Raw genomic sequence first — 115,343 nt, 5'->3', positions numbered from 1 at the left:
ATTTTTTGACGCTACTGACCCGACGCATATCCAAGGCGAACACCAGGTGTTAGTCACCGGACCGGGCCACCCTTACGTGGATCGTTATTGGCCGCCGGGGCACATCATCGGCTACGAGCACACGTTTATTTCGAGCCTCGCAGATTTTCTCGACGCTTTGGCAAGGAAAGAGACCTTCCATCCCAATTTCGACGACGCAGTTCGCGTGCAGCGATTGGTCGAGGCAGTGGAACGCTCCGCGAAAGATGGCGCATGGGTAAGGGTAGAGAAGACCGCGCCCGGCAAACACAAGGCTGCAAGTTAGACAGCCGTGGCTCGAGAAAGTTCTGGGGAGGCGGCCCACTCCTGCTTGGATTTCAGGAAAGCTTGTGCCCAGAACGGATATTTGCTCTCCCAAGGTGTGGAGATCAGTTGGCTGGGGGGAACCAATGCCGCCGTGTTTTCTGAGGAATCAAATTGGTGCGCCATCAGGTTAGCCACGTTTACCACCACAGCAGTGTCCAATTCTGGAGAATTTAGAATTGTAGGATCGTGGTGTAAGGCAACCGCCTTGATTAGCGATTCAGGCAATCCCCAGAGGCCAAATAGCCAGCTCCCCAACTGTGCGTGATCTCCGTGAAACACTTTTTGCTCCGCCTGGATGCAAGACATGCCAGCTTTGATCAGGTGACGCACTTTCGTGTATTCCTGCGGCATTTGCCAAGCTAAGAGCAGCTTGCCGAGGTCGTGGATGAGGGCGGCGGTAAGCGCCTTCGCTTTCTTGTCCCCGTCTAGCTGCTCACATTCAGCAATAGTACGGGCCGCCATCTTGACCCTGAAAGCATGATTGTTCTCTGCATCGAGATCGAGTGGGATTTCGCTCGGCACCGCGGGAGCAAAGACTCCCACCTGCGTGACCAAGTAACTAAGTGACTCGGCTCCCAAAACGTCTACCGCGCTGGAAGCCTGAGTAATTTGCCGGGCTGACTCGAAGAGGGCAGAGTTTACCAACTGTAAAATACGAGCCGTCATCGCGGGATCGCGCCCAACAATATCCTTCAGCACGGAAACTGAGACCTCGGGACCACTTAACTGCTCGACAATTTTCTGATGGAGAAGCGGCAGGCTAGGCAAATTATTAACGGGTGTAAGCAAAGACCAAAGCGCCGGATTAATGAGTTGCTGCAGGACGAACGTGTGCTGCAGGACGCGGGTGATGGTCTCAGCGTCACAAGGTTTATTAAGGAATTGATGCGTATGTCCCAAGGCGCGCAGGATGGAAGTACGATCGCACTGTCCAGAAAGGATGAGGCGAACGGTACGAGGCTGGATCTTGCACACTTGTTCCAGGAATTCAGCGCCATCCATTCCCGGCATACGCATATCACTAACGACTACGTCGAAGGTGTGCTGCTGGAGAAGAGCGATCCCCTGCGCACCGGATTGGGCAAAGTGCGTGGTCCACTCGTGGCGCCTGGGACGTAAGGCACGTTTCAGCCCGTCGAGAATGTATTCCTCGTCGTCTACAAAGAGCACCTGCTTGCTCATGCGTGCATTGCCTTTGCGGCAGGTTTGATGGGAAGGCGGATATGGAAGGTCGTTCCTCTTCCCACTTCTGTGTCAAACCAAAGTTTCCCCCCATGTTTGTCAACGATGATTGTGTGCGCCAGCATAAGGCCCTGTCCGGTGCCTTTCCCGGGTTCTTTGGTGGTGAAGAAGGGCTCGAAGATTCGCGAGCGAATCGCTTCGGGAATTCCCGATCCGGTGTCGGAAATATCTATTTCCACGCTATCACCATCGTGCTTGGTAGCGATCGTAATCTTGCCGTTGACCGCCGCATCTTTGCTCTTGGAGGCGATGGCATGCGCGGCATTTACCACCAGATTCAAGATCACCTGGTTGAACTCGCCCGCAATGGCGAACACCTGCGGTAATTGTGGGTCAAGATGGGTAACAAGTTCCGCCACGTACTTCCACTCACTCCTCGCCACCGTGACCGTGGTTTCAATGGCTTCGTTTATGTTGATGGCACATTTGTCCGGGGAGCCCGGATGCGAGAACTCCCTCATGGCCCGCACAATCATGGCCACTTTGCGAAGGCCTTCAAGAGACTGCTCAATGGATTTCGGTATTTCTTTCCTCAGGTACAACAGGTCTATCTGCTCGGCACTCCTTCCCAGAATAGCGGTTTGATCTTGCGCGGAAGCACCGGCCTCGAGTGCCGTAGATAGCTTCGATACCACTTCCAGCAGTTGATCGAGCTCCTGCCAGGAATCTCTTAAGAAGGTGATATTGTCGGAGACGTACTGAGTAGGAGTGTTGATTTCGTGGGCAATTCCTGATGCTAGCTGTCCAATGGCCTGGAGTTTTTGCCTTTGCTCTTCTTGCAGTTCTTGGTTGCGCCGCTCGGTAACATCTGCACCCGTAATCAACACTCCCACAGGGTCGCGGCCTCCTTGTCTCAACGGGTGGGCAACGAAAGCCCAGCAGCGCTTTTCCCCATTCCGCTCAAAAAGAATGTTGTCATAGCGGCGGGGGAGTTCGTCGGACCGCCAGTGATCGAGGTCGACTTCCAGCTTTCCTCCGAGCCATGCTACCCCGGAAGCAGCTAGCGTCTTTCCAAGAGCGGCTTCACGTTGCACGCCGAACACTGCTTTGGCCCTTGCGTTCCACGCGCTGATGCGGCCACTCTTATCCAACTGAATGATGATCGAAGGCAACGAATCGAGCACCAGATCTTGCTGCGACGGAAGTTCCGAATCCGCAAGTTTGCTCGACTTGCCGGGCTGTACCGCGACTGAATCCTGCTCTAGCGCCGGTGTGGGCTCTGGGTGAGCGGCGGAGGCATCGGCTCGTCTGGACATAAAGGTACCCCGAATATCTGATCGGCGCTTTACCACCCGTGCTCTACCCCGATGACGGGTTTCGGCAGGCGCTCCCGGAATGGGACGACCCTAAGCCTCTGGCGTGTAATACAGAACGGCCAGCTGGCTGCCGATAAATAAATCGGGACCAGGATCCAGAGGAAGGCATGCCTTCACAGCCGCAACCAATCCGGGGATCGCCGCAATGATTAGTCCTCTGCTCGCGATGACGACGGGCCATCTCAGGCTGGTGGCCGATTTGCTGATTGGGGGCGGATTGGCTGGGTATTTACTTCAGGCGCGAGGGGTGCATGCCAGAACTCGTGCCGAAGCCCGGCGGGTGCGGCTCCTGCTGGATTCAACTTTTGAGGGGATTATTGGCCTCGATCTTGATGGGAGTTGTACGTCCTGCAATCGAGCTTGCTTGCAGCATTTAGGGTACGAATCGGCAGACCAGTTGCTAGGTAAGAAACTGCACGAAATCTGCCACGGTGTTCCCACAGGTGGCAGTCCACAGCCCCACACCGATTGCGCGGGCGCCTACAAGTGCATTCGCAGCGGTGAAACCAGCTATATGGATGATGAGTTATTTTGGCGCGCCGATGGCACTTCTCTCCCGGTGGAATTTTGGCTCTATCCCATGTGGGAGAAGAAGACGGCCGTAGGCTCGGTCCTCACCTTTCGGGATATCACACGTCGCAAGCGCGCCCAAGACGCTCTTCACCAAACGGAAGAGACCTTCAAGATGATCGCGGAAAATGCCGGAGACTTGATCGCCGTCGTAGATCCGGCTGGCAATCGAATTTACAACAATTCTAGTTATCTTCGCGTATTGGGATACACGCCGGAAGAACTAAAACAGACGGTAGCATTTGAGCAAATCCATCCTGACGATCGGGAGATCGTAATCAAAGGCGCTGCTGAAGCCGTCCGCACTGGCCAGGGACAGGTATTGGAATACCGCATGCGCCACAGAAATGGCGGCTACGTGGCGCTGGAATCCCGTGGTGGATTCATCCGCAATTCGGCTGGGGAGATTGAGAGCTTGGTGATCGTTGCGCGCGACATCCGCCATCGAAAACACGCCGAGCAAGCCCAGAAGCTCGAGGCGATCGGGCAGCTAGCGTCCGGCATTGCTCACGAAATCAATACTCCCAATCAGTTCATCGGCGACAACATCAGCTTCCTGGCGGACAGCTGGCGCGAACTGAATCAGGTCCTGGCGCTCTCCTGCTGTATTGCCAAGCAGTCCAAAACTGTGGGAGGCCCGACACCTGATTGCCTAGAGCAACTAAGAACCCGTATTGATGAGGCGGATCTGCCGTTCCTGACCAGCGAGATACCCAAAGCCCTTGCTCAAAGCGAAGATGGCGTACAACGGATCGGCAAAATTGTTGGTGCTATGCGGAGGTTTGCTCCCTCGGGTGCTGAAAAGAAGATACCCATTGACATCAACGCCGCCCTGGAAACCACCATGACCGTCACCAGCAACGAATGGAAAAGTGCCGAACTGGTGACCGATTTCGAATCCAATTTGCCGCCTGTAGTGTGCCTGCCCGATGACATGAACCAGGTATTCCTGCACCTGATTATCAACGCTGCTCACGCCATCCAGGATACCGGCAGAGACGGCGAGTCTGTGAAAGGCACCCTTACCGTGCGCACACGGCGCGGTCCGGATTATGTGGAGGTCCAGGTGCAAGACAACGGAACAGGTATCCCGCAGGAGATCAGTCACCATATTTTTGAACCTTTCTTTACCACCAAAGCCGTTAATCGTGGGAGTGGGCAAGGTCTGCCATTGGCTCACGACGTAGTCGTAAACAAACATGGAGGGCAAATCTGGTTCGAAACCGAAGTGGGTAAGGGCACTACGTTCTTTGTGCGTATCCCTCTTCAAGCCAGTGCATAAGGAAAATCATCTTGAGTGGACGATTTCGCTAAGCGCGACGAGTGTGCCGTAGGAAGAGCTTCCAGGAAGGACTCTAATGTCAGAGAAAGTCTTGTTAGTGGATGATGAGCCCCTAGTGCTTGAAGGGTACCGCCGTGTACTGCGCAAGGAATTTGATGTGACTCTGGCCGTCGGCGGTGAAAAAGGGCTTGCTGAGTTGCAGCAATCCGGGCCATTTGCGGTGGTCTTGTCTGACCTGAGGATGCCGGGGATGGACGGAAATGAGTTTCTGAGCCGAGTAGGTCAGATTGCGCCCAATACTATCCGCATGATGCTGACCGGAAATGCGGATGTGGATGCATTCATCCATGCGGTTAATCAGGGCAAGATTTTTCGCTTTCTGGCCAAACCCACAACCGCTGAGGATCTGACTCTCGCCCTGCGTGCCTGTATTGAGCAATACCGGCTGGTGTTGTCGGAGAAAGAACTTCTGGAGAAAACACTCTTCGGGGCGGTCCAGGTTCTGACCGAAGTGCTGAGCCTGGTGAATCCGGTGGCATTCGGAAAATCAAACCGGGTTCGCAACTACGTCAGTCACATCGCGCGCCGGTTATCCGTAACCCATTCCTGGGAGTTCGAGGTCGCGGCCATGCTTTGCCAACTCGGATGCGTCACATTGACACCGGAGACCATGGAGAGCGTGCACATGGGCCAGGTCCTCTCGCCTGAGGAGCAGCACCGCTACAACTCCCATCCCGTAGTGGCGCGCGATCTGCTTACCCGTATCCCGCGTTTGGGACCGGTTGCAGAGATGATTTCCCGGCAAAACGAGGCCGCATCCGCGGCCGCAGGCACAAACGCAAAGTCCCCCGCCCGCCTCGGCGCTCAAGCCCTCAAGATAGGCCTGGCGTTCGACCAGTTACTCAGCCAAGGTGTCGGTCACCACGAAGCCATCGATCAGCTGCTAAAAAATCCCTCGGAATACGATCGCGCCATCGTGAGCTTGCTCTCCGATCTCCACATCGCGGCCAGTACCATGGAGCTTCATCAGGTCAAACTTGCCGACCTCAGAATCGGCATGGTGCTCGATGAAGACCTGCGCAGCAGCTACGGTCTGCTGCTCGTAGGTAAAGGACAGGAAGTGACTGCAGCCCTGGTGGCCAGAATTCGGAGCTTCCTCGCCAAGGGAACACTGAGCGGAGAAGTACGCGCGCTGGTTCCGACCGCATGTGCCGAAAAACAGACGGCTGCCAACGCTGGCGCAGATTGATTGCTGATCGAGGAAGTTTTGATTTACGCGACATCGGATGTGGCGTCCTGCTCCGGCTTGCCTCCACAGGAGCAGGCTGGTGGCTACTCCTATGGTTGTGTCGCCATTTTTACGATGCTAGACTGATGCACACCAGCGAAGGGTCTTCTGTGCGCCGGGCGGGAGTAGTTCAGCGGTAGAACGCCAGCTTCCCAAGCTGGATGTCGCGGGTTCGATCCCCGTCTCCCGCTCCATCATTGCAACAGCTTAGCTGATATAGTTTCGATCGGTAGCGGAACATCCGCAAAAGTATCCACAAAGTTGCTACGTTCGCGAATTTTGTCCAGCATTTCCACGGCCGAGCGCGACACTTTGTCTGAGATGTGTGTGTAGTGTTTCGTAATGGCATCGGACATATGGCCGACAATGGCTTGCGTTACCTGCAGAGGAGTTCCTATCTCCGCCATGCTCGTGATGAACGTATGCCTAAGACTGTGAAAACGAAGATTTGGGAGTCCCGCCGCCCTGCGTACTCGCCTCCAGGCTGTGTCCCACGATATTTGGTGGCGGGTAGGATCAAAGCCATGATGCCCCCTCAGTGGGTCACTTGCCTTCGTGTGGCGCGACAGATCTGCCGGTAATAGGAAGTGTTCAGGTTCTGCAGCGCCCAGCAGCTCAGCGCGCCTGTAGAGCAGTACGACTGCTGCTGTGGCGGCTTGGTTTAGTTCAACCCAGCGGGCTCCAGCATTCGTCTTGGTGCTTTTTCTTGTGACGCGGACACGGCGCCGCTCCAAGTCGATCGCGCCTAGCTGCAACTTCTTTATCTCACCGCCACGCATTCCGGTGTTGGCGGCCAGCACTTCTGCACAATACGCTACCTGCCATAGTTCGTTGCTGGCTGCAACGGTCTCAAGCCTCTTGAGTTGGTCGAGGGCGAGAGCCTCGCCTACCTCGCTTTCTGGCTCGCTCAGCCGTCTGTAGTTCAGCAGAGGTCCACGCCACAGGTTCGATTCCTTGAGCACGTTCACCAAGATTCCCATTTCAAGGTTAATGGGCCTCTCTTTTACCTCCCTACGGCGATCGCGCTGGTAGTCCTTAAGAACGTCCAGCGTGATAGATTTCACTTTTCTGGATCCCAAGCGGCGTACCAATTGGCGGAGATACGACTGCTCATTGGACCTTGCCTTTTGTGATTTCAGGTGAGCGGCGTGCTGCTCAACCCAACGCATACAGGCTTGCTCCACGGTCCATTGTGCCTTATCCGTGGGCAGGCGACCTTGTTTTAGATCCTCAAGAAACTGACCCTTAAAAGCTTTCGCCTCGACGCGATCGCCAGTGCCAGTGGATTTCTCCTTCCAGTCAGCGTCGCTGTCCTTGTAACGAAAACAAAAAATGTAGCCGCGCCGATACAGCCCATCCTGACGTCTTTTGCTCATCACGTCTCCTTTCGTTTCCATTTATTTTTGTTTTTATGGTAAGACCGAAGCTCCGATGCCCGCTTCGCTGGTAGATGGCATTCGTTACTGCAGTACACACGATTGGCACGAGCGGCCAAGAAAAAACGGTCCTTAGAGCAAAACCTATTTGCACACTCCTTTGCTAAGTGCAGATTTCGCATCAGGTACAGCATTGCTTGCTCAAATCGATAGTTAGGAGGGCACTTCCTATACTCAAGCGAGGGGAACAATGGGCTGGGATACATAGGTGGTCCAAACAGCCACTGCCAAAAAGCGAACCGAGCTTCCTGAACTAGCCATCCCCGTTCCCGGGGGTCGTATGAGTCCAGAGCGTCTGCAATGACATCTTCTCGACGATGTGGAGCAGCGTCATCCGTCCAGGCATACGTCACCGAAGATTGAAAACGCTCAATGATCAGCTTCCGCGCTAGGCCCGCTTGCTCGTCTGAAAGTTCACCCTCCAGAACGCCCTCAACAACCGACCGGCCGTTCTCGTCGTGCGAGAGCCGGCCTCCTGGTCTTGCCGGAAGCTGCCTGCCGTGTATTAACTCCACGATTTCTTGATGACGGCGGAACCTATCATCCACAAAGAAGAAGTTCTCGTATTGACGAAGGAAGTTACGGGTGTCGTTCGGATCATCGGCTTCCACGTTTGCAAGCCCAATGAGGAACCCCCGGATCCGCTCCAGAGGTACTCTCCCCGGATTTAGGAAGTTCCTCACGCGGTCCTCTAGAACGAAACCTGGCATAATTTTGCTGCTCCCCGCTAGAATTGTAATAACTATTTACAAATCTAGTGTGACAGGCACATAGTCTAGCACAGATCGCGGCAGTGCAAAGGGGAAAGAAGATGATGACAGGGTTAGCTGGACGAAGGGCAGTAGGTTTTACCGAGTTCGCCGAGATGTTCGGAATTTCACGGGACGCAGCGAAACGACTCGCGCGGGATGGTTACTTGCGGACAATCTACATCGGTGGTCGGCGTCTGATACCTATGGCTGAGGTGGAACGTGCCGAGCGTGAAGGTGTAGGTAACGGTCGGACGCGTCGACTACATGGGTGCAAACAGAACGAGATCCAATGACTTCGCCGATAGAAGGCGAGTCACACCAAGGTGCCGGACGGTTTCGCGAGTGGCCTGCAACCGCTGCCGAAGAAAGGACTCTCACCTGGAAAATCACGACGATGACATTCACTTTTAGCGATCCCGAGCGCGCGGTCCTGGGCGCGGTCATCTTGGACAATGAGGTTTGGCTAGTGGCAGAGGTGCTGCGGGCTGATAACTTTTCTCTCGATGCGCACCGACGAATCTTCTGCAGGATGCGAGAGTTGGCCGAATCGGGCCGACCGATCGACATCATCACCCTTGGAGAAGAACTGACGCGTCGACATGAAGTCGAGGCGGTCGGCGGGATCGCTTATCTAACATCGCTCACAGACGGATTGCCGCGCACCCTGAACATTGAGCATTATGTCAAGATGGTGCGCGAGGCGGCCGGCAAAAGATACGTCTCCAGCGCCTGTGAAGCTGCGATGGTGCACGCCAACGGAGGCGCCAGCCTTACTGAATTGGCGCCGCGATTCGCTGAAATAAACTGGCGGTTAGCAGAATACCAATCCGATTCTATACACCGAATCGTGACGCTTGACCAGATTCCGGATCCGTTCGAAATCTCCTCGGGTGACGTTTCATGGGCGGTAGAGGGCCTAATTCCAGCGCGAGCGATCACCGTGCTTGCGGGAGAACCAGGTGCAGGCAAGACTTGGCTGGCAATGGGCATTGTCAGAGCGATAGCCCAAGGCGGGGAATTCTTGGGCCGACGCTGCGAACGCCGTCCAGTCCTTTATCTTGACCGCGAAAACCCACTACAGCTCATGCGAAACCGGCTCCAAACAATTTGTGGGGGCCCTGGAGTATTTCGTCCATGGGGTGCTTGGTGTGAAGACGAGCCGCCCATGATTGGCGATCCACGGCTCTTGGAATTTGCCAAGATCGGCGCATTTATCGTTTTTGACTCGCTGATCCGCTTCCATAGCGCCGAAAACGAAAACGATGCTTCTGAGATGAGCAAAGTAATGGCACATCTGCGTAGGCTGGCAAACGCGGGCGCGACCCTCTTCCCGGTGCACCACAAGGGAAAATCCGAGACGTCATCCTATCGCGGCAGCAGTGACATTGCCGGCGGTGCCGACGCGGTCTTTGCGCTCGTCAAACGTAAAGACCTGCTGGAATTGCGAAGCGTGAAGCACAGGTTCACAGCCGAGACGACTATTTCGATCCAAACTGACTTCGCGGCCGGACGCTTCACTGTCACCGATTCATCAGTAGCAAACAATCGCCAAAAAGAAATCGATGCCATTGCGAAAATCATCAGCAGCAGCCCAGGACTTTCAAAAAATCAGGTCGTGCAGCGTTCAGGCATGGGCCGCAACAAAGTTCTAGCATTACTTGACCAGCACGAGGGTTCCGTGTGGAAGTCCCGAAGAGGCGCCAAAAGAGCTTTGCTGTATGAACCCGTGTAACCAGTTCAGTGGTACCGTACCAGTACCAATACCACTCCGACGACTGGTACAGCAGTACCACACCCCTTAGGGGTGGTACCAGTACCGGTCGCGTCGAGCAGCAGAGACTTTTCACCTTAAACAGTCAATATGCCTTAATCGCTTGGCAGCGGTGCAGTTTGAAATTTCAACAAAATAAATCGTCTTACTCTGCAGCGTCAGCGTTGGCTATCGGCAGCAGCAGCTACTGTCGTGTCGCGCGCAGGTGGCTCAGGACGCCGCCTCCTAATTTTGTTTGACGCACAGAATCTACCTGGTGCGAAATTGTCCGATTGCCCGCTATCGCAGCTGGACATCTGCACGATCCCCACTGCTTGATCCCGCACTGACTTTAAAGGCGGAAGGTCTAGCAACATCCGAAAACACCCACAACTAGAACGCAATGGGTGCCGATTCTGTCCATCCATCGCCGGATCTTGTGTTCTTTTGTCCGGAGTGAGACATATAACATCAGGGACAAAGCTAAGACACAGGCGGAGAGCGTGCCCTGCCTGCGCAGTTGACCGGTCCGTTGCTCGTACTGACAGCCTGGCGCGCCCTTGGTCGATTTTGGCCAGTGAGCCGGACCGTCGGAGCCGCATGAATGATCTTGGGCGTGAGATCAAAGGAATGGGCTTCGATCCGGCACAACCTGCAAAAATTGTGATGGCTCAAAACAGGCAAAAAAAAGAAGCGAAGAGACCGGGCAATCCTTATATTCAAAACGTTGGTAAGGAAACGCGATTTAAGCCGGGCGAGAGCGGCAATCCCGGTGGACGTCCAAAAAACGATTGGGCACGCGAGATCGCCCGGGCAGTATTTGAGAACAATGTGGAATCGATCTACGAAGCGATGCTGAGCGTCTTGCTCAAGGGAAGCGGCAACGCCTTCAAAGAACTCGCCGAGCGAGCATACGGCAAGGTGGTTAGTAAGCACGAGATCAGTGGAGCGGACGGTGGTCCATTGAACGTGAGCTATTCGGAAATGACCACTGAGGAGCTGGACGCCCAGATCAAGACCCTGATGGACGAACTAGGGCTGGAGCGCAAAAGGGTTCCCGGTGAATGAGGATTTGGAAAAGAAGCGCGAACTCGTTCAGCTCCTGGAAGAGCGCCGTCTATCTGGTTGGGAGCGTCGACGCCGCCGGTTTTTGGCTGCGCAGGCGCGGCTATTTGGTGTAGACGACCGCGGGATGCCGCGTGCCGACGGAATTGCACAGCTTCTCCGACGGGCTCATGCGCACGATGTTTTAGTAGAGAAAGCTCGGGTGGGCGATGGGGTGGCGATTAAAACCTTAAAAGAGGCGAAGCCTTTCTCCGTGGATGAATACATCGTGTTGAACCTTGGATTTGCGCCAGGCGAACTCAGGACTTAGTTCAAGCTGGGGAAGCCCATCCTATTCAGCCTAAGGAAGGTGAATTGTAATCTACGGAGACCTAAAAGACTTTGACGACTTAGTACCCGTTATGAGCTGCATTCTTCGCGGGCCTTTGGGAAATTGACGGAAAAGCGTGAACTTACGGGAGCCAATGGCGACGGAAGCTCGGGTTTTAGGCTACTCATGGCCACATTGTGCGATCCCGCGAGGAGTTCAGCTTGCCCCCCAACTCGGATGTAGCGCCACAAATTAGTCGTCTTAAGACTAAAGTTTTACGAAGCATTCCCGGCGTTCAGGGCTACGTCCACCATTAGGAGTGATCTCACATCTGGCAATTGCACTAACGCTGCACGGTTCGCTGCAGCTAGCGAATCGAAGAGCTTAGGCAGCTTTGGTCACCCACTGGCGCAAGTGGAGTTGCGTCGACAGACTGTACCCAGCAGATGTTTCGGTTGTTTAGGGTCTATAAGAAACGTGCTTTAGAGAGAAACGGCTACACTGCTACCAAAGGGGGGGCATATCGTCGTAGCCTTTGACGGGCTCGGTTACGATCGGCCCAAGTTCTAATTCGATTAGCAACCTTTGCAATGTCGTCTGTTGACGGCTCTCCCTTGCCCAGCAAGATAAGGCCGATTTCCCTACCGTGGGCTGTAACATCATTCCGATAGAGCATTCTCTCGCGGTCCTCCATCGGCAACTGGTCATACTGGGCCACTCTTGCCAAAACCGCAGCTTCCGCAATGGACAATCGGTGCATTTTTAGTATTCTACTACCTCCTCAAATATAGATGCTATTACTAAAGTTCGCGCACCCCACTAAGCAAGGGGCAGCCAGTCACACCTGAATCTGACCGCCCGTCGGCGCTCCATTGCTCTATGTAACTCTCTGATATTGAAAGAACAAGTGCGCCCGCTCCTATAGGGAGTTCAATCTCTCGGGCGTTGCTGCTGAACGCGTCCTTCCAGAGAGCGACGCAGCGGCTCCGGTTCGCACTAGTACTTTCCACGGGATGGCTCAGCTGCGACATTCCAAGACTGGTAACACACAGGACAGAACAGCCTGGATCGTCGGCGAGGGTAGCCGCACAACGTGCTGACCATCTGGGCCGAATCTGCGGGCCATCCATTAATAGGGCAATGACCAAGTTTGGTCCAACTGCACGCACCAAGTCGCCTACAGGATCGGGGCGGGCAAGATCTTCGCAAATTAGGACGCAGACGACCAGCCAAGGCAGCATGGAGACGAAGGTGAGTTCGCGCGCCGAGACGTCTATATGCTCCCACCAGAGTTTCCCTGTATGAAGGCGACTGCCCAAGGAATACTGGGTGAGTTGGTTGGGATCTAACTTCCACCTGTGATGCTTACCCTGCTTAATAGTTTCTAGCGTAGGAATATCAAAAAAAACCTCATTCTTGCTGTGTGTCTTGACAGTCCTCGGTGTTGTCACGCCGGAGATAAGAAAACTTTCTCGCTCATCGACAATTTCCGATCTCAACGAAGCGTAAAGTTCGGGGGTCAGTGCAAGTTCCGGGAGAATAACTCCGTGCATGGAGCCCATCTGTTGGCGTGCTCGATCAAACAATGAGGTTATATGTTCGACTGGGTCCGGCTCTCTCTCAGTATGGCGAAATCCAAAAAACCCGAAATTCGCCGGCATATTCCGCATCTCGGTGGAAAACGGCGATTCTTTTTCGAATTGAACTGGGTCAATTTGGTATGGCCACGGGACAACGAGTATATTGAGGCACTGTTCATCCGGGTAGTTGGGAACCAGATGCCATTTCGGCTGAAGTTCACCTGATACGCAAAGGGCGAGATTATGAGACAGGGATCTGACCGTGAGTCCATTTTGCGGAGTACGCATCTTCGGCAGAACGCGAGCCCGGGAACAATGAATCTCCTCGGCCACATTTGAGCTATTGGAAGTGTTTGTTACCAGATCGTCCGCATGATCCCAAAACTTTTGATCGATGGAAGTTGTTTTTCCCTCCCGAGGCAGTCCAACTCCTTCACAAGCCGAATCCGCGAACGCTGCTAACTGCAGCAAAATCTGGCACCCCTTGGTGTCGGACTTTAACTCCTCGATTGATTTGTCGAGGTGCGGTCGAATTTTGACCCAGAGCTCTCGCACTTCGTTCGGCGCACCTGATCCAATGGCCCAGCTTTTTCTCCAGGACTGTCCTACGTTAGAGGCCACCTCCGCCCAGTCTTCGTCCGAATCAACAGGCGGCCAGTCATTGAGTGCCACCGTGTAACCGCCTGATTGCATGAGTAGAGCCATACATATGCCGAATACGTCAGGCGGCCACTCAGGTACCGATTCTTGGTCCTTCAGCCGCGGAATGAGAAACGTTGCGTACTCCCAGCCCGTGATGCATTTATTACCCGTCACACAGACCACCTCTTTTTTTTCACGCGAAGGCTTTTTGCAGGCGCAGCATTGTATCTCGACCTAAGGTGCTCCAGTAGAAATTTCTCTGACGTTGCAACTTTAGAACAGAAAAGTCCCCGTGGCAGCGGCTTCTTGGGGGAAATTTTGAGAGAGTCAGTCCTGCTCCGATTTCGCTTTGATGACTCGGAATGGCGGCTGAAACAATTCAAATCCATAACCTGGAGCACACGCACTGCATTAGCATCAAAAGGCCCTTGCTCCGGCGTACCACAACCTTCACCTAATGTCCCACCGCTCAATGATCGTACAGTGATCGCTTGGCGCGGGTCATTTTCAGCGTAGAGCGTATTGCGATCAACGATGCTCACCAAGGCTAACCCGGAATTTCACGTGAGCGAAGTCGCTGATTGGTCGGATGAAAAGCTGCTCCACTTGATAGAAACGCTGACCGATGGGCTTGTCAGGATTACGTAAGCCGCCAGTTGACTACTGGCCATTCCTTGACAAGAACGCTGTGCGCAAAGCGCATCGACGAGATTATCGAGCATCAGTACGTCGCCCGGACCCACGCCATCGAGGTTTACTAGCTCCTGCGTGTATCGCAGTCGAAAAAGAACGGATCAAATACGGCAAGTCCCGCTTCAAGCGTCATCGGTCCTTCATGCGGAAAATACAAAAAAAAGCGGTTCAGTAAATGTCCCGTGACTAGATTGCATCTCCTTTCTGAGGCGGAATGGTTTTGATACACTGACCCGCTCTTAGAAAGGGACTGGGAATGGACATTGCGATAGTAAGCGCATTAAAGGAAGAACGAGACCGTCTGGATCGCGCAATCGAAGCACTCCGGGGCGTAACCAGTAATGGCCGTAAACGTTCTATTACGGATCGTAAGCGCAGAGGTATCAGCGCAGCCGGTAAAGCACGAATCGCAGCCGCACAAAGAGCAAGATGGGCCAAACAACGCAAAAAAGCCGCTTGAGGTGCCAAAATGAAGGCAGCAGCGTTGATACTTGTGGTAATGCTTCTGTGTGGAATCGCTGTCGCTGAAGAGCAGCGCGGTTTCACCTTCGAAAGTGGCACTGAGTTTCTGGCAAAGTGCTCAACCATACCAGACGACAGAAAATCCACTTATGATTCGCTTGCATGTGTAATGTGGCTAAAAGGATTTGTAGATGGAGCTGCTGCGGCAGGTGCATATCACCTCGCTCAGTCTGGCTCGTCGCTTAAGGCGGATATCTGTTACCCGGATGGGAACACGCTCCTGCAAAACACGAAGGTAATCGTAAAGTACATGAACGATAATCCCAGTACTTTACATCAGCCAACCTCCGTTTTAGCTTTCAAGGCACTCAAAGAAGCGTTCCCGTGTAAACCGTAAGGGTGGATAGCCATCTCCGGAGTCTCCTGTTCATTCACCCCTGAGACGCTTTGGCGGTATGCTGCGCATTTCAGATGGCGTGGGAGGCAATGCCCGAGCAGACTGAAAAGAAGAACGCTGTACCGAAAACTCTTGGCAGCCTCGGACTCACGCTGGCAGAAGCCAAGAAGGGTTTAGCCCTGACGTTTGTAACAGAACCAAAAGCTAAGGAGGGACAGAACCATAAAAGGACGGTCAGTCCTTCGCTCCTAAGAAGATGACTGTACCGTGTATTGGTTTACGGTATCCAACGGCAGGACAGCATCCTTCACTCTCAGCGGGTGTTCGTTTGCTTTCCAGGAGACAAGTAGTTTTAGCCCCTTACTACCGCAGAGCCTCCACGATTTGAGCAAACAATTCTTCGCCACAATTCTTTTTGCTCACGCACGGGTTCTGCGGGTTCTTTAAGAAGGGCACCGAGGCTACTCGCGGGTCAACTTCCAGCCAATACATTTTTGAACGCATCCCAACGATTACTGCTTTCTTGTCGAGCATCTCTTTCACATGCTGAAACGAGTAGTTTTGCGAGGGGCACACCTCCCTCGTAGGCAAGCGCTTCCATCGTTTTGAATGATATGGAAACCATTCAATGACCAGTAGGTGTTCCGCTACTTTTTTAGACCCTAAGATTTCGATCAACTCCTTCACGTGTGCCCGCCACCAGCGGCCACACGCTGTCCAATTAAACTTCGGATTCAGTCCATAGAATGGATATTCCTGCGACTCCTGACGGAGGTTGCTGATTATCGCTTTTCTAAACTCGACATCGCTGTGGGCTTTGATGTCGTCGTCCGAATCACCTGGGTTGAGGCTCAGCAAAACCAATCGCGCCGTTTTAGGATTCCCGATGAATGGCTCAGGCAAGGTCTGTCGATTGATCTCGCTGTGCCGACTGACGCTTTCGATGTCAATACCGAGGATGTATGGAGCTGCCGAAGGCAGTTCTAACCACGGATTCTGCACAACCGGATTTTAGCAATGTTCTGTTTCGGAAGCTGTCGAAATTGAGCGCCTAATTTACTAGGCACTTACGGCTTTCTCCCGTTCCCTCGAAGCTGCTCGCGGCCTTACGGGCGTACAAGGCCAAGAGTGACTACGCATGCTTGTTGCATTTTTCCACCTCTGGCTGCAAACCCAAGAATGATTTCCACACAAGTTCAGGGCGCCTTTTGCGACGATGCACCTGCAAGCCGGAGTTGACCTTCGTACTGTGCAGATGTGGCTCGGTCACAGAGACCTGGAGTCCGCAGAGGCGGTACGCGATAAAGTGAACGCGACATTTGGAGCGGCAGCGGGGAGGTAAGGCATCGACGGATGCTGGTTTGCGGCATCCAATTGCCCTGGGCTACTCTGTTGGTATGGGTACGGTTTGGGAACGTTTTCAACAAAACACAATGCACGGCAATGTGGTGCTGAACTTCACCTCTTATGCTAAAGGTGAACTGCAGAGTTATGCACATGCCTACCACGAGGCTGCTAACGCGCTGGTTGCAGGTGTTCCGGAAGAAGCGCTACTGCTATGGGGCGGAGGTCTGGTTCATCTTCAAACGGGTGAAGCTCTCGACCTTGACGGCCTATTTCGACGGCATGAATTCAACGTGCTGCTACCGGCCACAAAAAAGGTCTTCGAGGTGGCCGGGTGGTTGCACCGTCCTGCAGGGCCGACGAAGTACGCCACGTACGAAGAAATCGAAAGTGTTATTTTGGAATTCGAGGAAATCGATCCCAAGTCGTTCGCTTTCAGGTATCCAGTAGACACGAAAGGGGAAGCGCTTCTGCCGGAGCAGTTTCACTTCAATATTGTGAAGCTCGGAGAGGAACTGGATAAATTACTGCGTATGCTGGATGGGGCTGCAGAAGGAGTATACGAGCAGTTCCAGTTTCTGGCCCGCGAGTACCAGAGCGTATCACTTTATTAATACGTCCGCAGGCGGGGGTGCCTACTCAGCGTTTGCCAAACCAACAACTGCGGCCAGAACCGCTAGTCCAAATGCAAGAAGCAATTGCGGACTCTTGGCTATGCCGGTCTGGGTATAGTATGCCGCGTGCTGACAATTGAACTTGAGCAGATCGTACGGTGTACCTAGCAAACGCAGAGCCCGTTGTAAGACTTGCTCTCGGTCGATCCAGGAGCCCTTTACGCGCGAGATGATCCGTACGGCTGTACCACCCGAGAATGTCAGCAGGTTGTACCACTGCACCGAGAATGGAGCAGTGCTTCTTTTGGGTGACTCTTTTGATCGATCACGGCTCGCCGCCTTTGGGAAAAATCGTCACGGCGAACTTGAGTGTCGCTCGCGAGTCACCATTGAAACAATGGAAGCTCAGTCGTGGGCTTCGGGAAGTGATAGAGAGCAGAAAAGTCTTCTGCCAATCTTGTGCTCAGTTCGTTACGCTCGGCTCGACTCGGTAACGGATGCTGCAGACTTCTTGGAAATTCGTCGTATGTGCGTCCTTGCAGTAGCCGGCCTGCACGGCTCTTTTGGACTCCACCCCACTGTTTAAAGAAGAAAGGAACATTTGCGATTTTGCATTGTTCCATGATTGAGATTATCCAGGATTCTTTGATCGGCCGAGCACCAGGACCGCTCTCGCCACCGACAATGACCCAATGAATACCCTTCAAATCAAGTTCGCCAAGATCCTCCAGCAGGGGTTCAATGGAAAGGAAACGAACAGCGGCGGGAGAGTGTTTGAGGTCCTCTAACCTTGGAAGGCCGTATTCCTTATTTTCAATGCTAACGCCCCACCAAACGTGACGTTGTCGGGCAGCTCCTGTCAATTGTGAGCTCAGGAGCTCTCGTAAGCGCGACGAGCGTTTGGTGAGAACTTGATAAGTATGCCAAGGCGATTCGCACATTATCTTGCTGACTGCAAGAATGTATTCATCAGTAACACGCTCGTGGAACAGATCGCTCATCGAGTTAACGAAAACCATCTTTGGTCGGGACCATTGCAGCGGCTCAAGTAATTTTTCTGGCACCAGCCGCAGATCAAAGCCCTTTTCGTATGGATGTCCCGCTACTCCGCGAAAGCGTTCCGCGAATGTCTCCGCATAACAGTGCTTGCATCCAGTGCTGATTTTGGTACAACCCCGCACTGGGTTCCACGTAGCATCGGTCCATTCAATTTTGGAGGAATCAGCCATTTTGGTCAGACCGCCTCATTTAATGATAACACTAATTTATTTATTGCAAATATTTACTTGTAGCCGTAGGCTGTATCTACTCAGTGCTCGAGCACGCCAAACGCGACAAGGTACGAATTAAGGGAGGTCCCTTCGCAGGCCAACGCGGAACCTTGCTGCGCAGAGAGGCAGGTAGATGGCTGGTTTCTCTGACGAATGAAGCCAAAGAAGTATCCTTCGGAGCGGATGACCTGACGAATCTTTCATTAGCGGCGCGACGTGCCTGGCATAGCATGCCTCACCGAAAAGTCGGTAGACCTGTCGGCAGCAAGGTATCAGACCGGCTTTCCGTAATCTTTCGAGTTGATCGTGCATTGTGGGACGAGTTTCTTGCCGCTGAGGAAGTTGGTCTCGTCCGCGACAGAACGACGGTGATAAACGAATGTTTGCGTTCAGTCCTTCAGGCTGCGCGACGACTTCGATCGAAGGCTTCATGAAAGGCAAGCTTACAAGCGATCAGCGCTCGCTCATCAACCGGCTCCTCGACGAAGGGAAAGACCGAGATACAATTGCCCGGCTCGTCGGAGTGACCCCGAACCAGGTTTCAGCAATTTCAGCACACCGGACGATGGGACGCTACGAAGGCGTTCGAAACGCGGATTCGCCGATGTCATCGCACAATCCGACGTCGATACCAGCTGCAACGACACATGGAGAGGTAGCGCGGTCTAAATCAATCCCGCTCGGGATTGATATCGAGTCCTCAACAAATGTGACTTGGCCGCTTTACGAGTCCACCAATCCCCATGTGCTTATCTTGGGCGAGAGTGGCTCCGGAAAAACATACACAGCCTCACGCTTAGTACTTGAACTTGCCAAGGCCGGGATTCCTTCCGTCGTATTTGACTACGGTCAAGGATTTTCACTTCAACATGCACCGAAAGAGTTCCGCGAAGACATGAGGAATGTAGAATTTCAGCTCACTCGCGACGGTATCGCGATTAATCCGCTACAAATCTTTCCGGTGGATACGCATGGACCTGCCACAGTCGCGCAGCGTGTCGCCGACACATTCCTGCGCGTCTATCCGAAGCTGGGCGTTCAGCAGCATGCGTTGCTGCGCCGAGCGGTCGTCGAGCTGCTTTCCGACAGCGGCATTGTTGCCGATAACCCTCGTTCATGGGCTCAGTGTCCTCCACCATTTCGTGATCTGGAACAAAAGGTGTCAGAACTTACTGCGGCTAAAGATGCGACGACTCGACGGGCTGCGGCCTCCGCAGGGCCGCACGTTTCGACTTTATTTTTTTTCAATACCTTTCGCAAAACCGGCCATGCGCTCAGCTGGTCTGATCTGCTTGAACGACGTAACGAAGTGTGGATTTTGCAGCTCGGAGGACTCGAAGCCTCGGTCGAGAGAGCGGTGACCGAATTCCTGCTTTGGAGCCTCATTCGGTATTTTGAGGTGCTCGGCCCGGCGCCACTCAGATGCTTTGTAGTGTTGGACGAGGCGCACAAACTTGCGTTTGGTCCTGGATCTCCGGTTGAAAAGATTTTGCGGGAGGGTCGCAAGTTCGGGCTCGGCGTCATCCTAGCGTCGCAGCAGCCTGAAGATTTTAGTACCGTTGCCTTCGCGAACACGGCGACAAAGATTGTTTTCCAAACAGCCGACAATACAGGTCATGTTTCGCGAGAGTTGCATCGCAAGGTCAAGAACGGTCACTCGCAGGAGTACATTTCAAAAACGCTTGGTACGCTGCCGCGGGGATCCGCGTACGTAGTCATCGCTAACATCGGGCATGTTACACGCATGCTGAGTTTTGATGATGCAAAGGGTCCAGCAATGCCACGAGCCGCGAATCTGGGGAGCCTTAATGAATAAACGAGCAGATTGGAACAGTCTTAAGCATGTCGAGAAGCTCAACATTTTGCGCGAAACAGCACTCGACCAGATTGTCGTCGACTACAAACCGTCCGATGAGGACGAACGTTCATTTCGGGCGCGTATCGCTCGGGAGAATTCGCTGTGGCAGCCGCAACAGGCGGAAGCGACTCCGGTCGAAGCAGGCGCTCCTCCGAACAAAGAGGTTGTACTGGGAGCGTGGCGCGACCTCGACAGGTCCGAAGCTCTTCTCGAACTGATCGATAACAGTATCGATGCCTGGAACCGGCGGCGCACTAGGTATCCCGACAAATCTGCACCAGAACTCAATGTCTACATCGACATCGACTCGGATACGGGTCAGCTTTCGTATGAGGACAACGCTGGAGGTGTACCTGCAGAAAAACTCGAAAACTTAGTAGTTCCTGGCCGCAGCGAAACCGACGCGCTCGTTGCCAGTATTGGTAGCTACAAGACGGGTGGGAAGAAGGCTATATTTCGACTCGCAACGGCAGTAAACGTGTCCACACATTTTTGGAATCCAGCCGAAACGGGGGACAGTGCGGTGGCAGTCCATTTGGATGAGAAATGGTTGATAGATGTCGATCAGTACAAGTTTCCGTATTTCCGCCTCAAGGACGGCGGCGATATGCAGCGGGGCCAAACACGGTATCTGATGCAACTTCGTCCTGAGCCTGTTGGTGCCTGTTGGTACCAACAGCCGCGCGAGCTCGACAAGATTTCCCACGACATACAAAACACCTATGGTCTCCTCATGGCAAGAGAAGGAAAGATAAACGTATATTTTCCAAAGCGCGGCAAGAAAATCGAACCGGCTCTTAACACCCGGTACGACTTCTCGGGAACGAAGAACGACAAAGTGGATATCCGACCCCAGCGGGTTGACTTCGAGACCGAACTCGACTACCAAGGCCGAAAACACAAAGTGACGATCGAGGTCGTCATCGGTTGTCGCGTGACTACCTCCGCCAAGGATGACGTGGGTCCCGGATTCGATTTGTATGGCAACAATCGGCTCTTCAAGTACCGGGACGAGAGATTGTTTTATGAACAGTTGCCCAAAGGCAACGCAGTTAATCTTGCTCGCGGATGGGTGAACATTCTTGGTCCAAACGTCTTCATTCCATGGGATACGCACAAACGGCACTTAAACTACGATCGTGAAATCATTGATCTGATTCGTACTCATCCCGCCATCAAGAATCTCTTTGACAACTGGAGCGACGCGTTTCAGCAAATAAGCCGACTTGGCAGCGGTGAAGTGACAAAAACAATTAGTGTACCTCACACGCTGGTCGATACGAAGACCCACGAGCTCTCGTTTGGTGATTCTAGCTCCGTCCAGATCGATGCCACCAAGAAGCGTGGGCAGAAACTGCCGGAGGGAATCTATCGCCCTCACTTGGCCGCAACGAAGAAAACTAAGAAGGACATAAGCATTTCGTTTAGCATTAACGTCACCATCGACGAAGCAAGGCAGCTGGCAGCGTTCTTTGAAGTGTCAGGGGCCCTGGACGCAGGTCCTACCAAAAGAGCACTGAGCGAGAAGGCAAAGGAATATCTGCTCAGCCTCCTGGATACCAAGAGGGCAAAGAGGGCTTAACCGCATGCCGACAGCATCGGGGCGCCTTCAATATGGGCCACAAAAATATGCCGCTTTGCATCTGCTTCTGTGCCGTTGGTTGCGGCTCTATGGAACGCCGACAGCGGAGTATTGTTATGTCACGTTAGGGGGGACAGAGCTGAAGGATATCGAGAGCCTCCGTTTTGTCGATCCTAAACTCACGAGCATAGTCTGGTCTTACGAAATAGATCCCGCGCGATATAAGCTTGCGCAACAACGCGCAATTCAGCTTGAAGCGAGTGGACTCAAGATCACGTTGCAGTGCGCAACGATCTTTTCCCACCAACGCACCTGTGACCTCCCGCATATTTTTTTTATCGATCTGCCGGGGATTTGCGCATTTAGCGATTACGACCAGCAATTTGCCGATCTTTTTCAAAACGAGATTATTCGCGAGGGCGACTGCCTTATCATCACGAGCCACATAGTCCCGAGACCAGGATTGGATAGAGTTCGCGAGCATTTCGGGGGAGAATTCGCTGTCCTCGGAGTTGACGACAGCGACACAAACCTTGTGAAGAGCGTTTTTCGGCGCGCGCACCCAACTATGACTCTCTTCAAAGCCCTGTCGCTAAACGGAATACAGTCCGAACTTGCAGTGCGGTGCTTCGGAGCCGTCAAATATCGCGACGGTGCGCCAATGGGGCTTTATGGATACTCTGTTACGAGCGGGAGCACGGAGTTGTCAAGATTCGTCACCGATGCAGAAATTAGATATTTTGACATAGCTACCGGCCAGCTCTGTGCTACTGATGATTTCTGATCCGATGCTGGAACTATAGGCCTTCGGCAGCGAAGTCGAATAGCTATGTACCGCAAAGTAGTTCTAAGGATGTACGTCTGCCAGATCGAGCTATAGCCGTGCAAGAATCCGATCAATGAGCTGCTTCGCAAACACCTTGTTAGCAGAACATTCGTAAATGAGCGAACATACGCGCGTGAGAACTTCCTTTTCTCGCTCATCCATCCGGGCCAGAGCCTTATGATGCCGACGATGGTCCGCATGGAGCAATTGTTGTTTGTAGCGAGAGAGTGTACGCCACATTTGTTTTTTTTGCGCTGATTGGAGAACAGAGTGGTCTGCAACCTTCTCGATACGTCCCACATCTCTCACGGTGTCTCTGTGAAGTTTCTTGCGATCCGCTTGGCTTATGGCAGCTTGCCTCATGACTGCCAGGTTATGTACCACCTGCTCTGACAGCATTTCAAATTGGCGAATGACATTCCTGCGTATGGAGCTTTGTCGGCACCGCCGGCTGAGGTCTTGGGCTATCGGCCGAATCTGGCCTAAGAGATTGTTGAAATGCACGTTCTGCTCAAAGTGATCACGACGACCATTCGGCAAGATTCGATCGTCCAAGACGTGAAACTCACCAACAACCCAGGCATTGAAACGCGGTTCGTTGAATAACTCTTCCAAAACATCGCCTTCACCGACCTGCATGTTACCGCTCCGCAAGCGAAGTCCTTTGATAGATGCCAAACTGTCGATGGCGCCGAAATAGCCGTGATCTAAGACCCACCCTTTCGCAGCCAGGCCTCCCTCGTTACTCTTGATTTCGAAGAACCGGACACCAAGAAATTGATCCGTAACTCCCTTCCTGGCTTCGAACCCATTTCGGTGAGGTCGGAATAGCGGCTGCTCTTCCTGATTGAGGTAAATTCGGACGGTTCCTAAATTCACCTCCTGGCGCATTTCTTCTTCGATCTGCTTCGCAAACGTGAAAGAGGGTGAGAACGGAACAGGTGCGACCTGTGAGAGGTAATCTCGTATTGCTTCTGAGTTCATAAGGCGGTCGTCGCCATGACGCACGATCCCCGATAGTTCCACCTCGAAGAAGTGCCCGCGTTCCGTAACGGCACGACGCTGCACCCTCACTACTTCTTTGATCAGTTCTTCAACGTCGCCTTTGAAGCTCACGTCCCGCAGAATCGTCTTAAGCCTCTGGCAGTCCCATCTCATTTCGCTAATCTCGTGCTCGCCATCCGCGAGAGAGCGAAAAACTAATTCACGACAATAACCGAGCCCGGCAAGGCGCCCGACACCACGAAAACCACGAGCCTTGGTTCCTCGTTTTCGACTTGCTCCCAATGCAACAAGTGTTTTGGTGAACGCCCCTTTCTCAATACCGGCGCCATTGTCGCGAATCCGAACAGTCCGCTTGCCTGCGTCAACATTGATATCCACTCTGCCAGTTTCGCGGGGACTGAGCAAACCGAGTGCAATTGCTTCCTCGATTGAGTCGGATGCATTTTGGACATATTCGCGGTAGATCGCTAGCGGATTAACGTACATGGAACTGCTCAACAGTTCCAAAACGTCTTTGCCTACAATTGGACGCTCGACGATGGTCTCCCAATTGCTTTTTATTGAGACTAGAATTGGCTGACTCGCACTCATTGGATCGCTCCTGCCATTGCGGATGGATCTACATTCAAAAGCACTGGATCGTTAAGCCCCGCGTCCTCGACGCGTTCGTCATCGGGGATCTGAGCATACGGGTCTGTTGTAGCCGCTTTTTGTTTCGCCCAAATTTCCGCTTCTTTAGCCTTTGACAATTGAATGTAGTACGGGATGACTCGTTTCAACTGGGAATCAGCAGGCTTGAGCATCTTAATATGCCTAGGCGCGCAAGACGAGAGAAGTCTCAACAATTCGATTCGCTGTGAATTACTGAGCCGACAAAAAACGCGGCTATACTCTTCAAATTCAGCTCGACCGTCGAGATGTTCGTACCATTCGCGGTTGAAGATGTAATGGTGGGGCCGGAGTAGCAGCGCTCCAAATGCTTCGGCCGAATCACCAAATGCGCGCTTGAAGAACGTAGGCGCTCCACTCACAACCCCATGTGTCGCCTGCAAGATTAATTGCATCGACCGGAGCTGGTATCTGCGCCAATGCTCACCCACATGGGACCGGTCGGGCAGGTCTGTCGGTTGATAGCGCATGGGAAATGACCAAATTCGGATGCCGAGTTGCTCGTTCAGGCTGACGTTCAACGCCATGCGTTCGTAGAGGTCGGCAGGAGTATCGTGAAAGTTGTAGAGCATGTAATTCGACAGCTCCGTCAGTCCGAATTCGTAGGCCATACGCACCGATGTTTCGTATGGCTTCCGCACACCGAGATGATCGAATGCAATGCGCAGCGGCTTGATACAGATTGACGACAGTTCCTGCAGAAAGATTTTGTCCTTACAGAGGATGCGCGCGTCGACGCCTTGATTAAAGTCAACCCGACGCTGAACCGGAGCTCTTCCGCGCTTCAGTTGTGCGCCTCGCTGGAATCCTAGGTCCCTGATCTCAGCGATAATTTCCTTAAAGCGTCCGGAGGCAACGACATTGTTGTCCATCAGAACCAGATCTTTCTTCTCCCCGTACAACTCCCGGATCCGGTTCACTAGGTACGTCAACGGCTGAACATCGCGCTGATCACCCTCAAGTTTCGGCACTCCACAAAAGCTGCATTTTCTGATACAGCCCCTGGAGGAGTAGCCGAAATAAGCATCATGGACCGGATAGCGGTAGGAGATTTGATCAAGAATGCTGTAGTCCGGAGGAAGATCCTCGATGGACACGCCAGAACGATCCTCTGAGTAGAGCTCCTCCGAGAAGTCATCGAGATGCAGGGAAACCGCGGGCGGCTGACCAAGTAAGCCTTTGATGAATCGGATCCCACTCCATCTGTCCTCCCGAACGAAGCGGTCGTGCATTAACGAAGCTGCGATACCACCCACGAAGATCTTATCTGTCTGACCACCTACCACGGTCTTTGCGAAATCGATGCTTTGAGAGATTCTGCCAAATTCAAATGAAAACAGCGTGGTGACGTAGACCCTGTCCCACGCTTCCGTCAACACTGACCGGTCCTCGCCTTTTATGAATCGGACACGATCCCGCTTTCCGTAGGGACCGTGGTATTGCGCGATCTTCATCAGACCAAGAGGAGGGTATTTGTTCTTGTATCCTGGCTCGATCAGGAGAATATTCTTATTTGCCATTCAGGTTTATGAAATCCTCTCTGGAAACGTCATGTCGCGCTCACAAATGTCTTTCCTGCTGATCCCCGGTTTTTGCTGCTGATCTGAATCACGACATCGCGGCCCAGAGCATTCAAAGCCCTAAAAAGGCGCTGCACGGAGAAGCCTTCCAAGTGAAAATTCACCAGCGCTGAAACCTTCGGCTGAGGAATCCCCAGCAAGGCTGCCGCTTCTGACTGCGAAAGCTGTTGCTGCCGTATAGCTTCCTTAATCGCGCTCGCTAGCCGAAGTTTCGTGTGACGATCGGCACGGCTCGACCCGGCCGATGGGTTATTCGAGCTGATTGGGCGGGAGTGGCTTTTCATTTGCTACATCTGATACCACTTTTGGTATAAAAGCAACAACTTTTGTGCCCAAAAAGATCGACCTAGCAATCGTTTCGATAAGAATTGCCCGGTAGCTGACTGAAATGAAATTCCCTTGATGCTGACCACACTCCGATTACTGATAGCCACCACCGGCAGTTCGCCGTACCTAATGACGTGCGGCAAGAGGTTGAGGGCGGCATAGGAGCTCGGCAATCAGCTCCTGCCGGAGGGAATATTGAAGAGGTGCAAGCATTTGGGACACAGACTTGTGATCCTGGACGGAGTGAATTTGGCTTCATCTTCGGCTGAGACCGATGCTGACGCTCTGGTAAGCCGCCTACAACGTGTCTTAGAGGCGCAAGGCAGGGACGCTATGGACGTGCGCCCACTCGTTGGATATTTGGCCTCCCCCAATGGACTGAACGGAGAATGGATAGAGCATAAGCTCGCGGGAGCGGAAATCACCGCTGGCACAATGAAGATCGAAATCCCAATCCGAAAAGCAAACCCTGAGAACAGGCATAAAACAGGCATTGCTCACACGTAAGTTCTGCCTGCCAGAAATCTCCACAAAATCATCCACAAAGTGAGTGTAGAACCAGCCTTATGCAGAAGAATGAAGAAAGGTGCAGGAAGAGCGTGAATGCCAAAAACGTGTGTAGTTTCTGGTCCTTATGATCTTCCGGCACCTCGTCTCACCCTCCGGTGAACAGCTTCCCAAGCTGGATGTCGCGGGTTCGATCCCCGTCTCCCGCTCCAGACATCAAACAACTTTTGGTTGTTTTCCGACTCCAAAGACTGGGCGTGCAATTTTGTCCGAATTTGATAGTCTGCTGGGGCGCAGTTGGCGCTTTTGAGTGCGGGAGCGTGCCCGCCCAAGGTGGAAAGTATGGCTAGCATGAAAATCCCGCCCCTGAACCCCAATTTCGAAATGCCCCGCACAGAACCGGGCAGTGAAACCCTGAAGGCTGACGAACTCAATCTGTTGCCGCCGGCCAGCCTCAATCCTCCGCTGTGGCGCTCTTTATTGGAAAATTTGCGAGAGCGGTTCGCGCCGGAAAGGTTACCGCCGCTGCACCTTACCTCCCGTCCGGTTGATGTCGGCATGTTGGCGGGAGATTTCCTGGACCTTCCCTGGTATCGGACCGTATTTACCAGCCTGGGTGATGTCATCACGCCAGAAACACTGCCGCCGTTGGAGCTTGAGTCGCGGCCGGTGGACGTTGGCGAACTGCTCAGCGATTCCACTAATCACCCCTGGTGGACTTCGCTACTGCGCAACCTTGCAGATGCCGTCGCTCCCGAGAAACTGCCGCCCATGGAAGTCACAGCCGCGCCGGTAAACCCGGAATTGGCGTCGAATACGTTGTTGGCGCCCCGCTGGTCCGCGTTGTTGACCAGCCCTAAAGTCTTCCTGCCCGACGCTCCCGAGCCGGTGTACGCTTCTCCACTGCCATTGTCCGGAACGTTCCTGATCGGGCCGCCTCCTGACGCCGAAGTTGATGACGAAATCGAAGTCATGATCGCGCAAGTCAAACGTGACCTCTCACATTCGCGTGTCCGCGAGATACTTTGGATTTCCGTGGCTTTGGCGGAAGTGATTGTTGCGGCGATTCTAAAACTGCGTTGACCTCGGGATGACCTGTGACAATTCTTTACACAAAACAAGCTGGTGGACGATTGCATTCGTCTTGTCCTGCCACGTCGCATAGAAGAAAGCATTTCGTTTTTGGCCTGCAACCAACGCCACCTCGCCCGAATCTCTGTTACCAAATAGGAGAACCGCTTGAAAAAGTTCGCTTTAATCGCGGGGGGTTTTGTTTTCTTTCTTTTTGCGCAGGTACTTCACGCTCAACAATTTGACATGGCATTTGGATTGGGCGGGGTATCAGCGCCATCAGCTTCGAGCGTCGCGGCGACGTCGAAATATTTTCCTCAGTCAGTTGGCGGCGGAGTTTATCCAGCTTTCAGTGGTGACTTCCTGATCAAAAAACGATTTGGCGTGCAAGGAGAAGTGGCCTGGCGGGTCGGTCAGCAGCGTTATGCCATATCGCAGCAGCCTTTCCGCCCGATTTTCTTCGATTTCAACGGGATCTGGATACCTGAGCTCGGCAAGCATGCAGCGGCAGAACTGATGGCCGGGATTGGCGCCGAAGACGTCCGATTCTACGGAGCGGTGAATTGCAATTTTTTTAGCGGCTGCACCAATTACAGCAGCGTCAAGCATTTTATGGGGCACTTCGGCGGCGGAGTTCGTTTTTACGTGAAGGGCAACATCTTTGTCCGTCCCGAAGTGCACTTATATCTTGTTCACAACAACTTCGAGTTCAGCTCGGGACGGGCGATGCGCTACGCCGGATCGATCGGCTATACCTTTGGTCGAGAATAAAGTTCGCCGGTCACCAGTTCAATACCGGGGAGGGAACTGTCTATCACGGCTGCACACTGGTGATTCCCTCGGCACCGGGACGCGGGAAGTGCTTCTCGTACCAGGCGATGCAACGGTCAATAGAATCCATTATGTGCTTCGTCTCGCGCAGCCCATGGCCCTCGCGCGGATAGCGTACAAAAATGGTCTCCACCCCCACATCTTTGAGTGCGATATAGAACTGTTCTGCTTCTGCAATGGGAACGTCGGCATCGTTCTCGCCGTGCATAAGCATGGTGGGCGTGTGGACCGCACTTATATGCTTGAGCGCAGAGCGCTCCCAGGCAAAGTTCATTAGATCGTTCTGGTGCAGAAACTGGCCGAACTCCATTTCTTCGTACTGGTTGTAATAGGTCATATAGTTGTAGCTGATCAGATTGGTGATGCCTGCAATGGGCACCGCTGCCTTGAACTCGTTGGTCTGCGTGATGAGCCAATCCGTTAACTGGCCGCCGTAACTCACGCCTTCAATGCCCATACGCTCGCGGTCAATCCAGAGATTCCGACGCACCGCAGCGCTCACGCCGTAAAGCACATCCTGGGCCTCGTTGCCGTCCTGGTCGTTGAAAACTGCATCAGCGAATTTCTGGCCATATCCGGTTGATCCGCGGTAGTTCACCTGAAGCACCGACCAGCCATGGGCAGCATAAACTTGATTCTTGAAACTAAATGAAGGACCGTTCTGCCCGTGTGGTCCGCCGTGAATGTTTACGATTAGCGGATGCTTTGAGGTTGAAGTCACGCCTATCGGTTTGGTAAGGAAGGCTTCCACCTCGAACTTGTTGTCGTTGCTGGCGAAGGTGAAAGGAACAACTTCTGCAATTTGTTTTCCGGCAAGGACCTGGGCATTTAAGTCAGTCAGTTTCCGCGCCGATGCTCCGCCGGATTTCAGGTAAAGCTCGGCCATGTCTGACGGGCCTTGGAAGCTATAGGCGATTACGTCACTGCCGATCGAAAAATTCCCCACATGGCCGGTATCAGTCACCACGACTTCCGGCCGTCCGCCCGCGGGCGGCAGCCGCACCAGGTGGACACTGCCTCGCTCCTGGACACTGAAGTAGACGGCGCTTCCGTCCGGCGCCCACTCTGGCGTGCCTTGCCGGTTATCAATCACTGAACCGATCTCGCGCCGATTACTTCCATCGGCGTTCATCAACCAGACGTGCGTATCTTCCATCGTGGTTTCGCGATCGGTGAGCCCACGCTTTGTAGCCAGAAAGGCGATGCTCTTGCCGTCCGGCGACCAGCGCGGCATATATTCACAGCTTTCGGTTGCGGTGAGCCGCCGGACGGAGCCGCTGGCCACGTTCAGCGCGAACACGTCGTAGTTGAAAAACTCGTCCGAATTAGGATCGGCGTCGGACAAAAACAGAATTTCGTTGCCGTCCGGCGACCAGTCAATGGAGTGCTCATAGTGCGTGCCCCGGGTGAGCTGGCGCGCCTGCTTATCTGCAAGAGTAACCACAAAAATGTGCAGCCGCCGGTTGTCATTGAAGTGTGACATGCCTTCGTTGTAATCGGGTTTGTAGAGATAGCGCGTGATCACCACGGGATCGCCATCCAGTGGGGGCTCGGGACCGGGCGTAGCCGAGATGAATGCGATCTGTTTGCTGTCCGGCGACCAGGTCAGTTGGTTTCCTTGGTCCGGAATAGGCGCATTAGTGCCCGTTACTTCGGCAACAAAACTGGCTCCGGAACCATCGGCATGCGCCACCATAAGGCCGGATTTCTGGCCGTCGTTGCCCATGTAAGCTAACCATCTGCTGTCTGGCGACCATTGCGGGCTGGAAGTGGCGTCGGTTGGGCCGCCAATGCGCGCCGCCTTTTGTGACGCCAGTTCCATCACCCACATTTGCGAGTACGGACGGCCGGGGCGATCGAACATTTCCACGGTGTAGGCGATGCGACGACCGTCAGGAGAGAGCGCGACCTCGCCGACAGCGCGAAAGCGGGCAAGATCCGTGCTGACCAGGCCCTTTGGCTGTGCGAACGTAAGACAAGCACTCAGCATGGCAGCAAGACAAATGAGGGTCCGAATGAATTGAGGAAGCATTGAATTGTCCTTGCGATAGGGGAGAAGCAAGCGCCCGAATATAACAGCAACTTAGAAGGAAGGCACGCTGGTCATCGCCATTTGCGCTCTGGCCTTCTGCGGCGGCTCGCTTGCCAGCATTATCATTGCTTCGAGGGTTCGTGGTTTTTGACTATTGCTCACCTTCAAGTAGCGACGGTCAGCATTTTGATCGGGCGTGAACTGCGTACGACCATCGGGCAGTACGGAGATTCTTCCCGGCTCCGATAGCGAAAAATACTCCCGATCCGGGCGGACGGCATACAGCGCCGCGGTAAGGTCCCACGTCGGACGGTCGTACGGCATTTTCATGTACGCTCGGTAAGCATCGGCCACCGGATGCTCCGCTACATATGCAAAGTCGTGGTCGATGCTGGCAGCAGGGAAGAGCATCGCCTCGCCTACCTCGTACCCGCTCACTGCTATCGGCGTGGGCCACTGCTCGAAGACCTTCCGAGCGGAAGGAACGTCAGTCTCAACGTTGTACTCTGGTTTGGGACTGGCAAAATTTCCCGCCATCGCAACCAACAGCCGAACCTTTTTCGCGACGAGGTCGCGGCCAGCAAGCGAGCTGACGGCGTCGGGCGAAGAATCAAGCAGGCGCGCCAGGTTAGTGCTAAACCCGACCTGCACCATAACGACACCACCATCCTGTTCTCCAGCCAGCGTACGGCGAAGTAATGAGACGGCATCTGGAGCCTGACGACCGTCCGTGATGCGATGCGGATAGATGAAACTGCCGTCAGCCCGCCTCCGATTGGCGGGCACCTGGATCATTGGGTTATTTTGCGGTGTTTTTCCGTCTTTTACCATTCCGATGGGAATTTCGCCGCGTCCGTAAAACGTGTCTACCAGGTCAACGTAGGGAGCGCACCACGGATTATCTTTGGTGATGGTGACCGCCAGCAGCTTGGCCTCGCTACGGCTTTCAAAGGAATGCAACATGGCGAGCGCAAGCGCGTCGTCCACATCGTTGCCCATGTCAGTATCGAAAATTATGTGGACGGGTTCTGCGCTGAGCAAAGAAGACAATAAGAACAGCAGACCAAGCGCCAGGGGTTTTCGAAGGTTCAATCCTGTGACTCCTTTTAGGTTCGGAATAGGATGCCACGAATTGAAGGAGATTTGTGAACTGCTGGATTGAGGAGCAGGGCTATGCGGGTCCAATCTTGGTAGTGGCTCGCTTTACTTCTTCTCCGCACACCGCGCACTCCCAGGTAGCAGCGTAACCTGCTTTCTTGCCTGTGGCAGGCTGCGATTCTGCGCCCGACTGGAAGCTGGCATTCATCTGATTGCCGCATTTTGGGCAGCGCGGTCGCACTCCGGTTTCAGCCATGTTTTAGCCCCAGTCCTGATATACGTTGCTAGCTTTCGCGTTATTCCTACAAAAGGGATGATCTCAGGGAGGGTAAGGATGTCCGCATGTGCCTTTCGGCTGTGCATCGCAAAATTACCCGATTCCAACAATTACTCAATGACCTTGTGCTCTTCCCAATCCAGAGATCTAGCCACCGCTTTTTGCCACCGCCGGTAGAGGGCCTCTCTTTGCTTGGCCGGCATTTTAGGAGTGAACTCACAATCAAGCGCCCAGTTGGATGCGATTTCCGCGGTGCTCTTCCAATATCCGATGGCCAGCCCCGCCAGGTACGCCGCGCCTAATGCCGTGGTCTCTGCAACTACTGGCCGGCGCACGGGAATACTCAGCATATCGGCTTGGAATTGCATCATCGGTGAGTTGCACGCAGCACCGCCATCGACTTTCAATACCGATAACTTCAAGCCGGCTTCCTGCTGCATTAGATCGAGAACGTCACGGGTTTGATACGCAATGGCATCCAACGCCGCCCGTGCGATGTGAGCGATGGTAGTGTCCCTACCGATACCGAGAATGGTTCCGCGCGCGTACGGGTCCCAATAGGGAGCGCCCAATCCGACCAGCGCCGGCACAAAGTAAACGCCGCCGCTATCGGGCACCGAACCCGCCAACCGCTCAACGTCAGCCGATTTGGGAAAAGCCTTGAGGCCATCGCGCAGCCACTGCACCACCGCCCCTGCGATAAACACCGCGCCTTCCAGGCAATAAGTGGTTTGCCCGCCCAGCTTCCACGCCACCGAAGTCAGCAGACCTTTTGTGGAAGTTACAGCTTTATCGCCGGTGTTCAGCAGGGCGAAGCAGCCGGTTCCATATGTGTTTTTGGCCTCTCCAGGAGAGAGGCACATTTGGCCAAATAGCGCCGCTTGCTGGTCGCCCGCGATGCCGGCGATAGGAATCGGTTTCCCAAGCAAGCCGGACTCCGTCTCGCCATATTTTTCGCTGGAGGACCGAACCTCGGGCAGCATAGCCCGAGGCACGCCTAGAATGCGGAGCAACTCATCGTCCCATTGCAGGGTGTGGATGTTAAACAGCAGGGTACGGCTGGCGTTGCTTACATCAGTCGCATGGCAACGGCCGCCAGTGAGCCGCCATAAGAGAAAGGAATCAACCGTACCGAACAGAATCTCACCACGCTCGGCCCGTGCGCGTAGACCGGGAATGGTGTCCAGCAGATATTTTATTTTTGTTCCAGAAAAATAAGCATCGAGTACCAACCCTGTCTTCTCATGGAAGGTATTCTCCAGCCCATCCGCTTTGAGCTGCTCGCAGATGGCGGCGCTCACACGGCTCTGCCAGACGATCGCATTCACCACAGGAGCGCCCGACGCGCGCTCCCAGAGGATCGTGGTCTCACGCTGATTCGTGATTCCCAGTGCGGCAATCTCGGCTGCCGAAACGCCAGCCCTCTGAAGCGCTTCACGCGCAACAGCAACTTGAGATAGCCAGATGGCCTCGGGATCGTGCTCCACCTGCCCAGGGCTCGGATAGATCTGCTCGAACTCTTGTTGCGCAATAGAAATAATTCGGCCCTCGCGCCCGAACACGATCGCTCGGCTGGAGGTCGTGCCCTGGTCGAGGGCCAGAACGTAGCGTTTCATGCACTCAGTATCGGTTAACCATTAAGCTTTGAGGCTCTTGGATCCCTCATCCCAAAATACAGGCTTTTTGCGGAAGTACGATTCGTTCGCCATGTGGCAAGCGAGCGCGGCGTGATTGCCGAACACCTCGTTTTCCATTACAGGTTTGCGCGACTTCACCGCCTGGAAGAAATTCCAGAGGTGTGGTTTCACATCGTCCCAATCGTGTCCCTGATAGGTTGCGGTCGGGTACATGGGTTCCTTGCCCAAGGGAGGATCGTTCTTCTCGTGCCACTCTTTGATGTACTCCTCACGCATTTTCTGCGGGAAGCTGTGGGCGTAGTAGCTGGGGGCAAGATCCACACCGGGCTGTTGCGAATGAGTGATGCTGTACTCCGTAGTGTCGAGGATGCCCTTAGGCCCCATGAAGCGGGCTAGCTCTGGAGTCTCTGTGCCGAGGCCCAAGCGGACATAGACCGGAACTCCGTGGTAGTCAAAAAGTACCGCGTGCAGATCTGGCATATTTCGTCCATCATCGAAACGGAAAATGCCTCCCAAAGCCTGTGCCGATCTCGGCGCCTCGTTCCAGCCCAGCGTGTACATCATGCCGCTGATCAGGTGCACCATCAGATCGCCGGCCACCCCGGTGCCATACTCTTTCCAGCAACGCCAGCGGGCGAAATGAAGTTTATTAAAGGGAATTTTCGGGGCGTCATTCAGCCAGGTATTCCAATCGAGGTTCTGAGGCGAGAGGTCTGGAGGTGGCGGATACTGCCAAGCGCCAGTGGGATCGTTGCGTCCAAGAGTGAGCTCGATCATGGAGACATTTCCGATAGCTCCCGAGGCATACATTTCGCGCGCTTTGGCGCCCAGGGCCGAACTCACCCGCTGCGAGCCAATCTGCACGATCCGCCCATGCTTCTGGGCGGAATCAACCATGGCGAGGCCATCGGCGGGCGAATGCGACATCGGCTTCTCGCAATAGATATCTTTGCCGGCGCTGGTCGCATCCACCACAACGCGACGGTGCCAGTGGTCGGGAACGGCGGCCACGATGCAATCAATTTCTTTGTTGTCGAGCAGTTCCTGGTAACGGCGTGTGGTGGGCAGGCTGGGATTGTTGGTGATCTCCTTCGCCAAAGTATGTCGACCGTCATACAGATCGGCGGCCGCAACGCACTCCACACCGGGAAGTGTAATCGCGTTCCCAAGCAGGTCAGAGCCCTGCATGCCGATTCCGATCATGCCAAAACGTACGCGGTCGCTAGGAGGGACCGGACGCGTTGCGGCCATCGATGGATCAGGATCGAGCAGAATGGTTTTGGCCGCCAGCAAGCCACCGGCAGCCACAGCGCCGGTCTGGATAAATTCACGACGCGAAAAATTATTCTTCATCGTTTCTCCTTGAGAACTGAATGGTCGTGCCAGAACTTTTCATGGTCGGCCTAGCGCTTCAATGGCTTCACGCCGACTTCTTTGAAGAAAACAATGTCGTTGTCGCTGTGGTTTTGCAGGCCAATGAAGCCTTCGATCGGCCTCCGCCCGCGCTGCGGTTCGAACGAAAACTTCATGGCTGGCACCGGGTCACCTTCCGTAAACTCACTGACCTTCACACCGTTTAACACGACCATCGTACGGAGACCATCCAACGTGATCTCCATAGTGTTCCACTCCGGCCCGGGTTTCCAGGCCTTGGCCAGCGGTTTGGTAAGCGAATACAGCATCCCGGTCGAATGGTATTCGTCCTCCGGAGGATCGGAACGTTCGGGGTGATTGTCAATTTGCACTTCATAGCCATAGTGCACCGGCATCCATTCCTCGCGCGGTTCGATTGGAATTCGGATAAACACGCCAGAATTGTCGTTCTCATCGCGCATTTTGAAAACTACCCGGAGCACGCAGTCTTTGAACCTTCCAGCAGTCCAGTACAGTAGGCCCATGCCGCCATGAGTGCGAATCAGACCGTTCTCAACCGTCATGTATCCCGGTCCGACATGTTTCCAGCCAGTCAGGTCCTTGCCATTAAATAACTGGATCCAGTCGCCCGCTTGGTCCGACGCAGGAGTTGCTGCCTGCGGACTGCTGGCCTGGGCATACGCAAAACTGAGTGACACAATTACGAACAGAGAAAGAACCACAAAGCGTTTCAGCATTAGGGCCACCCGACTAAAGATGTCATGTTGACGAGAGCCTTCCAGCTTATGTCGGCTGTCAAGTCAGCTCTCTTGTGCGCCCACAAAAATATTGCTTCCCAGCCGCTACGTCAAATAGACTCGGCGCTCGAAGTGAGGCTTCCAATGAAGCGGCGACGATTTTTAGCGGGTATGGCGGCAGCCCTGGGGGCTTCGGCACTGCCCGCCGAAAGCTTTCAACAGGTGAAATCCCACGCACCCGCCACCTCGGCGGGGCCGAAGCTTTCGGTAATGCTGTGGACGGTGCCCAAAAAGCTCTCCTTCGAGCAGCGGCTGGAGAAAGTGGCGGCCGCGGGCTATCACGCGGTTGAACTTACCGACGAATTCATCAGTTGGTCAGACCCGGACTTCGCACGCGCTAACGCAAAGAAGCGTGCACTGGGCATGACCTTCGACACAATTGCCGGTCTAGCCACCGGAGTAGCCAATCCGGGCGCTCGACCCGCGTTTCTCGATGACCTGAAGCACATCTTACCCACCATGCGGAAATTGGAGTGCAACTCGCTCATTGTGCTCTCCGGCGATCGGGTTCCCGGAGTCAGAGCGGAAGCCCTGCACCAAAGCTGTGTTGAAGCTCTTAAGCGGGCGGCCGATATTGCCGCGGAAGCCAAGGTCACGCTGCTGCTGGAGAACATTGATCCTGAAGAAAATCCCAATTACTACCTGACCTCCTCGCGCGAGGGATTTGCCATTATTCGCGAAGTCAACCACCCCAACGTAAAGTTTTGTTATGACCTCTATCACGAGCAAATTGCCGAGGGAAATTTAATTTCCACGCTGGAGAAGAATATTGACCAGGTCGGACTGATTCACGTGGCCGACGTTCCCGGCCGTCACGCGCCCGGAACCGGAGAAATAAACTACGTCAACATTTTCCGTAAACTGGCACACCTCAAATACCAAAACTATATTGCGATGGAATTTGAGCCGCTGGGAGATCTGGTTAAGGATCTGCGTGGCGCACGGGAGTTGGTAGTGAACTCCTGGCACAGTCGTAGGGGTGCTGCCCGGTAGTGTCCTGGCAAATTAGGACACGACCTGCTCCGCGCCCTTGACTTGGCTGCTCGCACCGGGGTAGCCTCGCAGATCAGCTTGCCGAGACCTCGCAGCTCGGCCCAGCTCCCGGTTGTTTTGGGCCGTGCGAATCCTGTCTTCGGCGGCATTTCTTCTATGAAACGACGTGATGCGCTCCGGCTGATTGCCGGGGCCGCCGTTCTCCCGGTTCTCTCGCACGATGTGCTTGCACTAGGGCGCGAACTACAGCAGCATTTGGGCACCTCCCGCGCGTTAAAGACCCTCGACCCACATCAGGATGCAACCATTGCCGCAATTGCGGAGATGATCATTCCTGCCACAGAGACCCCTGGCGCCAGAGGCGCACGGGTAGATGAGTTCATTGATCTAGTGCTGACCGACTGGTTTGACGATGAGCAGCGAGCACGCTTTCTCCACGGCATTGCCGCGACCGACGCCCGCAGCCGCTCACTTTACGGAAACGACTTCGTGAAATGCTCACAGCCACAACAGGTAGCGTTGCTGACGGCACTCGATGAAGAGCTCGCCGAATTGCGCGAGGCTGAAGAGTCCGGCCGCCGCCCGAAGAAGACGGGGGCCTTTAAGGACGCAGAAGAGACTCCCGTAGAACAAAATTTCTTCCACACGATGAGGTTTCTTACGCTGATCGGTTATTACACCTCCGAAGTCGGCATCACGCAGGAGCTTGGACGGCCCGGAATCCATATGGGCCCGTATCAGCCGTGTGTGCCGGTTGACGACAACTCGAAAGTGCAAAGCTGATGCCAACCACCACCTACGATGCGATTGTCATCGGTTCAGGTATAAGTGGGGGCTTCGCCGCCAAGGAACTGGGTGAAAAGGGGCTGAAGACCCTGGTCCTGGAGGCAGGAAGGCCTACTGTTCCTGAAAAAGACTACGTTGAGCACGTACCAGTATGGGATGTGCGTTTCCGTGGCCTGCGTGACCGCAAGTCGCAACTTGCGAAGCAGCCAATCCAACGTCAGTGTTACGCCTGCGATGAGTGGGCCAGCAAATTCTTTGTAAATGACAATGAGAATCCTTACACCGCTGACTCGGACAAGCCTTTCTCCTGGATTCGCGGCAGGCAGGTTGGCGGCAGGTCCATCATGTGGGGACGGCAGACCTATCGCTGGAGCGATCTCGATTTTGAGGCCAACCTGAAGGAGGGCATCGCGATTGACTGGCCCATTCGCTACGCCGATATCGCGCCTTGGTACGACTACGTTGAGGAATTTGCCGGCATCAGTGGACAAGCCGAGGGGCTGCCTCACCTTCCCGACGGTCGGTTCCTCCCTGCAATGAAGATGAACTGCGCGGAGGAAACTGTCCGCGACGCCATCGCCAAGTATTTTCCTGGCGAGCGCATCATGACCATTGGCCGTTGTGCCGTGATCACTCGTCCCCACAACGGCCGACACCCTTGTCATTATTGCGGGCCCTGCCATCGTGGCTGCATTGCCCGCGCATACTTCAGCAGCGTGAATGCGACGCTCCCAGTTGCCTTGGCCACCGGAAATGTGACGCTCAGGCCGTTCAGCGTGGCGCACAGTCTCATTTTCAACAGCAAGTCGCGTAAGGTGAGCGGAGTTCGAGTGATCGACGCCCAAAGCCATCAAGCACTCGAATTCCAGGGACATTTGATCTTTCTCTGTGCCTCCACTCTAGAATCCACGCGGCTGCTGCTGAATTCAGCGACCCAGGAATTTCCTAATGGCCTGGCGAATTCCAGCGGTCAACTTGGCCGGAACTTGATGGACCACATTATGGGCGGTGGGGCAAGTGGCCGCATCCCCGGGAACGAAGACAAGATCGACATTGGCGATCGTCCCAATGGCATCTATGTTCCGCGTTTTCGTAACGTGAAATCCAAATCACACTTTCTGCGCGGGTATGGCTACCAGGGTGGCGCCGGCCGCCGCGATTGGGACCGCGGTATCAACTCTTCTGGGTTCGGTGCAGACTTCAAGCGTTCCTTGAAGAAGCCTGGTCCCTGGCATTTCAGCATGGGCGGTTTTGGGGAAATGCTTCCCAATCCGAACAATTATGTCGAATTGGATAAGCAGGTGAAGGATGCGTGGGGCATACCCGCACTGAAGATTCATTGCAAGTACGGTGAGAACGAATGGGCACTAATGAAGGACGCATCCATTGCTGCCGCCGAGATGCTTGCCGCAGCGGGTGCGGACGATATCCAGACCTTTATCGAGGACAATGCTCCCGGCTTGGCGATCCATGAAATGGGGACCGCGCGCATGGGAAAAGATCCCAAGGCGTCCGTGCTCAACTCATGGAACCAGGCGCATGACGTCGCCAACCTGTTTGTCACCGACGGTTCGTGCATGGTGTCTTCATCTTGCGTAAACCCGTCCATCACCTACATGGCACTTACGGCTCGCGCGTGCAATCACGCGGTGGAACTGATGAAGCGAGGAGAGATTTAGATGATGGATCGGCGCTCGTTTATTGGCGCAGTGGGGGCAACCGTGTTGGCACAGCGGTTGGGAGCATTCGCGGCGGACCGGCAGCTGAAGAGGATCGGCATGCAGCTGTACACCGTGCGCACCCAACTGGAGAAGGATTTTGAAGGCACCATCGCCAAAGTAGCGGAGATCGGCTACAAGGAGGTGGAGTTCTTCACCTACTACGGCCACGACCCAAAGGAGGTCAAAGCCATTCTGGAGCGGCATGGACTTACCTCGCCCTCTACTCATGTCCCCATGAAGGACCTGCGCGATAAGTTGCAGCAAACCATTGACGCCGCCCACATCATCGGTCACGAGTGGATTGTGAATCCTTGGGTGGACGAGGAAGACCGCGGCAGCATTGAGAATTGGAAGCGCATTGCGGCCTTTCTTAACCAGACGGCGATGAAGGTACAAGCTGCCGGCCTGAAGTTCGCGTATCACAATCACGATTTCGAGTTCAAACCTACCGACGGTCGCCTGCCCTACGACGTGCTGCAGGCGGACACCGATCCCAAACTTGTGCAATTTGAAATGGACCTGTACTGGATTACGCGCGGGGGCCAGGATCCGTTGAAATACTTCAACAAATTCCCTGGGCGCTATCCGCTGGTCCACGTTAAGGACATGGAGAAACCGCCGGGCCACAATTTCACCGAGGTGGGGCGGGGAAGAATTGATTTCAAGCGCATATTCGCCCAATCGGAGAAGGCCGGCATTCAGCATTATTACGTCGAGCAGGATGAAACGCCGGGCTCTCCATTCGATAGCCTGAAAATCAGTTACGATTACCTGAAAACTTTAAAGTATTGAACCCAACTTCTGGGAGGGCATGTTGCAGGTCATCCGTTCTCCGAAGGTCTACGACGTTTGCATCATAGGCTCGGGCGCAGCCGGTGGCACGGCGGCAAAAGTCCTTACTGAGCGCGGACTCAATGTGGTCATGCTGGAAGCGGGCCCGCCGGTCAATCCGGAAAAAGACTTCAAGATGTTTGCCTGGCCATATGACTTGCCGCACCGCGGCGCCGGAGTTGGCGGGTTACAGCGTGGCATTGTCGGAGATGAATTCATGGCGCCAAACGGCGCATGGACCATTGAAGGTGAGCCTTACACTTCTGCGCCAGGATCGAACTTTCTGTGGTTTCGGTCGCGCATCGTCGGCGGGCGCACGAATCATTGGGGAAGGATCGCACTCCGTTTCGCCAAGGTAGATTTCAAGGCCCGTTCTACCGACGGCATGGGGGACGACTGGCCCATCAGCTACGAAGACGTAGCACCTTATTACGACAAAGTTGAGTCTTACATCGGAGTCTTTGGAACCAAGGAAAATATTTCCAGCGCCCCCGATGGCGTCTTCTTGCCGCCGCCTAAACCGCGCTGCACAGAAATCTTTGTTAAACAAATTTGCGATCGGCAAAAAATTCTCTGTGTACCTTCGCGTTTGGCGATTCTGACTGAGTCCCATAACGGCAGGGCGGCATGTCATTACTGCGGCCAGTGTGGTCGGGGATGCGTTACGGCTTCAAACTTTAGTTCCAGCCAGGTAATGATTCCACCGGCGCTGGCTACTCGCCGCTTGACGCTTATTACCAATGCGATGGCACGAGAGCTGATCGTCGGCAAGTCTGGAAAAGTTGAGGCGGTCTCGTACATTGACAAGACCACGCGCAGCGAGCAGCAGGTGCGCGCGCGCGTCGTCATGCTTTCAGCCAGCGCCTGTGAATCAACCCGCCTGCTGCTGAATTCCAAGTCGCCGCAATTTCCTGATGGCTTAGCCAATGGTTCAGGGGTGGTCGGTCGCTATCTGACAGACTCGGTTGGCAGCTCCGGCTCGGGGTATTTCCCGCAGCTGGAGAAAATTCCGCCGCACAACCACGATGGGGTGGGCGGAATGCACATGTACATTCCGTGGTGGAAGTTCGACCGCAAAAACGACTACCTTCGCGGCTACCACATCGAGTTTGGCGGTGGTCGCAATATGCCGGGGGTGGCCGACTTCGATGATGTTTGCGATAATTCTGAAGGTTACGGTGTCGCCCTGAAGCAGCAGTGCCGGCGCACTTATGGCACGAGCATCGGCTTTGCTGGGCGCGGGGAGATGATCCCCAACGAAAACTGCTACTGCGAGATTGATCCCACCGTAGTCGACAAGTGGGGTATTCCGGTGTTGCGCTTCCATTGGCAGTGGGGCGACAACGAAATGAAAATGGCGCGCGACATGCAAGAGGTGTTTCGCGAAATCGTGCATGCCGGTGGCGGTACGTACACCGACCATCTCACCCCTGGCGAGCGCATCTCAGCCGGGGGAGAAATCATTCACGAGCTTGGTACGGTGCGAATGGGAACGAATCCCGCCAAGTCCGCACTGAACGGATTTTGCCAGGCGCACGAGGTCAAGAACCTGTTCGTTACCGACGCCGCATGCTTCGTAAGCAATCCCGACAAGAATCCCACGCTCACCATCATGGCGCTGTCCTGGCGTGCGTCGGATTATTTGGCGGATGAGGCAAAGAAGGGAAATCTGTAGAAATGTCGAACTCAATTACACGTCGCGACATTCTCAAGACTTTGACGGCCGGTGTTGTTGCCGGATCGGTGTTAAGGGTCATTCCCGCACAGGCAGCTGAGTATGCACATAAAATGGTGCAGGCTGAAAAGGCGTCGGCGGCTGGCGTGTACGCACCCAAGTTCTTCAACCCTCATCAATACAAAACCTTGCAATCGCTCTGCAATGCGATCATCCCGCCTGATGATCGCTCGGGCGGCGCGGTCGAAGCGGGTGCGCCAGAGTTTATAGACCTGCTCACCAGCGAGAATAAGGAGTACCAGTTAAGTCTAGGTGGGGGATTGATGTGGCTCGATTCCACCTGCACCGATCGCTACGGACGTGCTTTTTTAGACTGCTCCGCTGCTCAGCAGAAGCAGATCCTGGATCTGATCGCCTATCGCCAGAATTCCATGAAGGACTCTTCGTTAAGCCAGGGCGCGAATTTCTTCGCCTTCCTAAGAAGAATGACGGCTGACGGTTATTTCACTAGTGAGATTGGCATTAAGGACCTGCAATACATGGGGAATTCATTCCGCAAGACTTTTCCAGGATGTCCTTCAGCACCACAGATATAGAGTCACGTATTTCGAGTCTTACTTCAGGAATAGAATTCGTGCGGTAGATACCCTCAGCGGGGTTTTGAACGTTATAGCCTTGGCGCCTAGGAGCTTACGTCAGTAAGGCGAGAGGTGACGCCATTGCGCTCATCTTGTGTAAAGGGCGCTTGGCGAAGGTCAACCCCGGTCGGCGCGTCACCCGCCAGCATAGGAAGCACAGCCTGCAGCGCTGCGATTTCTGCCCTGAGCTCTGCCATGCGCCGTTCTTTCTGCCGGATAACTTCGCTGATGTTTTTCATAATTCTCCTCGCCGTTTCTTGCTGGGCGACGCTGCACCACCTCAGCGACGCAAGCCGAGCTTACGGGCCTGTACGAACCCTCAACCAGATAACCAAAGGCTTTGACCAGATGCCCAGGTTGGCATCATCTTGCACCCGTTTGCCTCGAAACACCAGTTTCTCTATAAGTTTTTTTAAAGTTATGCTTCCCGAATTTAACATTATCCGGCAGACACGTATATTTGTGATTTAGTACTGCAACGGCGTAAAAACATTTTGACCATCTTTAACTTGCCGCCAAATCTCGTATCCACTGGTTTCAGTCTAGCGTCTATCGTAACTTGGGGAAGCGCCGATTTCCTCGGCGGTTATGCCGCGCAACGCGCTGACGCTTTCCTGGTCACGGCTCTCGCCCACGGCAGCGGCCTGGTTTTTGTGACCGCGGTTGCGCTCCTGCAGCATGCTCCCTTTCCTAACCATGTCAGCGTCCTATGGGCGCTTGCCGGAGGGCTTTCAGGCGGCATTTCGCTGGCCGTTTTTTATCGGGCGCTGTCATCCGGGCAAATGGGATTGAACGCTCCGGTAGCGGCAGTGTTGGGCGCCTCCATTCCGGTAGCAGTAGGCTTTGCGCTCGAGGGCCTGCCGCACGCTTTGCAGATTGCTGGATTCCTGCTTGCAGGCCTGGGGATCTGGTTTATCTGTAAACCCGACCACCTCACCGGTCCGCCCGAAGGTATGGGGCTCGCTATCCTCGCGGGATTTGGATTCGCTGGATTTTTCTTGTTCATGAGACAGACCGGTAATAGTTCCGCCGTGTGGGTGGCGTCCATCTCTAAGATCGCGTCACTGACTTTGGTGGGCATTATTGTGGCAGTAAAGGCGATGAGCGGACGTCTGCAACGCGGCCGAACCGGGATAGCTGTGCTCGCTGGAGTCCTTGACGTTATGGGCACCGTCTTTTATGTGTGTGCCAGCCAAACCGGGCGACTGGACGTCTCCGTGGTGCTGTGTTCCTTGTATCCGATGGTGACAGTCTTACTGGCGGGAATCTTCCTGAAAGAGCGCTTCACAACATTGAGGCTAACCGGAATGGCGGCGGCTCTTCTGGCCATGCCGCTGATTACACTTAAATGAGGTTTGCATTGCTCCACTGAATCGAGCAGCGGCCCATCGTCAACCGACCCCGAAGCTGCGCTTGCGCGCCGCTTCTACTCGCCGCACCGCCCCCAGGTAGTCCCCGTACAAATAGAAACCTGTGTCTCCAGTTTCTGCGGGAATGAGGTCCTTGATGCGCGAGCCATATTTCTGCTTGAGCAAGCGGGCCAGCAACTCGAAGCGGTGATAGTCTTCGTGGCCAGCCTTTTCGCGGTAGATTTCTTGGGTACCGTGTTTGATCACCCAGAACCGCTCCTCCGGATCGCCGTCGTCCTTGGCTTCGAGTTCCCAGAGCAGCGTGAATTGCCGGTCAGCGACATCCGGCAGCCCATTAAGGATGCGGGTTTCCTCCTGGTCACGGATTTCGCGCCACTGGTGCAGGGAAGGCGGCTTCACGAAATCGTTAATCTCAGACATACGGGATGCAATTCTGCGCCTGCGAAAGTGATTCTAGACGATGGAGGTGTTGAGGTGCACTCGTTCCAACCCAAGGAGCCACTCTGGTAACCGCAAACGCCGATTCGTCCTGCACATGCCGCGAATACGTGCGCCAGTTACATGCGTTCTTTTGCGCTAATTGACGAAACCAAATAAGCTATATGAGATTCGTCCAGGGAAGTCCACAACCGCGCGGTCGCTCCTCACCTCTAATAGCAGGTGGATTGGCCACGGCAAGCGAACTGGATGTGGGGAAAATCACGATGCAGCAGCTAATGTCAGACGGCAGCCGTCGTGGTTGGAACCACGACATCGAGTCGGGACAACGCAAATCCAACGGCAGTAATGGTAATCCAAGGCGTCAGGCGAAACTGTCGCGGCAGGTATTGCTGTTCGCTCGCAATTTCTTTAAGTATCCGAAGCTGCTCGGTTCTCTCATCCCCAGCTCCCCTTTTCTAGTGAATCATCTGCTGTCATTGATTGATTGGCAACGGGCCCGCATCATTGTGGAATACGGCCCCGGCATAGGGACCTTTACCGGGGAAATCCTGCGGCGGATGCGACCAGATGCCGTGTTGGTGGCGATTGAGTTAAACCGGGATTTTGTCGGTTTTCTGCGCGATGAGATCAACGATCCTCGGTTGCACGTGGTGCACGGTTCGGCAACAGATGTTCGTAAGATTCTTGCTGACCTGAATCTGCCACACGCCGACTACATAATCTCAGGTATTCCTTACAGCACGTTGCCCGACAAAGTACGGGCGCAGATTGTGCGTGAGTCCCGCGGCTTACTTCATCCCGAGGGAGCGCTCGTGGTCTATCAATTTACCAATACAGTGCTGCCCTATCTCAGACCCGTTTTCGGGCAGGTGGAACAAGATTTCAAGTTGCTGAATATTCTGCCCGCGCGAATTTTTTATTGCACCCCGTAGGCTGGGACTCTGTTTACTTTAGCTCCAACTCCAGGAATTTTGCCGGCTGTTTGGCAAGGTTTTTGAACTCATGCACAATATTTCCCTCGTAGAACTGCACCGCTCCCGGCTTGAGTTGCACTTGCTCGGTTCGTCCTCCAACCACGCTATCTTCTAATTGCAGCTCCGATAAGCCAATCAGCACCTGTCCACCTTTGTGACCGTGCTGCGGCAGCCAACCGGCGGGGCCAAGATCAATTCGCGAAAGCTTTGCCCGTTCGGTATCGAAAAGGGTACTACGGGAGTAGCTGCCCTCATCAGTCTTGCCGAATTTGCCATCCGTGCAAGTCGAAGCGCCCAAACCGCAGATCGCGCGCTCTGGTGCGATGTCCTGCATTATTTCTAATTCCAGGAAGTGCGCCGGCCTATCCGCCTTGTTCGCGATTCTGTGGGGCCAACCCCCTTTGAGGACCTGCATTTCTCCGAATTGCATTCCCATACTGAATTCATTTCCTGGACCTGAAGCTGCAATGTCGTTGTCGCCCAAAGCGATGATCAGGTAATCGTGGCCGTGGTGGTTTAGCTCGGTAGATTGGTGGGGAGCAATCTCGACCTCAAAAGCCCGAACCTGTGCGTTGGTGACCAATTTATGGAAGCAGGCATCAGCGCCAAGCTCCACCGGTCCTGTACGTCGAATGGATGTAGCAGGGTGGGAACGAGTCAGGTTCTGAGCAGCGGCAGGAAGAAGTCCGAATAGTACCCAGGTTGTCAGCACGAACCTGTGAAACACTTTCGGGTGGGAAGAGGCGAGTAACATAGTTCACCTCCGCCGGCCTTCGGCCAGCTGCACTCTTATATCAGAAATGGAACGATGGTAGGTGGAAAATCGGAAACTTGTTCTAAAATACGAACTCTCGGCTGGTTAGCAAGAAGGGCAGAGCTCTTGCTCAGGCCGCCAGTTCAGACCGCGCTTGCAACAGGTGCAAAACCTGCCCTCGGGACACGATGCCCTCGACATGGCCGTTCGAAACCACCGGAAGCTGATTTATATCTTCACGTGCCATGATCTCCATGGCGGTGGTGAGGGGAGTATCGGGGTTCACTGCATGGATGCGATCGAGGGGTCTCATGGCGGCTCGGACACTGGTCTGGGGCCAGTGCTCGCGTTCCACCTGGCGCAGTTCAGCAGGCGTAATCAAGCCCAGGGTTCGGCCATTGTCGGTGACCACAAAACAGCGTCTGCCAGTGAGAAGCAGGTAGTGGTCCACAAAATCCTGCAGAGAAATACTGCCATTTACCTCGCCGCACTCATGCGACATTACTTGCCCGACGCGGATCTCGCGGAGAGCACTACCGGCTTGCACCCGCAGATAGGTGGCGCCTGCGGCATTTAGCAAAAACCAACCAATGAACGCCAACCAAAGGCCATTAATGCCGGTGCCCATAAAGAATTGCCAGATGCCGAGGACGATGAAGGCAAGGCCGACGAATTGCCCGATGCGGGCGGCAATTCGAGTGGATCGTTCAGCACTTTTGGTGATCGCCCAAATAATCGCCCGCAGGACCCGTCCCCCGTCCAGAGGAAAGCCTGGAATCATGTTGAAGGCAGCGAGCGCAATATTGATTCGTCCCAGCCATACCACCACTGAGACTGCTGGGGTTTCCGGAATAGTTCGTGGGTCCCAACCGAGAGCACGAGCGATTCCTAATAAGGCGAGGCCGATGACCAGGCTGGTGGCTGGGCCAACGACCCCCATCAAGAATTCTGTGCTCGCTCGGGCGGGCTCTTTCTCAATCTGCGCCATCCCACCCAGCGCAAATAGGGTGATCCTGCGTATCGGCACACCACGAGCCTTGGCTACCAGAGCGTGTGAGAGTTCGTGGGCAAAAATGAAGATAAAGAAAAGGAGAGCTGTGAGAATTGCTGAACCCCAAACGGTGGTATCACTCCAGCCCGGGTGCATCTGGCGAAAGTGGGCGGCGAGCGAGAAAGCGATCAGCACAGCAATGACCATCCAGCTGTAGTGAAGGCCCAGTTCAACGCCGAATAATCGAACCAACCTGATCTGCGATCTCACGTTCCTTCCCCTTTCAATCAGCTTTGGGGCTCCCGAAAAGCCTAGTCCTTAGAGCAGGACATGTAAATACATCGCCTGTCTACCTATGCAGTAAGGTTTCCCAAAGCAATAGTTTGTCCCGCCCCGGTTACGCCGGGCAGCAACTTTGCATCTAAGGTCATCAAGTCTCCTTAAGCCTCGAGGTGTTTTATGACACTCTGGAAGTGTGGCCAGACGCTGGTATTGGTGGTGGGTTTTGCATTAGCAGCAGGAGCTCAGAGCAGCAGCAACTCAGGCGCGTCTGACTCAGATCAGGCCCCGGTGCTTTCGAGACGCACTGCCGCGGTGGCCCAAGTCACGCAGGGGCCGACCATCCAGTACGCGGATGATCAATTCGCGGTCGTCACTTGGACGACTGACGTGGCCAGCGCCAGCAAGATCTATTTCGGCACCGATCCCAATAAGCTGGAGCGCACAGCGGAGGGTGGTTCCGCGGGTACGAGTCATCGAGTCGGCTTGAAAGACTTGCAGCCTTCCACCACTTATTATTTCCGCGTGGAGACGAACCAGGCTGCCGCTCCCGCCATGGCCAGCTTCCAAACCGTACCCAGCGGCGCCGCGCCTCTGCAGTCCCAGCCTGCCAAGCGATTGCAGCAAGGCGTTACCATCACCTCCGGACCGACCATTCAGTACGCTGACGAAACATCTGCGGTGATTACGTGGTCAACCAAACAGCCTGTGCCTAGCAAGCTTTACTATGGCACCAGTTCCAACGCGCTGACGCAAACCGCTGAGGCGCCGGGAATGAACACTTACCACCGAGCGCATCTCGCCAACCTGCAGCCGAACGCAACCTACTACTTTCAGGTGGATACCGGGCAGGGAACACGTGCCCAGCAGCAGAGTTTCCGTACCGTCGCCAGCGGAGCGCAGCCGGTATTCGATCAGAAACCGGATCAGTCAACTCAGGCAGCCGTGTCCAATCCAGGTTCTGCACCGGCACAAGCTTCGGCTCCCGCCACCCCGCACCTGCTCGTACCTGCAGGGACAGAAATTGAGGCCACTCTCCAGGAGGCCCTTTCCACCAAGACCGCAAAAGTGGGCGACAAGTTTAGCGCTGTGGTGAGCAAACCGGTAAAGGCCAACAATGGTCAAGTTGCGATACCTGCCGGGTCAACCATCAACGGCGAAATTATTGAAGCCGAGCAGGGCAAGACCCTACCCATGGTGCGCGGGCGCGGACGCTTGAACCTGCGCTTCCGCGATATTACGTTGCCCAGTCATACCTCGTTTCCGCTTACCGCCACACTGGCATCTATTCACGGACAAAACCCGAATAGCGAAGGCGAAGTGGAGTCAAAGACAAGCGGAAAGACCGCCGCCAAAGACGTTGGTATCGGAGCAGGCGCGGGCACCATCGCCGGCCTAATCCTGGGCAGTGCGTGGAAAGGTCTGGTGATTGGCGCCATCGCCGGAGGGGGATACGTTCTTGCCACCAAAGGCAAAGATGTGGAATTACCGGCAAAATCCGGGATGCGGGTGAAACTCGATCAGGAGCTGTCCGTTCCCGTCGCTGCGGTAAATCAAGTCTCGCAAAACTCGAGTAGCCGCTGACCTTCGCTAGACTTGAGCGCCCGCGAGCTCCTGGAGTTCCGCGTCGGGATCGGCTTCTTCCTTGGACGACGCCTCGTGCTTCCGCGCGATGAGCATGTAAATTGACGGCACCACGAGAAGGGTAAACAAGGTCCCAATAATCATCCCGCTGACCAGCATAATTCCAATGCTGTTACGCGCGCCGGCTCCAGGACCTCTCGCAAGCACCAGCGGAAAGTGGCCGGCAACAGTCGCCGCCGTGGTCATCAGGATTGGGCGCAACCGGGTCCCGGCTGCCTCAATGACCGCGGCCAGTTTGTCCTTTCCGGTCTCCTGCAGGTGGTTCGCGAATTGCACAATCAATATGCCGTTCTTCGACACCAAGCCGACCAGAGTAATCAGTCCTACCTGACTATAGATGTTCAGTGTCGTCAGTCCCAAAAACGAGAACAAGAGTGCTCCTGCGATGGCGAGCGGCACCGAGCCGGCGAGAACGATGAACGGATCGCGGAAGCTTTCGAACTGTGCCGCCAGCACCAGGTAAATCAGGATCGCCGAAAGTAAGAACGTCCCTAAAAACTTGCTGCCCTCAACCCGGAGCTGACGCGATTCGCCAGCGTAATCTACCGTGAATCCCTGCGGCAAAATGGTCTTTGCCTGGTCTTCGAGGAACCGTAGCGCGTTGTCCAGAGGGACCCCGGGAGGTATCACGCCCTGAATCCTCACCGCGTTCAGCTGCTGGAACTTGTTGAGCGACCTTGGCTGCGTGGTTGTCTTTAAGCTGGCAAACGTTGACAACGGAACCAATCTGTTGCCCGCTCCGGTGACGTAAATTTGCGAGAGCTGCTCCGGAGTCAAACGTTCCACGCGCTTGACCTGCGGAATTACCTTGTAACTTCGTCCCTGAATGCTGAAGCGGTTTACGTAATTTCCGCCGAGTAGAGTTGAGAGATCCTTACCAGCCTGGCTCAGCTCCACCCCTTGTGAGCGAAGCTTGTCGCGGTCAAAAACGACCTCGGCCTGGGGCTGGTCGAACTTCAGATCGGAGTCAGCGTAAATAAACATGCCGCTAGCGAAAGCCTTCCCCACGAGTTGATTTGCAAACTGGAGTAATTGCTGCGGCTCCGCAGACGACGCGATTACGAAATCCACCGGGAAATTCCCGCCTCCGGGCAAGGGCGGCGGCGTCAGCGGGATAACCCGGATGCCCGCGATCTTCGACAATGGCCCAGTTGACTGAATCAGGAGTTGCTGCGCAGTCTTCTTGCGTTGACTCCATGGTTTGGTCACCATGCCACCGAAGCCGCCATTCGGACTGGTGATCTGAAATACGCTGTCGCTCTCAGGAAATGAGCGGTAAACGTCATACACCTGTGACGCGAACAGGTTGGTCTGATCTATGGTCGAGTTCGGCGCAGCCTGTATGACTCCAAACACCACACCTTGGTCCTCGGCCGGCGCCAGCTCTCTCTGGGAAAACATGTAGAAGGGCACTATCAACAGAAGCACAATCGCCCACACCATGAGGACGACGGGTCGGAAGTGCAATGTCCCAGTCAGAACTCGCACGTAGCCGTTACGCACAGTATCAAAGCGGCGATTGATCCAGCCTGCGAGTCCGCGCTCGGTATCTCCTTCTCGCAGCAATCTCGAACCCATCATGGGCGAAAGCGTCAGCGCGACGATGCCGGAGATGATGACGGCACCCGCCAACGTAAACGCGAATTCCCGGAACAGAGCGCCAGTCAACCCGCCCTGGATGCCCACCGGGGCGTAAACCGCGGCCAGCGTGATGGTCATGGCAATGATGGGACCCACCAACTCGCGGGCGGCATCAATGGCTGCGTGAAACCGCGTCTTGCCGAGTTGAAGGTGACGTTCAACGTTCTCAACCATGACAATGGCGTCGTCTACCACCAGACCGACGGAGAGCACGATCGCCAGCAACGTGAGAAGGTTGATGGTGAAGCCAGCTACCAGCATCAGGAAAACGGCGCCGATCAGGGAAATAGGGATCGCGACTATGGGGATCAAGATTGATCGCCATGAACCCAGGAACAAAAAGATGACAACAATAACGATAAGGAGCGTCTCGGTAAGAGTACTCAAAACCTCTGTAATCGCATCCTGAATGTAAGCGGTGGAGTCGTACGGTATGCCAACCTTCATGCCGGCTGGCAACTGCGCCCGGATTCCAGGAATGGCCGCGCGAACGTTCTTAATTACATCCAGGGAGTTAGCGGTAGGAAGCACCCAGATGCCCATGAAGGTTGCGGATTCGCCGTTAAAGCGCACATCCGAGTCGTAGTTTTCAGCGCCTAGAACAACATCGGCGATCTCTCCCAGTCGCACTACCGTCCCTTTGTCCTGTTTCACCACCAGCTGGCGAAATTCTTCAGCCGTCCGTAGATCGGTATTCGCAACCAGGTTCACCGACACCATCGAGCCCTTGGTCTGCCCCAGTGCGGAAAGATAGTTATTGTTGGCCAGCGCGTCATGCACAGCTGACGGCGAAATGCCCAAGGCTGCCATCTTTTCCGGCTTGAGCCAGACGCGCATAGCGAAGGTTCGCTGGCCGAGAATATCGGCCCGCTGGACACCGCTGACGGCGCTCAGCTTGGGTTGCACAACCCGGGTCAGGTAATCCGTGATTTGGTTCTGATCCAGATCGGTCGAAGAAAACCCGATGTACATTGCGGCAAATTGAGTGTCGGCCGTTTGCAATTCGATAACCGGGGCCTCGGCCTCAGGTGGCAGGTCATTACGTACTTGCGCTACCTTGGCCTGGATCTGCGTGAGTGCCGCGTTAGTGTCATAGTTGAGCTTTAAGTGGACCGTGATCGTGCTAAGTCCCTGGGTGCTCGAGGACTCGAGGTAATCAATGCCGTCGGCGCTGGCGATCACTCGCTCCAGCGGTGTCGTGATGAATCCTCGGACTAAGTCGGCATTCGCGCCTACGTAAATGGTGCTGACCTGCACCTCTGCAATGTCGCTGCGCGGATACTGCCGCACGCTCAGCGAGCGAATAGCCTGTAGACCGGCGATCAGGATCACGAGGTTGACGCAGATCGCGAGAACCGGCCGTTTAATGAAGAGATCCGTGATCTTCACTTAATTGTCCTCAGGATGGGGAGCCGGATTGTTTCCGGGCTGAACCTTGTTATTGACCGCCACGGCAGCGCCGTTGCGCAGCTTGAAGACCCCAGAGGTCACGACCTCGTCGCCCGGCTTAATACCAGAAACGACGCCAACCTGATCTCCGCGTGCACCCTGAATTTTGACGAACTGCTGGTGTACGCCGCGATAGGTTTTCCCATCCGGACCTTTCATATCACCTACCACAAACACCGAGTCACCGAACGGGGCAAAACTAATTGCCGATGCCGGCAGCGGTATCACGGAACTCGCAGCGCCCACCCCCACTTGAACCTCCACAAACATGCCTGGACGCAACTTGCCTTGAGGATTGGCCATGGTCGCCTGTACCTGAACATTGCGAGTTCCTGAATCCACAATCGAGTCAATCGCGTTCACCCGCCCCGTGAATTGCATCCCCGGCAAGTTGTCGGTTGTGATTTGCACCCTGTTTCCAACTCGAACCTGTGCAAGCACCTGCTGCGGCACGCTGAAGTTCACGTAAATGGGGTTCAACGATTGCAAAGGAACGATCGCGCTACCCGCGGACAGGTATTGACCCAGGTTGACCTGGCGGATACCCAGCACCCCAGAGAACGGCGCCCGGATCGTCTTGCGGTCGATGGTCGCGCGAATCTCTCCCACATTGGCTTCGGTTTGTTTCTGGTCCGCCAGTGTTTTGTCGTAGTCCACCCGCGAGACCACCCCCTCGTTCACCAGTTGCTGCCAGCGAGCATGGTTGATCTTCGCCAAATCCCGCTGCGCTTCCATTGCAGCCAGCTGGGCGCGTTCTTGCCGGGTGTCGAGCTCGACCAATACATCTCCCTCATGCACTGACCTCCCGGACTCGAATTCGATTTTGTTTATGGTTCCGGGCAGATCGGCGCTCACTGTGACTCCATGAATGGCAGCCATGGTCCCCACCACGCTCAGAGTTGACGGCCAAGTTGCCTGTTTGGCAACAACCGTGGTGATCGCTTCCGGCGGCGGTTGGAACGAGTGCGCCTGTACCGCCGACTGGATTTGTCGTGACTTGAGGTAGCCGAGGCCTCCGATCACTACCACTGCCACAGCCAGCACCAGCAACATCCGTCTTACCATATGCTCCTCTTCCAAATGTGGACGCTCAGTTGAGCGTCAGGTAATGTTCGCACCGAGGCATTCCTACGACGTGCGGTACTCTTAGGAACGCCCGGGGAGGGGTGGCAAGTAGCAGCGCCAAGACCGTCCGCTGCAGGCGCTTATCGAACCCCAGGGAGTCGTGCCTTCTCACGTTCATTTATCCGATTTACTGAACCAACAGAAGGATTCGAAAACTTATTTGACGTAGGCTTCCCAGTTTTGACACAGCCCTTCCTACCTTATTTCTACGCTGACGGGGCCCGGCGGGTTCCTAAAACGTGAATTCTCAACCGGCTGATACCGACCTTCATTTGCAGGCTACTTGTGAGCCCGTTTGACAGCAAGGTGGATGGCTTTCGGTTGGTGATGCTGACCTGCGGAGGCCCAGCGCTGGCAAGTTCTGCGGTTGCTCGCTAATGATTCCTGAAAATCTCTGATTAGAGAGGCTTGCTGCAAACGAGATAGGCCGTTTTTACTCAGACCCACATACTACCGTTCGGTGCAGAGGCAACATCGAACAATACATCATTTTCAGGGAGGTAATCAGGAACGTCATGCCCCTTGATGTAGATCGCCTGCGCAAGCCCTTCCGAAAACTGCGGAAGGACCTCAAAGGATTTCCCAAGGAACCCAGTCCGGAACTGGTTCACGAAATGCGCACCTCGTCCCGGCGAATCGAGGCGATGCTTGCGGTTTTGGGGCTCGAATCGAAGGCCAAATGGCAGGAGCTTTTGCGCATTATGGGACGCGTCAGGAAGCATGCCGGTCAGGTTCGCGACATGGATGTGCTTACAGGCTATGCCTCCCAAATCGAAGTCGATGAAGAAAGAGAATGTCTCATACAGGTCCTCGAATACCTGGGGGACCAACGCTTTAAGAAGGCAGCGAAAATGCATGCAGTCGTACGCAAAGATGGTCCCGAACTACGACGCCTGCTTCAACGTTGTGCCAAGCAGGTCAAAAAGTTGGTGCGCAACGACGATGCGTCCAACAGTACAGCGCGTATAGATGTAATCGCTATGGCCCTGCGGCTTTCTGCCGAATTACGAGAACCGCGTCGCTTGGACAAAAGCAATCTGCACCCCTACCGCCTCGAAGTGAAGCAGTTGCAGTACGTGCTTCAGATGGTTGAAGAGCACACCCCCGAACAACAGAGTTTTATTGAGAAGTTGAAACAAGTAAAGGACGCTATCGGAGAATGGCACGATTGGGCTGAACTGCTGTCAGTTGTCGAGGAGGTTGTGGATCACGGCGTAGGTTGTAAGTTGTTAACAGAAGTGAGAGCGACCGCCGCTAAGAAATTCGAGCACGCTCTATCCGGCACAAATGAGATGAGAGCTCGTTATCTGCCTGTGGCTTCGGGACGCAAAAAGCAAGGTGCAGCAAGACAAAGACCTCTGCCGGAAGCGGTGTTGGGCGCGGCGTCGGCCGCCGCCTGAAGCACTGTCACACTGGCATAGGGCTAAGGATGATCAGTATGGGAGAAGGGAACCGTTCTAAGCTGCCACTACAAAAAGCAGGAGCGAGTTCTGTCCAGATTATCGTCGAGACACCTAAGGGGAGCAGGAACAAGTATAAGTTTGATCCCGACAAAGATGTTTTCAAACTATCTAAAGTCCTGCCGGAAGGCATGGTCTTCCCATACGACTTCGGGTTCGTGCCTTCCACCAAGGCCCCCGACGGCGATCCGCTGGATGTGCTCATGCTCATGGATGAGCCGACTTTTCCCGGGTGTCTGGTGGAGTGCCGGCTCATTGGCGTAGTCAAAGCCGAGCAGGAGGAGAAAGGAAAGACTCACCGCAACGACCGGTTGATTGCCGTAGCAACGGAGTCAATTACCTACGCGGACGTGAAGCACTTGCGCGACCTGAATGCCACTGTACTTAAACAAATAGAGGCCTTTTTCTTTAACTACCAAGCGGTGCGGGGGGTGAAATCCAAGGTCTTGGGGCATGAGGGACCGCAAAGCGCGATGCGAATCCTGGAAGAATCGGCTCAGACCAAAGCCGCGTGAGCCTGCCGATTGCCCTCACGCTCGATAGAGTTGGATCAGAAAGCGACCAACTTCACGCACCGATTCGAAGAGTTCGGCAATTTGGTAGGTGACTATAAAGAAACAGCCATAGAAGAATGCAGCATCGTAATTCAGCAGCTTCATTGGCCACCAGGTAACCGCTCGGCGGACCGCCGACAAATGGAAGAACCAGCCCAGACCAACGCCCAGTGCCACGCCAGCAAAAATGTCTGTCGGATAATGGATTCCTAGATAAAGCCTCGGCAAACACACTATCAGCGTGATGTAAGCAAAAATGAACAGCGCCGCGCGGCGAGAAACGAAGAACAATCCGGTAGCAATTGCGAAGAACAGGACCGCGTGGTCGCTGGGGAATGAACTCCAGCGTTCGAAGCTTCCTGCCATCGCCGTGGGAAATTGAGGGGCGAGCTGCGGGTCATCCAGCGGGCGAAGTCGAAACGGAAGTATCAACGCCAGTAACCTGGCCAGAGCCAGTCCCGCAAAGCCGGCAATGATCGCGGCGAGCACGGATTCTTGCTTCTCTATGTCGTTCTGCGTTCGGAACCAAAGCCACCAAATAACTGCGACTACGATTGCACCTTTAAGAAAGGTGTTCCCGCTCAGCAGCACGATTGCATGGTCAAAGGTCGCGGAGCGATGCGTGAAGTGGTACACAAACCTGAGGATCGATGAATCAATCGCTCTCCAGGCGCCCGCAGGAGCGGATTGTAGCCAGAAAATCATGGGTTCAACATCGTGCTACCACTCAGGGCAGACGAACATACCACGTACCGGTATCATCGGTTCGCAACACACGGTAGTTCTGTGCAATGAAATCCACGCTCTCAGGAGTGCCGGCCTGAAACAGATTGCGATCCAGCGCACTGATGAAAATATAAGCTGGGCGTGCTTTTCTGAGCTGGCTCGATAAGCTTCTCCACTGTTCGGGAAGAAATATTTCGATGCCGCTGCCGTTCATTGCTATAGCTGGTTGACGACCGGAGAGGAAATAGTACAGAGGGTGTCCGACAACATATATATCGCCGGCGAGGCTCTCCGGCCGAGACAAGAAACTCACTTCGGCCAGCGCATTTTGATACTGACCCTCAGGAAACCTCGCTTGATACTCGAGCCTGCGTTCTTTGGTAAGCGCAAAACCGTGATGAGCAAGCGCCAGAGTTTTGAGCCCTAATGAACTCAGCATGGGCGAAAACAGCAGCACCATCGCCAGGATGCTCGAGATTCTTGTGGCTCGCCAGGTAGAGATTGGAACGCTTTTAAATAGTTGGCATATCTCGTCAATGCCCTTCGTTGCCAAAAGACCCAAAGGCACGAAAAACAGCATGTAATGGTAACGCCACCAGGAAAGGCACTGCAGCAGGACTACCACGGCGCCTGCGCCCAGCCAAAGCACAAGATTGACGGACAAGAAATCCTTGGACCTTTTCCATGACCACCACGCGCCGATAAATGCCAGGCTAAGTTCGGGCCCAAAATGATAAAGAAACCACTGCATGCCGTCATTCAGCCTGCTCGCGCCAGCGGAAGGAAGGTTGGTAATGGCGCGGAGGGGATAAACCAAAAACGTATAAAAGGCCATTCCCAGGGTGCCTGTCAGCGCGAAGTACACAGTCATTGCCAACAAGGGCAGCAGCACCCCGGCCACAAACGCGCCCGCGTGTCTTACTGGGAACGCAAGTACTGCTGGCGATGATTTGCGCCTTACGTGCATTAGGGCGCTTAGTGCGAAGCAAAGAACAATGGGTAGGAACATGAGCTTCAGCAAAAGAACCATCCCGCCCATGAAGCCACACCAGAAGAAGTTTCGAGTCCCGCTTTCGTGATCGCGCGTCGCACGATAGGCAAACCACAGACATAAAAAGAGCGGAAAACCCACCAGGCTTTCCACCTGGCCGGTCTGGCTGATTCCGGCCACAGCGTAATACACGCCCACGGTCAGGAGCGGAGCCACCACGGACAATACGGGAATCTTGTAGTAATGCCTGCATGTCCTGATTAAGACCACGGAGAAAGCGGTCATGTACAGCAGCTCAAAAAGGTGAATACCAATTTCATGAAATCCAAAAAGCTTGCCTGCAACGAGATAGAAAACAAAAATGCCAGGCTGCTTTATGTCCCAAAAATCGCGGTAAAGGACCCGGCCGCGATTCATCGCCTCAGCGCCGATGGTGAAAAATGCCTGGTCTTGAAAAAAGGGTTGCGTCAGCTGCAAGAGTCCGATGAGGACTATGCCTCCCAGCACCAATGCAGTTGCTCGCCCAAGTTGTCGACTCGGTTCCTGCGATGTACGCCAGGCGAGAACTCTTGTGGGGGTCGAAACTACCTGTTCGATAGTTGCCAGATCTGCTACTGGCGGGAGCGCAACCCTTATCTGCTGTGCTTTGGGCATGACTTACCAGATGAAAAAGTGCATTTGATGTTCCAAACTAGGAAATCGCCGTTTCAACGGCCAGTCACAAGCAATGTGCTCTGTTTAGCAGGTAAAGGATGTAAAGGAACCTATTGCATCGATGGTGACGTCAACCCGACCTACACAGATGACTGAAAGAGGTACTTAGGTTGTAAGTACCTGCAGGTACTAACTAATTTCGAAGAACGTAGTGTGCCGGGGGTGCGAAGTCGAGCTCCTAGTGCAAGAGTTTGCACTTATGGTGAAGCTGTGACGTGGTTACCGCCGAGTTACGCCGGTCGGAAACCGGCATCGGCTTTGGTTTCCAACCACCGTTCTAAAATCCCATAATGTTATATCCGCAATCCACGTAAATGGTTTCGCCGGTGATACCGGAGCTGGCGTCTGACGCAAGAAAAACTGCCGTATTTGCTACTTCGCTGACCTCCACATTGCGTTGCAGGGGAGACCGTTCGGCGTGGCTTTTCATCATGGCGCTCAATCCGGAGATACCCCGCGCAGCCAGAGTTTTGATGGGACCGGCAGATATGGCATTCACACGAATGCGTTTCTTTCCCAGATCATAGGCCAGGTACCGCACCGAAGCCTCCAAAGCCGCCTTGGCAACGCCCATTACGTTGTAATGGGGAACTACTTTCTCCGCGCCATAGTACGTCATGGTGATCATGCTCCCTCCATCCTCCATGAGCGGCACTGCTGCCCGAGCCAGCGAGATGAGCGAATAGACGCTCACTTCGTGCGCGATCCGAAATCCTTCCCGCGTGGTCTGAACAAATTCGCCCTTCAGCTCATCTGCCGGCGCATACGCAATGCTGTGCACCATGGTATGCAGTTTTCCATAGCGTGACTTCAGTTCCGAGAACAGGCGCTCGACTTCTTCATCGCTGGAAACGTCGCAGCGGAATCCTTGCGTGCCTGGGAGGGAGGTGACCAAATCGCTTGCCTCCTGCTCCAAACGCTCATTCTGATAAGTGAGTGCGAGCTGCGCGCCTGCCGCATGCAGGCCTTGCGCTATGGCCCAAGCGATGCTGCGCTTATTCGCCACCCCAAATACAACGGCTGTGCGTCCCTCAAGGCTGTTTCCCATGGATCCCTTCCTTGTTCTAAAACTCGACAGAATAGCAGAGACCCGAGGTTCTAAACGAGCAGCCAGCCAATGCCCTGATCATGATTGCCCATTGTGAGTTCGGAGTACGGATGAGACTGTAAGTATTACTTGCTGGCGGCCGCCTCTGAGATGACCACCGGGCGCGCATCCGCTGGCCAGGTTGCGGTCAAAAACGCGATCGCATATAGGCCACCCACGATGGAGAACGCGTACGCGAGCCCTAGTCGGTGGGCGATCGCGCCGACTAGCGGGCCGAGCGCAAGCTGCAGTGTGGTCCCGATGAAAAAGAATGTGTTCTGCACTCGTCCCATAAAGTGCGGCGGCACGTGTTCCATCATGCTGCTTGAAATGGCGATGCCGCCTACCCCGCGGGCAGATCCCATAATGAGGTAGAGCGCGACCGCGATCGCCAAGAAGCGTGAGAATGGCGCGCAGAAAATACTGGCAGAAAGCAGGGCCATAGCCACCGCAACCGCAGGACGAGCCTTCAGCTTGGCGATTACCAAGGGCGCGTACAAAGCGCTCAGGAAGGCGCCGCTGCCCCATGCGGCATTCAGCCAGCCATAACCCACAGGGCCGGCGTGCAGCACACGATCGCTCAGCGGAGCGCTGACCACACCCTGCGTCATCATGGCGCCGATAAAGAGTGCCCAGCTTATGCCGAGCAGCACCACGTAGCGTCGTCCATGCAGGTAACGAATGCCCTCGCCCAGCTCGTGCCAATATCGCGCGAACGCGGTCTCCGCAGCCTCCACCGCCGGATGTGCTCCGGCGGGACGCTTCACTAAATGCTTTCCCTTGCGAATGGCGAAGTAACATCCCAGCGAGACCGCGTACGTGGCGAAATCAATCAGCAAGACTCCGCCCAGACCGATGTGGTTGTAGACAAAGCCTACGATTGATCCGGCAATCAGCCAGCCGCCCTGCACGCCGGCCAGCAGGAAGGTATTGGCGTGAACAAATTGCGCCTCCGGGGTGAGCTCCTGGATGAGCGCCGTGATGGTAGGCCAGAACATCCAGAAGCCCGCAGCCACCAGCATGGCCATCGCGTAAAGCTGCCATAAGTGGACGCGTCCCGCAAAAGCAAGCAGCGCGATGGCGAGAATAATGACTCCCCGAATTGCATCCAGCCACATCAGCAGATGCCGACGGTCCTCCCGGTCAATGATTACGCCGGTGAAGGGAAGCATCAGCACTGCCGGAATTGTTTGCAAAACCACCAGCGTGCCTAGCGCCACCTCAGAGTGAGTTGCTTGCAGAATGAACCAGGTAACCGCGGCTGAGTTCATTCCGCTGCCCAACATGGAAACCACATTGGCGGCAAACACTAAGCGCAGCTCTCGCTTTTGCAAAATGGTACGCATGAACGATTTCAGTTAGTGATGCAGGCGCGGAGAAGATGCTGCGAGCTTATTGGCGATCTCTGGCACCGCGGTTACTTATTTGTACCGTGAAATTCTGGGCCAGACAATTGCCTTCGAATGGGACTTCAAGGCAAACGCCCTCTTTACGTACGCCTGTGGCCAGGATTGGGAATCTCTATTCGGCAGCCGCGGGCTTGCCACAAGGCATAGACAATCAACAGCACCATTTCTGGTTCAATGGCGTGCCGATAGCGAGGCGAGGGGTGCGCGATGTAGTACGGAATGGGAAAGAGAATCATCAGGCAGGCAAACAGAAAAGTACAGGGGACCTGGTTTCGAAAGCATAGCCACAAACCGACGAAAGCTGCGGCCGCAGAAAGGAAGAACGCCAGGTGCCGGGCCAACCCCAAATTCCAACTGCCAACCAGCGTCTCTTGCGGGTTGCCGATCCAGAAGTACACTGCGCGTTGCGAGCAGTAGCGAAGAAACTGCCCCGGATGTGCGCGGATAAAATCGAAAGCCGCTCGTTGTTCCGCCTGCATATAGGGAAGTTCGCCCACTTCCTGAAATTTCTTCATCTGCTGCGGATCGTTGCCGGGATGTTCCGACCGCGTCCACTTGCCACCGGAAACCTCATTGTTAGCCAGGTGCAGTTCCATCCCGAAATTGTCGCGGACAAAGATGAAGCGCCCGAAAACCAGATAATTTCTCGCCAACCATGGAGCCATCACTGCCACGCAGAGCACCAGCACTAAGGCGACATTCAACGTTGGTTTCTTCCCCAGCACCCGAAGTTTCCACCAAATCCATCCTAGAGAGAAGGGAAGGAATGACAGCATGGTGGGATTCGTAAGCGCAATCAGCCCCCAAAGCACACCGAGAGTCAGCCAGTCGCTTCGTCGCGATTCTTTCACTAGTCGCAAGGAGAGCAGGAAAACAAGGCTCAGAAGAAACGCCGAGAGACTGGTCTCCCAAACCACGCGCACAGGCCAATAGATCGCGTAGGGGAAGAGCGCCCAAGTCCACGCCGCCCAGTTCGCGGGAATCGGACCAAACAGCCGCATGCCAATGCCATAAATCGTCAGGCAGGTGAGGGCGGAGAAAACACTGTTGATGGCAAGAATCACGAACCCAGAGGCCGAGCTATACGCTCCGAAGAGCTTGAACACGCCAGCCATCAGGTACGGATAAAGAGGCGCCTCCCAGGCTGAAGGCCCGGTGGGTAGATCCGTGGGTGAAGCGAATCCCTGCCCCGCCGCAAGCGAGCGCGCGATGCGGCCCATCTCCCACCCAAACTGAAAGTGGTCCCGCCGCGGCGTGATCCTGTAGGTGTGCCCTATACCAATCACTGCCAGACGCAGCAGCAGCGCAACCAAAACAATAAAAACGGGAGATCGGAAAAAACTCTGCCGGATGAGCTCTTCACGGCAATGAGAATCGTTCCCGGGAGTGGTATTTCTTGCATTGTCTGCGACCGTTCCCGGAATGTTCCACAAAGCTGGATGGCTCCAATTTCGCGCTAGTCTAGCACGCCGGAAACTCCGGTTCCGCTCAGTTGCGCGCGCAAATAGCGGCCTCCATCTCGACAATATAGAATCGGCCCTAAATGGCTTCCGTGCACCTTCTTTATCTGGCATGCGATACCCGGGATGTGGCGGTGCAGGCGCTTTACGCGGCCTACTCGGCGCTCGCGTATAAAGGGCCTCTTGACCTGGCAGTGCACATCTGCACCGATCAGCCACAAATTTTCCAGCCCCTGGCTGATCAGCTCCAAATTCACGAGCTCACAGCTGAAAAAGGTCGTATTTTGCGGGGCCCCGGGAATTATCCCTATCGGCTGAAGATTGCCGCCCTTGCTGAAATGGCATCGGAGGTCTCTGATCAACGCATCTTATTCGCCGATTCTGACACTTTTTTCTTTGCCGGTTTCTCTTCGCTGTTCCAACGCATTGATGGACGCAATGCAGTTCTGCATCGCAAAGAGTATTCCGTTCCTCAGAATCCTACCCGGCAACTCCAACGCTTTCGCGAGCGCATGGGAAAATTTCGCTTTCGCGGCAACGCGATTGACCTAAGTGGCGATATGTGGAACTCCGGCGCGATCGGTCTCCACCCATCACAGTTCCACCTGCTGACCACGATTCTTGCCTTCATTGATGCCATCTCGCCGCAATATAAGAAGCAGCTTGTAGAGCAGTACGCCGTTTCCTACTACCTGCAGAAAAATGCGACACTGCATCCCTGCGACGATTTCCTGTTTCATTACTGGTCGCAAAAACGTGAGTATCAGCAGGTGATCGAAGCTCGGCTGGAACGCTGGCGAAGTATGCCGCCCGAAGCAGCCCTGGAGGAATTACGACAGAACCGCATCGTCTTGCCCCCTTTCGCACCGAGGCACGGATTGTTGCGGCGCTTGAGCGATCGCGTCTTCGGCTCGGATGAGGTGCTGGCCGGTAAGAGTTCCGATTAGAATTCCCTCTTGTTGCCGCTTGCTCCCGCTAAAAAACAGCGATACGATGCGCCGGACAGAGACTCCGGGCGGCTGCAGATCCCATCAGAAAGCTGGCCGAAATCCGCCTGGCGGAGGTCATAATGCGTCGCATTCACGCTTCAGCTTTGCTGATTGTCTTATTGTTCGGGACAGGTGCGTTCAGCCAACTGGACAAGATCGTCATCCCCGCCGGCACACCGGAGGACCAGGCACTGACCGCCATCACCAATGAAGCTGACCCCCAGAAGCGCATCGCTATGCTGGACGACTTTGTGCAGAAATTTGCGGCCAATCCGGCAGCCGTCGCCTATGGCAACTGGCAGCTCGAGCAGGCGTACTCCAGCGCCGGAGACAATGCTAAAGCGCTGAGCTATGGAGACAAGGCCCTGGCCGCCTCACCGCGCAATCTCGACATTCTGGTGTCGCAGGCAGGCGTGGCGCAGCAAGCGAAAGAATGGGGAAAAGTGGCCGACTATGCAGTCCGTGGTGGCGAGGTTTACAACTCGCTGGGCAAGCAGACGAAGCCCGCCGATGCGTCGGACGCCGATTTCCAGAACGCGATTGAATCCGAGAAGGCCTCGGCCAAATCTGGGTACGAATTTTTAGAGGCGGCTGGATTCAATGCCATCACTGCAGAGCAAGACCCCAAGCTGCGCATGACCTATATTGAGCGCTTTACGCCTGCCTTCCCAGCATCCAAATTCGATGAGCAGGTCTCGCAGTACGCAATCTACACACTGCAGCAGCTGAACGACTCAGCGCGCCTGCTAGCGTATGGCGAAAAGGCACTGGCAGCTAATCCCAACAGCATTCCAACCTTGATCTTACTGGCCAACGCTTATGCCGAGGATTCGAAGGGGACAAACCTCACCAAGGCGATGAGCTACGCGCGCAAGGCCATCGAATTGGCCAAACCCGATGCTCAGGACGCGGACCGCTCGCGCAAGCTTTCTGCGGGGGTGGCACACTCGGCGCTGGGCTATGCGCTCATGCGTGAGGACAAGACTTTGGCCGCGATTGCGGAATTCAAGTCAGCCACAGAATTACTGAAAGAGGAGCCGAACGCCTACTCCACGGCGCTCTATCGGCTGGGCTACGGATACGCCAAGATCAATAAGCTCACCGAAGCTCGCGCCGTGCTGAATGAAGCCGTCAACATACCGGGGCCTTTTCAGGGGCCGTCGCGCGAACTGCTTACCAAGGTGAATAGCGCCCGAGCAAAGAGCAGATAGCGGAGATCACCGTCGCACCAGCGCATCGGAGAGCAATCGCGCCTTCACCGCCAGATTGCGGGCACGCACCAGATCGCCCTCATCACTGGCCCTGCGCGACTGCTCCATGTACATATTGATCTGGCGCACCATGTCTTGCTGATCGGGCGTCAATGCGCGACCGGTGACAACCTTGAGGTTGACGTCGGCAAGCTGCAGCAGCTGTTGCGTCCCGGCTCGCTGCTCTTGGGCATCCCCGGTAGACATGCCAGGTTGCAGCTGGCCGCCAGGATCGGTGCCGCCGTTGTGGACTACTACTCTGCGCGGAGCTGCAGGATCAAGCTTTGGCTTTGGTCGTTTTGAACTCTTCTTGGAAGACTTCTTGAGCCGGGCAGAGATTTTCTTAGAGCTCCTCTTCTTACGGCTCTTCTTGGTTCGTAGCGCCCGTTTTGTGCTCGTGGGCTTCTCCGCGTCTGTCGCTTTAGGTGCTGGTGGAGTTGGTTGCGGGGGAAGCTGCCCCGGTGACGGTTCCTGGGCCGGGGTGGATTGCGGCGGTGTGATCTGCTGAGGCGCGGGTTCACCCCGCTTCTCCTCGGCGGGAGTTTGGGAAGGCGGAGTCTGGTCCTGCTGCCTCCGGGCAAACAGGAGCGGCTGGAGCAACACTCCAACAACCAGCGCCACCGCAATTAGCTTCCTTTGATCCATAGACATAGCGGCGTGTCTTCTACCAAAACTTAAAGAGATACCTAGTTCAACCGCGCTTTCAGGCGCAAGTTTCGCGCCGGCCAGAACCAATCATTGACTCTTGGCTGCCATCTCCCTCACCGGAGTCACAGGCGACTCCAGCAAAGGAAGAATCAGCTGAAATGTTGTACCTACGTTCTCCTCGGAAGAAAACTCCACCGCGCCATGATGCAGCTGAACGATGCGGTAGGTCATCGGCAATCCGATGCCACTCCCCGCCTTTTTCGTGGTGAAGTAGAGGTTGAAGATTTTGTCCTGCACTTCGGGAGGAATCCCGCTTCCCTGATCGCGAATTTCAACCATTGCCGATCCATCCCGCCGCGCCGCAGAGATGGCCAGCGTGCCACCGCCAGGCATGGCCTGGACGCCATTGATCACCACGTTCAACAGTGCCTGCTTGATCAGGTCCACATCCACGTTGACCGGCAGTTCTTCGCTGGGCAGATCGCGGCGGATGTCAACGCCGTGGCGTTCTGCGTCCGGGGCGGCGAGCAGCACCACATCCTCGATGAGACGCCGTAGATCAGTTTCCGCCAGGCGCAACTCTACAGGACGGGTGAAGTCCACCAGAGTCTGTACTACGCGATCGAGGCGCTGGATCTCACTGCCAATCACGTCCATGTGGCGGCGAGTATCTGGATCCACTGACTGCAACTTCTGCCGCAGCACCTCCAGGTGCACTACGATCGCATTAATTGGATTCTTTACCTCGTGGGCGACTCCTGAGGTCAATCGGCCAATAGCAGACAAGCGACGCGAGAGTTCGATCTCATCCTCTATGCGTCGTACCGATTCGGCATCCCGCATCACCAGTAGCGCGCCGATCTGCTCCCCGCCTTCCTGAATGAAATCTAGAGAGACCTGTACCCGGCGTCCATTCTCGCCTTCGATCTCGCCTTGGGGAATGGGGCGCCTTTGCCGGAAACAGTCCAGGACCACCTGGCCCACTCGGCTCGAATCGGAGAAAACCTCATCCACGTTGTGACCCAGCATTTCACTTCTGGGACGGCCCACAAAACGTTCCGCCGAGGCGCTGACCAGTACCACGCGATTGTCGCGCGTGAACAGCATCAGGCCATCCTGCAAGTTAGCCATGATTTGGTCGAGGTTATCTTTGAGGGCAGAGAAGACCTCTTTCACATCGCGCATCTTCCGCCCCAAATGGGCAATCTTCAGGGTCACCAGACCGTATTCGTCCTTGCGTTCGGGTTCTTCCGGCAACGCGACCATCTCGCCGGCGGTAACGCTATCGAGTCGTTGGCTGATTCTGGCCAACGGACCCAGAGCAAGATTGGAAAGCCCCGCTGCCAACACCAGCGAGATCAGGATGCAAATCGCGGAAAAGATCACCGCTCGCCGAAGGTGTGGCTGGATCTCGTTCTTCAGGAAAACCGTTGATACCCCGACACGCGTGTTGCCAAAGGGAGCTTCATTCAACGTCAACGGCATGCGGACTTCGTAAACTCCCGGTGCGCGGAACACCAACCTCAATTGCTCGCGAAAGCTGGCGTCGCGCAGCCGCGCCAGGTCGGGACGTGGCGGAAGGATTTTGCCGATCAGGTCAGGATCGGTATGCAGAATGGCATTGTTACCAAAATCCGCGATGGCCGCGTCATAGATGATCGGCGAGTTGGCGACGATCGAGTCCATGAAGGTGTTCAGGTTGGCATCGGTTTGGACGCTCTCAATGATGGCGGCGCGAACTGCATCAGGGTTGCTGGTATCCACGCGGGTGCTGCTGAGATCAGGCTGCGCGTCGGTGGTGGCGTCCTGCAACTCGCGGCTCAGGAGAGCGGCTGTATCGTAGGCCGCAATAATGTGCTGCCGCAGCAGCTGAGAAACATAGATGTAAGAGAAGGTCACCACCAAGGCGACGATCATGCCGGTGATGGCGAGTACGAGTTTGGTCTTTAAGCGCATCTTTGCGCTGGATTAGCGAATCAGGTGCCTGCTTCGGCAGAGCTGCCGGCAGCGGCACCACTCCCATACTCCTTCAGCTTATTATGCAGCGTCTTCAGGCTGATGCCGAGGATTTCAGCAGCCCGGGTCTTATTGTTGTTGGTGGACTCCAGCGTTTTCATGATCAGCTGGCGCTCCGCTTCTCCCACCGTGGTTCCTATGCCCAAGTGCAACGCGTTGGGATCGTGGGCCGAGAGCCGGACCGTCGCCTGTCCGAAGCCTGGTGGCAAGTGCTTGGTTTCCACCACTGAACCTTCGCACACGATTACCGCCCGTTCCAGCGTGTTGCGCACTTCGCGAACATTTCCCGGCCAGGAATATGCCTGGAAAAGATTCATGACCGCTTCGCTCACCATCTGCACGTTTCGGCCATGTTTGGAATTCATGTCAATCAGCAATGCCTTTACCAGCTCGCCCAAATCCTCCTTGTGCTCGCGCAACGGTGGCATGTGAATGTTAAAAACGTTCAAGCGGTAATAGAGATCATTACGTAGCTGACCGCTGGCCACAGCTTCCTCTGGTACTTTGTTGGTTGCCGCGAGGACACGAACGTCAACCGTGGTTTCCACTTTGCTGCCCAGACGGCGCAGTTTGCGGTCTTCCAGGACGCGCAGCAGTTTCGCCTGGGTGGCCACCGGCATCTCGCCGATTTCGTCCAGTAGAAGCGTCCCCCCTTCCGCCAGCTCAAAGCAGCCGGTCCGCCGCTCCAGCGCTCCGGTGAACGCGCCTTTCTCGTGACCGAAAATCTCACTTTCAATCAGCGTTTCAGGAATTGCCGCGCAATTGATGGGCACAAACGGCTTCGGTTTTCGTGGGCTGAGCTCGTGAATGGTTCGCGCAACCAGCTCTTTGCCCGTGCCGCTCTCGCCTGTAATTAAAACTGACGCTGTGCTGGGAGCCACCATCTCCAGCAGGCGGAAAATCTCCTGCATCTTCTTGGAGCTTCCCACCAGGGAACCCAAGCTGCCTGTGTCCCGCAGTTTGCGCCGAGTGACTTCAAGCTCTACTTTAGTGCCGCGTAGAGCCGCTACATTCTGCAGGATGGTCTTCAGACGATTGGTGTCAATCGGCTTCTGAATGTAGTCATAAGCGCCCATGCGAATGGCTTGCACGGCGCTGTCAATCGTTCCCTGTGCGGTCAGCAGGACCACCGCCACAGTTTGGGAGTTCTCTGCAATCTTCTCCAGCAGCTCCATGCCGTCCATGCGCGGCATTTTGAGGTCGGTAAGCACAATGCTGGGTGACCAGCTAATCACCTTTTCCCAGCCCTCGACCCCATCGGCTGCGGTTTCGGCGCGATAACCCCAGGCCGACACCAGCTCGGCTAGCCCTCCCCGCTCGTTCACTTCATCCTCGACGATCAGTACCTTCTCTTGACTCATGCCCAGTCCCCATTATTCAGGGTTCCGGGCTGCTGCTGCAACCAGGACAGGCCAGGAATTCGGTAGGACTTTTGGGGTTGCTGGCTGGCGACAAATCTCAGCCTCGGCCGCATCTCAGTTCCGAACAGGTGTGAGAAGGAGGATAGGTTCATGAAATCAGTGTCCATATCACTGTTGGTCTGCTTGCTGATGGTACTCGGGGCGGCAGCACAGGATCCGGCAGGATCGCAGGCGCCAAACGCATCTACTCAAGGTAACCCGCCCGCAGCTAATCCATCGGCTGCGTCTGGTCAGAAGAGAATTGTCTTCAACCCAGGTACCCTTATACCAGCAGAGCTGAGCAAATCCATTGATGCAAAAAAGGCCAAGCAGGGCGATCCTGTAACCGCCAAGATACCCACTGATCTAGGCAGTGGCGGCACGGTCGTAATTCCCCGCGGCTCTAAAGTGATGGGTCACGTCACCGATGCGCAGCCACGCAACGGTGACTCGGGATCGCGTCTGGGCATCGCGTTCGACAAGATCGTGCTGAAAGACGGCCAAGAGGTCCCCTTGCACGCTGTTATTCAGGCCTTGGGGCCTGCTCCCAGCATGCTTCCCGCCGAAGGCGACACCGGTGGCGGTGGCGCTCCGGGGCAACCTGCAGGCGCAGCAGCACCCGCCGGAGGCAGAGCTTCAAGTGGGGGAATGCAAGGCAATACCTCCGCTGGGACAAGCGGCTCAGTGCAGGGTTCTGACACCGGTGCCGCACCAGCAGGCGCTGGCCCGGGCGGTGGCCTCAACGCGAATTCCCGCGGCGCAGTCGGTATGAAGGATGTCACTTTGGCGCCCACGGCCAATACCGCCCAGGGCTCAGTCCTCACCTCCGACCGTCACAATGTGAAACTGGATAGCGGGACGCAGATGGTGTTGCGCGTGGAAAGTCAGTGATGGCGTTAGTCTAGCGGTGCGGGATCGTTCCAAAGGCTGGTCGGAATTCAATTCTGACCAGCCATTTTGTTTTAGCTTGCCGGGTTGTGAGCGTAATAACGCAAACGTCTTTTACAATTCTAAAATCAAGAAGCCAATCTACTGGGGTGCACCGCTCTTCTCAACAGCAGCAGACTCAACATGGGAATGTAGATCCAGAGCACGGCCCATGATCCGACTTCTTGCCACGAAGTCGGGGTGCGAAACCAGCGCCAGATTCCAGCTCCCCAACTTAGACATACCGTAGCCAAAATTTCCTGACGGGTTTTTGGGATCAACCACAAGATGAAGCTGTCGTAAAACCAGTGTTGCGGCGTCAGCGCGCTCAAGAGGAGGAGTTGCGAATCCTCATTCTGCCGCCACAGTGCCAGCAGCAACACTGGTCCAGGTAATGCAAGCAAAGGAACATAGTGAGGGTGGTGGCCTACCTTCGCCCACCACTCGAGTGGCCATGTAGGCATGAGCGCCAGGCTGGCGAGGACGACCACAACACAGCCGATTGCCCCTCGCGTATTCAGTCGCGTCAGGAAGATCGGAGCTCCAAGCTGAGGTTTTGCTGTCGTAACTGGCAACAACCAAGGCAGAAGCGCGCTCGCCATCACTAAGGGTGCCCATTGTACAGTCAGCATCGCCGCCCAATAGGGATAAGCGAGGAAAACCAGCAACCGTGTATAGCTGTATCGCGTTAACCCCCAAGCCAACAGCGCCGAGCTGATGCCGAAGAATACAGCCCCACCCACTTCTGGCTTGAACCAAACGAATGGTATTGCGAAAATAGCCGCCGTTATGGGATAGGATTCATAAGGAAAGAGTGCGTAAGGATTGCGACCGTGCAGCAATTCATTAGCTTCGCGAACCGCATAGCTGAAGTCCGCCGCTCCCTGATTGAAGTGGTGCATCAGTCCCCAACAAAGGACCGTACTCGCTGCGCCGATGGCAAGAGAAGCGCCTGCCCGTAGCCGCCACTTAACGCTACTCATTAGATTCGTCCGCCAATCGCCTTCAGGCGGCCTCCCCCTTTGCCGGACTGACTCCTAAAAATCGAGCATGAATCAGTGGTACGGTGCGCGAAGTTGAATCGTCAGCCGCTTTTGGGCCATTGCGCCGATCGTACCATTCTCGTTGAGACCTTCCAGGAATAGCAGATTGTTGTGTTGCAGTTTTGCCGAGCTGGCGCTCGGCCGCACAGGCGAGGGCCCCTGTGCCCACGCGATTTAGGGCTTCCCCTGCCAGAACGCGGGGCTCTGCCGTAGGCAGCAGCTGAGCTGAGAGTTAGTCCACCCTGAGTCACAGTTTGCGGTGTCCTCAGTCACTTACCGGAATGGGACAACATGAGACAAATAGGACTATGCAGTTCACTCAAGCTGTGGAATTCGACGGAGACTATCGGGAATCAGTTTCGTTACGGGCGAATCATAGGTTCGCATTCCCGAAATGGCGAGAGCAGCCTCAGACTCCGACGACGCACTGCGTTGACATACCGGCTCTTAGCTGGAACGTGTTCTTGTCCTTCCGGAACCACATATTCATTTCGGGAATCAAGGCTGTCAAACAATTCGGCCGAACACCCTTCATTTTGGGCTTAAAGGCTACGCTCAGAGTTACTTCGCGTTGTAGTTTTCAAAATGGAATACAGAGTGCTTGCCAGTCTCTCAACAGGATTGGAAGATTGTGATGAGCGTAACTCCCGGATACGCACCAGCTACGGACGCACGTCGTGAAGCGCACAAGCTGGAAGCGCTTGGAAGGTTAGCCGGCGGCGTCGCCCACGATTTTAATAATCTCTTGACCGCCGTGCGCCTGTATTGCGACCTGCTGCTGGCAGGGCTAGGGCCCGATCACGCACTGTGGCGGCACGCCGAGGAGATTCGGTTGGCCAGCGATCGCGGAGCGGCCCTGATCCAGCAACTGCTCGCGTTTGAGCGGAAGCAAGTTGCCGAGCCCAAAGTTCTTGCTCTTAATCCGGTGCTCACCGGAATCCAAAGCATGCTCACCCGGCTGATCGGTGAGCACATCAATCTCAGCGTGCGCTGCTCTCCGAAGCTGGGAAATGTGAAAGCAGATCCCTTCCAGATCGAACAATTGGCAGTCAATCTGGCTCTCAATGCGCGGGATGCTATGCCGCAGGGCGGCAGCCTGGTAATTCGCACGATTGAATTGCATGTTGATGCCAAACAGGCCAGGCGCCGTCCGCCATTGCGGCCCGGGCACTATGTGACCATTGAAATCACCGACAGCGGCAGCGGCATGGATGCCAAAACCCGTTCTCACTTATTCGAGCCGTTCTTCACTACGAAAGCGAATGGCCGGGGCCACGGTCTCGGCTTGGCAACTGCCAATGAAATTGTGACCCACCTGGGAGGTGCTATCTGGGTGGATAGTCATATCGGGAAAGGCACGCGAGTGCGCGTTCTACTACCGCGTGTGCAAGCAAAACTGGCGATTGAGCTTCCTCGAGCCCGCAGGGAAGCGGCGCCGCGTGGCTCAGAGACGTTGCTCCTGGTGGAAGACGATAGCGCCGTACGCGACTCGGTGAGCGGTGTGCTGCGCCAGTGCGGTTACGACGTACTCACCGCCAGCAGTGGCAAAGATGCACTGCGTGTCTCTCGTAGGCGCCCCGCTCCCATTCATCTTTTACTTGTGGATGTGGTGATGCCGGGCATGAGCGGTCTGGAGCTGGTTACAAGAATTCGACAATCTCGTCCGCAAATGCGAGTGCTCTGCATCTCCGGTTATGGGAAGCAGATCAATGTTGGCCCTATTGGAGTGGCGCTACTGCCAAAGCCGCTTAGCGCCATTCCATTGGCGTGGAAGGTAAGGGAACTGTTAGACGCCGAGGAACCGGGAATTGGTGGGGCTGCTGTTGTACTTCCAGATGCTCAGACGGCCGCCACTGCAAGCAAAAATCATAATCGGAGGAAAACATGCTGACAGCCGAAGCCGCGGGATCAACCGCCCAGATGGAAGGGGCCAATTTTCTGAATCTGCTCATTGTTGATGACGAGCGTTCCATTCGTGAAGCTTGCCGAGAGGTAGGTCAGTCACTCGGATTCAACACGATGATCGCGGATTCCGCGGAACACGCTTATCGGCTGATGGATTCGCAACCCGTTGATGTGGTGTTCCTCGACCTTAAGCTCCCCGGGGCCGGAGGTCTTGAGGCGCTACGGTACACCCGTGAACACCGTCCCGACGCTATTGCGGTGATGATCACCGGCTACGCCACCGTGCAATCGGCGGTGCAAGCAATGAAGAATGGAGCTTACGATTATCTAACCAAGCCCTTCAGTGTGGAGGAACTCCAGCTGCTGTTGGAGCGCATCACCGGGAGTCTAAAACTTAAGACGGAAAACCGAATGTTGCGGGAAAAAGCAAAGTCCAAACAGGGGTTCGGCAACATCGTGGGCCGCTCGCCAGAGATGGAAAAGTTGTTTCGCATCATCTCCAAGGCGGCACACAGCACCCATCCCGTGCTCATCTTGGGAGAAAGTGGCACGGGGAAAGAGCTGGTGGCACGCTCTATCCATTTTTCTGGACCCTATCGTGACCGTCCCTTCATTGCAGTGGACTGTGGCTCTTTAGTTCCCACCCTGATCGAGAGCGAACTCTTCGGATATGTACGCGGCGCATTTACCGGCGCTGCCCGCTCCAAGGATGGGCTGCTGGCAATCGCCGACAGCGGGACAGTGTTTCTAGACGAGATCGCCGAACTTTCAGTGGACTTGCAGGCCAAACTGCTGCGCGCGATCCAGGAAAAGGAAATTCGAGCGGTGGGCAGCACCAAAAGCATGCCTATCAATGTTCGCATTCTTGCAGCTACTAACCGCGACCTGGAGCAGGGCGTCGCCCAGGGAACCTTTCGGCGTGACCTCTACTTTCGCCTGAACGTGCTCACGCTGCGCATTCCTCCCCTGCGCGAGCGGCGGCAAGACATTCCTTTAATGGCAAGCCATTTTTTGGATCGCCTGGCACGCAGCACGGGAGTGCAGCGCACTCTTTCCGATGACGCCCTCAAGGTCATGCTCTCGTATGATTGGCCGGGCAATGTTCGAGAGCTGGAGAACTGCCTGGAGCGCGCAGTCGCCATGAGTTCAGGCCCTGTGCTTCACATAGCAGATATGCCAACCGCACTGCAGAATGCCCAATCTCCCGTACAGCTGGGGGACTCCGGCGATGGCAAGATTCTGCCCATTGCTGAGTTGGAGAGGCAAACCATCTTGAGTGCCATCGAGCAGCTTAATGGCGACAAGCTGCTGGCGGCCAAGCTCCTGGGCATCGGTAAGACTACCCTGTACCGAAAACTCAAAGAGTACACTTCCCAAAACTGACCGCTTTCCCAAAGGCCCGTACCAGTCGGGGAAAGCGCTCGTAACCACAGATGCTAACCCGGTTGTTTTCAAGCGCGACACTTCGGCCCCGGACGTGCAACTCGCGGGGGCATGATTCTTCTAATCACGCCTTCAGCATGCGCTAAAGAATGCGCCGCCGCATTGCAGACAGGAACCCAGGAAAGCACCGAATCGGCGGAGAGTTTTCGACAGGCCAGCAGAATGTTGCGCTCGGCTGAGTATTCCGCAGTTATCATAGATGAATCTCTCGCCGAAGCCGACCCCGATGGGGCCGAAGTCTTGCTGCGGCATACCGGCGCCGGCGTCACTCTCTTTGTAAATCTGGGCATCAGCAGTGCCGAACGGGTCGCGCGGGATTTGCGGCACGCTTTGGAACGCCACCGGCGCGAGACCCAACAGGCGCATGACCAGGCAGAGCGCAATTTGCGCAATGAACTACGTGACTCAGTTACCGCCATTCTGCTCTCCTGCGATCTGGTATTGGGCGTGCCGGGCCTGCCTCCAGTAGCGCAGTCGAAAATCCGATCCATTCAGGAGCGAACCACTGATCTCTGCTCACGATTGGGCATCACAGCTGAGGTTCCCAGCTAAGGCCCTGCCATCATTCGGACTTGGTGTCCAGGGCCCCGGAGGGCATCTCAGCTATGGGTCCGGCATCTAATCTCGCCCAGAGACGGAACACCTGCTTTGCGCTGTGTTCCCGCCTTGTTAGGCTCAAGTGCCACGCACAATGTCAACCTCAAATCTGCCCGGGACCACAAATCACAAACCTGGAATGCCAGCCGCACCGGCGATTACTTCCCTGAATCGAGAGGCGCTGGCCCACCGGATTGATGAATTGGGTGAATGGTTCCACAACCTTGATCTTTACGGCATTCCGACCGCTCCCAACCATTTTTTAGGAGACTTCCCCCAGGTCAAGTGGAAACACATTGCGTCCGCAATTCCTGATGACCTCAGGGGCGCGGAGGTACTGGATATCGGCTGTAATGGCGGCTTCTACTCCATCGAGATGAAGCGTCGAGGAGCCGACCGGGTGCTGGGAATTGACGTGGACGATCGCTACCTTAACCAGGCTCGTTTTGCCGCACAAACCCTGGGTTTGGACATTCAATTTGAGAAGCGTTCGGTCTATGAGGTTGACCAGATTTCCGGTCAGTTCGATTACGTGTTGTTCATGGGTGTGTTTTATCACCTGCGGTACCCACTCTTCGCGCTGGATAAAGTCATTAAGAAGGTCCGCGGAAGCTTGCTCTTCCAGACCATGATCAGAGGATCGGAAGCAGCAAAGCAGTGGGACAAGAACTACCACTTCTGGAATAAGCAGATATTCGAGAGCCCGGATTTTCCCTGCATGTATTTTATCGAGCACAGCTACGCCGACGATCCTACCAACTGGTGGCTGCCGAATCGTCCGGCCGCTGAAGCAATGCTGCGCAGTTCTGGCTTGCAAATCATGGCTCATCCTGAGGCAGAGACATGGCTTTGCACACCGCGAAACGCTGTCCGAGATGGACAATACATTCTCGATCTTGAACTAGCGGGCACACTGTAGACGCCCGCAGCCAACAATGAAAGACGGAGCTTGAAATGGTTGAAGCCGTGATGCTGTGGAATGAACCCAACAATCTTTCCCATTGGGACTTCAAAGTAGATCCCGACTGGAAATTGTTTGCGGAAATGGCAATCACTGCAGCCCGCGCGATTCGCGGCGTTAATCCCAGCCTGAAGGTCGTGTTGGGTGGCATTTCTCCTATAGATCCCAATTTCATGCAACTGATGGCCTCGCACGGCGTGCTCAAGGAAGTTGATATTGTCGCGGTCCACGGTTTTCCACTCGACTGGAACCACTGGGACATTCATAGCTGGCCGGAGAAGATTGACGAAATTCGACAGGTGACCGACAAGCCGGTGTGGGTTTCCGAAGCCGGCGCATCGTCCTTCGGAGCTGAGGAAGTGCAGCTATTTGGACTGCACAAAACTGCCGAACTCCTGCTTCCTTTGGTCGAACGGATTCATTGGTACAGCCTCTTTGATTTGCCCGCAACCTGGACCGCTACCACTCGCCACAAAGAATCGGAAGGCAGTTCCTATTATCGGCACTATTACATGGGACTGTTGCGGGAAGACGGTACTCCCAAGATATCGGCGTCCGACTTTCCACAAGGACTGGGCATCTGCCAGTGGTTTCATTATCAGGATCACCGTTTGGAAACGGGCGTGCAATGGCTCCGTCGGCTCGGGGTTCGTTATCTGAGAACCGGGATCAGCTGGGCAGATTCTTTTCGTCCTGACGCGCAAATCTGGTTCGACCGTCAGATGCACGCATTGGATGAGTTCGAGACTACTCTCACTCTTTGTTTCACACCAGAACACTTGGGCATGGTTCCTCACTACACGAGTCCGCCGAAGCAATCGCAAGACTTTGCTGATTTTGCAGCGTGGGCGGTGGACCGCTATGCTCCCACAACTGCAAATAACCACCGCGAGCTAGGCTTTCCTATTGCAAAAGATTTCAGTGCTGCCCGCTAGCTCGCAAAACGTTCCAGACAGTGTTGTCAGCGCTGGCCAGGAGCCGTCATTGAGCGTCTTTGAAGGGCTGACTCTGTCGCCCTCCGGATGGCATCTCAGGTAAGTACTTATCCATCCAACCTCTTGATGCGGCGGAGCATGGTGGCAAAAGGGGCCTCCAGATCTTTCTCCGCATTTATCTGAAGCGGACATGAATAACAAGAGAGTGTTGGTCACCGGTGGAGCCGGATTTTTAGGATCGCACCTCATTGATGCCTTGTTAAAACGTGGGCACACGGTCCGCGTTTATGACAATTTGACGCCACAGGTTCATGCCGATGGGCGTCCCGGATATTTGGCTTCTGAAATCGAATTTGTTAACGGCGACATGCGTGACCCCGACCAGGTTCGCGAGGCAGTCCGCAATGTAGATGTGATATTTCACCTGGCCGCCGCCGTCGGAGTGGGTCAGTCCATGTACGAGATCGCCCATTACATGGGCGCAAATACGCAAGGCACCGCCAATCTGCTTCAGGCGCTGCTTGATACCCGCTGCCGAATAGAGAAACTGATCGTCGCATCTTCAATGTCAATTTATGGTGAAGGTAAATACCTTTGCTCCACTTGCGGGGAGGTGGCCCCTCCACCTAGACCAACAGCTCAGCTCAAACAAAAATCCTGGGAGGCCCTTTGCCCCCGCTGTGGCTCCGTTTTGAAGCCCGTGGGCACCGACGAATCAAAGCCCCTGCAGGCTACCTCCATCTACGCGCTTTCGAAGAAAGATCAGGAGGAGATGGCACTGCTTTTCGGGCGGACCTATGAGCTGCCCGTCGTGGCCCTCCGCTACTTCAACATCTATGGTTCCCGCCAGGCCCTCTCCAATCCATATACCGGGGTCGCTGCAATCTTCGCCTCGCGGCTGATGAACGGAAATCCTCCGCTGGTGTTTGAAGATGGGTTGCAAATGCGGGATTTCGTAAGCGTCTACGACGTAGTACAGGCCAACTTGCTGGCGATGGAACTTGCAAATGCGAACGGAAGAGCCCTGAACGTGGGTTCGGGCGAGGCAATCACAGTCCGCGACGTAGCTTGCGAATTGGCTCGGGCGTTGGGCAGCGACTTGAGTCCGGAGATTACTGGAAAGTACCGTGGCGGAGATATTCGTCACTGCTTTGCGGACATTTCTGCGGCTCGAAAGCTGCTCGGATATGAGCCGCAGGTGCGTTTTGCGGATGGTATTCAAGAATTGGTGCGCTGGTTGGGCTCGCAAACCGCGGAGGATCGAGCGGCAGAGGCGGTTGAAAAACTTACGCAATATGGTCTGGCGGCCTGAATTCTTCAATAGAAAATCTCAAGCACGCTTTATTGGCGAATGCATTTATCGAGTAACGAAATGAAAAAAACAGAATCATTCCGGTCGGTGCTGATATTCGGTGGGGCTGGCTTCATAGGTTCTAATTGGGCGCGGTGTCTGCTCGCAAATACTGACGCAAAAGTCCACATCTATGACAATCTTTCTCGGCAGGGGGTGCGGCATAACCTTGCAGAGCTGCAGAGCATTGCCGGGCGGTCGGGCCGGCTGCAGATCACAATTGGCGATGTGCGCAACTCTGCCATGGTAGAGCGTGCGGTTCGCTCCGCCACAGAGATCTACCATTTTGCGGCACAGGTGGCGGTCACCACCTCAGTGAGCGACCCTCGTACCGATTTCGAAGTGAATATGGGAGGTACTTTCAATATCTTGGAGGCGATTCGCAAGAGTGATCGCCGTCCCTTCCTGTTGTTCACTTCCACCAACAAAGTTTATGGCGAACTCAACTCTTACCGCTTGATCGCCAGCGCCACCCGTTATGGGTATGCGGACGTTTGGGGCGTACCCGAATCACAGCCCCTCGATTTCCACTCCCCTTACGGCTGCTCGAAAGGAGCGGCTGACCAGTACGTGCACGACTATGCGCGGATTTTTAAAATTCCCACTGTTGTATTCCGCATGTCTTGCATCGCCGGTCCGCACCAGTTTGGCAATGAAGACCAGGGCTGGGTGGCACATTTCCTCTATTCCGCGCTGAGCGGCAGCCCGGTCTACATCTACGGCGACGGTCGGCAGGTACGCGACATTCTTTGCGTTGACGATTTGCTGCGTGCGTTTGAAGCAGCACGTGAGCACCGGGCGAACACAGCAGGTCAGGTGTACAACGTCGGCGGTGGACAGGGAAACACCGCGTCCCTCTTGGAGTTGATCACCGAAATCAGGCGACTGACGGGACGTACTCTCCAGTATCAGCTTTCTCCCATGCGGCCAGGCGATCAACTGGTGTATGTAACCGACTTCAGCAAGTTGCGTCGCGATACGGGGTGGAAACCGCAGATCAGTCTTCCTGAAACACTGGAAGCGATGTACGAGTGGTGGAGGCGAAATCGTGAGCTCTTCACCCCTGCGGCGGTGGCCGAGCGTCTGCCGGGAACCTCGCTGGAGCACGTCCCCGAGGTGGCGGCGTGAAATTCGCGCTTGTGAATCCCAACTGGAGCTTCACCGGTTCGATCTATTTCGGATGCCAGGAGCCCCACTATCCTCTTGAGTTGCTTTTCAGCTATGACAAAGTGCGCGAGGCCGGCCACGAGGCCTTGCTGATTGATGCGCAGCTGGAGAACTTCAGTGTGGAAGAAGCTAAACGGAGAGTAGACAGTTTTGACCCAGACTTTTTAGTCATACCCACTGCTCCTTCCTATCTGTTCTGGCGCTGCCCACCGCCCGAAGTGCGTGTTCCCAAGGCCTGGTTCGCGGCTCTCGGCGAAAGATCGGTGAAGGTGGCCATTGGTCCTCACACCTCCGCCACTCCCAGCGCCGCTCTGCGCAAATTGCAGTGTGATGTTGCTCTGCGGGGAGAGCCCGATTACACCATCGCCGAATTGGCTTCCAAACCGTGGTCCCAGATCGAGGGCTGCTGCTGGCGCGACCACGCCGGAGAACACGTAAGCGCAACCTTGGGCGTGGCGGACATGAAAGGCCTGGGCGCACTTGAGTTCCATAACTACAAGGTGGAGTCCCACCGGCATCGCCATCATGTGTTTCACGGCTCAGGCCACGGGGCTGAGCTCGAATTCGCGCGCGGCTGTCCCTGGGCTTGCACTTTCTGCAATAAGACTCTGTTCCGCAATAAGTTTCGCGAGCGCGATGTTGAAGCCGTGCTGGCGGAGGTAGATCGCGTTATTACGCGCGGTGTGGACTACATCTATTTTATTGATGAGATTTTCGGAGTTGGCAAGAACGTTTGTAAGCTGCTGGAGGGAATTGCCGAACGAAACGTCAGCATAGGCTTGCAGACGCGCATTGATCTTTGGAACGAAGAAACCCTCGACTTGTTGGGGAGGGCGCACTGCATCTCAATGGAATGCGGCATCGAGTCCATCACCGATGCTGGTCGCGACCAGTTGAACAAGAATTGCCGGCTTTCGACCGAACGTCTTTCCGAGCTGCTGATTTATGCGCGCAAGCGAATTCCCTGGGTGCAAGCCAACCTGATCCTCACCGAGCACGATGAGCGCGCAGATCTTCGTAAATTTCAGGAGCACCTCAAGGCCCATGATGTTTGGGTGAGCGAGCCGGTGCCGATGTATCCCTTCCCAGGCACCCCCTTGTACCAGCAGATGTTTGGCCTGCCGGATGACAAGGCATGGGAGCGCGCCCACCAGTACTACACCACGGCATTCCGCGATAAAGGTTACAGCGATATACAGGAGCAGAAGCCGGCTCCGCTCGAGGAACTGGAATGCGCGTCTTAGTCACCGCCGACACTTTGGGCGGCGTCTGGACTTACACTCGCGAATTGGTCAGGGGCCTGTTGGGTCGTGGCATCCAGGTAACTCTGGTCAGCTTCGGTCAAATACCCAGTGAGGAGCAATCCGCCTGGATGAGCGCTTTTCCGGCGCTCGACTATCGCCCCACCGGCTTCCGCTTGGAATGGATGCACGACGCGGAACGCGACCTCGAGGATTCTGCGGACTACCTGACCGACATAATCAAAGAGGTCAAGCCTGACCTGCTCCACCTGGGCCAGTACTACTATGGAAGTTTGAAAGTGGAAGTCCCGCGAGTGGTCGTCGCGCACAGTGATGTTCTCAGTTGGTGGATCGCGGTTGATGGAGCGCCTCCCCCGGATTCGGCCTGGGTTCGCTGGTATCGAGCTACCGTGAGCCGCGGGTTGCAGGATGCCACCGCGGTTGTAGCGCCATCACGCTGGATGTTGGATTCACTGGCCAAGAATTTCCCGCTGCCACGGCGGTCGATGGTGATTTACAACGGCCGCGATCCAAAGTTATTCGCGTCCTACATGGACAAAAAACCATCCTCCCTTCTGTCGGTCGGTCGCCTGTGGGACAGCGCTAAAAATACCGCATTACTCACCCAACGCGTGCACCCGGCGCAAGTCTGTATTGTCGGCTCGGAAGAGCATCCGGATGAAGTATTCAGAGGCAATGTCGGGCTAAGGGCCAGGCCGGGTCTGGAGATCAAAGGGCAGCAATCCGAAAGAGAGTTGCGATTGCTGTACGCCCGTTCGTCCATTTATGCTGCGACCTCACGTTACGAGCCTTTCGGACTCGCACCGCTGGAAGCTGCGCTTTCGGGCTGTGCTCTTATCGCGAATGACATCCCCACATTTAGAGAGCTTTGGGATGACGCCGCTCTGTTCTTCCAGAGTAATGATGCCGATGCTCTTTCGCAGGCTATTCGCCAACTCGCCTCCGACCCTGAGTTGTGCAAATCGTATGGACGCAAGGCGTATCAGAGAGCGCGCGAGCGCTATACCGCAACTCGCATGGTGGATCAGTATCTCGGTCTGTATGAAAACCTCGTAGGCGCGCAGGTCGCCGCAGCGTGAGTACCCGCCTCGAATTGCGTTTTTTTGCGCACTCCTGGATTTCCGACTGGAACCATGGGAACGCTCATTTTCTGCGTGGTCTGGTGCGGCAGTTGATGCGGTCCGGGCACAACGTGCGCTGCTACGAACAGAGCGGCTCCTGGTCGGTTGGAAATCTCATGCAGCAGGAAGGCGAGCAGTCGGGCGCGGCGCTGCAACAGTTTTGGAAGACTTTCCCCGAGCTCGACATCCGCTTCTATCGGAACAATGAAACTTTCCGCGAATTTGCCACCCAAGAGCTACGAGGCTCGGATGTTGTCGTGGTACATGAATGGAATCCACCTGAAGTGGTTAACACGATTTTGTCAATGAAGGAACGTCTTGGATTTCGCGTCCTGCTGCACGACACGCACCACCGCGCCTACAGCAACCCCGCAGAGATGCTTCGCTTTCGCATACACCTCTTCGATGGAGTGCTGGCATTTGGCGAGGCCATACGCCGCATCTACTCCGAAGCATTCGGGGTCGCGCGGACCTGGACCTTTCACGAGGCCGCGGATATCAGCAATTTCCAACCCATCGTCGGCCAAAAAGACGCGGATGTAATCTGGATTGGGAACTGGGGTGACGAAGAGCGTACCCGCGAACTGCAGGAATTCCTGATCGGGCCGGCGGCGGCACTGCCTGACCGTAAGTTTGTGGTCCACGGCGTCCGTTATCCGCAGGAGGCGCGTGCAAAGCTGGCAGCCGCCGGAATTGAATTTCGTGGATACTGCCCCAATCTGTGCGCTCCGCAGGTTTACGGGCGGAGTCGCATCACGTTGCACGTTCCCCGGCGCCAATATGCGAACGGCCTGAGTGGTATCCCGACCATTCGTGTGTTCGAAGCCATGGCGTGCGGTATCCCGTTGCTGTGCTCTCCATGGACCGATACCGAGCGCCTTTTCCGGCCGGGTGAGGACTACATTTACGCTACCGACGGGAAAGCAATGCAGGCTGAGCTTGGCCGCCTGCTTCGTGACGATGCTGCGCGGCAGCAACTAGCCGCGAATGGCTTGGAAACAATTCGCCAGCGCCACACCTGTGCACACCGCGCCAGCCAGCTGATGGATATTTGCGAGGAACTCGGACGATGAAGATCTTTGTTTTCGGGTCCAGCCTGACTTCGTGCTACTGGAACGGAGCCGCAACGTACTATCGCGGCATTTACAAGAACCTGAACGCCCTCGGGCACGAAATCACTTTCGCTGAACCGGATATCTACGATCGCCAGAAGAACCGCGATGCTGGCGAGATCAATTATGCCGAGGTCATCATTTACAAGACGCCAGGTGACCTCGACCGAATGTTGGCTCAGGCCGCAGGTTCCGACCTGGTAATCAAGCACAGCGGGGTCGGTGCGGATGACGAATTTCTGGAACGCGAGGTGCTTCGATTGCGCTCCGCCGCTACCCGGGTTGTCTTTTGGGACGTGGATGCACCCGCCACATTGGCGCGAATCGAGACTCACCACGAAGATCCCTTTCGAGAGCTCATACCGCAGTATGACTTTATTTTTACTTATGGCGGCGGACAGCCGGTCGTGCAGCACTATTTGAGATTCGGGGCGCGAAACTGTCACCCCATCTACAACGCGCTCGACCCTGAAACCCACCATCCTGTGCCGCCCGATCCGGATTTGGGCTGTGATCTGGTTTTTGTAGGCAATCGCCTGCCCGATCGCGAGCGGCGGATGGAAGAGTTCTTTTTGCGGGCCGCCGAGCTGGCTCCGGAGATGCAATTCGTGCTCGGCGGAGAAGGCTGGGCTGGAAAGCGCATGCCTTCGAACGTGCGCTGGATTGGCCACGTGGGCACGGGCGATCACAACCGGGTGAATTGCTCTGCCCGAATGGTGCTTAACATCAACCGAGATTCCATGGCCAACGTCGGATTCTCTCCCCCAACCCGCGTATTCGAGGCCGCCGGGGCCGGCGCATGTCTTATCACTGACGCGTGGTCGGGAATCGAACAGTTTTTCGAGCCAGGGTGCGAGATATTGCCCGCTGCCTCTGCCTCAGAGATCGTCAACTGGCTGCGCAGTGTGGATGAGAAAAAGGCGAAAGCCATAGGCAAAGCTATGCGCGCCCATGCCTTGCGCGATCACACCTACTCGCTGCGTGCGCGAGAGGTGGACTCGCTCTTGGCCAGGAACTACGCCACAACTGAAGATAAATCACAAGCTCTGGTGGCCTGAGCAGGGAAGGCAAGAAGATGAAAATCGTAATCTTCGGCTTATCAATAACCTCGGCATGGGGGAATGGTCACGCCACAACCTTTCGCGCTCTGGCGAAGGCATTGCACGCTCGCGGCCACCGCGTCGTATTTTTCGAGAAAGACCTGGAGTGGTACGCCTCCAACCGCGACCTGCCGGAGCCAGAGTTCTGCTCGGTCCGAATTTTCGACGATTGGGGCAGTATCGTCCCCGAAGTCCGCGGGCAGCTGCGCGATTGTGACGTTGCCATGGTGGGGTCGTATTTTCCCGAGGGCATCAATGCCGTTGACGAGATGCTGGATTCAGCAGCGCCGGTCAAGACTTTCTATGACATTGACACGCCCGTAACTCTCGACCAGCTGCGCGCCTCCGGCCATACCGATTACTTGCTGAAAGAGCAGATACCCGGTCTTGATCTTTACTTCAGTTTTACAGGCGGCCCTATGTTGCGGGAACTGCAGCACAGGTTCGGCGCTTCACGAGCCGTTCCGCTGTACTGTTCCGTGGATCCGCAACAGTATCACTCATGGCCGGTGCATAAGCGATACGAGTGCGACATGAGCTACATGGGTACATATGCCCCCGACCGACAGCCTAAAATCGAGCAGTTTTTCTGTGATCCGGCCCGCAGGTCGCCAAACTCGAGATTTCTTATTGCAGGTCCACAGTATCCACGTAACTTGCGCTGGCCATCAAACGCGCGAAGAATTAATCACTTGAATCCGCGCTGGCATCCGCGTTTCTATAGTTCATCTCGGCTCACCCTCAACGTCACACGGCGCGCCATGGTGCAGGCGGGCTATTCACCATCGGTCCGCCTGTTCGAAGCAGCCGCCTGCGGCGCCACGATTGTCTCCGACAATTGGCCAGGACTTGATACCTTCTTCGCTCCAGGAAGAGAAATTCTTCTGCCCACAGGTGGTGAGGACGTGGTGCGCTTCCTTTCCGCGCCGGAAGACGAACTGCGTGCGATCGGTAGAGCTGGACAAGAACGCGTGCTTGCCGAGCACACCTCAGAAAAACGAGCGCAACAGTTTGAGCAGTTTATTTCTGCGGTGAAGGCCACTCCCGCAGTAGCTCAGGCCAGAGTTCGTGAAGACGCGTTGGTTGCGTGAGTTGCTCTTGTTCAGGAGCTACAGAATTATAAGGTGTGAACTAGTAGGATATTCCTGGCTGCCCATGGAAACTCCTTTCTTCTGCTAAGCATCTCTACTAGTAGGGGCGAAAGCTCTCCCTTGCCTTCTTCCGCAGCGTAAGTTAATTAAACAACACAGGAGTGTCCAGTGAGAATAGCCATCATCGCGCCGCCGTTCATCAGTGTTCCGCCAAAGGTGTATGGGGGAACAGAATTGTTCGTCGCCGAATTAGCTGCCGGCCTCAAAGAATTAGGAATGGATGTAGTGGTGTATGCCAATGGCGAATCAACTCTGGATGTGGAGGTCCGGGCGTTGTACCCCAAAGGGGAGTGGCCGATTAAGGGTGAGATTTACGACAATTTGAAAGACGTAAACCATACCTCCTGGGCAGTGCGCGACGCCGCGCAAAGCTGCGACCTAATTCACATCAACAATGTACCGGGGCTGGCATGCTCCCGTTTTGTAGATCCCCGTTTTGTCTACACGATTCACCATCCTCACCTTGAAGGGTTGAGTGCGTTCTATCAATACTTCCCTGAAGTGAATTTCGTGACCATCAGTGATTTCCAGCGGCGAATGGAAAAGATGCCGCACATGCAGACCATCCATCACGGAATTGATATGTCCCTCTATGAACTGCGTCGCAAGAAGCAACCGTATTTGAGCTTTCTCGGACGCATCGCCCCCATCAAGGGAACTCATTTGGCGATTCAGGCAGCAAAGCAGGCCGGTATACCGTTGAAAATCGCGGGCGAGGTCCAGCCCCTGTTCCGTGACTATTTCGAGCAGGAGATAAAGCCGCATATTGACGGTAAATCGGTTGAATTCATTGGCTCAGCCGACATCGCGACCAAGAACGAACTGTTAGGGAACTCCCTGGCGATGCTGTTTCCGATCCAATGGGATGAACCATTTGGCTTAGTGATGCTCGAAGCGATGGCCTGCGGAACGCCGGTTCTGGCGCTGCCCGGAGGTGCGGTGGAAGAAGTAGTCCTGGATGGAATCAGTGGCTACATTTGCCATTCTGTGCAGGAAATGACAGAGCGGGCAAGGAATATCGAAGGTACCATCCCGCCGGCTACTATCAGGCAATATGTAAGCGAGCGGTTTTCGCTGGAGCGCATGGTCTCGCAATACGCCAAGCTGTATGATCAGATCCTTGCGGGGACGAAAGCTCCCGCTGCCGCCGAGGTCACCGAAATACCTGTTAAAAACCGCGCCATAGCATGAGCACGCGGCTCTCCATTCCCGAGGATGCGCTGGTCGAGATTCCATCTCCGCACCTGGCACGGCGGCGTGCGTTCCAAAGTTTTGAGCCGCGGAAAGTCAATAACCTCACCCTGATTGATGGGAAAACTTTTCTTTCCACTACCGTTGCCGGTGATATTGCGCCCTCGGGCGCGCCCGACGTCGGCTTCTTTCATGATGACACGCGCTTCCTCAGTCACCTTGAGTTAAGGATCGGCGGCCATCGTGCGCTGATGCTCTCGTCCGGTACAGAAAACAATTACAACTCACAAATCGAATTGACCACGGCCAACATTACTCTGCGCAATTCATTCGACCTCCCGGAAAACACTATCCACGTTCGCCGTGAGCAGTTGTTAGCCAACGAAGTCTTTTTTGATCGCCTTACGTTTGAGAACTTTAATCTTTCCTCGGTTGATCTGCTGGTTGAACTGACCTACGACGCTGACTTTGTGGATGTCTTCCAGGTGCGAGGTGTGGCACGCGAGGCCGAAGGTCAGTACTTTCAACCTATCATTCATGGAAACCGGTTGTCGTTTTATTATCGCGGGCGAGACGGGATTCTTCGTTATTCGGTCGTGGAGATGAGTCCCGCCCCGGATGACCTGGACGAGCACATCGCGCGTTGGGAGCTGAAACTCCCGCCCTTGAAGAAATTCAGTTTGGAAGTGACTGTAACTCCGTTTGTAGAGGGCCGAGAGAGTCGTGCCACCGGCTACGATCACGCCGCCAAGCTCCGTTTGCGGCGGCAGAAATACACCGAGTGGCGAAACGACTCAACCCACTTTGAAAGCAGCCAGGGCGTGTTCGATGCAATGCTCAACACGGCCATCGGGGATTTTCACGCGCTGCAGGTTCCCGATCGCGACCAGCGCACCATAGCCGCCGGCATACCCTGGTTTGCCACCATCTTCGGACGCGACTCGATCATTTCTTCCTATCAGGCACTTTCCTTAAATCCTCAACTTGCAACCGATACGTTGCGGGTCTTGGCACGCTATCAGGGCACAGAGTACAACGACTGGCGCGACGAGGAACCCGGCAAAATTTTGCACGAGTTTCGCAACGGAGAGCTGACCCGTTCCGGCGAGATGCCTTTCGGTCCGTATTACGGCTCGGTGGATGCCACCCCGCTGTTTCTCATCCTATTAAGCGAAACCTACAACTGGACTGCTGACGACGAGCTGGTGCGTGAGTTGCTCCCGGCAGCCTATCGTGCTCTCGACTGGATTGATCGTTACGGCGATCTCGATGGCGACGGTCTTATCGAGTATCAGCGTCGCTCACCCAAAGGCTTGTTCAACCAGGGATGGAAAGATTCCTGGGACGCTAACATGCGAGCGGACGGGTCCATTGCCAAACCGCCCATCGCACTGGTTGAAGTCCAAGGCTATGTTTATGACGCGAAGTACCGCATGGCATCTTTGCTGCGCAGTTTCGGGGACACCTCGCGGGCCGACCGCCTGAAACGCGAAGCGACTGAGATGTCCAAGCGATTGGATAAAGCCTTCTGGATGTCTGGGCAGAACTATTATGCGATGGCACTGGATTCTCAAAAAAAGCAGGTTGACGTGGTCTCCTCCAACGTCGGCCACCTGCTTTTTACTCGCGCTCTCTCCCGCGAACGGATGCGAGTGGTGGTAGAGCGGCTGATGTGTGACGACATGTTCACCGGGTGGGGCTGGCGGACCTTGTCCCGCGCGGAGCGCGTCTTTAATCCCCTCAGCTATCATCGCGGATCGGTCTGGCCGCACGACAATTCTCTAATTGCCCATGGCATGGCACTCAATGAATATCGCGGGCCTGCGCTCCGTGCTTTGACGTCATTGTTCGAGGCTGCCTTATATTTCCGGGACTATCGTCTGCCCGAACTCTTTTGCGGTGTGCAGCGCGGGGAAAATGACCAGCCTGTCCATTACCCGGTTTCCTGTTCGCCGCAGGCGTGGGCGTCGGGGGCAATGTTTCTGATTTTAAGTTCTGTTCTGGGCATTCGGCCCAGTGCTCAGCGAAGGGAATTGAACATCATCAACCCCGAGCTTCCGGAGTGGCTCGGCCAGCTCCACATTCGTCACCTGCGTGTGGGAAAGAGCAGGGTCAGCTTGGACTTTACTCGCAGTCACGACCGCACTTTCTGCAACGTTGTGGGGATCACCGGTGAGAAGCTGTTGGTGAACGTTGCCTTCAAAAAGTAGTTGCGGAGTTTGCGCTGGCTACCGATTCAACTACACTATCTCCGTTATCATCCCGGAGGGAAAATGCCAGAGGTAAAAATCGTTGTCCGTAAAAATGGCCCGTACCGCGTAGAGGCGCCACTTGGTTCCATTGAACTAGTGGATGCCGATGGGAATGCGTACGACCTCAGCACCAAGTTGAAAGACGGCAAGCTGGCGTTCTCGTTGTGCCGTTGCGGCGGATCGGTAACGAAACCTTTTTGCGACGGCAACCACACGAAAATTGGTTTTCAGGCGGCTGAAGCGGCAGTCAAGAAGGCGGACGACGGTCAGAGTCCCATCGGCACAAAAATTTGATCTGGGGAAGTCACTTGGAGGCAGCACTGCTCTCTTCCGCGGCAGGCCGCACCATCCGCGCCATTGAGCCCTCCACCAGGCCGGGAAGCAACTGGTAGAGCTTTATGAAAATCTTATCCCGCCAGGGCACAACCACTTCGCGTTTACGCTTCACGTATCCGTTTAACACTGCTCGCGCCACCCGTTCCGGACGGATACCAGTTTGGGAAGGCGGCCGGAGTTCTTTGCGGTCTACACCCTGGACACGATTTACGGAGAAGTTAGTGCGCACATATCCAGGGCAGACTGTCATCACATGAACGCCGGTTTTAGCTAATTCTGCCCGCGCCGCCTTGCCGATCGCGTTCATAGCAAATTTGGTAGCGCTGTAGGCGGCAGAGTACGGCAATGGGATATGTCCGGCCACGCTGGAAATATTAATTATGGCGCCCGAACCCTGGCGTTTCATTATGGGAATCACAGCCTGCATTGCCTGAACAGTTCCAAAAAAATTCGTATCGAACATATCCCGACATGCAGCCATGTCCATCTCAGCCACAGAGTCGGCCAGTCCGTGCCCGGCGTTGTTGATCCACACATCAATGCGCCCGAAGTGATGGATGGTGAGCCCGACCAGGCGATCAATCTCTTCCCGATTCCGAACATCGCAGGCCAGCGCGATGGTCTGTTCGGTGTATCCGATTCGCTGCCGGGCTGCCTCCGCGCGTGCCATGTCGCGCGAAGACAGTACGATGCGCGCCCGGTGCTCAGCAAAAATCTTGGCCAGCGCCTCACCAATCCCCATGGACGCACCGGTGATAACAACTGCCTGGCCCGAGAGTGAAATCTCCATGCGCTGCTTGTATTCCTGCCTAAACTTCAAGTCAAGTCGCTGGCGTAGAATCTTGGGAACCCCGCTTCAGGCGGGGAACCGCGGAGGAGAACTGCTTTGAGCGTGGTGGTGCCCTTGTTCCCCCTGGAAGTAGTGCTGTTTCCGGACACGCCCCTCCCCCTCCACATCTTCGAGCCGCGCTATCGAGAGATGATCGGCGAGTGCCTTGAGGAAAAGAAAGTGTTTGGCGTGGTGCGCGCCAAGGAGAGCAGCCTCGCGGAAATCGGCTGCACCGCGGAGATCCTCACCGTCGCCAAGAAGTATGACGATGGCCGCCTGGACATTGTCACTGAAGGCCGCCGCCGCTTTCGTATTCAGCAGGTCAAACACGATAGGCCGTTTCTTCAGGGGGAAATCGAATACTTTGAAGATGAGGCGAGCGCCGTGAAACCGAGCGATGCCAAGCGAGCGCTGGAGCTCTATGCCGAAATTGCTCAACTGATGGGTGGCGAGTCCGCCCCTCCCGACGCAAATGAACCGCAACTCTCCTTCGTTTTGGCAGGAACACTGCCCTTGGACCTCGATTTCAAACAAACCCTGCTGGGCCTGCGCTCCGAGTCCGAAAGAATTTTGGGACTGATCGAGTACTACGAAGCGGTACTGCCAAATCTGCGCCGTGCGGTCAAAGCACGCGAAAAGGCCGGCGGAAATGGCCACGCGGGTTGAGCGTATAATCGGGTCAACTTTGTTCTTTTCCGGGGGTTTTTACCTGTTATGAATCTGCCGCGCACTCTGGGCGAATTGCGGCGCAGCTCGTTTTCTGAAAATCGGCTGCGCTCCCGCCGCGTAAAGGACGAAATGCGCGAAAACCTGGTGGCCAGGCTGCGCCAGGGCGGCCCACTATTTCCTGGCATCGTCGGTTACGAAGATACTGTCATCCCACAGATCGTTAATGCCATTCTTTCCCGTCATAATTTCATTTTGTTGGGACTTCGCGGCCAGGCCAAGAGCCGGATTTTGCGCGCGCTTGCCACCTTGCTGGACGAGCAGACGCCCTACATCGAGGGTTGCGAGATCCACGACAATCCTTACGCTCCGATTTGCCGCCATTGCCAGGATGAAATCGCCAAACTCGGCGACGCGGTACCCATTGCGTACTTGACTGCGGAACACCGCTACGTGGAGAAGCTGGCTACCCCGGACGTGACCATTGCTGATCTGATCGGCGACATTGATCCCATCAAAGCGGCCAGGGGCGGGCATCAGCTGAGCAGCGAGCTCACCGTCCATTACGGCTTGTTGCCCCGCGCTAATCGCGGAATCTTCGCCATCAACGAGCTGCCGGACCTTGCCGGCAAAATCCAGGTGGGATTATTCAACATCATGCAGGAAGGTGATGTGCAGATTAAGGGTTATCCCATCCGCCTGCCGTTGGATGTGGCGCTTGTGTTCACTGCCAACCCGGAAGACTATACCGCTCGGGGCAAGATCATCACCCCTCTCAAAGACCGGATTGGCTCTGAGATTCGGACCCACTATCCGGCCACCGTGGAAGAGGGAATCGCGATCACCAGCCAGGAAGCCTGGACGCAGCGCGACGGCTATCAGCTGCACGTCCCCAAGTACGTGCGCGAGGTCATCGAGCGTATCGCGTTCGCGGCCCGCGAGGACAAGAAAATTGATAAACGCTCCGGCATCAGTCAGCGATTGCCAATTTCCTGCATGGAGAATGTCATCTCCAATGCTGAGCGCCGCGCGATTCGCAACCAGGAAAAAGTCGTGGTGCCACGTGTCGGCGATATCTATGCCGCCATGCCGGCCATTACCGGCAAGCTGGAACTTGAGTACGAAGGCGAGATGCGCGGAGCTGACAATGTTGCTCGCGAGCTCATTCGTAGCGCCATCGCTAAGACCTTCGACGAATACTTCAGCGGTGTCAATATGCAGCAAGTGGTGCAGTGGTTCGATCTTGGTGGCGAAATTCGCATGACCGATAACGCTCCCACCGAAAAAATGTTCGATGAGCTCAAAAATATTCAGGGCCTCCTCGACAAACTCGCCGCTCTGAGCATCAAGAACAAAGAACCGCAGGAGCTGCAAGTCTCCGGCGCGGAGTTCGTGTTGGAAGGCCTTTACGCTCATAAGCGCATCGGCCGTAGCGAGGAGCGCGTCTTCACTGCCGGGGAGAAGCAGCCACGGCGGCAGGAGAAGCCCTTCGAGCGCGAAGAACCTCTGCCGCCACGCAGCAGAAGGCCCTATAACTGAGAACTCGGCTTTCGGCTAATGCGATGAAGTACATCCGTTACAAAAAGTATGTTCCCGATCCGGCCTCCGAGATGAGCATGGAGGACCTGCTGGGCGCCCTGTCCGACTATCTCCTTCAGAGCGGGTTTCAAGATCAGTACATGTTCTACGACTTCCAGGACCAGGAACAGACCCTGGAAGAACTGCGCCGCGCCATTGAGCAGGCCTTGCTCGAAGGCGACATGCTGGAAGACTCAATGCGCGAGCGGCTGCAGCAGTTGCAAATGGAAGGCAAGCTCGATGAGTTGATCGAAAAGCTCATGGAGCGGATGGAGCAGGAAGACTACATCAGCATTGATCAGCCCCACGATCCTTCGCAACAGTCGAGCGTCGGCGGGCAGATCGGGCAGAACCAGTCGCAAGCGCGTTTCGAAATTACCGACAAGAGCCTGGACTTTCTCGGTTTCCGCACCTTGCGCGATCTTCTGGGTTCGTTGGGGAAATCAAGCTTTGGGCGGCACGACACTCGCGATCTGGCCACCGGTATCGAGGCCAGCGGAGCCTCCAAGCGCTACGAATTTGGGGACACTCTGAATCTGGACATTACCGCCACCCTTTCCAGCGCCATTCAACGCGAAGGACTCAAGCTGCCGCTCAATCTCGAATACTCCGACCTACAGGTGCACCAATGCGAGTACCAGTCGTCGTGTGCCACAGTGCTCATGCTCGATTGTTCGCATTCCATGATCCTCTACGGTGAAGACCGCTTCACGCCCGCCAAGAAAGTAGCCATGGCGTTGTCGCACCTGATTCGCACCCAGTACCCGGGAGACTCACTTTCCCTGATCTTGTTTCATGATTCCGCTGAGGAGGTGCCACTCTCGCAGTTAGCACGAGTTAAGGTCGGCCCCTATTACACCAATACGCGTGAGGGTTTACGCCTGGCGCAGCGCATCCTGCAACGCCAGCGTAAAGACATGAAGCAGATCATTATGATTACTGACGGCAAGCCTTCGGCTCTCACCCTGGAAGACGGCCGTATCTACAAAAATGCTTTTGGGCTCGATCCTCTGGTGGTGACTCAAACCTTGGAAGAAGTTGCCAAATGCAAGCGCGCCGGTGTGCTCATCAACACGTTTATGTTGGCGTCTGACTACGGCTTGGTTCAGTTCGTACAGAAAGTAACTGAGATGTGCCGCGGTAAAGCCTACTTCACTACGCCTTACACCCTTGGTCAATACCTGCTGATGGATTACATGTCACGTAAAACCAAGACCATCCACTAGCTAACCGACTCAATCTCCCAGTTCCTGCAGCATCGCCTCCATCTCCGACCTTGCGTGCGCATTTCGCGTACGCTCGGCGGACGCAATGCCGTCTTGCAGCATCTTGCGTGCTTCAGCAATGCGATCCGCGCGGGCCAGCGCCTGCGCTGCCATGAAGTAGCCCGCCGTGTAGTCCGGATGCGCCTCCAGCAACTTGGCAAACTCTGCGAGCGCATTCTCCACCTGGCCGCTGCGGGAATATTCCATCGCCAGACCATAACGCGCGAAGGCGTCGTTTGGGTTCTGTTCGACCGCCTGCTTCAGCATTGCCATACGATCCATGAATGTGTCCCAGTTTCTAGTTTCAGATGTCGTGAGTCAATGCCAGTTTGCGCCCGCAGCTCTGAGAGTGGCAAACTCCTACTGCTCACTGCCCACTGATTCTGTACAATGTCGGTCTACTCCAGCGGAGGAATCGTGGCCTGTCCATTTTTTATGCCCGGAGAGAGATTTGAAGCCATCCCTTTGCCCCATCGCGCGCGACTGCCGCTTGGTGATGGCTGGAAGGGGCTCTGTACTGCGCCTGGTCACGAGAACTCAGTTCCCGACGATCGTGAACTGACAGACTTTTGTAATCTGGGATACGCCAAATGCTGCCCGCATCTGCCCCAAGATCGCGCTGCTGATGCCATCCGCTTTTCTGTGGCCCGTGACCGCGAGGGTTCCGTGCTGCTCTTCTACATTTGTGAGGCTGACCATCGTCCCGGTGAACACGGCACAGTCGAATATGACTGCGCATCCCGAAGTTGGCGCTCCCAACATCGCGATGCTCGCATCCAGCGCATGGCTGAGTGTTATCTGGAAGTTTATTTGCAGCGGCGCCACCGCCCCATCCTGGAAAGCACACCCCTATCACCACTTCCAGAAATTCCGGGCAACAATCCTGCATGAGCGACAAGGAGCTCACCCTAGTTCCGCGACCGGTGCGTGATTCGCAGTCTGAAATGGCTGAAATCGTGCTCCCCAACGATGCCAACCCTCTCAATGCATTACTCGGTGGCCGCCTCATGCATTGGATGGATTTGGCGGGAGCCCTGGCCGCCCATCGTCATTCCCGGAATTACGTGGTGACGGCCTCTATCGATCACCTGGATTTCTTAGTGCCCGTGCGCGTGGGAGACCTGGTGATCCTACGCTCGTCCGTGAACCGCGCCTTTCACACCTCTATGGAGGTAGGCGTAAAAGTTTGGGTGGAGAATTACATCGCTGCGAATCGTCAGCATGTGAGCTCGGCATATCTCACGTTTGTGGCAATTGACCGCGACGGCCGCCACCTTCCGGTCCCACAAGTCATACCCGAGACCGAAGAAGAGAAGCGCCGGTTCGAAGATGCCGGACGCCGACGTAAGATCCGTCAGGCTGAGCGCTCACGCCGTGGTGGCAATGCATCCGCGTAGTGGCGGTCCCAAATGCACTTTGCCGCTAGCGCTGTGACGCAGATCACATCGGCTTCTCCAGTTTCAATTACTATGGGAGCCCGTATGGAGAGTGCTCTCCTCGTCCACCGGCTGCATTTCGCGTTTACCGTTACCTTCCACTATCTTTTTCCACAGCTGACCATGGGACTAGCGCCGCTCATTGTGGTGCTCAAGTCGCTTTCGCTATGGAAGAACAATCCGGCGTACGACACCGCTGCGCGCTTCTGGGCGAAGATCTTCGGCATTAACTTTGTGCTCGGCGTGGTAACCGGAATTCCCATGGAATTTCAGTTCGGCACCAACTGGTCGCATTTCTCGCGCTTTGCGGGCGGTGTGATCGGCCAGACGTTGGCTATGGAAGGCGTTTTTGCCTTCTTCCTGGAATCAGCATTCCTGGGACTTTTCCTGTTTGGAGAAAAGCGCCTGGGACGCGTGGGGCACTGGTTTGCGGCTTTTGCCGTTTTTCTTGGTTCTTGGCTGTCTGGCTACTTCATTATCGCCACCGACGCTTGGATGCAACATCCCGTCGGCTACACACGATTGGCAGATGGCTCATTCCAACTGGCAAGCTTCTGGCAACTGCTCTTGAATCAGTGGGCGCTCTGGCAATACGCGCACAATATGAGCGGTGCGGTAATTACCGGCTCGTTCGCCATGGCTTCTGTGGGGGCGTTCTACCTGCTAAACGGAAAGAATGTCGAATACGGCCGAATGTTCTTACGTGTAAGTGTAATTGTCGGCTGTATCTTCAGCCTCCTGCAACTCTTTCCTACCGGTGATCAGCAGGGAAGACTCGTGGCCGTTCATCAGCCCGTCACCCTCGCCGGCATGGAGGCGTTGTTCGAAGGGCAGCCCGGAGCGCCGCTGGTCCTGATCGGTCAGCCGGATGTTGCTGCGCGAAAAATAGACAATCCGATCGTTATTCCAAACGCGTTGAGTTTTCTAACTTATCGCCGCTGGAAAGCCCACGTTCCTGGTCTCAACGGTTTTCCCCAGGAATTGTGGCCTCAGAACATCCCCTTGCTCTATTACAGCTACCACATCATGGTCGGGCTGGGTACCATCTTCATCGCGATCATGCTGCTCTCCGTCTTCTTTCTGTGGCGTGGCACTTTGTATGATTCGCGAGCGATGATGTGGGTCTTGCTGCTGAGCCTCCCGTTCCCCTACATCGCCAACACGGCAGGATGGATTACCGCCGAAGTCGGGCGCCAGCCTTGGCTGGTATATGGGCTGATGTGGACGCGAGACGGCTACTCCAAGCTGGTTTCCGCCGGTAATGCGTGGTTTACGCTACTCGGCTTTATGGGAATGTACACGGTGCTTGGCATCTTGTTCCTCTTCTTGGTGTGGCGCGAGATTGATCATGGCCCGGACCATATGGCCGCCTCTGCAGCAAGTCTGCCGCGACCTATAGGGGCGGACTAAACAGAAAGTACCGATGCAAACGCTCTGGTTCATTATCGTTGCCCTTATGCTCACGGCTTACGTGGTGCTCGATGGTTTTGACATTGGCGCCGGGATCATTCATCTCCTGGTGGCCAAGAGCGGCGCCGAGCGAAGAACGGTTCTGCGTACCATCGGGCCAGTGTGGGACGGCAACGAGGTGTGGCTGCTCGCCGCCGGAGGTACTTTGTACTTCGCCTTCCCCTTGCTCTATGCCTCGAGTTTCAGCGGATTTTATCTACCATTGATGATGGTGCTCTGGCTGCTGATCCTGCGTGCGATTGGCATTGAATTCCGCATTCATCTCGATAGTCCAGTGTGGCAGTCGTTTTTTGACGGCGTATTTGCGCTATCGAGCATCTTGCTGGCCATCTTTTTCGGGGCGGCGCTGGGCAATGTGGTTCGTGGAGTTCCCCTCGGCCCAGATGGCTACTTTTTCGAAGCTTTATGGACGAACTGGAGAGTGGGGCCGAATCCGGGAATTCTCGACTGGTACACCGTTCTGACTGGCGTGGTCGCGCTCGTCGCGCTCACCATGCATGGTGCTCTGTACGTCGCACTCAAAACTGATTCGCTGGTGAGTTCGCGTGCACGTCAGATCGCGCTGCGGACTTGGCCGGCATTGCTTCTCCTGACTCTGGTTAGTCTCCTGGCCACGGTTCGAGTCTGTCCGCAAGTGCTCAATAATTACCAGTCCCACCATGCGGGTTTGCTGATTCCGTTCATCGTCGCAGTCAGCCTCGCTGGCATGTTGTATGGAATTCGAAGAAACAGAGAAGGCCTGGCATTCGCCGCCTCCAGCCTCTATCTCACGACCATGCTCGTTGGGGCAGCATTTGCTCTGTATCCCAAGGTGCTGCCGGCGAGCACCGATCCTTCCTACAGCCTTACCATTCAGAATACCGCCGCTGCAGATTACGGACTGCGTATCGGCTTAGTCTGGTGGAGTTTTGGTATCGTGTTGGCCCTGGGCTACTTCTTCTTTGTGTACCGCCAGTTTCGCGGCAAGGTTAGACTGGAAGCCGAAGACCAGGGCTACTGACCTTTGCGCCTGCGCGACAAGATAGCCATCATTACCGGTGGTGGTACGGGCATGGGACGCGCCTGCGCCCTCGCCTTCGGCAGGGAAGGCGCACGGGTCGCGTTGGTCGGGCGCCGCAAGCAGCACTTGGAACAAGTCGCCAGTGAGATCGGCGACAGCGCACTCGTGGTTTCCGCGGACGTATGTAACCCGCGCGACCTTGAAAATGTGCTGGCCAAAACTGTCGCAGCTTTCGGCTCGGTGAATGTGCTGCTCAACAATGCCGGCATTCTGATCCCCGGTACCGCTGAAACCTCCACCGAAGAAGATTGGGACCGCACCTTCAACGTCAACGCTCGTAGCCTGTGGTTGCTGTCGCGAGCAGTGCTGCCACAGATGCGCAACGCTGGCGGCGGATCAATCATTAATATCTCTTCGGTTTTGGGACTAGTCGGCGCCCGCAATCGTGCCGTCTATGCCGCTTCAAAGGGCGCGGTCACTCTGCTCACCAAGTGCATGGCGCTCGATCACGCGCCCGATCACATTCGCGTGAACTGCATCTGCCCCTCGTATGTGGAAACCGACCTCACCGCCGATTACATCCGCAAAGCTCCAGATCCTGCCGCTGCCCGCGAGGAACGGATCTCAAAGCATCCCATCGGGCGCTTAGGCGTCCCTAACGACATTGCGGGTTTGGCCGTTTACCTCGCCAGCGACGAATCTTCCTGGGTGACTGGCGCCGCTTTCCCGGTGGATGGTGGATTTACTGCCATCTAGCGGTGATTGGGAAGACCGCGAGTATCTGATTTTCAGCAGCGTATAATTTAATGTTTAGCTCTAACATTCCAACAACTGTGAAGGTGTTACTTTGAGTTCGCACATGCCGCCACGTCCCGGACAAGCTCCCCCCGGCCCGCAACCACTGCCCGGAGTGGGGAGCATCATCGCCGTCGGTTCAGGCAAAGGCGGAGTAGGGAAGACCACGCTGGCAGTAAATCTGGCGGTGGCCCTCGCCAAAATGGGTCATAAAGTCGGCTTACTCGACGCCGATGTTTACGGCCCGAATGTCCCGCTGATGCTGGGCATGAATGCCACGCCTCGGGTGGTCGGCGAAAATCGCATTGAGCCGCTGGAGCGTTTCGGGCTGAAGGTGATTTCAATTGGATTTCTCAACCCTGGCGATAAGCCGCTCATCTGGCGCGGCCCCATGCTGCACTCCATCATCAAGCAGTTTCTGGGACAGGTGGAGTGGGGAGAGCTGGATTACCTGGTGGTGGATCTGCCTCCGGGGACCGGTGATGTCGCGCTTTCGCTCATTCAGACGGTGCCACTGACCGGCGCCATCGTAGTCTCTACGCCTTCGGACGTCTCATTGCAGGACGCACGCAAAGCTATCGAGATGTTCCGCCAGGTCAAGGTAGATATAGTCGGCATGGTTGAGAACATGAGCCATTTTGTTTGCCCGCATTGCCGTCACGAGATTGACATTTTTTCGAAAGGTGGCGGCGAGCGTACAGCGAAAGACTTCGGCCTTAGCTTTCTCGGGCGCATAGAACTCGATCCTGACATCCGCAAAGCCGGCGACACCGGCCAGCCAGTTGTTCTGGCTGGCGAGAATGCCCCCAATTCCAAATCACTTTACGACTTTGCTCGCAAGGTAGTGGCGCGAGTGGATGAGATCAAGGCCGCTGCCGGTGAGGGCGTGATTCAGATTCAGTAGAGTCCGTACTCGCGTGGGCACACGCGCCTCGCCTGTGCTGGCGAGCAAAGCTCGCCCCGGGCAGCCGAGGCGGCTGCCCCTGCGCGAGTCGAGCTGTGCACGTTTCATTTAAACCGCGCGATCGCGAACACCGGGTTGGCCGCTTTTCCCGTCATCACCATTTCCGCCAGCATTTCACCGACTGCTGGGCCGTGTTTGTAGCCATGGCCCGAGCCGCCGCCCACCAACCACACATTTGCGGCGCGGGGGTGGCGGTCCATGATGAAGTTCTGATCGGGCGAATTCTCATACTGGCAAACCCGCGTCTCCACCACCGGGGCGTTCGCCAACTCGGGAAAGCGTAACGCCAGATGCTTGCGCGCATTGGCCAGACCCTCTGAACTGACTATGCGCTCCTCGTTTGTGGGATCAAAGAGTGGCCCGCGGGTGTCGTCTGCCATCTTGAAACCACGCCGTTCATTTCCCGGAATGCCATAGAAGAACCGCTCGCCATGGTCAACCCAGACCGGCATCTTTTCGTCGGTAAAACGCGCATCGCCGGGCGGGGTCCCGAAGAAAAATACTTCCTGTCGCGTGGGCCGTATGCGATCTCCGACCAGATCGGGAAATACTTTTCCCAGCCACGGCCCACACGCGAACACGTAGTGGTCTGCCACCAGCTTCGATCCATCGCTAAGGGCAATGCTCTTCAGTTCTCCACCACCGAGGCTGGGCGCTTCAACCGCGAGCTGCCGATACTGGCCGCCTTCTGCCTGAAAGCCCTCCAGCACCGACTGGCAGCCCTGGCGCGCCAGGAGAAATCCAGCTTGCGGTTCAAAAATGGCCCACTTCACACCCTCGAGGCTCACCTGCGGATAGCGCTTGCCGATTTCTGCGCGAGTAAGCTCCTCAAACGGCAGTCTGGCATCACGCAGCATAGGAAGGGAACCCCGTTCGTACTGCTCGTCATCTTGCGTCACCATCCACAACACTCCGGTCTGATGGTAAAGCTGGCGGTTCCAGCGTTTCTGATTGTCGCGCCAGAGTTCGAGAGCGCGCGCCACCATACGGGTGTACGGTTGCTGAGGCCCATAAGTGCCGCGGATGATGCGGGTCTCTCCTCCGGAGCTGGCGCGAGAATTGCCCGCTCCCCAAGAATCCAGCAACGTAACGCGCGCGCCCCGGCGTCGCAGGAGTAAAGCAGTCCACCCGCCGAATGCTCCCGCCCCGATCACCGCAACGTGAGTACCACCTTTCGATTGGGTGGTTTTTGACTTTGTTTGAGTGGCCATATTGTCGAGCACAGAGGAGCCGGAGAACGCGCTCATCCCTCCGAGAGTGGCGGCGCATGTCCTAACGAACCAGCGTCGCGAGACTTTTAGCAGTGTTGACACGAGGAGATTTACGCTATCCTTGAGCTTAGGAGGAGGTCAAGCCTTTGCTGTCCAAGGGACCAGAGGTTTGCTTGACACCCCTAGAGCTGGATGCCAGAATCTCCTCGCGGCGGCGATGAGTCTTCGTCTAACCGTTTGCATCAAAGGTACTTAGGGGAATTTCAAGCTGAGGGGTACGACCCGCGCCTTAGGGCCCGACAGGAGTATGCCGCAACCTGGACAAATCGGAGATCGTGAACGCGAGATCCTGACCGCCGTGGTGGAAACCTTTATTGCCACCGGTGAGCCCGTCGGATCGCGCACTCTTGCGCGCGGAAGCCGCGAGGGGTTGAGCGCCGCAACCATCCGCAACGTCATGGCCGATCTGGCGGATGCAGGCTATCTCGAACAGCCCCATACCTCTGCCGGCCGCGTTCCAACCAGCGCCGCCTATCGGTATTACGTAGAACAATTGACCGGAAATGCGCGTATATCGCCGACTGATGCGGGCATGATCAAAGATTCCTTACAAGGCATCAGCGACGTAAACGAGTTCATGGAGCGCACTTCGCATGTTCTCTCACTGATCTCGCATGGCGTGGGCGTTACTGTGACCAGCGGCGGACCCCGCAACGCCCTGGAGCACGTTTACTTTTCCAAACTTGCCGAGCAAAAAATACTGGCGGTGGTGGTCACACGCTCAGGAGTAGTGCGCGATCGCGTCTTGCGCACCAGCCGCGAACTTAGCCAACCTGACCTCGATCTGGCAAGCAAGTACATCAACGAAAATTTCCGGGGCTGGACCTTGGACTCACTGCGGGCCGAGCTCGGACGCCGCATCGAACAGGAGCGAAGTGAGTACGACCGCCTCATGCAGTCTCTTGAGCAACTCTACAAACAGGGTGCCTTGGGCAGCGAGCAACCTGAGCAAACCGTTTATGTGGAGGGCACTTCCAACCTCGTAGGCAGCGGGGAAGATAGGCAGCGCCTGCGCGAGCTGCTGAAGACCCTCGAAGAGAAGGAAAAGATCGCCGACCTGCTAAGCGCATATTTGGATACTCGACAAGAAGCTGTGCGGGTGATCATCGGCTTGGATGAGAACTTACCCCACATGCGCAACCTGGTGCTCATTGGCGCGCCCGCTCGCGTGGGAGGCGAAGTCATGGGCTCGTTGGCCGTGATCGGCCCGACTCGCATTGATTACGAGCACACCATTACGGCGGTTTCGTACATTGCGCGCTTATTCGACAAGATCCTGAACGAATCAGAATAAGCGGACGTTGGATCACGCAGTTTGAACTAAATAAAGTAGGGGACAATTTAGTAATGGCAAGAGGAAACGGTAAGACCGAGATTCATCCGGATCAATTGGACGCTTCACACGAACTCGAGACTGGCGAGGAGAGAGAGTCTTCTACGCCGGAGCTCTCTGCTGCCCGCACCGAACTGGAACGGCTGAAGGCGGAGCGTGACACGCTGGTGGAACGTATGGCCCGCCTCCAGGCGGAGTTCGAGAACGCGCGCAAACGCGCCGCCAAAGAACAGCAGGACTTCAAGGAATTCGCCCTGGCGGATACTCTCAAGATGTTGCTGCCGATTCTCGATAGTTTCGACCGTGCGCTGCAAGCCTCCGCCAAGAATGGAACCGAATTCCGTTCCGGTGTGGAGCTTATCAACAAACAACTTCATGACGCCATGACCAAGCTCGGAGTGCGCCCCATTCCCGCCAAGGGCGAGCCCTTCGATCCGTATCTCCATCAAGCAGTGGAGATGGTGGACACTGATGCCGAAAAAGATAATCACGTGGTCGAAGAGCTGCAGCGCGGCTACAAACTGAAAGACCGCTTGCTGCGTCCTGCCATGGTGCGGGTGGCACGGAATCCCAAACATTAATTCCGAACCAAACAAAGGAACCCAATATTCTGACTAGCAACGGCAAACGCGACTGTTACGAGGTACTCGGCGTGCTTCGCACCGCCAGCGACCAGGAGATCAAAAGCGCATACCGCAAGTTGGCGATGCAGCATCATCCCGATCGAAATCCCGGTAATCCCGAAGCGGAAGAGAAATTTAAGGAAGCCACCGAGGCTTATACCATTCTGGCGGACAGTGAAAAACGCGCCATGTACGACCGTTTCGGATACGCCGGCGTAGCTGGCAGCGCGGCTGGCGCGGCCGGCTTTGACGCCACCATCTTCCAGGATTTCAGCGATATTTTCGGCGACTTTTTCGGTTTTGGCGACTTGTTCGGCTCCGGAAGCACGCGCCGGCGCAGCCGCTCACAGCGCGGCGGCGATTTGCGCGAAGACCTGACTTTAGAATTTGATGAGGCCGTCTTCGGCACCAGCACCGAGGTCAAAATTCGCCGCCACGAGAGCTGCGAGGATTGTCGCGGCACCGGCGCCGCCGCGGGGAAGTCACCGACCACTTGCAGCGCCTGCGGCGGTCGCGGTCAGGTTCGCTACCAGCAAGGATTTTTCAGCATTGCGCGTACCTGTCCTAATTGCCAGGGCGCTGGATCGATGATTAGTGACCCTTGTGTGAAGTGCAAAGGACAGGGCCGCGTGGTCCGGGAACGCACTATGGAAATCACGGTTCCCGCGGGAGTCGAAGATGGCACCCGCATCCGCTACGCCAATCAGGGCGAAGCCGGCTCGCAAGGCGGGCCCGCAGGTGATCTTTACGTTGTCCTACACGTAAAGGAGCATACGTTTTTCGAGCGCGATGGCAACGATCTGCATTGTTTGATTCCCATTTCCATTTCCCAAGCGGCCCTCGGGACCGAGATCATGATTCCCACCCTGGAAGGCCAGCACACCTTGAAGGTGCCGGAGGGCACGCAATCAGGCACGGTTTTTCGGGTCCGCAATAAGGGAGTCCCGGTGCTCAATGGCCACGGGAAAGGGGATCTCTATGCTCGGGTAAAGGTGCAAACCCCCAGCAAGCTCAACAAGCGCCAGCGTGAGCTGTTGCAGGAACTGGGTGATTTGTCACACGTGGACAACAAGCCTCAGCCCAAAACCCTGCTCGGCAAAGTGAAAGACATCTTTGGATAAGTTTGCCCGCTACTACGCTTACTTTCTTTTGTTTGTGACCGCCGTCCCTGCCCTCCTGCGCCTCATGGTTCCCGGCCGGGTTGCCGTACTAACCAGCGAGCGCATGGCCAATCCTAAGGCGCGTGCCCGTTATCGCTGGATAGGTATCGCCTCCGTCGTGCTCTCCATTGGAGCCGCCATTGCTTACTTCATTTTCTGGAGGCACCAGGTGTGGTTGGGCCTCGCCGCTGTGGTCGGCCTGCTCAGCGGAGCGGAGATGATGGGTAACACCAGTGATCCTGTGCCCGCCTCCCTTACCCGGCAAAACATACTTTTTGGTGTGCTCTACGCTGCTGCTGCCATCGCCACGTACTTCCTATTGCTGCGATAATCCACCCAGAAAGACCTGCTGAAATGACGCGACGCCGTTGGATTGCCGACGAAGTCTCAGGCGACCGCGCCGCCTTGACCGGCGCGCACGCTGTGCATCTCGTTCGCGTACTTCGCGCACAGGTTGGACAGGAGTTTGATATTGGCAGCGGCGCGGAAGTCCGTTCAGGGCGCATCACTTCCATCACTGACAAGCGCGTGGAGTTCGTTCTAGGGGAGGTGGTTCCCGCATTGAGCTTACCCGAAGTCACGCTCCTGCTCGCAATCTTCAAATTTGATCGCATGGAGTGGGCCATTGAAAAGTGTACTGAACTAGGTGTGGCGCGTATCGTCCCCGTCATCGCCCAGCGCACCGATCGGCATCTGAGCGTCGCTGCCGCCAAAAGACTCGAGCGGTGGCGGCGTATTGCACGCGAGGCTGCCGAGCAGTCACGCCGCCTCGCCCCTCCTGAAATTGCGCCGCCAATGAAGCTGAAGAACGCGCTGTCTGCAGCAGGCGATCTTCGGATCGTTCTAGCGGAAACAGAGCAGGTAACTATGCTCAAAGAAGCTCTGCGACAAAAGCCTCAAGCGTCAGTCACAGTGCTGGCGGTCGGCCCCGAGGGCGGCTGGACCCAAGACGAGTTGCACCTGTTCGCCAGCGCCGGGTGGATACTTGCATCACTTGGTTCTACGATTCTGCGAGCTGAAACAGCCGCCATCGCCAGCATGGCCATAGTGATTGCGGAACGGGATGAAGTCTCGTCAGGGTGAACTTTCAGCGTGCGACAGCCGTGGTCGACTTAGACCGATTGCTGAGAGCTTGCGGATTCTCCGCCGTGAACTCAAGATCTTTCTTGAGTCGCTCACAAACACGCTTTCCTTCGGCCGTGCTAGCCAGGTTCTGCAGTTCCCATTGGTCGGCACAGCAACGGAACAACTCCTCGCCCGCCTTGCCGCCAGAAATGTAATGCCATTGCGACGTCGTAATGGAGGTCAACGCACCGTAATAATTCGGAAACAACGGCGTCAATCTCAAATGCGCCAGTTCGGAAATTACTGGCATCACGCTTAAATCCTTGCCGGGCTCTGTCCACAATTTCGCCACAGAAGTTCCCGGCATTACTTGGCTGGCGCCATTGGGCACAAGATCCAGCAAAGTGGCGGGCAGGCTCACCGTGGAGACTGGCGTTGAAACGCGCAGTCCCGCCGGCAGCTTGCCAGGCTCCCACACAATCAGAGGGACGTGGAGAAGCTCACGATAAAGCGCATTCAGATGGTCCATAAATCCGTGTTCATTAAATTCCTCGCCGTGATCGGACGTAATAACTACGACTGTGTTTTTGTCCAGGCCGCGCTGCTGCAATTGCCGGAGAAATTCACCGAGTTCGGTATCCAGATACTGGATCGCTCCATCGTAAGCATCCATTTCCCCCTGCCGCTGTTGAGGAGTGAGTGATGCGAACCAGTCCCATGCCAGGGGAACCGGACTGGCGGGATGTGGCAAGTCCGTGAAGCTATGGAGATACGGCTCCGGTGGCAAATACGGCTCGTGAACGTCGTAATAATTGAGGAAAGCAAAAAACGGCCGGCGCCGATCGCTCTCAATCCACCGCAGGGCGTGTTGGTTGATCTGGCGAGCGCTGCGTCGCCCGATGCGGTCCTTGGCCAGGTGCAGCCGATATAGAAGATTTTCCACGCGCTCACCAAAATAGGTTTGCGGAAAGGCGCTCTCTGGCGACTCAAAATCATCTTCGAAGTGAATGAAACCGCGCCCCAGCCGCGTCCGGCGGGAAAAGAAATAAGTGCTGGCTGAGAAGCCGGCCGTACGGTAGCCCAGGCGCTGAAAGGCTTCGCCCAGGGTCGGGTATTCGCGGCCCAGAGTGGAGTCAATACAACAGGCGCCGTGCTGATGGGGATAGAGTCCGGTGAGCATGGAGGCGTGCGAGGGCAAGGTCCACGAGGACGGCGCCATCGCGTTTGCGAAGAGCACGCCTTCCATGGCAATGCGGCTCAAATTGGGGCTGGTGGCCCGAGCATACCCATACGTTGAAAGATGATCGGCACGCAGAGTATCCACCACAATCACCAGTACGTTGGGCGACCCCGGAGCGGCCATCGGTAAATGGGAAACCTGCCGCGCCTCGTGCACTCGATAAAACACTGGGACGCCAATTACGCAGCCTGCGGCTACGACACCCACCCAAGGCAAGCTGCGGCGCTGCAGAACGCGCACCCTTGGTCGCGCCAGCAGTAACGTCACTCCCAACGCCAGCGCGAACGCAATCGCCATCACTCCGAGGCTCTCCATCAGCGGCCGGGAATCAATAGCGCCCGACCATGCAGAGGGCAGCGGGGCTTTGGCCGCCGGAGAAATTACCCGCAACCAATCGAAAAACATCAGCCAGCCAAACAGGCAAGTGGTACGCAGAAACAGGGAAGGGCGGCCGCTAAGAAAATTGCGCAAGCCCAGAATGGGTAGCGCCACAATCAGGGCCAGCGCCAAATCCACCGGAATTGGCACCCAGACGAGGTCAAGAATGCGAAGGTGTCGAACATGGAAGACCAGCTGACCCTCCACCAATCCGGTCACCATCCCGAACCACACGGCGACAACGACTAAATCTTTCCGGGTAGTCTCGTCTTTGGTGATTTTGTGGGGAAGCTGCGGCGTACTCACAAAAGAATCCAGGGTTCGAGCATTGAGGATTGGCGTGTGCTTGTTCAACAACGGTAAACGAAATTATGAATGCGTAGTTCGAAAGCATACCACGCAGGATTTGTGGGCTGTAGGACACGCGGCGCCTTGGCCAATTGAGCGCATAGTATAATCTCGCAACTCACGCGCTCCGGACATTCCATTGAGCATTTCTGCCCCGCAGTCTTCTTCCGCGCCTTCCGCTGATTTCCATAGCGTGGGTTCGGATGCCACAGTCCACGTTTCCGGAGCGCGGGCGCTTCACGATAAGCAATTCTGGATTCTCTGGCTGGAACACGCAATTTACCTCTCCTTGCTCGTGCTAGTCGTTGCGGAGCCTTTCTCCACCGCGACGGTACTTTTTGTTTTCCGCATAGCGTTAGCTCTGTGGGTTGTTAAGCTGACCCTGACCGGTTTCAAAGTGCATCGTGGACCCCTGGCGATACCGCTGCTTTTGTTCTTTATCGCCACTGGGATTTCGACCGTGTTCTCCTATGCACCGCTGCTGAGTTGGAGCCGCATGGCCTGGTACAGCGTAGCGCTTATTTGTTTCCTGGTCACAGAAAACGTGAAGAGCATCGCAGAGCTGAAGTGGCTCGTAGTGGCGCTGCTGATTGCAACTTCTGTCAGCGCTCTGGAGACGGGCTGGCAATTTACTGCAGGCATCGGCACCGAGTTGCTGACTGTCACCGGTCCTACGAGGCAAGCTGGGCTGCAGGCAGGTGACATCGTACGCGAGATAAACGGCCACTCCGTGCGGCGGATATGGTTATGGCAACGCGCGCTGCGACTGACTGAACACGATTCGGTGTTGCGCATGCACGTCGCGCGACCGTTTCCCGGCGGCCTCGAGCAGGTTTATGTGGTCGTTCCCCGGGCAGCTCTGGAAGAGTGGCTGCGCGGGCCGGGTCAACTTGTGGTCGTAGGTTATCCACCTCGCGCGCAGGGGCACTTTTACCATGCTATTCCTTATGCTGGAATGCTCACTCAAGTTGTTGCCCTGTGCTGGGGCCTGCTGCTGGCCAGCAGATGCGCCAAGCTGGGCAAGCGCGCGCTATTGGCGCTGGTCTTTGGAGGGCTCGCTGCGAGCCTGTGGGCAACAGTGACGCGCGCCTATCTGCTTGCAGTGCTCGTGGGATGCCTGACCGTGCTGTGGATTACTGCGCGATGGAAGGTGCGAGTGATTGCGGCCATGGCCACCATTATCCTTGTCGCGGGCGGCTCATTCTGGATCCAATCCCGACGCCACGTCTCCTGGTTCAGCAGCGCGGAACCAGGAACGGAGTACCGGATGATGATGTGGGCGAACAGCCCCCGGCTCATCCGGCAGCACCCGTTCCTCGGAATCGGACTGGATAGCGTTCGACTGGCAGGCAATCGCTTTAATATTTCCGCATACAAAGTGTTCCCGTTGAAATCCGGACACTTTCATTCCACTTACATTGAGCTCGCTGTTGATTGCGGGCTGCCGGCACTGGGCCTCTGGTTATGGCTTATGGTGGAGTATTTCCGTCACCTTCGGCGCCTTCTCCTGGCCAGCACTCACGCGGGATGGTTTGCCCACGGAATGGCTCTGGGAATATTTGCCAGCGCTATCGCCTTTTATCTGGGCTGCTTGGTCCAGTACACCTTGGGGGATGGCGAGGTGATGCCTCTGGTGTGGCTGTTCATGGGCTGCTCGGTGGTGCTTTATCGGATACTGACAGAGAGTACCGCCCCGGAGCAGACAGACAGCAGAACTCCGGTGCGGCGCGCGACGATCTGCTGATCTGCCACAGCGTTCGCTAAGGGTGTTTTTTCTCCGTTTCGGGGTTGCCGCTCTTCCCCTTCTCCAACATAATGCTGTCAGCTCTCCTGATCCCAATGGTCCCGCCCCGCAGCAGATCGCCCGTTTCTTCTCCGCAACTGGATCTTTTTGGTGATGCCCCTACCCTCGTTCCGAAGGCTACAGGCAAGCCATTCGAATTGAACGATCGGCAGCGCGAAGCGGTTGAGCACGTTCACGGCCCCATGCTGGTGGTGGCCGGTGCGGGCACTGGTAAGACCACGGTGCTTACCCAGCGCATTGCTCGCCTGATTCGGGAGGGCCACTGCCGGGCTGATGAGATTCTGGCGGTGACTTACACCGACAATGCGGCCGCTGAACTCCTGCAACGAGTCACGAAAGAGCTTGGAGTGGGTCGCACCAAGGATTTGAAAGCAACAACTTTTCATGGTTTCTGCTATGGCATCCTCCAGCGTCGCGGCAAAGCGTTCCGCGTCATAGAGCCGCAAGACCTTTGGGTGTACCTGCGACGACGCCTTCCCGATCTCAAGCTGAAGTACTACACGCGAGCTGCCAGCCCTGCCCAGTTTTTAGATTCGCTGCTGGATTTCTTCGATAACTGCCACGATGAGCTGAAAACAGCCGACGATTATGAAAGCTACCTCGCCGCTCTGGAGCTGGGCAAGCATCCGCTGCCACGTGTGACTCGGTCCAAGGACGCAGACAAGCTCACCCCCGTCGAAGTGCTGGCACGTTGCCGCGAGATCGCCTGTGCCTTTCGCACGGTGGAGACCATGCTCGAGCGCGATGGCCTGGGCACCTTTGGGCACATGCTTCTGCGCGCCATGCAACTGTTGCGGGCGGAGCCGAAAGCATTGGCTGCGGAGCGCGCCGGTACCCGCTTCATCCTGATTGACGAATTTCAGGACTCCAACATCGCCCAGATTGAGTTGGCTCAAACCCTTGCCGGCGACGAGGGGAACATTTTCGCGGTGGGTGACCCCGATCAGGCGATATACAGGTTCCGGGGAGCGTCAAGTGCCGCGTTCGAAGAATTCGCCTCACGTTTTCCGCAGACAAAGTCCGTGACTTTGGACCGTAACCAACGCTCTACATCTGCCATTCTCAATTGTTCTTATGCTGTGATTGGAAACAACCCTCCTGCCGTGTGCCGGCTGGGAAAATCGGGGCAACAATTTGACCGGCAGCCGCTTACTTCCGATCGCGATCGTCGCACGCGCGCAGAAGGCAAGCCCGTACAACCAGAGTTAGTAGAGTTGGTAATGGTTGCGGGCAGCGAAGATGAAGCTGCCGACGTCGGCAGCGAGATCGAGAGACGATTGCGGCAACATGGTTCGGCATCCTCCCAGACGCCGCGGATTGCAGTCCTCTATCGTCAGCATAACCACCGCACTGCTCTCGTGCGCGAGCTGGCGGCTCGTGGCATTCCCTTCCGAGTGGAAGGGCTGAACGCGCTGGAGACTGCTGAGGTACGTGATCTGCTGGCCTGCCTGCGCAGCCTCCACGCGCCACCGGACAATGCCAGCCTGTTTCGAGTAGCCGCACTGCCCATCTTCAAAATCAACGCCGCCGAGTTTCGGGAGGACTTGCGTGCCGCTGGGCGGCAACCAGATATTGCATCTGTCCTGGCTCAAACCCCAGCGACTGCGGCTGTATTGAAAATGGTGGAGAACGCCCGCATTGAGGCCGCGGCTGCGAACTGGCAGATGGCCGCGCTGGTCGAGATTGTGATCAAACGTTTCGGGTTGGATCGCGCCGCACCCCCGGTGGTCGCTTTTCGGGAGTTCGTAAGAAAGTGGGCCCAGAAAGCGATCACCATCGCCGGCGACCTCAAGGAATTTTTGGAGTACATGGAGTACTTCCCACAGGCAGGCGGATCAATCGCATTCGATCAATCGATCACTTCCGATCCTGCTGACACAGTTTCACTGATGACGGTCCACGCGGCCAAAGGGCTGGAGTTTGATCACGTGTTCGTGGTCCGCGCCAATGCTAATTCCTTTCCCACCAACTACAAAGAAAAGCTTTTTGAGATGCCGCAGGCGATGCGTGATCCACGATGTCTTGCTCCCGGGGATGGTCCCGAGCTACACAAGCAGGAAGAGCGCCGGCTATTCTACGTGGCAATGACTCGTGCTCGTGATTCTCTGGCCATCTGCGGGCGGGTGAAAGGAAAGAATCCCAAGCCCAGCGGTTTCGTTCGGGAGCTGACCGAAAGCCATGTCGCGCATCCCGGTTGGCGCGAGCGTCCGGCCGATGCCAAGATTGAGTTGGCTGCCGCCGCGGAAGCGAATCCTGCTTCCGGGCTGGGGGCTTGGCTCCTCCTTCCAGCTACCCCTCGTGCTCTGGGTGGATCGTTGAGCGCGACCGCGATTGAGACTTACCAACTCTGCCCTCTCAAGTTCAAGATCCAGCGTGATTGGAACGTTCCCGGCGAGGTGGCCGCATCGCTGCAATTTGGCGCCGCCGTTCACCAGACGCTCCGCGATTTCTTCGACGCTATGCTGGCTGCTCGGCCGCGAACGCGTGAAGAGTTCCTGCGCATCTTCGGGCAAGTCATGGCGGATACGCCCTTCGACGATGAACACCAGCGCGAGCTCTATCTGCGCCAGGGTCGAGCGCAGTTGGAGCAATTTTTCGACGTCCAGGCGCAAGCGCCGCCGCCCGCGGTAATTTCCACCGAGAAAACCTTCGAGATTGAGGTTGAGGGAGTCCGAATCAGGGGTCGCATCGATCGCATGGATCGCGTCGAAGGCGACCGCGTCGCCATCATTGATTACAAGACCGGAGCAGCGAAAAACGAGATTGATGCGCGCACCAGCTTACAGCTTTCCATCTATGCCATTGCCGCGCGGGAGCACTGGAGAGTTTTTCCAGAGCGCCTGATCTTCTACAACCTGGAGACCAACGAGCAAGTGGTCGGAACCCGTGAGGAACGTGAACTGCGAACTGCCAAAGAGAAGATTCTCGATGCCGCGCGCAATATCGCTGCCGGCCATTTTGAAGCCACGCCGGGATTCCATTGCCGCTCCTGCGGCTACTATGCGATGTGTCCAGCCACTGAAGAGCGCCTGTATTCGGTTGGTAAAGTGAGCGCTGCATCCTTGAGCTAAAGAATTCTTGCCCATAAAAAACTTAGGGGACGCTTTCGCGTCCCCTTTATGCTTCGTAAGAAGCTTAGTGCTTCTTTTTCTTTTTCGCCTTCTTCTTTGCTGCCATTGATCTATTCTCCCTTCCATTCAACATGGAATTTGCAACGGTCGATTGTTGCAACTATCTGAATGTATAGAGTCAATAAAAAACGATGTCAAGAAAAAAATCACGTCAATTTGGTCGAGAGAAGAGGGTACCGAAGTTACCGACGTGAATAGAAGATAAAAAATGTCGTGCCGAAGTCAAAAATCAAAGTGGAATCACGATACTTTTTTTCCTGCGAGCATTGCTCGCGCCCGCATCGTAAGCGGGTGCAAAGCATCTTATAATGTATCGAGAGTTCGATTGCAGGAGTCAATTTATGCCGCTTGAAGAAACTGTCATCATCTCTGGAGTGCGAACTCCGGTCGGAAAATTTCAAGGTTCACTCTCCGATTTCACTGCCACTCAACTGGGCGCGATGGTGGTTCGCGAGGCCGTGAAGCGTGCCAAAGTTGATCCCGCACACGTGACTGAGTGCATCATGGGAAATGTCGTTTCAGCCGGATTGGGACAAAATCCCGCACGCCAGTCGGCATTATTCGGCGGACTTCCTCCAACTGTCGGCGCCATGACCATCAACAAGGTTTGCGGTTCCGGACTTAAAGCCGTGGCGCTGGCGGCGCAAGCCATCCAGACCGGCAATAGCGATATCGTCGTTGCCGGAGGCATGGAGTCCATGACCAATGCGCCTTACTTGCTGCCTCAGGCGCGCAAGGGATACCGGCTCGGCAATTCTCAAATTATAGATTCCATGATCAACGATGGTTTGTGGGACGTTTACAACAACTATCACATGGGCAACACCGGTGAGAACGTCGCCGAAAAGTACGGTGTGACCCGCGAAGAGCAGGACGAGTACGCACTGAATTCCCATCGCAAGGCGATCGCCGCCATCAAAGAGTGCCGCTTCAAATCGCAGATTTTCCCGGTCGAGATTCCTTCCAAGAAAAAGGGTGAGCCCCCAGTGCTTTTTGAAAAGGACGAGTCGCCGCGCGAAGATACCACCATCGAAGCGCTCCGCGCTTTAAAGCCTGCGTTCAAAAAGGACGGCACGGTCACCGCCGGCAATGCGCCGGGAGTGAATGACGGCGCCGCCGCACTGGTCGTCACCAGTTCTCAACGTGCGCGCGACCTGGGCGCCGCACCGATGGTCCGCATCGTCGCACAAACTACGAGCGGCGTTGATCCCAAATGGGTGATGATGGCGCCGGTGGATGCAATCCGCCAGATTTGGAAAAAGACCGGCTGGAAGAACGAAGACGTTGACCTTTACGAACTCAACGAAGCATTTTCAGTGCAATCGGTCGCCATCCTTCGCGAGCTCGAACTCGATCCCAACAAAGTGAATGTCAATGGAGGCGCTGTCGCCTTGGGACATCCTATCGGAGCAAGTGGGGCGCGGGTGTTGGTCACGCTAATTTATGAGCTGATCCGCCGCAATGCCCATAAAGGGATTGCCGCGCTCTGCCTGGGTGGCGGAAATGCGGTCGCGATGGCGGTGGAGCGCTAAGCCTAGGCATTCCTTCCTTGTCATTCCAAGCGGGCTGCAGCGCGCGAGGAATCTAAATTCACCCCCCAGGCACTCTTCTACCCGCTGTGACCATCTGTAACGCGCTGCTCAACCGCGTCAATCGCCCAAGCGCTGCTGCCCGGAGACCGACCCAGTTGCTCTCGCTCACATTCTCACCGTGACCGCAGTCACTGCCTGGTTGTGTCTTATTTGATATTCCTGACCATTCCCATGCTCTTCAAGACCCTCAGCGCGGCGGTTTATGGCATTGATGCGAGCGTGGTCGAGGTCGAAGTTGACGTTTCCGGCATTAAGACACTCAAAGATCAGTTTGTGACCGTCGGTCTTCCGGATGCCGCGGTGCGCGAGAGTCACGAGCGGGTTCGCTCTGCGCTCAAGAACTGCGGATACGATATTCCGCCCACCAACATCATCATCAATCTTGCTCCCGCCGATATAAAAAAAGAGGGCTCGGGATTCGATCTCCCAATGGCGCTCGGCATCCTCGGCGCCTATGGCGGCTTGACCCGCAAAGAAATTCCAGATTATGTCTTCGTCGGTGAGCTGTCCCTGGACGGTGGAATCCGCGGCGTGCGCGGCGCCTTGCCTATTGCTATCGCAGCTCGCAGCCGGAAAATTCCCGGTCTTATCGTTCCCGAAATCAACGCCCGGGAGGCGGCGGTGGTCTCGGGGGTGGGCGTCTATCCGGTCCGCTCGTTCATGGATGTCGTCCACTTCCTCAACACCGGAAACGGCATCGCGCCGCTTCAGGTGAACTCCGAAGCGCTCTTGCAGGCCGCCCAGCAATTCACCGTGGACTTTAAAGATGCACGCGGGCAGCAGACAGCCAAGCGCGCGCTCGAGGTTGCCTCTGCGGGCGGGCACAACATCCTGATGATCGGTCCGCCCGGCTCCGGAAAGACCATGCTTGCCAAGCGCATTCCCACCATCATGCCGCCGCTGACCTTCGAAGAAGCTCTTGAAACCACCAAGATTCACAGCGTCGCTGGCGTGCTCGATCCTCGCTCGGGGCTGGTTGGAGTGCGGCCTTTCCGTTCTCCCCATCACACCATCTCTGACGCTGGTTTGATTGGCGGCGGCGTCATCCCGCGTCCGGGAGAAGTTTCACTCGCACATAATGGTGTGCTCTTTCTAGATGAGCTGCCGGAGTTCCCAAGGAATGTGCTCGAAGTTATGCGGCAGCCCTTAGAGGACGGAACGGTTTCGATTGCGCGGGCATCGATGTCACTGACTTTTCCAGCGCGGTTCATGCTGGCGGCAGCCATGAATCCATGTCCCTGCGGCTACTTTAACGACCGCACCCGCGAATGCCACTGCACGCCTCCCATCATCCAACGCTATATGTCCAAAATCTCCGGCCCGCTCTTGGACCGCATAGATATTCATATTGATGTGCCGGCTGTGAACTATAAGGAATTGCGTGCGGCCGCGACGCCCGAGGGCTCCTCTCAAATTCGCGAGCGGGTCACCAAAGCGCGGGAGATCCAGCTGCTCCGGTTTGCCGGAGCCAAAGAGAGGATCTACTGCAATGCCCAGATGGCCCCCCGGCAGATTCGGCAATACTGTGAACTTTCTTCCGACTGCGAGCGCCTTCTAGAACGCGCAATGACCCAGCAGGGACTGACTGCCCGCGCCCACGATCGCATCTTAAAGGTGGCGCGCACCGTTTCCGACCTTGAAAGCGGTAGCCCTATTCAACCCAAGCACATTGCCGAAGCCATCCAATACCGCACCCTGGATCGAACTTTCTGGGCTTAAACTCCTCTCCCGCCCGGCTATCTCTACCCTTAATGGGACTGCAGCCAGGGCGGCAGCCCTTCCCAACTTTCCACTGCTGTCAGGAAAATTGCTCTTGACCATCTCCGAGTGCCCCTGTATAGGGAAGGGTGACGCTTACCGCAGGAACCTTCGCCGTCAATAGTCCGGGACCGGGACTATAAGAATGAAGCAACGCGGCGTCACGCTCCTGCATCTATATAAGAGTCGAATTCGCTTCTCCAATAACCCCAGCCTGTACATAGACTTAAGGACACTTGAGTAGGGTGGCGACTGCATTGCCCGGGGTCTGTCAAAAGCGGTGAAGGGCTGTACTAATAAAAAATTTCTAAAGATAAGGGAACGGACGATGCGCTCAGACTTGGTTTTTGAAGCTTTACATACACTTAGAAATCGGTATATGCTCTGCCAGCTTGCATCCAAGACGACCCGGCGTTTTCACAAGCCAAATACCCGAATCCAAGAAACAATGAATGAGGTCCTTAACCGGATCGCAAGCTCGGAGCGGGAAGCTGTGCTGACCGAGCCGGAAGCTGCCGAGGCGCAGCGGCGGGCTGCCTAACCTAGTCCCGCTGCTCGCTTCTCGAGCGGCCCACCGTCTCCTCCATACCCTCCTTTGAAAAATCTCCTGTAGGTGACCATGACCATAGCTGAATTAAAAGAGAAAAACATAACTGAACTTACCCGCATCGCCCGCACGCTCGATTTGCCTGGCGCAAGCGGTCTGCGCAAGCAGGACCTGATATTCAAGATCCTGCAGGCCCAAAGCGAAAAGGAAGGGCACATTTTTGCCGAAGGCGTACTGGAAATTCTGCCTGACGGCTACGGCTTTCTGAGATCGCCGGACTACAACTACCTGCCCGGTCCCGACGATATTTACGTCTCGCCTTCGCAGATTCGTAAATTCGACCTCAAAACTGGAGACACCATCAGCGGCCAGGTACGTCCTCCGCATGAGGGCGAAAAGTACTTCGCCCTGGTGAAGATTGAAGCGGTTAACTTCGAGTCCCCGGAAGAGGCGCGCAACAAGATCCTGTTTGACAACCTGACGCCGCTGTATCCACAGGAGCGCCTCAAACTCGAAACTGTTCGAGAGAACATCAGCGCGCGGGTCATGGACCTGCTCACGCCTCTCGGCAAGGGCCAGCGCGGACTGATCGTTTCGCCGCCGCGTACCGGCAAGACCATGCTGTTGCAGAATGTCGCCAACTCCATTACCACCAATCACCCCGAGGTCGTGCTGATCGTGCTGCTGATCGATGAGCGGCCGGAAGAAGTCACCGACATGCAGCGTTCGGTGAAGGGCGAGGTCATCTCTTCGACTTTCGATGAGCCCGCTGCGCGGCACGTTCAGGTAGCCGAGATGGTGATCGAAAAGGCCAAGCGCCTGGTGGAGCACAAGCGCGACGTGGTTATCTTGCTGGATTCCATTACCCGTCTGGCGCGCGCCTACAACACCATCGTGCCGCCCTCGGGCAAAGTGCTCTCGGGCGGCGTGGATTCGAACGCGCTGCAACGTCCAAAGCGCTTTTTCGGCGCAGCCCGCAACATTGAGGAAGGCGGCTCGCTGACCATCATCGCCACGGCGCTCGTGGACACCGGTTCACGCATGGATGACGTGATCTTTGAAGAATTCAAAGGCACCGGCAACTGCGAAATCATTCTGGAGCGCAAGCTGGTAGATAAGCGCGTGTTCCCGGCCATCGATATCCAGCGCTCGGGCACGCGAAAAGAAGAGCTGCTCATTCCTAAGGAAGACCTGGCGCGCATCTGGGTACTGCGCAAGGTGCTGAACCCGCTATCACCCGTCGAAGCCATGGAACTGCTGATTGATAAGCTCAGCAAGACTCGCTCGAACGGCGAGTTCCTGGCGAATATGAGCTCGCTCTAGATTTCTCGGAATTGGCTACTGGTTCGATGCTTCCGGCAGGCGATCCATAACATAGACGCGGGCAGGA

The 115,343-nt window shown here is 55.6% G+C and carries 95 protein-coding genes and 1 tRNA gene (2 of these 96 cut by a window edge); 62 read left to right on the top strand and 34 right to left on the bottom strand.

The genetic code is table 11. The annotated features are described in order from the left end of the window. Positions 1-304 carry the end of a Gfo/Idh/MocA family oxidoreductase gene (locus VFA76_09420; GenBank protein HZR32057.1) on the top strand. 830 nt of this gene lie to the left of the window's left edge, so only the last 304 of its 1,134 coding nucleotides appear in the window; its start codon lies off the left edge, out of view; it ends in the stop codon at positions 302-304. On the opposite strand, the gene VFA76_09415 is transcribed toward VFA76_09420, so the two are convergent. Beyond that, on the bottom strand, positions 301-1,527 hold the full coding sequence (locus VFA76_09415; protein ID HZR32056.1) for a response regulator: 1,227 nt from the start codon (positions 1,525-1,527) through the stop codon (positions 301-303). The genes VFA76_09420 and VFA76_09415 overlap by 4 nt on opposite strands. Next, entirely contained in the window at positions 1,524-2,843 is a 1,320-nt protein-coding gene (locus VFA76_09410; GenBank protein HZR32055.1) for an ATP-binding protein, read from the bottom strand. Before VFA76_09410 ends, VFA76_09415 begins: the two co-directional genes overlap by 4 nt. Before the next feature lie 205 nt (positions 2,844-3,048). Between VFA76_09410 and VFA76_09405 the strand changes: the two genes are divergently transcribed. The 3 genes from VFA76_09405 to VFA76_09395 all read left to right on the top strand — a co-directional run bounded on the left by VFA76_09405 (position 3,049) and on the right by VFA76_09395 (position 6,237). Further along, positions 3,049-4,755, top strand: a complete 1,707-nt coding sequence (locus tag VFA76_09405; protein HZR32054.1) for a PAS domain S-box protein — start codon at positions 3,049-3,051, stop codon at positions 4,753-4,755. Between the two features lie 76 nt (positions 4,756-4,831). Next, positions 4,832-6,004 carry an HD domain-containing phosphohydrolase gene (locus VFA76_09400; protein ID HZR32053.1) on the top strand — a complete coding sequence of 391 codons (1,173 nt, stop codon included), beginning with the start codon at positions 4,832-4,834 and terminating at the stop codon, positions 6,002-6,004. 158 nt (positions 6,005-6,162) lie between these two features. Continuing rightward, positions 6,163-6,237 (top strand) — tRNA-Gly (locus VFA76_09395). On the opposite strand, the gene VFA76_09390 is transcribed toward VFA76_09395, so the two are convergent. Beyond that, a complete protein-coding gene (locus VFA76_09390; protein ID HZR32052.1) occupies positions 6,238-7,419 on the bottom strand; it encodes a site-specific integrase in 1,182 nt (393 codons plus the stop codon). Between the two features lie 1,101 nt (positions 7,420-8,520). Here VFA76_09390 and VFA76_09385 point away from each other — a divergent pair. The 3 genes from VFA76_09385 (at position 8,521) to VFA76_09375 (ending at position 11,356) form a co-directional block, all read left to right on the top strand. Further along, entirely contained in the window at positions 8,521-9,963 is a 1,443-nt protein-coding gene (locus VFA76_09385) for an AAA family ATPase (protein ID HZR32051.1), read from the top strand. Between the two features lie 648 nt (positions 9,964-10,611). Continuing rightward, the gene (locus VFA76_09380; GenBank protein ID HZR32050.1) at positions 10,612-11,049 is read left to right on the top strand and encodes a DUF5681 domain-containing protein; all 438 of its coding nucleotides are present in this window, start codon (positions 10,612-10,614) and stop codon (positions 11,047-11,049) included. Continuing rightward, a complete protein-coding gene (locus VFA76_09375; GenBank protein HZR32049.1) occupies positions 11,042-11,356 on the top strand; it encodes a hypothetical protein in 315 nt (104 codons plus the stop codon). The genes VFA76_09380 and VFA76_09375 overlap by 8 nt, the downstream gene beginning before the upstream one ends. Before the next feature lie 800 nt (positions 11,357-12,156). On the opposite strand, the gene VFA76_09370 is transcribed toward VFA76_09375, so the two are convergent. Then, on the bottom strand, positions 12,157-13,752 hold the full coding sequence (locus VFA76_09370; protein ID HZR32048.1) for a hypothetical protein: 1,596 nt from the start codon (positions 13,750-13,752) through the stop codon (positions 12,157-12,159). 988 nt (positions 13,753-14,740) lie between these two features. Here VFA76_09370 and VFA76_09365 point away from each other — a divergent pair. Beyond that, positions 14,741-15,130, top strand: a complete 390-nt coding sequence (locus tag VFA76_09365) for a Rap1a/Tai family immunity protein (protein HZR32047.1) — start codon at positions 14,741-14,743, stop codon at positions 15,128-15,130. Between the two features lie 363 nt (positions 15,131-15,493). Here the strand turns inward: VFA76_09365 and VFA76_09360 are convergent, their stop codons facing one another. Continuing rightward, the gene (locus VFA76_09360; GenBank protein HZR32046.1) at positions 15,494-16,132 is read right to left on the bottom strand and encodes a hypothetical protein; all 639 of its coding nucleotides are present in this window, start codon (positions 16,130-16,132) and stop codon (positions 15,494-15,496) included. 317 nt (positions 16,133-16,449) lie between these two features. On the opposite strand from VFA76_09360, the gene VFA76_09355 reads away from it, so the two are divergent. Beyond that, positions 16,450-17,088 (top strand): hypothetical protein, encoded by a 639-nt coding sequence (locus VFA76_09355; protein HZR32045.1) that lies wholly within the window; start codon positions 16,450-16,452, stop codon positions 17,086-17,088. 383 nt (positions 17,089-17,471) lie between these two features. Here the strand turns inward: VFA76_09355 and VFA76_09350 are convergent, their stop codons facing one another. After that, the gene (locus VFA76_09350) at positions 17,472-18,317 is read right to left on the bottom strand and encodes a phage Gp37/Gp68 family protein (protein HZR32044.1); all 846 of its coding nucleotides are present in this window, start codon (positions 18,315-18,317) and stop codon (positions 17,472-17,474) included. Between the two features lie 472 nt (positions 18,318-18,789). Here VFA76_09350 and VFA76_09345 point away from each other — a divergent pair, with 472 nt between their 5' ends. The 3 genes from VFA76_09345 to VFA76_09335 are packed head-to-tail and all read left to right on the top strand — an operon-like array spanning position 18,790 to position 22,583. Further along, positions 18,790-20,175, top strand: coding sequence for a DUF87 domain-containing protein (locus VFA76_09345; protein HZR32043.1), 1,386 nt, complete (start codon positions 18,790-18,792; stop codon positions 20,173-20,175). Further along, complete coding sequence (locus VFA76_09340; protein ID HZR32042.1) at positions 20,168-21,799, top strand: hypothetical protein; 1,632 nt, start codon at positions 20,168-20,170, stop codon at positions 21,797-21,799. The genes VFA76_09345 and VFA76_09340 overlap by 8 nt, the downstream gene beginning before the upstream one ends. Positions 21,800-21,803: 4 nt before the next feature. Continuing rightward, the gene (locus VFA76_09335) at positions 21,804-22,583 is read left to right on the top strand and encodes a hypothetical protein (GenBank protein ID HZR32041.1); all 780 of its coding nucleotides are present in this window, start codon (positions 21,804-21,806) and stop codon (positions 22,581-22,583) included. Positions 22,584-22,673: 90 nt separating this feature from the next. Here VFA76_09335 and VFA76_09330 read toward each other — a convergent pair whose 3' ends face one another. From VFA76_09330 to VFA76_09320, 3 genes are all read right to left on the bottom strand, one after another. Continuing rightward, positions 22,674-24,116 carry an ATP-binding protein gene (locus VFA76_09330; GenBank protein ID HZR32040.1) on the bottom strand — a complete coding sequence of 481 codons (1,443 nt, stop codon included), beginning with the start codon at positions 24,114-24,116 and terminating at the stop codon, positions 22,674-22,676. 101 nt (positions 24,117-24,217) lie between these two features. After that, positions 24,218-25,819 carry a hypothetical protein gene (locus VFA76_09325; protein HZR32039.1) on the bottom strand — a complete coding sequence of 534 codons (1,602 nt, stop codon included), beginning with the start codon at positions 25,817-25,819 and terminating at the stop codon, positions 24,218-24,220. A gap of 29 nt (positions 25,820-25,848) precedes the next feature. After that, positions 25,849-26,163, bottom strand: a complete 315-nt coding sequence (locus tag VFA76_09320; protein ID HZR32038.1) for a helix-turn-helix transcriptional regulator — start codon at positions 26,161-26,163, stop codon at positions 25,849-25,851. A gap of 892 nt (positions 26,164-27,055) precedes the next feature. Between VFA76_09320 and VFA76_09315 the strand changes: the two genes are divergently transcribed. After that, on the top strand, positions 27,056-27,796 hold the full coding sequence (locus VFA76_09315) for a hypothetical protein (protein ID HZR32037.1): 741 nt from the start codon (positions 27,056-27,058) through the stop codon (positions 27,794-27,796). A gap of 156 nt (positions 27,797-27,952) precedes the next feature. Next, a complete protein-coding gene (locus VFA76_09310; GenBank protein ID HZR32036.1) occupies positions 27,953-28,555 on the top strand; it encodes a hypothetical protein in 603 nt (200 codons plus the stop codon). Between the two features lie 43 nt (positions 28,556-28,598). Here the strand turns inward: VFA76_09310 and VFA76_09305 are convergent, their stop codons facing one another. From VFA76_09305 to VFA76_09285, 5 genes are all read right to left on the bottom strand, one after another. Further along, positions 28,599-30,647, bottom strand: coding sequence for a S9 family peptidase (locus VFA76_09305; GenBank protein HZR32035.1), 2,049 nt, complete (start codon positions 30,645-30,647; stop codon positions 28,599-28,601). Positions 30,648-30,698: 51 nt separating this feature from the next. Then, on the bottom strand, positions 30,699-31,739 hold the full coding sequence (locus tag VFA76_09300; GenBank protein ID HZR32034.1) for a nucleoside hydrolase: 1,041 nt from the start codon (positions 31,737-31,739) through the stop codon (positions 30,699-30,701). Positions 31,740-32,132: 393 nt separating this feature from the next. Continuing rightward, the gene (gene glpK, locus VFA76_09295) at positions 32,133-33,638 is read right to left on the bottom strand and encodes a glycerol kinase GlpK (protein ID HZR32033.1); all 1,506 of its coding nucleotides are present in this window, start codon (positions 33,636-33,638) and stop codon (positions 32,133-32,135) included. Positions 33,639-33,659: 21 nt separating this feature from the next. Continuing rightward, positions 33,660-35,012, bottom strand: a complete 1,353-nt coding sequence (locus VFA76_09290) for a Gfo/Idh/MocA family oxidoreductase (protein HZR32032.1) — start codon at positions 35,010-35,012, stop codon at positions 33,660-33,662. A 50-nt stretch (positions 35,013-35,062) separates the two neighbouring features. Then, entirely contained in the window at positions 35,063-35,770 is a 708-nt protein-coding gene (locus VFA76_09285) for a DUF1080 domain-containing protein (protein HZR32031.1), read from the bottom strand. Positions 35,771-35,914: 144 nt separating this feature from the next. On the opposite strand from VFA76_09285, the gene VFA76_09280 reads away from it, so the two are divergent. The 6 genes from VFA76_09280 to VFA76_09255 all read left to right on the top strand — a co-directional run bounded on the left by VFA76_09280 (position 35,915) and on the right by VFA76_09255 (position 42,432). Then, positions 35,915-36,823: a TIM barrel protein gene (locus VFA76_09280; protein ID HZR32030.1), complete on the top strand. Its 909-nt coding sequence runs from the start codon at positions 35,915-35,917 to the stop codon at positions 36,821-36,823. Between the two features lie 156 nt (positions 36,824-36,979). Then, positions 36,980-37,606, top strand: coding sequence for a gluconate 2-dehydrogenase subunit 3 family protein (locus VFA76_09275; protein ID HZR32029.1), 627 nt, complete (start codon positions 36,980-36,982; stop codon positions 37,604-37,606). Next, a complete protein-coding gene (locus VFA76_09270) occupies positions 37,606-39,288 on the top strand; it encodes a GMC family oxidoreductase (GenBank protein ID HZR32028.1) in 1,683 nt (560 codons plus the stop codon). Before VFA76_09275 ends, VFA76_09270 begins: the two co-directional genes overlap by 1 nt. Further along, a complete protein-coding gene (locus VFA76_09265; GenBank protein HZR32027.1) occupies positions 39,289-40,122 on the top strand; it encodes a sugar phosphate isomerase/epimerase in 834 nt (277 codons plus the stop codon). 19 nt (positions 40,123-40,141) lie between these two features. Beyond that, entirely contained in the window at positions 40,142-41,836 is a 1,695-nt protein-coding gene (locus tag VFA76_09260) for a GMC family oxidoreductase (protein ID HZR32026.1), read from the top strand. Between the two features lie 2 nt (positions 41,837-41,838). Further along, on the top strand, positions 41,839-42,432 hold the full coding sequence (locus tag VFA76_09255) for a gluconate 2-dehydrogenase subunit 3 family protein (protein HZR32025.1): 594 nt from the start codon (positions 41,839-41,841) through the stop codon (positions 42,430-42,432). An 86-nt stretch (positions 42,433-42,518) separates the two neighbouring features. Here VFA76_09255 and VFA76_09250 read toward each other — a convergent pair whose 3' ends face one another. After that, positions 42,519-42,713: a hypothetical protein gene (locus VFA76_09250; protein HZR32024.1), complete on the bottom strand. Its 195-nt coding sequence runs from the start codon at positions 42,711-42,713 to the stop codon at positions 42,519-42,521. Between the two features lie 255 nt (positions 42,714-42,968). Between VFA76_09250 and VFA76_09245 the strand changes: the two genes are divergently transcribed. Further along, on the top strand, positions 42,969-43,826 hold the full coding sequence (locus tag VFA76_09245) for an EamA family transporter (protein HZR32023.1): 858 nt from the start codon (positions 42,969-42,971) through the stop codon (positions 43,824-43,826). A gap of 39 nt (positions 43,827-43,865) precedes the next feature. Here the strand turns inward: VFA76_09245 and VFA76_09240 are convergent, their stop codons facing one another. Beyond that, positions 43,866-44,264, bottom strand: coding sequence for a hypothetical protein (locus VFA76_09240; GenBank protein HZR32022.1), 399 nt, complete (start codon positions 44,262-44,264; stop codon positions 43,866-43,868). A 245-nt stretch (positions 44,265-44,509) separates the two neighbouring features. Between VFA76_09240 and VFA76_09235 the strand changes: the two genes are divergently transcribed. After that, positions 44,510-45,217 carry an rRNA adenine N-6-methyltransferase family protein gene (locus VFA76_09235; GenBank protein HZR32021.1) on the top strand — a complete coding sequence of 236 codons (708 nt, stop codon included), beginning with the start codon at positions 44,510-44,512 and terminating at the stop codon, positions 45,215-45,217. A gap of 13 nt (positions 45,218-45,230) precedes the next feature. Here VFA76_09235 and VFA76_09230 read toward each other — a convergent pair whose 3' ends face one another. Together VFA76_09230 and VFA76_09225 are read right to left on the bottom strand one after the other, a co-directional pair. Next, the gene (locus VFA76_09230) at positions 45,231-46,013 is read right to left on the bottom strand and encodes a hypothetical protein (protein ID HZR32020.1); all 783 of its coding nucleotides are present in this window, start codon (positions 46,011-46,013) and stop codon (positions 45,231-45,233) included. A gap of 130 nt (positions 46,014-46,143) precedes the next feature. Then, positions 46,144-47,274: a site-2 protease family protein gene (locus VFA76_09225; GenBank protein ID HZR32019.1), complete on the bottom strand. Its 1,131-nt coding sequence runs from the start codon at positions 47,272-47,274 to the stop codon at positions 46,144-46,146. 189 nt (positions 47,275-47,463) lie between these two features. On the opposite strand from VFA76_09225, the gene VFA76_09220 reads away from it, so the two are divergent. Further along, positions 47,464-48,867, top strand: coding sequence for a fibronectin type III domain-containing protein (locus tag VFA76_09220; protein HZR32018.1), 1,404 nt, complete (start codon positions 47,464-47,466; stop codon positions 48,865-48,867). A gap of 6 nt (positions 48,868-48,873) precedes the next feature. Here the strand turns inward: VFA76_09220 and VFA76_09215 are convergent, their stop codons facing one another. After that, a complete protein-coding gene (locus VFA76_09215; protein ID HZR32017.1) occupies positions 48,874-51,957 on the bottom strand; it encodes an efflux RND transporter permease subunit in 3,084 nt (1,027 codons plus the stop codon). Then, positions 51,958-53,082 (bottom strand): efflux RND transporter periplasmic adaptor subunit, encoded by a 1,125-nt coding sequence (locus VFA76_09210; GenBank protein HZR32016.1) that lies wholly within the window; start codon positions 53,080-53,082, stop codon positions 51,958-51,960. Between the two features lie 575 nt (positions 53,083-53,657). On the opposite strand from VFA76_09210, the gene VFA76_09205 reads away from it, so the two are divergent. Both VFA76_09205 and VFA76_09200 read left to right on the top strand, forming a co-directional pair. After that, complete coding sequence (locus tag VFA76_09205) at positions 53,658-54,542, top strand: CHAD domain-containing protein (GenBank protein HZR32015.1); 885 nt, start codon at positions 53,658-53,660, stop codon at positions 54,540-54,542. A gap of 38 nt (positions 54,543-54,580) precedes the next feature. Beyond that, complete coding sequence (locus VFA76_09200; GenBank protein HZR32014.1) at positions 54,581-55,117, top strand: inorganic diphosphatase; 537 nt, start codon at positions 54,581-54,583, stop codon at positions 55,115-55,117. Positions 55,118-55,132: 15 nt separating this feature from the next. Here the strand turns inward: VFA76_09200 and VFA76_09195 are convergent, their stop codons facing one another. From VFA76_09195 to VFA76_09175, 5 genes are all read right to left on the bottom strand, one after another. Continuing rightward, positions 55,133-55,861 carry a phosphatase PAP2 family protein gene (locus VFA76_09195; protein ID HZR32013.1) on the bottom strand — a complete coding sequence of 243 codons (729 nt, stop codon included), beginning with the start codon at positions 55,859-55,861 and terminating at the stop codon, positions 55,133-55,135. Positions 55,862-55,883: 22 nt separating this feature from the next. Next, the gene (locus VFA76_09190) at positions 55,884-57,527 is read right to left on the bottom strand and encodes a hypothetical protein (GenBank protein ID HZR32012.1); all 1,644 of its coding nucleotides are present in this window, start codon (positions 57,525-57,527) and stop codon (positions 55,884-55,886) included. Positions 57,528-57,864: 337 nt separating this feature from the next. Further along, entirely contained in the window at positions 57,865-58,635 is a 771-nt protein-coding gene (locus VFA76_09185; GenBank protein HZR32011.1) for an enoyl-ACP reductase, read from the bottom strand. A 125-nt stretch (positions 58,636-58,760) separates the two neighbouring features. Continuing rightward, positions 58,761-60,020, bottom strand: coding sequence for an MFS transporter (locus tag VFA76_09180; GenBank protein ID HZR32010.1), 1,260 nt, complete (start codon positions 60,018-60,020; stop codon positions 58,761-58,763). 143 nt (positions 60,021-60,163) lie between these two features. Beyond that, positions 60,164-61,516 (bottom strand): glycosyltransferase family 39 protein, encoded by a 1,353-nt coding sequence (locus VFA76_09175; protein ID HZR32009.1) that lies wholly within the window; start codon positions 61,514-61,516, stop codon positions 60,164-60,166. A 110-nt stretch (positions 61,517-61,626) separates the two neighbouring features. Between VFA76_09175 and VFA76_09170 the strand changes: the two genes are divergently transcribed. Next, positions 61,627-62,490: a hypothetical protein gene (locus tag VFA76_09170; GenBank protein HZR32008.1), complete on the top strand. Its 864-nt coding sequence runs from the start codon at positions 61,627-61,629 to the stop codon at positions 62,488-62,490. A gap of 122 nt (positions 62,491-62,612) precedes the next feature. After that, positions 62,613-63,743, top strand: a complete 1,131-nt coding sequence (locus VFA76_09165; protein ID HZR32007.1) for a hypothetical protein — start codon at positions 62,613-62,615, stop codon at positions 63,741-63,743. 6 nt (positions 63,744-63,749) lie between these two features. Here VFA76_09165 and VFA76_09160 read toward each other — a convergent pair whose 3' ends face one another. The 3 genes from VFA76_09160 to VFA76_09150 all read right to left on the bottom strand — a co-directional run bounded on the left by VFA76_09160 (position 63,750) and on the right by VFA76_09150 (position 67,807). Further along, positions 63,750-64,427 (bottom strand): hypothetical protein, encoded by a 678-nt coding sequence (locus tag VFA76_09160; GenBank protein ID HZR32006.1) that lies wholly within the window; start codon positions 64,425-64,427, stop codon positions 63,750-63,752. Positions 64,428-64,517: 90 nt separating this feature from the next. After that, positions 64,518-66,386 (bottom strand): ATP-binding protein, encoded by a 1,869-nt coding sequence (locus tag VFA76_09155; protein HZR32005.1) that lies wholly within the window; start codon positions 66,384-66,386, stop codon positions 64,518-64,520. A gap of 20 nt (positions 66,387-66,406) precedes the next feature. Next, entirely contained in the window at positions 66,407-67,807 is a 1,401-nt protein-coding gene (locus tag VFA76_09150; GenBank protein ID HZR32004.1) for a sigma-54 dependent transcriptional regulator, read from the bottom strand. 150 nt (positions 67,808-67,957) lie between these two features. Here VFA76_09150 and VFA76_09145 point away from each other — a divergent pair, with 150 nt between their 5' ends. Further along, positions 67,958-68,737 (top strand): TrbI/VirB10 family protein, encoded by a 780-nt coding sequence (locus tag VFA76_09145; GenBank protein ID HZR32003.1) that lies wholly within the window; start codon positions 67,958-67,960, stop codon positions 68,735-68,737. Positions 68,738-68,862: 125 nt separating this feature from the next. Here the strand turns inward: VFA76_09145 and VFA76_09140 are convergent, their stop codons facing one another. After that, positions 68,863-69,756, bottom strand: coding sequence for a hypothetical protein (locus VFA76_09140; GenBank protein ID HZR32002.1), 894 nt, complete (start codon positions 69,754-69,756; stop codon positions 68,863-68,865). Between the two features lie 694 nt (positions 69,757-70,450). Between VFA76_09140 and VFA76_09135 the strand changes: the two genes are divergently transcribed. The 15 genes from VFA76_09135 (at position 70,451) to VFA76_09065 (ending at position 87,658) form a co-directional block, all read left to right on the top strand. Further along, entirely contained in the window at positions 70,451-71,707 is a 1,257-nt protein-coding gene (locus VFA76_09135) for an ATP-binding protein (GenBank protein ID HZR32001.1), read from the top strand. Beyond that, a complete protein-coding gene (locus tag VFA76_09130; protein ID HZR32000.1) occupies positions 71,701-73,104 on the top strand; it encodes a sigma-54 dependent transcriptional regulator in 1,404 nt (467 codons plus the stop codon). Before VFA76_09135 ends, VFA76_09130 begins: the two co-directional genes overlap by 7 nt. 111 nt (positions 73,105-73,215) lie before the next feature. Continuing rightward, positions 73,216-73,716, top strand: a complete 501-nt coding sequence (locus VFA76_09125) for a hypothetical protein (GenBank protein HZR31999.1) — start codon at positions 73,216-73,218, stop codon at positions 73,714-73,716. Positions 73,717-73,900: 184 nt separating this feature from the next. Next, positions 73,901-74,680 carry a TIGR04290 family methyltransferase gene (locus tag VFA76_09120; protein HZR31998.1) on the top strand — a complete coding sequence of 260 codons (780 nt, stop codon included), beginning with the start codon at positions 73,901-73,903 and terminating at the stop codon, positions 74,678-74,680. A gap of 35 nt (positions 74,681-74,715) precedes the next feature. Then, positions 74,716-75,657, top strand: coding sequence for a beta-xylosidase (locus VFA76_09115; protein HZR31997.1), 942 nt, complete (start codon positions 74,716-74,718; stop codon positions 75,655-75,657). A gap of 190 nt (positions 75,658-75,847) precedes the next feature. Next, the gene (locus tag VFA76_09110; protein ID HZR31996.1) at positions 75,848-76,969 is read left to right on the top strand and encodes an NAD-dependent epimerase/dehydratase family protein; all 1,122 of its coding nucleotides are present in this window, start codon (positions 75,848-75,850) and stop codon (positions 76,967-76,969) included. A gap of 60 nt (positions 76,970-77,029) precedes the next feature. Continuing rightward, the gene (locus VFA76_09105) at positions 77,030-78,136 is read left to right on the top strand and encodes a GDP-mannose 4,6-dehydratase (protein ID HZR31995.1); all 1,107 of its coding nucleotides are present in this window, start codon (positions 77,030-77,032) and stop codon (positions 78,134-78,136) included. Then, positions 78,133-79,419, top strand: coding sequence for a TIGR04295 family B12-binding domain-containing radical SAM protein (locus tag VFA76_09100; GenBank protein HZR31994.1), 1,287 nt, complete (start codon positions 78,133-78,135; stop codon positions 79,417-79,419). Before VFA76_09105 ends, VFA76_09100 begins: the two co-directional genes overlap by 4 nt. After that, entirely contained in the window at positions 79,407-80,516 is a 1,110-nt protein-coding gene (locus tag VFA76_09095; GenBank protein HZR31993.1) for a glycosyltransferase family 4 protein, read from the top strand. Before VFA76_09100 ends, VFA76_09095 begins: the two co-directional genes overlap by 13 nt. Next, on the top strand, positions 80,513-81,631 hold the full coding sequence (locus VFA76_09090; GenBank protein HZR31992.1) for a glycosyltransferase: 1,119 nt from the start codon (positions 80,513-80,515) through the stop codon (positions 81,629-81,631). The genes VFA76_09095 and VFA76_09090 overlap by 4 nt, the downstream gene beginning before the upstream one ends. After that, complete coding sequence (locus VFA76_09085) at positions 81,628-82,728, top strand: glycosyltransferase (GenBank protein ID HZR31991.1); 1,101 nt, start codon at positions 81,628-81,630, stop codon at positions 82,726-82,728. Before VFA76_09090 ends, VFA76_09085 begins: the two co-directional genes overlap by 4 nt. Positions 82,729-82,745: 17 nt before the next feature. Further along, positions 82,746-83,861: a glycosyltransferase gene (locus VFA76_09080; protein ID HZR31990.1), complete on the top strand. Its 1,116-nt coding sequence runs from the start codon at positions 82,746-82,748 to the stop codon at positions 83,859-83,861. 168 nt (positions 83,862-84,029) lie between these two features. Beyond that, positions 84,030-85,112, top strand: a complete 1,083-nt coding sequence (locus tag VFA76_09075) for a glycosyltransferase family 4 protein (GenBank protein ID HZR31989.1) — start codon at positions 84,030-84,032, stop codon at positions 85,110-85,112. Further along, the gene (locus VFA76_09070; protein HZR31988.1) at positions 85,109-87,322 is read left to right on the top strand and encodes an amylo-alpha-1,6-glucosidase; all 2,214 of its coding nucleotides are present in this window, start codon (positions 85,109-85,111) and stop codon (positions 87,320-87,322) included. Before VFA76_09075 ends, VFA76_09070 begins: the two co-directional genes overlap by 4 nt. A gap of 63 nt (positions 87,323-87,385) precedes the next feature. Beyond that, positions 87,386-87,658, top strand: a complete 273-nt coding sequence (locus VFA76_09065; protein HZR31987.1) for a CDGSH iron-sulfur domain-containing protein — start codon at positions 87,386-87,388, stop codon at positions 87,656-87,658. A 10-nt stretch (positions 87,659-87,668) separates the two neighbouring features. On the opposite strand, the gene VFA76_09060 is transcribed toward VFA76_09065, so the two are convergent. Beyond that, the gene (locus VFA76_09060; protein ID HZR31986.1) at positions 87,669-88,490 is read right to left on the bottom strand and encodes an SDR family NAD(P)-dependent oxidoreductase; all 822 of its coding nucleotides are present in this window, start codon (positions 88,488-88,490) and stop codon (positions 87,669-87,671) included. A gap of 102 nt (positions 88,491-88,592) precedes the next feature. On the opposite strand from VFA76_09060, the gene VFA76_09055 reads away from it, so the two are divergent. The 3 genes from VFA76_09055 to VFA76_09045 are packed head-to-tail and all read left to right on the top strand — an operon-like array spanning position 88,593 to position 91,999. Next, positions 88,593-89,195 (top strand): LON peptidase substrate-binding domain-containing protein, encoded by a 603-nt coding sequence (locus VFA76_09055; GenBank protein HZR31985.1) that lies wholly within the window; start codon positions 88,593-88,595, stop codon positions 89,193-89,195. 48 nt (positions 89,196-89,243) lie between these two features. Next, on the top strand, positions 89,244-90,734 hold the full coding sequence (locus tag VFA76_09050) for a magnesium chelatase (protein HZR31984.1): 1,491 nt from the start codon (positions 89,244-89,246) through the stop codon (positions 90,732-90,734). Positions 90,735-90,757: 23 nt separating this feature from the next. Beyond that, complete coding sequence (locus VFA76_09045) at positions 90,758-91,999, top strand: VWA domain-containing protein (GenBank protein HZR31983.1); 1,242 nt, start codon at positions 90,758-90,760, stop codon at positions 91,997-91,999. A 9-nt stretch (positions 92,000-92,008) separates the two neighbouring features. Here VFA76_09045 and VFA76_09040 read toward each other — a convergent pair whose 3' ends face one another. Then, complete coding sequence (locus tag VFA76_09040) at positions 92,009-92,320, bottom strand: tetratricopeptide repeat protein (protein ID HZR31982.1); 312 nt, start codon at positions 92,318-92,320, stop codon at positions 92,009-92,011. Positions 92,321-92,455: 135 nt separating this feature from the next. Here VFA76_09040 and VFA76_09035 point away from each other — a divergent pair, with 135 nt between their 5' ends. From VFA76_09035 to VFA76_09010, 6 genes are all read left to right on the top strand, one after another. Beyond that, entirely contained in the window at positions 92,456-92,929 is a 474-nt protein-coding gene (locus VFA76_09035) for a hypothetical protein (protein ID HZR31981.1), read from the top strand. A gap of 53 nt (positions 92,930-92,982) precedes the next feature. Continuing rightward, positions 92,983-93,435: an acyl-CoA thioesterase gene (locus VFA76_09030; protein ID HZR31980.1), complete on the top strand. Its 453-nt coding sequence runs from the start codon at positions 92,983-92,985 to the stop codon at positions 93,433-93,435. 84 nt (positions 93,436-93,519) lie between these two features. Next, positions 93,520-94,884 carry a cytochrome ubiquinol oxidase subunit I gene (locus VFA76_09025; protein HZR31979.1) on the top strand — a complete coding sequence of 455 codons (1,365 nt, stop codon included), beginning with the start codon at positions 93,520-93,522 and terminating at the stop codon, positions 94,882-94,884. Between the two features lie 13 nt (positions 94,885-94,897). Beyond that, positions 94,898-95,944: a cytochrome d ubiquinol oxidase subunit II gene (gene cydB / locus VFA76_09020; GenBank protein ID HZR31978.1), complete on the top strand. Its 1,047-nt coding sequence runs from the start codon at positions 94,898-94,900 to the stop codon at positions 95,942-95,944. Between the two features lie 3 nt (positions 95,945-95,947). Then, positions 95,948-96,700: a glucose 1-dehydrogenase gene (locus tag VFA76_09015; protein ID HZR31977.1), complete on the top strand. Its 753-nt coding sequence runs from the start codon at positions 95,948-95,950 to the stop codon at positions 96,698-96,700. A 103-nt stretch (positions 96,701-96,803) separates the two neighbouring features. Next, positions 96,804-97,643: an Mrp/NBP35 family ATP-binding protein gene (locus VFA76_09010; protein ID HZR31976.1), complete on the top strand. Its 840-nt coding sequence runs from the start codon at positions 96,804-96,806 to the stop codon at positions 97,641-97,643. A 104-nt stretch (positions 97,644-97,747) separates the two neighbouring features. Here the strand turns inward: VFA76_09010 and VFA76_09005 are convergent, their stop codons facing one another. Then, positions 97,748-98,950: an FAD-dependent oxidoreductase gene (locus tag VFA76_09005; GenBank protein ID HZR31975.1), complete on the bottom strand. Its 1,203-nt coding sequence runs from the start codon at positions 98,948-98,950 to the stop codon at positions 97,748-97,750. A gap of 271 nt (positions 98,951-99,221) precedes the next feature. On the opposite strand from VFA76_09005, the gene hrcA reads away from it, so the two are divergent. From hrcA to VFA76_08980, 5 genes are read left to right on the top strand one after another with little or no spacing between them, the layout of a single operon-like run. Next, entirely contained in the window at positions 99,222-100,268 is a 1,047-nt protein-coding gene (gene hrcA / locus VFA76_09000; protein HZR31974.1) for a heat-inducible transcriptional repressor HrcA, read from the top strand. A 53-nt stretch (positions 100,269-100,321) separates the two neighbouring features. Then, positions 100,322-100,888, top strand: coding sequence for a nucleotide exchange factor GrpE (gene grpE, locus VFA76_08995; protein HZR31973.1), 567 nt, complete (start codon positions 100,322-100,324; stop codon positions 100,886-100,888). Further along, on the top strand, positions 100,888-102,051 hold the full coding sequence (gene dnaJ, locus VFA76_08990; protein HZR31972.1) for a molecular chaperone DnaJ: 1,164 nt from the start codon (positions 100,888-100,890) through the stop codon (positions 102,049-102,051). The genes grpE and dnaJ overlap by 1 nt, the downstream gene beginning before the upstream one ends. Continuing rightward, a complete protein-coding gene (locus VFA76_08985) occupies positions 102,044-102,421 on the top strand; it encodes a hypothetical protein (GenBank protein HZR31971.1) in 378 nt (125 codons plus the stop codon). The genes dnaJ and VFA76_08985 overlap by 8 nt, the downstream gene beginning before the upstream one ends. A 23-nt stretch (positions 102,422-102,444) precedes the next feature. Further along, the gene (locus VFA76_08980; GenBank protein ID HZR31970.1) at positions 102,445-103,173 is read left to right on the top strand and encodes an RsmE family RNA methyltransferase; all 729 of its coding nucleotides are present in this window, start codon (positions 102,445-102,447) and stop codon (positions 103,171-103,173) included. A 4-nt stretch (positions 103,174-103,177) separates the two neighbouring features. Here the strand turns inward: VFA76_08980 and VFA76_08975 are convergent, their stop codons facing one another. Continuing rightward, positions 103,178-105,079 (bottom strand): sulfatase, encoded by a 1,902-nt coding sequence (locus VFA76_08975; protein ID HZR31969.1) that lies wholly within the window; start codon positions 105,077-105,079, stop codon positions 103,178-103,180. Between the two features lie 181 nt (positions 105,080-105,260). Here VFA76_08975 and VFA76_08970 point away from each other — a divergent pair, with 181 nt between their 5' ends. The 5 genes from VFA76_08970 to rho all read left to right on the top strand — a co-directional run bounded on the left by VFA76_08970 (position 105,261) and on the right by rho (position 115,276). Further along, positions 105,261-106,865: an O-antigen ligase family protein gene (locus VFA76_08970; protein ID HZR31968.1), complete on the top strand. Its 1,605-nt coding sequence runs from the start codon at positions 105,261-105,263 to the stop codon at positions 106,863-106,865. Between the two features lie 197 nt (positions 106,866-107,062). Next, positions 107,063-109,996, top strand: a complete 2,934-nt coding sequence (locus VFA76_08965) for an ATP-dependent DNA helicase (GenBank protein HZR31967.1) — start codon at positions 107,063-107,065, stop codon at positions 109,994-109,996. Positions 109,997-110,397: 401 nt separating this feature from the next. Beyond that, a complete protein-coding gene (locus tag VFA76_08960; protein ID HZR31966.1) occupies positions 110,398-111,588 on the top strand; it encodes an acetyl-CoA C-acetyltransferase in 1,191 nt (396 codons plus the stop codon). 231 nt (positions 111,589-111,819) lie between these two features. Continuing rightward, complete coding sequence (locus tag VFA76_08955) at positions 111,820-113,367, top strand: YifB family Mg chelatase-like AAA ATPase (protein HZR31965.1); 1,548 nt, start codon at positions 111,820-111,822, stop codon at positions 113,365-113,367. A 658-nt stretch (positions 113,368-114,025) separates the two neighbouring features. Beyond that, positions 114,026-115,276 carry a transcription termination factor Rho gene (gene rho / locus VFA76_08950; GenBank protein ID HZR31964.1) on the top strand — a complete coding sequence of 417 codons (1,251 nt, stop codon included), beginning with the start codon at positions 114,026-114,028 and terminating at the stop codon, positions 115,274-115,276. Between the two features lie 15 nt (positions 115,277-115,291). On the opposite strand, the gene VFA76_08945 is transcribed toward rho, so the two are convergent. After that, positions 115,292-115,343, bottom strand: partial view of a mechanosensitive ion channel family protein gene (locus tag VFA76_08945; GenBank protein ID HZR31963.1) — the 3' end only. The gene runs 848 nt beyond the window's last position; 52 of the gene's 900 nt are visible here — the last part of the coding sequence; its start codon lies off the right edge, out of view; the stop codon is at positions 115,292-115,294.

The organism is Terriglobales bacterium, assembly GCA_035651655.1.
In the GTDB taxonomy this organism is placed as follows: Bacteria; Acidobacteriota; Terriglobia; order Terriglobales; family Acidobacteriaceae; genus DASRFG01.
This window is presented reverse-complemented; position numbering and strand designations above follow the sequence as displayed.

Excerpts from the sequence above, each read along its gene's own strand:
- VFA76_09415 (HZR32056.1), bottom strand. The coding sequence starts at position 1,527 with ATGAGCAAGCAGGTGCTCTTTGTAGACGACGAGGAATACATTCTCGAC.
- VFA76_09410 (HZR32055.1), bottom strand. The coding sequence starts at position 2,843 with ATGTCCAGACGAGCCGATGCCTCCGCCGCTCACCCAGAGCCCACACCG.
- VFA76_09405 (HZR32054.1), top strand. The coding sequence starts at position 3,049 with ATGATTAGTCCTCTGCTCGCGATGACGACGGGCCATCTCAGGCTGGTG.
- VFA76_09400 (HZR32053.1), top strand. The coding sequence starts at position 4,832 with ATGTCAGAGAAAGTCTTGTTAGTGGATGATGAGCCCCTAGTGCTTGAA.
- VFA76_09390 (HZR32052.1), bottom strand. The coding sequence starts at position 7,419 with ATGAGCAAAAGACGTCAGGATGGGCTGTATCGGCGCGGCTACATTTTT.
- VFA76_09385 (HZR32051.1), top strand. The coding sequence starts at position 8,521 with ATGACTTCGCCGATAGAAGGCGAGTCACACCAAGGTGCCGGACGGTTT.
- VFA76_09380 (HZR32050.1), top strand. The coding sequence starts at position 10,612 with ATGGGCTTCGATCCGGCACAACCTGCAAAAATTGTGATGGCTCAAAAC.
- VFA76_09365 (HZR32047.1), top strand. The coding sequence starts at position 14,741 with ATGAAGGCAGCAGCGTTGATACTTGTGGTAATGCTTCTGTGTGGAATC.
- VFA76_09350 (HZR32044.1), bottom strand. The coding sequence starts at position 18,317 with ATGGCTGATTCCTCCAAAATTGAATGGACCGATGCTACGTGGAACCCA.
- VFA76_09345 (HZR32043.1), top strand. The coding sequence starts at position 18,790 with ATGAAAGGCAAGCTTACAAGCGATCAGCGCTCGCTCATCAACCGGCTC.
- VFA76_09340 (HZR32042.1), top strand. The coding sequence starts at position 20,168 with ATGAATAAACGAGCAGATTGGAACAGTCTTAAGCATGTCGAGAAGCTC.
- VFA76_09335 (HZR32041.1), top strand. The coding sequence starts at position 21,804 with ATGCCGACAGCATCGGGGCGCCTTCAATATGGGCCACAAAAATATGCC.
- VFA76_09330 (HZR32040.1), bottom strand. The coding sequence starts at position 24,116 with ATGTACGTTAATCCGCTAGCGATCTACCGCGAATATGTCCAAAATGCA.
- VFA76_09325 (HZR32039.1), bottom strand. The coding sequence starts at position 25,819 with ATGGCAAATAAGAATATTCTCCTGATCGAGCCAGGATACAAGAACAAA.
- VFA76_09320 (HZR32038.1), bottom strand. The coding sequence starts at position 26,163 with ATGAAAAGCCACTCCCGCCCAATCAGCTCGAATAACCCATCGGCCGGG.
- VFA76_09315 (HZR32037.1), top strand. The coding sequence starts at position 27,056 with ATGGCTAGCATGAAAATCCCGCCCCTGAACCCCAATTTCGAAATGCCC.
- VFA76_09305 (HZR32035.1), bottom strand. The coding sequence starts at position 30,647 with ATGCTTCCTCAATTCATTCGGACCCTCATTTGTCTTGCTGCCATGCTG.
- glpK (HZR32033.1), bottom strand. The coding sequence starts at position 33,638 with ATGAAACGCTACGTTCTGGCCCTCGACCAGGGCACGACCTCCAGCCGA.
- VFA76_09290 (HZR32032.1), bottom strand. The coding sequence starts at position 35,012 with ATGAAGAATAATTTTTCGCGTCGTGAATTTATCCAGACCGGCGCTGTG.
- VFA76_09285 (HZR32031.1), bottom strand. The coding sequence starts at position 35,770 with ATGCTGAAACGCTTTGTGGTTCTTTCTCTGTTCGTAATTGTGTCACTC.
- VFA76_09280 (HZR32030.1), top strand. The coding sequence starts at position 35,915 with ATGAAGCGGCGACGATTTTTAGCGGGTATGGCGGCAGCCCTGGGGGCT.
- VFA76_09275 (HZR32029.1), top strand. The coding sequence starts at position 36,980 with ATGAAACGACGTGATGCGCTCCGGCTGATTGCCGGGGCCGCCGTTCTC.
- VFA76_09270 (HZR32028.1), top strand. The coding sequence starts at position 37,606 with ATGCCAACCACCACCTACGATGCGATTGTCATCGGTTCAGGTATAAGT.
- VFA76_09265 (HZR32027.1), top strand. The coding sequence starts at position 39,289 with ATGATGGATCGGCGCTCGTTTATTGGCGCAGTGGGGGCAACCGTGTTG.
- VFA76_09260 (HZR32026.1), top strand. The coding sequence starts at position 40,142 with ATGTTGCAGGTCATCCGTTCTCCGAAGGTCTACGACGTTTGCATCATA.
- VFA76_09255 (HZR32025.1), top strand. The coding sequence starts at position 41,839 with ATGTCGAACTCAATTACACGTCGCGACATTCTCAAGACTTTGACGGCC.
- VFA76_09250 (HZR32024.1), bottom strand. The coding sequence starts at position 42,713 with ATGAAAAACATCAGCGAAGTTATCCGGCAGAAAGAACGGCGCATGGCA.
- VFA76_09240 (HZR32022.1), bottom strand. The coding sequence starts at position 44,264 with ATGTCTGAGATTAACGATTTCGTGAAGCCGCCTTCCCTGCACCAGTGG.
- VFA76_09230 (HZR32020.1), bottom strand. The coding sequence starts at position 46,013 with ATGTTACTCGCCTCTTCCCACCCGAAAGTGTTTCACAGGTTCGTGCTG.
- VFA76_09220 (HZR32018.1), top strand. The coding sequence starts at position 47,464 with ATGACACTCTGGAAGTGTGGCCAGACGCTGGTATTGGTGGTGGGTTTT.
- VFA76_09210 (HZR32016.1), bottom strand. The coding sequence starts at position 53,082 with ATGGTAAGACGGATGTTGCTGGTGCTGGCTGTGGCAGTGGTAGTGATC.
- VFA76_09205 (HZR32015.1), top strand. The coding sequence starts at position 53,658 with ATGCCCCTTGATGTAGATCGCCTGCGCAAGCCCTTCCGAAAACTGCGG.
- VFA76_09200 (HZR32014.1), top strand. The coding sequence starts at position 54,581 with ATGGGAGAAGGGAACCGTTCTAAGCTGCCACTACAAAAAGCAGGAGCG.
- VFA76_09195 (HZR32013.1), bottom strand. The coding sequence starts at position 55,861 with ATGATTTTCTGGCTACAATCCGCTCCTGCGGGCGCCTGGAGAGCGATT.
- VFA76_09190 (HZR32012.1), bottom strand. The coding sequence starts at position 57,527 with ATGCCCAAAGCACAGCAGATAAGGGTTGCGCTCCCGCCAGTAGCAGAT.
- VFA76_09185 (HZR32011.1), bottom strand. The coding sequence starts at position 58,635 with ATGGGAAACAGCCTTGAGGGACGCACAGCCGTTGTATTTGGGGTGGCG.
- VFA76_09180 (HZR32010.1), bottom strand. The coding sequence starts at position 60,020 with ATGCGTACCATTTTGCAAAAGCGAGAGCTGCGCTTAGTGTTTGCCGCC.
- VFA76_09170 (HZR32008.1), top strand. The coding sequence starts at position 61,627 with ATGGCTTCCGTGCACCTTCTTTATCTGGCATGCGATACCCGGGATGTG.
- VFA76_09165 (HZR32007.1), top strand. The coding sequence starts at position 62,613 with ATGCGTCGCATTCACGCTTCAGCTTTGCTGATTGTCTTATTGTTCGGG.
- VFA76_09160 (HZR32006.1), bottom strand. The coding sequence starts at position 64,427 with ATGGATCAAAGGAAGCTAATTGCGGTGGCGCTGGTTGTTGGAGTGTTG.
- VFA76_09155 (HZR32005.1), bottom strand. The coding sequence starts at position 66,386 with ATGCGCTTAAAGACCAAACTCGTACTCGCCATCACCGGCATGATCGTC.
- VFA76_09150 (HZR32004.1), bottom strand. The coding sequence starts at position 67,807 with ATGAGTCAAGAGAAGGTACTGATCGTCGAGGATGAAGTGAACGAGCGG.
- VFA76_09145 (HZR32003.1), top strand. The coding sequence starts at position 67,958 with ATGAAATCAGTGTCCATATCACTGTTGGTCTGCTTGCTGATGGTACTC.
- VFA76_09140 (HZR32002.1), bottom strand. The coding sequence starts at position 69,756 with ATGAGTAGCGTTAAGTGGCGGCTACGGGCAGGCGCTTCTCTTGCCATC.
- VFA76_09135 (HZR32001.1), top strand. The coding sequence starts at position 70,451 with ATGAGCGTAACTCCCGGATACGCACCAGCTACGGACGCACGTCGTGAA.
- VFA76_09130 (HZR32000.1), top strand. The coding sequence starts at position 71,701 with ATGCTGACAGCCGAAGCCGCGGGATCAACCGCCCAGATGGAAGGGGCC.
- VFA76_09125 (HZR31999.1), top strand. The coding sequence starts at position 73,216 with ATGATTCTTCTAATCACGCCTTCAGCATGCGCTAAAGAATGCGCCGCC.
- VFA76_09120 (HZR31998.1), top strand. The coding sequence starts at position 73,901 with ATGCCAGCCGCACCGGCGATTACTTCCCTGAATCGAGAGGCGCTGGCC.
- VFA76_09115 (HZR31997.1), top strand. The coding sequence starts at position 74,716 with ATGGTTGAAGCCGTGATGCTGTGGAATGAACCCAACAATCTTTCCCAT.
- VFA76_09110 (HZR31996.1), top strand. The coding sequence starts at position 75,848 with ATGAATAACAAGAGAGTGTTGGTCACCGGTGGAGCCGGATTTTTAGGA.
- VFA76_09105 (HZR31995.1), top strand. The coding sequence starts at position 77,030 with ATGAAAAAAACAGAATCATTCCGGTCGGTGCTGATATTCGGTGGGGCT.
- VFA76_09095 (HZR31993.1), top strand. The coding sequence starts at position 79,407 with ATGCGCGTCTTAGTCACCGCCGACACTTTGGGCGGCGTCTGGACTTAC.
- VFA76_09085 (HZR31991.1), top strand. The coding sequence starts at position 81,628 with ATGAAGATCTTTGTTTTCGGGTCCAGCCTGACTTCGTGCTACTGGAAC.
- VFA76_09080 (HZR31990.1), top strand. The coding sequence starts at position 82,746 with ATGAAAATCGTAATCTTCGGCTTATCAATAACCTCGGCATGGGGGAAT.
- VFA76_09070 (HZR31988.1), top strand. The coding sequence starts at position 85,109 with ATGAGCACGCGGCTCTCCATTCCCGAGGATGCGCTGGTCGAGATTCCA.
- VFA76_09065 (HZR31987.1), top strand. The coding sequence starts at position 87,386 with ATGCCAGAGGTAAAAATCGTTGTCCGTAAAAATGGCCCGTACCGCGTA.
- VFA76_09060 (HZR31986.1), bottom strand. The coding sequence starts at position 88,490 with ATGGAGATTTCACTCTCGGGCCAGGCAGTTGTTATCACCGGTGCGTCC.
- VFA76_09050 (HZR31984.1), top strand. The coding sequence starts at position 89,244 with ATGAATCTGCCGCGCACTCTGGGCGAATTGCGGCGCAGCTCGTTTTCT.
- VFA76_09045 (HZR31983.1), top strand. The coding sequence starts at position 90,758 with ATGAAGTACATCCGTTACAAAAAGTATGTTCCCGATCCGGCCTCCGAG.
- VFA76_09040 (HZR31982.1), bottom strand. The coding sequence starts at position 92,320 with ATGGATCGTATGGCAATGCTGAAGCAGGCGGTCGAACAGAACCCAAAC.
- VFA76_09030 (HZR31980.1), top strand. The coding sequence starts at position 92,983 with ATGGCTGAAATCGTGCTCCCCAACGATGCCAACCCTCTCAATGCATTA.
- VFA76_09025 (HZR31979.1), top strand. The coding sequence starts at position 93,520 with ATGGAGAGTGCTCTCCTCGTCCACCGGCTGCATTTCGCGTTTACCGTT.
- cydB (HZR31978.1), top strand. The coding sequence starts at position 94,898 with ATGCAAACGCTCTGGTTCATTATCGTTGCCCTTATGCTCACGGCTTAC.
- VFA76_09010 (HZR31976.1), top strand. The coding sequence starts at position 96,804 with ATGCCGCCACGTCCCGGACAAGCTCCCCCCGGCCCGCAACCACTGCCC.
- VFA76_09005 (HZR31975.1), bottom strand. The coding sequence starts at position 98,950 with ATGAGCGCGTTCTCCGGCTCCTCTGTGCTCGACAATATGGCCACTCAA.
- hrcA (HZR31974.1), top strand. The coding sequence starts at position 99,222 with ATGCCGCAACCTGGACAAATCGGAGATCGTGAACGCGAGATCCTGACC.
- grpE (HZR31973.1), top strand. The coding sequence starts at position 100,322 with ATGGCAAGAGGAAACGGTAAGACCGAGATTCATCCGGATCAATTGGAC.
- VFA76_08980 (HZR31970.1), top strand. The coding sequence starts at position 102,445 with ATGACGCGACGCCGTTGGATTGCCGACGAAGTCTCAGGCGACCGCGCC.
- VFA76_08960 (HZR31966.1), top strand. The coding sequence starts at position 110,398 with ATGCCGCTTGAAGAAACTGTCATCATCTCTGGAGTGCGAACTCCGGTC.
- VFA76_08955 (HZR31965.1), top strand. The coding sequence starts at position 111,820 with ATGCTCTTCAAGACCCTCAGCGCGGCGGTTTATGGCATTGATGCGAGC.
- rho (HZR31964.1), top strand. The coding sequence starts at position 114,026 with ATGACCATAGCTGAATTAAAAGAGAAAAACATAACTGAACTTACCCGC.